The organism is Formosa sp. S-31 (assembly GCF_051172795.1).
GTDB lineage: Bacteria > Bacteroidota > Bacteroidia > Flavobacteriales > Flavobacteriaceae > Formosa.
Map to the genome: position 1 here is coordinate 87,035 of NZ_JAENDK010000006.1, position 87,238 is coordinate 174,272.

The 87,238-nt window shown below is 35.8% G+C and carries 82 protein-coding genes and 1 tRNA gene; 42 read left to right on the top strand and 41 right to left on the bottom strand.

What is annotated here, in order from left to right; all coding sequences use genetic code 11:
- Positions 1 to 37 precede the first annotated feature (37 nt).
- The 7 genes from I3217_RS07940 to I3217_RS07970 form a co-directional block, all read right to left on the bottom strand.
- Positions 38 to 1,255, bottom strand: coding sequence for a bifunctional folylpolyglutamate synthase/dihydrofolate synthase (locus tag I3217_RS07940; protein ID WP_435049222.1), 1,218 nt, complete (start codon positions 1,253 to 1,255; stop codon positions 38 to 40).
- A 2-nt stretch (positions 1,256 to 1,257) separates the two neighbouring features.
- Entirely contained in the window at positions 1,258 to 2,142 is an 885-nt protein-coding gene (locus tag I3217_RS07945; RefSeq protein WP_435049223.1) for an energy transducer TonB, read from the bottom strand.
- Positions 2,143 to 2,146: 4 nt separating this feature from the next.
- Positions 2,147 to 2,539: an ExbD/TolR family protein gene (locus I3217_RS07950; protein ID WP_435049224.1), complete on the bottom strand. Its 393-nt coding sequence runs from the start codon at positions 2,537 to 2,539 to the stop codon at positions 2,147 to 2,149.
- Between the two features lies 1 nt (position 2,540).
- Positions 2,541 to 3,239 carry a MotA/TolQ/ExbB proton channel family protein gene (locus I3217_RS07955; RefSeq protein WP_435049225.1) on the bottom strand — a complete coding sequence of 233 codons (699 nt, stop codon included), beginning with the start codon at positions 3,237 to 3,239 and terminating at the stop codon, positions 2,541 to 2,543.
- A gap of 65 nt (positions 3,240 to 3,304) precedes the next feature.
- On the bottom strand, positions 3,305 to 4,699 hold the full coding sequence (gene nhaD, locus I3217_RS07960) for a sodium:proton antiporter NhaD (RefSeq protein ID WP_435049226.1): 1,395 nt from the start codon (positions 4,697 to 4,699) through the stop codon (positions 3,305 to 3,307).
- Positions 4,700 to 4,709: 10 nt separating this feature from the next.
- Complete coding sequence (locus I3217_RS07965) at positions 4,710 to 5,936, bottom strand: Glu/Leu/Phe/Val dehydrogenase dimerization domain-containing protein (protein ID WP_435049227.1); 1,227 nt, start codon at positions 5,934 to 5,936, stop codon at positions 4,710 to 4,712.
- A 60-nt stretch (positions 5,937 to 5,996) separates the two neighbouring features.
- Complete coding sequence (locus I3217_RS07970; protein ID WP_435049228.1) at positions 5,997 to 7,070, bottom strand: anhydro-N-acetylmuramic acid kinase; 1,074 nt, start codon at positions 7,068 to 7,070, stop codon at positions 5,997 to 5,999.
- Between the two features lie 95 nt (positions 7,071 to 7,165).
- Here I3217_RS07970 and I3217_RS07975 point away from each other — a divergent pair, with 95 nt between their 5' ends.
- The 11 genes from I3217_RS07975 to I3217_RS08025 all read left to right on the top strand — a co-directional run bounded on the left by I3217_RS07975 (position 7,166) and on the right by I3217_RS08025 (position 17,557).
- Positions 7,166 to 8,308: an acyl-CoA dehydrogenase gene (locus I3217_RS07975; protein ID WP_435049229.1), complete on the top strand. Its 1,143-nt coding sequence runs from the start codon at positions 7,166 to 7,168 to the stop codon at positions 8,306 to 8,308.
- 103 nt (positions 8,309 to 8,411) lie between these two features.
- Positions 8,412 to 9,083 carry a peptide-methionine (S)-S-oxide reductase MsrA gene (gene msrA, locus I3217_RS07980; protein WP_435049230.1) on the top strand — a complete coding sequence of 224 codons (672 nt, stop codon included), beginning with the start codon at positions 8,412 to 8,414 and terminating at the stop codon, positions 9,081 to 9,083.
- A 233-nt stretch (positions 9,084 to 9,316) separates the two neighbouring features.
- Positions 9,317 to 10,588, top strand: coding sequence for a kynureninase (gene kynU, locus I3217_RS07985; RefSeq protein WP_435049231.1), 1,272 nt, complete (start codon positions 9,317 to 9,319; stop codon positions 10,586 to 10,588).
- Positions 10,581 to 11,981, top strand: coding sequence for an FAD-dependent oxidoreductase (locus I3217_RS07990; RefSeq protein WP_435049232.1), 1,401 nt, complete (start codon positions 10,581 to 10,583; stop codon positions 11,979 to 11,981). The genes kynU and I3217_RS07990 overlap by 8 nt, the downstream gene beginning before the upstream one ends.
- A 14-nt stretch (positions 11,982 to 11,995) precedes the next feature.
- Positions 11,996 to 12,418, top strand: coding sequence for a RidA family protein (locus tag I3217_RS07995; protein WP_435049233.1), 423 nt, complete (start codon positions 11,996 to 11,998; stop codon positions 12,416 to 12,418).
- A gap of 26 nt (positions 12,419 to 12,444) precedes the next feature.
- Positions 12,445 to 13,887, top strand: a complete 1,443-nt coding sequence (locus I3217_RS08000) for an aldehyde dehydrogenase (protein WP_435049234.1) — start codon at positions 12,445 to 12,447, stop codon at positions 13,885 to 13,887.
- An 8-nt stretch (positions 13,888 to 13,895) separates the two neighbouring features.
- The gene (locus tag I3217_RS08005; protein ID WP_435049235.1) at positions 13,896 to 14,678 is read left to right on the top strand and encodes an SDR family oxidoreductase; all 783 of its coding nucleotides are present in this window, start codon (positions 13,896 to 13,898) and stop codon (positions 14,676 to 14,678) included.
- 1 nt (position 14,679) lies between these two features.
- Positions 14,680 to 15,123, top strand: a complete 444-nt coding sequence (locus I3217_RS08010) for a hypothetical protein (RefSeq protein WP_435049236.1) — start codon at positions 14,680 to 14,682, stop codon at positions 15,121 to 15,123.
- Positions 15,124 to 15,285: 162 nt separating this feature from the next.
- On the top strand, positions 15,286 to 15,822 hold the full coding sequence (locus I3217_RS08015; RefSeq protein WP_435049237.1) for a 3-hydroxyanthranilate 3,4-dioxygenase: 537 nt from the start codon (positions 15,286 to 15,288) through the stop codon (positions 15,820 to 15,822).
- A gap of 11 nt (positions 15,823 to 15,833) precedes the next feature.
- On the top strand, positions 15,834 to 16,916 hold the full coding sequence (locus tag I3217_RS08020; protein WP_435049238.1) for an amidohydrolase family protein: 1,083 nt from the start codon (positions 15,834 to 15,836) through the stop codon (positions 16,914 to 16,916).
- Complete coding sequence (locus I3217_RS08025; protein ID WP_435049239.1) at positions 16,916 to 17,557, top strand: O-methyltransferase; 642 nt, start codon at positions 16,916 to 16,918, stop codon at positions 17,555 to 17,557. The genes I3217_RS08020 and I3217_RS08025 overlap by 1 nt, the downstream gene beginning before the upstream one ends.
- Before the next feature lie 3 nt (positions 17,558 to 17,560).
- On the opposite strand, the gene I3217_RS08030 is transcribed toward I3217_RS08025, so the two are convergent.
- The 5 genes from I3217_RS08030 to I3217_RS08050 form a co-directional block, all read right to left on the bottom strand.
- Positions 17,561 to 17,833: a Sec-independent protein translocase subunit TatA/TatB gene (locus I3217_RS08030; protein WP_435049240.1), complete on the bottom strand. Its 273-nt coding sequence runs from the start codon at positions 17,831 to 17,833 to the stop codon at positions 17,561 to 17,563.
- Between the two features lie 99 nt (positions 17,834 to 17,932).
- Positions 17,933 to 20,236 carry a M1 family metallopeptidase gene (locus I3217_RS08035; protein WP_435049241.1) on the bottom strand — a complete coding sequence of 768 codons (2,304 nt, stop codon included), beginning with the start codon at positions 20,234 to 20,236 and terminating at the stop codon, positions 17,933 to 17,935.
- Positions 20,237 to 20,301: 65 nt separating this feature from the next.
- Entirely contained in the window at positions 20,302 to 20,805 is a 504-nt protein-coding gene (locus I3217_RS08040) for a DUF6702 family protein (protein ID WP_435049242.1), read from the bottom strand.
- A 61-nt stretch (positions 20,806 to 20,866) separates the two neighbouring features.
- The gene (locus tag I3217_RS08045) at positions 20,867 to 21,580 is read right to left on the bottom strand and encodes a hypothetical protein (protein WP_435049243.1); all 714 of its coding nucleotides are present in this window, start codon (positions 21,578 to 21,580) and stop codon (positions 20,867 to 20,869) included.
- Between the two features lie 49 nt (positions 21,581 to 21,629).
- On the bottom strand, positions 21,630 to 22,424 hold the full coding sequence (locus tag I3217_RS08050; RefSeq protein WP_435049244.1) for a carboxypeptidase-like regulatory domain-containing protein: 795 nt from the start codon (positions 22,422 to 22,424) through the stop codon (positions 21,630 to 21,632).
- Positions 22,425 to 22,534: 110 nt separating this feature from the next.
- On the opposite strand from I3217_RS08050, the gene pepE reads away from it, so the two are divergent.
- Positions 22,535 to 23,242, top strand: a complete 708-nt coding sequence (gene pepE / locus I3217_RS08055; RefSeq protein WP_435049245.1) for a dipeptidase PepE — start codon at positions 22,535 to 22,537, stop codon at positions 23,240 to 23,242.
- A gap of 33 nt (positions 23,243 to 23,275) precedes the next feature.
- On the opposite strand, the gene I3217_RS08060 is transcribed toward pepE, so the two are convergent.
- Positions 23,276 to 23,348 (bottom strand) — tRNA-Gly (locus I3217_RS08060).
- Between the two features lie 323 nt (positions 23,349 to 23,671).
- Between I3217_RS08060 and I3217_RS08065 the strand changes: the two genes are divergently transcribed.
- Positions 23,672 to 25,861, top strand: coding sequence for a penicillin acylase family protein (locus I3217_RS08065; protein ID WP_435049246.1), 2,190 nt, complete (start codon positions 23,672 to 23,674; stop codon positions 25,859 to 25,861).
- A gap of 62 nt (positions 25,862 to 25,923) precedes the next feature.
- On the opposite strand, the gene I3217_RS08070 is transcribed toward I3217_RS08065, so the two are convergent.
- On the bottom strand, positions 25,924 to 26,355 hold the full coding sequence (locus I3217_RS08070; RefSeq protein WP_435049247.1) for a hypothetical protein: 432 nt from the start codon (positions 26,353 to 26,355) through the stop codon (positions 25,924 to 25,926).
- A 279-nt stretch (positions 26,356 to 26,634) separates the two neighbouring features.
- On the opposite strand from I3217_RS08070, the gene smpB reads away from it, so the two are divergent.
- From smpB to I3217_RS08085, 3 genes are read left to right on the top strand one after another with little or no spacing between them, the layout of a single operon-like run.
- A complete protein-coding gene (smpB, locus tag I3217_RS08075; RefSeq protein WP_435049248.1) occupies positions 26,635 to 27,093 on the top strand; it encodes an SsrA-binding protein SmpB in 459 nt (152 codons plus the stop codon).
- A 28-nt stretch (positions 27,094 to 27,121) separates the two neighbouring features.
- On the top strand, positions 27,122 to 28,663 hold the full coding sequence (locus tag I3217_RS08080; RefSeq protein ID WP_435049249.1) for a hypothetical protein: 1,542 nt from the start codon (positions 27,122 to 27,124) through the stop codon (positions 28,661 to 28,663).
- 5 nt (positions 28,664 to 28,668) lie between these two features.
- On the top strand, positions 28,669 to 29,229 hold the full coding sequence (locus I3217_RS08085) for a hypothetical protein (protein ID WP_435049250.1): 561 nt from the start codon (positions 28,669 to 28,671) through the stop codon (positions 29,227 to 29,229).
- On the opposite strand, the gene I3217_RS08090 is transcribed toward I3217_RS08085, so the two are convergent.
- A complete protein-coding gene (locus tag I3217_RS08090) occupies positions 29,226 to 29,867 on the bottom strand; it encodes a protein-L-isoaspartate(D-aspartate) O-methyltransferase (RefSeq protein ID WP_435049251.1) in 642 nt (213 codons plus the stop codon). The genes I3217_RS08085 and I3217_RS08090 overlap by 4 nt on opposite strands.
- Before the next feature lie 121 nt (positions 29,868 to 29,988).
- On the opposite strand from I3217_RS08090, the gene I3217_RS08095 reads away from it, so the two are divergent.
- The 9 genes from I3217_RS08095 (at position 29,989) to I3217_RS08135 (ending at position 40,427) form a co-directional block, all read left to right on the top strand.
- On the top strand, positions 29,989 to 30,948 hold the full coding sequence (locus tag I3217_RS08095) for a Gfo/Idh/MocA family protein (RefSeq protein ID WP_435049252.1): 960 nt from the start codon (positions 29,989 to 29,991) through the stop codon (positions 30,946 to 30,948).
- Between the two features lie 69 nt (positions 30,949 to 31,017).
- The gene (locus tag I3217_RS08100) at positions 31,018 to 31,908 is read left to right on the top strand and encodes a 3-hydroxyacyl-CoA dehydrogenase family protein (RefSeq protein WP_435049253.1); all 891 of its coding nucleotides are present in this window, start codon (positions 31,018 to 31,020) and stop codon (positions 31,906 to 31,908) included.
- 8 nt (positions 31,909 to 31,916) lie between these two features.
- A complete protein-coding gene (locus tag I3217_RS08105; RefSeq protein WP_435049254.1) occupies positions 31,917 to 33,155 on the top strand; it encodes a DUF1015 domain-containing protein in 1,239 nt (412 codons plus the stop codon).
- Between the two features lie 21 nt (positions 33,156 to 33,176).
- The gene (locus I3217_RS08110; protein WP_435049255.1) at positions 33,177 to 33,842 is read left to right on the top strand and encodes a YggS family pyridoxal phosphate-dependent enzyme; all 666 of its coding nucleotides are present in this window, start codon (positions 33,177 to 33,179) and stop codon (positions 33,840 to 33,842) included.
- Positions 33,843 to 33,858: 16 nt separating this feature from the next.
- Positions 33,859 to 35,226 carry an exonuclease domain-containing protein gene (locus tag I3217_RS08115; RefSeq protein ID WP_435049305.1) on the top strand — a complete coding sequence of 456 codons (1,368 nt, stop codon included), beginning with the start codon at positions 33,859 to 33,861 and terminating at the stop codon, positions 35,224 to 35,226.
- Positions 35,227 to 35,242: 16 nt separating this feature from the next.
- On the top strand, positions 35,243 to 37,216 hold the full coding sequence (locus I3217_RS08120; RefSeq protein ID WP_435049256.1) for a transglutaminase domain-containing protein: 1,974 nt from the start codon (positions 35,243 to 35,245) through the stop codon (positions 37,214 to 37,216).
- Positions 37,217 to 37,234: 18 nt separating this feature from the next.
- On the top strand, positions 37,235 to 38,086 hold the full coding sequence (locus tag I3217_RS08125; RefSeq protein WP_435049257.1) for an ion transporter: 852 nt from the start codon (positions 37,235 to 37,237) through the stop codon (positions 38,084 to 38,086).
- A gap of 12 nt (positions 38,087 to 38,098) precedes the next feature.
- A complete protein-coding gene (gene miaA / locus I3217_RS08130; protein WP_435049258.1) occupies positions 38,099 to 39,007 on the top strand; it encodes a tRNA (adenosine(37)-N6)-dimethylallyltransferase MiaA in 909 nt (302 codons plus the stop codon).
- A gap of 106 nt (positions 39,008 to 39,113) precedes the next feature.
- Complete coding sequence (locus tag I3217_RS08135; protein WP_435049259.1) at positions 39,114 to 40,427, top strand: CoF synthetase; 1,314 nt, start codon at positions 39,114 to 39,116, stop codon at positions 40,425 to 40,427.
- A 62-nt stretch (positions 40,428 to 40,489) separates the two neighbouring features.
- Here the strand turns inward: I3217_RS08135 and I3217_RS08140 are convergent, their stop codons facing one another.
- The 6 genes from I3217_RS08140 to I3217_RS08165 form a co-directional block, all read right to left on the bottom strand.
- Positions 40,490 to 41,200 (bottom strand): response regulator transcription factor, encoded by a 711-nt coding sequence (locus I3217_RS08140; RefSeq protein WP_435049260.1) that lies wholly within the window; start codon positions 41,198 to 41,200, stop codon positions 40,490 to 40,492.
- Between the two features lie 4 nt (positions 41,201 to 41,204).
- Positions 41,205 to 42,779, bottom strand: a complete 1,575-nt coding sequence (locus I3217_RS08145) for a sensor histidine kinase (RefSeq protein WP_435049261.1) — start codon at positions 42,777 to 42,779, stop codon at positions 41,205 to 41,207.
- Positions 42,780 to 42,856: 77 nt separating this feature from the next.
- Positions 42,857 to 43,444 (bottom strand): dephospho-CoA kinase, encoded by a 588-nt coding sequence (gene coaE, locus I3217_RS08150; protein WP_435049262.1) that lies wholly within the window; start codon positions 43,442 to 43,444, stop codon positions 42,857 to 42,859.
- Positions 43,441 to 44,406 (bottom strand): YbbR-like domain-containing protein, encoded by a 966-nt coding sequence (locus I3217_RS08155; RefSeq protein WP_435049263.1) that lies wholly within the window; start codon positions 44,404 to 44,406, stop codon positions 43,441 to 43,443. The genes coaE and I3217_RS08155 overlap by 4 nt, the downstream gene beginning before the upstream one ends.
- Positions 44,403 to 45,410: a glycosyltransferase gene (locus I3217_RS08160; protein WP_435049264.1), complete on the bottom strand. Its 1,008-nt coding sequence runs from the start codon at positions 45,408 to 45,410 to the stop codon at positions 44,403 to 44,405. The genes I3217_RS08155 and I3217_RS08160 overlap by 4 nt, the downstream gene beginning before the upstream one ends.
- A gap of 83 nt (positions 45,411 to 45,493) precedes the next feature.
- Complete coding sequence (locus I3217_RS08165) at positions 45,494 to 46,585, bottom strand: alpha/beta hydrolase (protein WP_435049265.1); 1,092 nt, start codon at positions 46,583 to 46,585, stop codon at positions 45,494 to 45,496.
- Between the two features lie 78 nt (positions 46,586 to 46,663).
- On the opposite strand from I3217_RS08165, the gene I3217_RS08170 reads away from it, so the two are divergent.
- A complete protein-coding gene (locus I3217_RS08170; protein WP_435049266.1) occupies positions 46,664 to 49,009 on the top strand; it encodes a TonB-dependent receptor domain-containing protein in 2,346 nt (781 codons plus the stop codon).
- A gap of 22 nt (positions 49,010 to 49,031) precedes the next feature.
- Positions 49,032 to 50,300: a DUF4374 domain-containing protein gene (locus I3217_RS08175; protein WP_435049267.1), complete on the top strand. Its 1,269-nt coding sequence runs from the start codon at positions 49,032 to 49,034 to the stop codon at positions 50,298 to 50,300.
- 144 nt (positions 50,301 to 50,444) lie between these two features.
- Here I3217_RS08175 and I3217_RS08180 read toward each other — a convergent pair whose 3' ends face one another.
- The 8 genes from I3217_RS08180 to I3217_RS08215 all read right to left on the bottom strand — a co-directional run bounded on the left by I3217_RS08180 (position 50,445) and on the right by I3217_RS08215 (position 57,852).
- Entirely contained in the window at positions 50,445 to 51,269 is an 825-nt protein-coding gene (locus I3217_RS08180; protein WP_435049268.1) for an enoyl-ACP reductase FabI, read from the bottom strand.
- Positions 51,270 to 51,327: 58 nt separating this feature from the next.
- Positions 51,328 to 52,980 (bottom strand): DNA repair protein RecN, encoded by a 1,653-nt coding sequence (gene recN, locus I3217_RS08185; RefSeq protein WP_435049269.1) that lies wholly within the window; start codon positions 52,978 to 52,980, stop codon positions 51,328 to 51,330.
- A 58-nt stretch (positions 52,981 to 53,038) separates the two neighbouring features.
- Positions 53,039 to 53,926, bottom strand: coding sequence for a DUF4835 family protein (locus I3217_RS08190; protein ID WP_435049270.1), 888 nt, complete (start codon positions 53,924 to 53,926; stop codon positions 53,039 to 53,041).
- On the bottom strand, positions 53,919 to 55,130 hold the full coding sequence (gene coaBC / locus I3217_RS08195; RefSeq protein WP_435049271.1) for a bifunctional phosphopantothenoylcysteine decarboxylase/phosphopantothenate--cysteine ligase CoaBC: 1,212 nt from the start codon (positions 55,128 to 55,130) through the stop codon (positions 53,919 to 53,921). The genes I3217_RS08190 and coaBC overlap by 8 nt, the downstream gene beginning before the upstream one ends.
- A 10-nt stretch (positions 55,131 to 55,140) precedes the next feature.
- Positions 55,141 to 55,467, bottom strand: coding sequence for a DNA-directed RNA polymerase subunit omega (locus I3217_RS08200; protein ID WP_435049272.1), 327 nt, complete (start codon positions 55,465 to 55,467; stop codon positions 55,141 to 55,143).
- A 4-nt stretch (positions 55,468 to 55,471) separates the two neighbouring features.
- Positions 55,472 to 56,272, bottom strand: coding sequence for an outer membrane protein assembly factor BamD (locus tag I3217_RS08205; RefSeq protein WP_435049273.1), 801 nt, complete (start codon positions 56,270 to 56,272; stop codon positions 55,472 to 55,474).
- A gap of 179 nt (positions 56,273 to 56,451) precedes the next feature.
- A complete protein-coding gene (dapA, locus tag I3217_RS08210) occupies positions 56,452 to 57,330 on the bottom strand; it encodes a 4-hydroxy-tetrahydrodipicolinate synthase (RefSeq protein ID WP_435049274.1) in 879 nt (292 codons plus the stop codon).
- A gap of 6 nt (positions 57,331 to 57,336) precedes the next feature.
- A complete protein-coding gene (locus tag I3217_RS08215) occupies positions 57,337 to 57,852 on the bottom strand; it encodes a DUF6913 domain-containing protein (RefSeq protein WP_435049275.1) in 516 nt (171 codons plus the stop codon).
- Positions 57,853 to 57,923: 71 nt separating this feature from the next.
- On the opposite strand from I3217_RS08215, the gene I3217_RS08220 reads away from it, so the two are divergent.
- Both I3217_RS08220 and I3217_RS08225 read left to right on the top strand, forming a co-directional pair.
- On the top strand, positions 57,924 to 58,682 hold the full coding sequence (locus I3217_RS08220; RefSeq protein WP_435049276.1) for a 5'-nucleotidase C-terminal domain-containing protein: 759 nt from the start codon (positions 57,924 to 57,926) through the stop codon (positions 58,680 to 58,682).
- 11 nt (positions 58,683 to 58,693) lie between these two features.
- Entirely contained in the window at positions 58,694 to 59,608 is a 915-nt protein-coding gene (locus I3217_RS08225) for a bifunctional metallophosphatase/5'-nucleotidase (protein WP_435049277.1), read from the top strand.
- 15 nt (positions 59,609 to 59,623) lie between these two features.
- On the opposite strand, the gene I3217_RS08230 is transcribed toward I3217_RS08225, so the two are convergent.
- The 5 genes from I3217_RS08230 to I3217_RS08250 form a co-directional block, all read right to left on the bottom strand.
- Positions 59,624 to 60,334, bottom strand: a complete 711-nt coding sequence (locus tag I3217_RS08230; protein WP_435049278.1) for a hypothetical protein — start codon at positions 60,332 to 60,334, stop codon at positions 59,624 to 59,626.
- A 100-nt stretch (positions 60,335 to 60,434) separates the two neighbouring features.
- Positions 60,435 to 62,429, bottom strand: coding sequence for an NAD-dependent DNA ligase LigA (gene ligA, locus I3217_RS08235; RefSeq protein ID WP_435049279.1), 1,995 nt, complete (start codon positions 62,427 to 62,429; stop codon positions 60,435 to 60,437).
- A gap of 2 nt (positions 62,430 to 62,431) precedes the next feature.
- A complete protein-coding gene (locus I3217_RS08240) occupies positions 62,432 to 63,013 on the bottom strand; it encodes a TIGR00730 family Rossman fold protein (protein ID WP_435049280.1) in 582 nt (193 codons plus the stop codon).
- A complete protein-coding gene (gene prmC, locus I3217_RS08245) occupies positions 63,010 to 63,882 on the bottom strand; it encodes a peptide chain release factor N(5)-glutamine methyltransferase (protein ID WP_435049281.1) in 873 nt (290 codons plus the stop codon). Before prmC ends, I3217_RS08240 begins: the two co-directional genes overlap by 4 nt.
- Entirely contained in the window at positions 63,879 to 64,361 is a 483-nt protein-coding gene (locus tag I3217_RS08250) for a GNAT family N-acetyltransferase (protein ID WP_435049282.1), read from the bottom strand. The genes prmC and I3217_RS08250 overlap by 4 nt, the downstream gene beginning before the upstream one ends.
- 27 nt (positions 64,362 to 64,388) lie before the next feature.
- Between I3217_RS08250 and ribD the strand changes: the two genes are divergently transcribed.
- The 3 genes from ribD to I3217_RS08265 are packed head-to-tail and all read left to right on the top strand — an operon-like array spanning position 64,389 to position 66,613.
- Entirely contained in the window at positions 64,389 to 65,393 is a 1,005-nt protein-coding gene (gene ribD / locus I3217_RS08255; RefSeq protein ID WP_435049283.1) for a bifunctional diaminohydroxyphosphoribosylaminopyrimidine deaminase/5-amino-6-(5-phosphoribosylamino)uracil reductase RibD, read from the top strand.
- Positions 65,386 to 66,000: an HAD family hydrolase gene (locus tag I3217_RS08260; RefSeq protein ID WP_435049284.1), complete on the top strand. Its 615-nt coding sequence runs from the start codon at positions 65,386 to 65,388 to the stop codon at positions 65,998 to 66,000. Before ribD ends, I3217_RS08260 begins: the two co-directional genes overlap by 8 nt.
- A 4-nt stretch (positions 66,001 to 66,004) precedes the next feature.
- On the top strand, positions 66,005 to 66,613 hold the full coding sequence (locus tag I3217_RS08265; protein ID WP_435049285.1) for an IMPACT family protein: 609 nt from the start codon (positions 66,005 to 66,007) through the stop codon (positions 66,611 to 66,613).
- Between the two features lie 2 nt (positions 66,614 to 66,615).
- On the opposite strand, the gene I3217_RS08270 is transcribed toward I3217_RS08265, so the two are convergent.
- Positions 66,616 to 67,014 carry an acyl-CoA thioesterase gene (locus I3217_RS08270; protein ID WP_435049286.1) on the bottom strand — a complete coding sequence of 133 codons (399 nt, stop codon included), beginning with the start codon at positions 67,012 to 67,014 and terminating at the stop codon, positions 66,616 to 66,618.
- A gap of 185 nt (positions 67,015 to 67,199) precedes the next feature.
- Here I3217_RS08270 and dnaA point away from each other — a divergent pair, with 185 nt between their 5' ends.
- Genes dnaA through I3217_RS08285 form a run of 3 tightly spaced genes read left to right on the top strand, consistent with a single transcriptional unit; the run spans position 67,200 to position 69,830 of the window.
- On the top strand, positions 67,200 to 68,627 hold the full coding sequence (gene dnaA / locus I3217_RS08275; protein ID WP_435049287.1) for a chromosomal replication initiator protein DnaA: 1,428 nt from the start codon (positions 67,200 to 67,202) through the stop codon (positions 68,625 to 68,627).
- A 12-nt stretch (positions 68,628 to 68,639) separates the two neighbouring features.
- Positions 68,640 to 69,092 (top strand): low molecular weight protein-tyrosine-phosphatase, encoded by a 453-nt coding sequence (locus I3217_RS08280; protein ID WP_435049288.1) that lies wholly within the window; start codon positions 68,640 to 68,642, stop codon positions 69,090 to 69,092.
- 24 nt (positions 69,093 to 69,116) lie between these two features.
- Positions 69,117 to 69,830, top strand: a complete 714-nt coding sequence (locus I3217_RS08285; RefSeq protein ID WP_435049289.1) for an SAM-dependent methyltransferase — start codon at positions 69,117 to 69,119, stop codon at positions 69,828 to 69,830.
- 2 nt (positions 69,831 to 69,832) lie between these two features.
- On the opposite strand, the gene I3217_RS08290 is transcribed toward I3217_RS08285, so the two are convergent.
- The 4 genes from I3217_RS08290 to dapF all read right to left on the bottom strand — a co-directional run bounded on the left by I3217_RS08290 (position 69,833) and on the right by dapF (position 73,082).
- Positions 69,833 to 70,516 (bottom strand): peptidoglycan-binding protein LysM, encoded by a 684-nt coding sequence (locus I3217_RS08290; RefSeq protein ID WP_435049290.1) that lies wholly within the window; start codon positions 70,514 to 70,516, stop codon positions 69,833 to 69,835.
- A gap of 228 nt (positions 70,517 to 70,744) precedes the next feature.
- Positions 70,745 to 71,785 carry an endolytic transglycosylase MltG gene (gene mltG, locus I3217_RS08295; RefSeq protein WP_435049291.1) on the bottom strand — a complete coding sequence of 347 codons (1,041 nt, stop codon included), beginning with the start codon at positions 71,783 to 71,785 and terminating at the stop codon, positions 70,745 to 70,747.
- Positions 71,785 to 72,309, bottom strand: coding sequence for a GNAT family N-acetyltransferase (locus I3217_RS08300; RefSeq protein ID WP_435049292.1), 525 nt, complete (start codon positions 72,307 to 72,309; stop codon positions 71,785 to 71,787). Before I3217_RS08300 ends, mltG begins: the two co-directional genes overlap by 1 nt.
- Positions 72,303 to 73,082 (bottom strand): diaminopimelate epimerase, encoded by a 780-nt coding sequence (gene dapF, locus I3217_RS08305; protein WP_435049293.1) that lies wholly within the window; start codon positions 73,080 to 73,082, stop codon positions 72,303 to 72,305. Before dapF ends, I3217_RS08300 begins: the two co-directional genes overlap by 7 nt.
- 148 nt (positions 73,083 to 73,230) lie before the next feature.
- On the opposite strand from dapF, the gene I3217_RS08310 reads away from it, so the two are divergent.
- The 5 genes from I3217_RS08310 to rplS all read left to right on the top strand — a co-directional run bounded on the left by I3217_RS08310 (position 73,231) and on the right by rplS (position 78,277).
- Positions 73,231 to 74,637, top strand: a complete 1,407-nt coding sequence (locus I3217_RS08310) for a trypsin-like peptidase domain-containing protein (RefSeq protein WP_435049294.1) — start codon at positions 73,231 to 73,233, stop codon at positions 74,635 to 74,637.
- Positions 74,638 to 74,777: 140 nt separating this feature from the next.
- Complete coding sequence (locus I3217_RS08315; RefSeq protein ID WP_435049295.1) at positions 74,778 to 76,226, top strand: glyceraldehyde-3-phosphate dehydrogenase; 1,449 nt, start codon at positions 74,778 to 74,780, stop codon at positions 76,224 to 76,226.
- Between the two features lie 140 nt (positions 76,227 to 76,366).
- The gene (locus tag I3217_RS08320) at positions 76,367 to 76,975 is read left to right on the top strand and encodes a tRNA (guanine-N1)-methyltransferase (protein WP_435049296.1); all 609 of its coding nucleotides are present in this window, start codon (positions 76,367 to 76,369) and stop codon (positions 76,973 to 76,975) included.
- A 150-nt stretch (positions 76,976 to 77,125) separates the two neighbouring features.
- Positions 77,126 to 77,803 (top strand): tRNA (guanosine(37)-N1)-methyltransferase TrmD, encoded by a 678-nt coding sequence (trmD, locus tag I3217_RS08325; protein WP_435049297.1) that lies wholly within the window; start codon positions 77,126 to 77,128, stop codon positions 77,801 to 77,803.
- A gap of 123 nt (positions 77,804 to 77,926) precedes the next feature.
- Positions 77,927 to 78,277: a 50S ribosomal protein L19 gene (gene rplS / locus I3217_RS08330; RefSeq protein ID WP_435049298.1), complete on the top strand. Its 351-nt coding sequence runs from the start codon at positions 77,927 to 77,929 to the stop codon at positions 78,275 to 78,277.
- 599 nt (positions 78,278 to 78,876) lie between these two features.
- Here rplS and I3217_RS08335 read toward each other — a convergent pair.
- Complete coding sequence (locus I3217_RS08335; RefSeq protein ID WP_435049299.1) at positions 78,877 to 82,788, bottom strand: glycosyltransferase family 2 protein; 3,912 nt, start codon at positions 82,786 to 82,788, stop codon at positions 78,877 to 78,879.
- A gap of 2 nt (positions 82,789 to 82,790) precedes the next feature.
- On the bottom strand, positions 82,791 to 84,110 hold the full coding sequence (locus tag I3217_RS08340; RefSeq protein ID WP_435049300.1) for a glycoside hydrolase family 2 TIM barrel-domain containing protein: 1,320 nt from the start codon (positions 84,108 to 84,110) through the stop codon (positions 82,791 to 82,793).
- A 377-nt stretch (positions 84,111 to 84,487) separates the two neighbouring features.
- On the opposite strand from I3217_RS08340, the gene I3217_RS08345 reads away from it, so the two are divergent.
- Both I3217_RS08345 and I3217_RS08350 read left to right on the top strand, forming a co-directional pair.
- Complete coding sequence (locus I3217_RS08345; RefSeq protein WP_435049301.1) at positions 84,488 to 86,728, top strand: NADP-dependent isocitrate dehydrogenase; 2,241 nt, start codon at positions 84,488 to 84,490, stop codon at positions 86,726 to 86,728.
- 88 nt (positions 86,729 to 86,816) lie between these two features.
- A partial coding sequence (locus I3217_RS08350) for an N-acetylmuramic acid 6-phosphate etherase (protein ID WP_435049302.1) occupies positions 86,817 to 87,238 on the top strand: 422 nt, incomplete at its 3' end.

Here is an 87,238-nt window from a genome sequence, read left to right on the forward strand (position 1 = left end):
GCAGATTTTGAATCTACAAAAACTTTTTTTGACTTTTTTAAATTATTTCGGCCACAACAAAAGTGCTGCCACCAACGTAAATAAAATCGTTTTGAGAAGCGTTTTTCAACGCCTCATTATACGCCTCATTTACAGAACCATAAGATTCCCCTTGAAATCCGCTAGCATTACATACAGTTTTTAACGCCACGGCATCCAATCCTCTTGGAACATCCGGTTTACAAAAATAATACATGGCATTTTTAGGTAAAAGTGGTAAAATGGTAGTAATATCTTTATCGTTTACCACACCAAAAACCATATGCAGTTGCTCAAACTCTTCCTGTTTTAACTGCTGCATCACTTCTGTTAAACCTTCAGTATTGTGTGCTGTATCGCAAACCACCTTCGGACATTGATTTAACACCTGCCAACGCCCTTTTAAACCAGTATTCCCTACAACCTGCATTAATCCTGATGCAATAGTCTTATCAGAAATGTTATATCCCAGCAAACGAAGCTCCTTTACAGTCTGTAAAACAGTCCTGATATTTTTCTTCTGATAGGAACCAATCATATCACTTGGCAAGGCTTCTTTAATCTGCTGATCGGCAAAACTTATTTTAGCATCATTTTTTTCTGCTAAATCTTTAAAAACCGATTCGGTTTCTGTCTGCGTTTCTCCTATAACCACAGGAATTCCAGGTTTTATAATACCTCCCTTTTCGGCCGCTATAGCTTCTAAAGTTGTACCTAAAAACTGCGTATGGTCTAAACCAATATTGGTAATTACAGAAACTTCAGGTGTTATAATATTCGTAGAGTCCAGACGTCCTCCCAACCCCACTTCAATAACAGCAATATCGACTGCCTCATTCCTGAAATATTCGAAAGCCATCCCTACAGTCATTTCAAAAAAAGAAAGGGAATTACTTTCGAAAAAGCCCTTATGCCCTTCTATAAATTTTACAACGAACTCTTGAGAAACTTCTTTTCCGTTTATTTTAATACGTTCTCTGAAATCTTTTAAATGGGGTGATGTATACAAGCCAACCTTATAACCCGCTTCCTGAAGTACAGAAGCCAGCATATGACTGGTAGAGCCCTTTCCATTTGTCCCAGCTACATGAATACTTTTAAATCCCTGTTCAGGATGATTCAAATAAGCGGCAAGTTTAATGGTGTTTGACAAATCTTTTTTAAAGGCCGATTGCCCCTGGCGCTGATACATGGGAAGTTGGGTAAACATCCATTGTAAAGTCTCCTGATATGTCATAATTATTGCCCTAAACTAAAATCGATACTCACAAAACCAATTTGTCTGGCCGGTGCATTGGGATCCGGACGCCATTTATGAGACATGGCAATCTTTTTGGCGGGCTCTAACAAACACGAACTATTATTCTCTGTTCCTTTTACTCCCGGAACCGCCTTAATAACTTGTCCCTGTCTATTCACTTCTATTTGAACGACCACCAAACCAGATTCATTACAATCCTGCTTAATAGTATTAAAAGTTGCTTTTCCACGTCCGTTTAAACCATAACCAACACCACCACTACCGGAACCTGCGCCGCCGAAATAGCTTGCTGCGTAAGGATTCCCGTCTAACTGCCCTTTATCTCCTACAGTATTATCATCGCCTTCACTACCTTTGGCCGTACCATCCGATTTACTCACACCTCCTATTAAAGCGTCCAGTTTTTTCTTCTTTTCAGCCTTTTCCCGTTGTTCTTTAGCAATACGTTCGGCCTCTGCCTTAGCTTTGGCTTCCGCTTCGGCCTTGGCTTTATTCTCGGCGTCGCGCTTCGCTTTGGCTTCTGCGTCCTTCTGTTTTTTAATAGCAATTTCCTCGCTATTATCATCGGTAAGCACTTGTTCTTTGGGCTGAGCTGCCTGGGCTGCAACCGGCTCAACCTTTTCAGGTTCAACGACCTCATCAGGCACTTTATTCACCTTTACAGGCTCTGATTTAATAGGCTCATTTGGCTGTTTATTTCCACTACCAAAATCGGTAGATCCAAAATTAACAGCCACGCCATATTCCTCCGGAGGATCCATATATGGTGGCCCCACAACAAACAATAACAATAATAAAATGACGGCTATAAGAAAGGTTAATTTCGCCGAATTCCGTTCGTGTTTTGTTTGTAAATATTTCATAGTCTTAATTTGGTCTTACCGCCAAAATAACTTTAAACTTATTTCTATTTGCAATATCCATCACTTTAACCACATGCTCTACAGGTACAGACTCTTCTGCACGTAAAACAATAGTCGGCTTAGACTCTTTAGCCAATCGCGTTTTAAGTTCGTGTTCCAAAACACTTTCTCCAACGCGCTTTTGATCGATATAATAAGTCAGGTCTTTCTTTATACTTACCGCTATAGTCTGCTTGTTTTCGGTTTTCCCACTGGCTTTTGGCAACAACACATCAATTGCATTAGTAGTTACCAGTGTAGAAGCCAGCATAAAAAAGATAAGCAGAAGGAAAACAATATCCGTCATAGACGACATATTGAATTCCGGCGTCACTTTATTTCTTCCTCTGATCTTCATATTAAACAGGCTCGTTTAAGTGATCTAAAAATTCTAACGAATTAGATTCCATTTGATACACTACTTTGTCTGTTTTAACTACCAGATGGTTATAGGTCATATAAGCCACGATACCAACAATAAGTCCGGCAACCGTAGTCGTCATAGCAGTATAAAGTCCATCGGCAAGTAATTTAATATCAATTTGTCCACCAGAATTAGCGATTTCGAAAATAGATAAAATCATACCTATTACAGTCCCCAGGAAACCAATCATTGGAGCAGCACCCGAAATTGTCGCCAGAATACTAACATTCTTTTCCAAACCGTAAACTTCAAGACGGCCAGCATTTTCTATAGCCGTATTAATATCTTCCAAAGGTTTCCCTATACGCGTAATTCCTTTTGCAATTAATCGAGATACCGGAGAATTAACCTGAGCACATAACATTTGTGCGGAATCAATTTTACCATGACTTACATGGTCTTTTATCTGATTCATGAAATTACTATCAATCTGAGATGCAGCTTTAATGGCAAACAAGCGTTCAAAATAAATATAAACGGCTGCAATTAATAACAGGAATAAAATTCCGATAATAACCTGACCGGCTACACCTCCACTGCTGATTAATTCGATAATGGAAAGCGTCTTTTTTACCGGCTCGTCGGTAACAACTTCTAAACCTTCAGAAGTATCTTGAAATAGGGCAAATAACATAGGTTTTTAATTGATTTACTGATTAAACAATATAACGTTAATTTTTTAGGTTAAGTATAACAATATTAAAATAAGGTTCGGGTTACCATAAATGCAGCAGATCCTACCAGGAATCCTACTAAAGCCAACCACGAGATTTTCTTTAAATACCAGAAAAAGTCTATTTTTTCCATCCCCATAGCAACTACACCAGCTGCAGAACCAATGATTAACATACTACCTCCCGTTCCTGCAGAATAGGCTATAAAATGCCACAACTCATTATCCATAGGCTCTGAGAACATTCCTAAACTCGCTGCTACCAAAGGTACATTATCAATTACCGCAGATCCAACACCCAGTAATAAAATCACTAAATCGGAAACGCCTTCTTCTCCTAATTCGGTTCCTAATCGTGGCATGGTTCCTTTTAAAGAAGATGCCAAATCGAATAAAATACCTAAAGACTCTAAAGCGGCTACAGCCATTAAAATCCCTAAGAAAAATAAGATACTTGGTAACTCAATTTTAGACAGGGACTCATGTACCGGACTGTGATGCCCGTGTGTATCATTATCTTCAGTTTCAATATCTGAAATCGAAAACTTAGATGATGTATAAACTTCAGCAAAAACAGCTACAACCCCAAGTGCTAACATCATACCTACATACGGAGGTAAATGGGTTACACTTTTAAAAATAGGCACAGAAACGATTCCTGCTAAACCTAAATACAACATTCTGGCACCATATTTACTTTTAGATTTTTCTTCATCTTCATCCGAAGACTCTAAATCACCTTTAAATGCCGGCATAAAAGACGCTATTAAAGATGGCACAAACATACATAAGAACGATGGAGCTAATAAATACCCAATTAAGTGTCCTGTAGTAACTTTTTTACCAATCCATAACATGGTTGTAGTTACGTCTCCAATTGGAGACCAGGCTCCACCAGCGTTGGCAGCGATAATAATAAGCCCCGCGTACCACATACGCACATCGCGATCTTTTACAATTTTTTGAAGTATGGAAATTAATACAATAGTGGCTGTTAAGTTATCGATTATAGCAGATAGTATAAACGCTAAGAAACTGAACACCCATAATATTTTACGCTTGCTTTTCGTCTTTACAAAACTTTTAATTGTTGAAAATCCATCAAAATAATCGATAATTTCTACAATAGTCATAGCTCCTAAAAGGAATACTAAAATTTCGGCTGTTTTCCCTAAATGATGTAACAGGGTTTCTTCCATAAGGTGCAGCTTCTCTTCGTGTGCCAGACCTCCAAACGTTTCTAAAAGGGCATGCTGACCAGAATCGAACCACTGCGTAAAACTATCTAACCCTAAAGCTATAGCGGCCCAGCAAATAGCCATCATTACCAATGCCGGGATAAGTTTATCAATTTTTAAAGTGTGCTCTAAAGTAATGGCCAGATAACCCACCACGAACACTAAAATAATTACAAGTTCCATGTGTTTTTAATTAAATAAGTTGATTTAGTGCAATTTGAAATGCAGTATTACTAATATGTGTTTTAGATTGATTCTTTTCGTAAATATTAAGCAATGCTTTTTTAATTACATCTGAGGTATCATTGAAAATAGCGTCGTCGGTCATTTGTACGCGGCGTTCCATAAAATAGGCAAACACCCTGGCCATACCGCAATTGGAGATAAAATCAGGAATTAAACTAATCTGATTATCGGTGTACTCCATAATTGGCCCAAAAAATATTTCTTTATCTGCAAACGGCACGTTGGCACCGCAGGTAATAAGTTCCAGTCCATTACCAATCATGCTGTCTATCTGGTCTTTCGTTACCAATCTGGATGCAGCACAAGGCGCGAACACTTCGGTTTTAAGTGCCCAAATCGTTTTATTTATTTCATCAAAAGGAATAAGATCTTTACTTTGTAAGGTATTCCCCTTTTTAGCAAGATAAAGTGAAGTAATATCTTCAAAAGAGAATCCGGATTCATTAATTAACCCTCCTGCACTGTCGATAAGTCCAACCACTTTAGCACCCATTTGTGCGAAGTAAAACGCAGCTGCAGCACCAACATTACCAAAGCCCTGAACCACTACGCGTTTACCTTTGATACTTTCGTTATGTATATCGTAAAAATGTTTAGCCGCAACAGCTACGCCGTAACCTGTAATCATATCGGCTACAGTATATTTTTTTCTAATATCGGGAGAATATTTTGGGTCTTCAAGTACTTTTATAACCCCGTGTCTAAGCTGACCTATTCTGTTAATTTTATCGGCTTCGGTGGGTTTAAAATGACCATTGAATACGCCTTCCTGAGGATGCCACACCCCACTTTCTTCTGTAATAGGAATAACTTCGTGAATTTCATCTACATTTAAATCTCCTCCTGTACCGTAGTAACTTTTCAATAACGGAGATACAGCCTTGTACCAGCGCTCTAAAACGCCCTTTTTTCGAGGGTCACTCGGATCGAAATTGATCCCTGATTTTGCACCACCAATAGCAGGTCCTGATACGGTAAATTTTATTTCCATCGTTTTCGCTAACGATAAAACTTCATTCATATCCAGGCCTTTTCTCATACGAGTTCCGCCACCTGCTGCACCACCTCTAAGCGAATTAATTACCGTCCATCCTTCTGCTTCCGTCTCTGGGTCTTTCCAGTTAAACACTATTTCCGGCTGCTTATTTTCGTACTTCTGAAGTAGTTCTTTCATCTAGGTTTTTAAATTGAATCAACAAATATAAAAAACTAAAAATCCCTTGAAATTAAATTCTTAATTATTTTTAGGCCTGTAAACATATCCTGACGAATGATCTTTACGTGCGCCGGTTACACTCATTAAACAATTCACTTCACCACGTAAACGTAAGATTCCCAGCAAACCAAAAATTAGCGCTTCCTTAAATTCTACAATATTGGCATCAGGAATTTCCACGGTACATCCTGACAAGGCTTTAATACGTTCTATTAAAAATTTGTTGTATGCACCACCTCCGGTAACCAGCATTGTTGTCGCTTTGGTGTGCGGCACTACCTTAGATATTTGCACAGCCACATGCTCTACAACAGTTCGCAACACATCTGCTGTTTCTAAATTAAATGTATCTATTAAAGGAAAAACATGTCCCATCACCCACTCCAATCCTAAGGATTTCGGATAAGTTTCTCCGTAGAATTCCAGTGCATTTAACTGCTCCAACAACTCTTGCTGAATTTGTCCTTTTTGCGCCAGTTTACCATCACGATCGAAAGACACACCTAAAGGCTTTACATAATGATTTAATACAATATTAACCGGACAGATATCGAAAGCAACCCGCTTACCATACAATTCAGTAGACACATTTGCAAAACCTCCAAGATTTAAACAGTAGTTGTAATCAGAAAACAGCAATGCGTCCCCGATAGGCACCAAAGGCGCCCCTTGTCCGCCCAGAGCTACATCATCGACTCTGAAATCGCAAACCACAGTTTCATTAATTAAAGTCGCTAATTGTGGCAGATTACCGATTTGCAGGGTTAAACCATTTTCGGGATCATGAAGCGCCGTGTGCCCATGCGAACACACGGCATCGATAGATTTTATATTGTGTTTCGTTATAAACTCCTGGATTACACCAGCTAAATACACCGTATATTCTTCGTTTATCTTTTCTAAATCAGATTTTGATCGGCCTACCAGATGCTGTAAAACATCTAACCAGGCTTTATTATAAGGTTGTGTTTCTGCATAAACAATATCAAAATCCCAACCGGAAGACTTTGTAAATGAAGCGTATACCAAATCAATTCCGTCCAAAGAAGTTCCCGACATTACTCCTACTACCCTATATTCATTTTTTAGCATATTATATTATTTTTACACATACTATTGAATATTTAATAATTTACACCTATATTTGGTATCATTTTTTAAAAATTCAACAATTACTTTTTACAATTATGGATTTTAATCTAACAGAAGAACATATTATGATTCGCGACGCGGCTCGCGATTTTGCACAAACCGAATTACTTCCAGGTGTTATAGAACGCGATAATAAACAAGAATTCCCAAAAGAACAAATAAAAAAAATGGGAGAGCTTGGTTTTCTTGGCATGATGGTAGACCCCAAATACGGAGGAAGTGGATTAGATACCATCTCATATGTACTGGCCATGGAAGAAATCTCTAAAATCGATGCCTCTGCCTCTGTGGTAATGTCTGTTAATAATTCTTTGGTATGCTGGGGACTTGAGCACTATGGAAATGAAGAGCAAAAACAAAAATACCTAACTAAATTAGCTTCAGGCGAATCTCTAGGGGCTTTTTGTTTAAGTGAACCGGAAGCAGGTAGTGATGCTACTTCTCAAAAAACCACAGCTATAGAAAAAGACGACCACTACCTTTTAAACGGTACTAAAAACTGGATTACCAATGGTAGAACAGCCGATTTTTATATCGTAATCGCGCAAACCCATATCGACAAAAAACATAAAGGTATTAACGCTTTTATTGTAGAAAAAGGCTGGAAAGGATTTGACGTAGGCCCTAAAGAGGATAAATTAGGCATTCGCGGAAGCGACACGCATTCCTTACAGTTTAACGATGTAAAAGTCCCTAAGGAAAACCGGATTGGAGAAGACGGGTTCGGGTTTAAATTCGCCATGAAATCTTTAGCAGGAGGAAGAATAGGCATAGCTTCTCAGGCCTTAGGTATAGCATCTGGAGCCTACGAACTGGCTTTAAAATATTCTAAAGAACGTAAAGCTTTTGGTACCGAAATATGCAACCATCAAGCTATTGCTTTTAAACTTGCCGATATGGCTACACAAATAGAAGCCGCACGTCATTTATGTATGAAAGCTGCCTGGGATAAAGACCAGCAAAATGATTACACGATGTCTGGCGCTATGGCTAAACTATATGCCTCGCAGGTTGCCATGGACACCACAGTAGAAGCAGTACAAATACATGGGGGTAATGGTTTCGTTAAAGAATACCACGTAGAGCGTTTAATGCGCGATGCAAAAATCACTCAAATTTACGAGGGCACCTCAGAAATTCAAAAAATTGTTATCTCCCGAGGCCTTATAGACAAGTAACACACACAAACATCTCTATATTTTAAAAGTCTAACTCTAAATTGGTTAGACTTTTTTATACCTTAAGGTTTTAATATTTAATCCGACTTAACTAAAAAACATAATGAAAACGTCTCTACCTCCTGTTTTACTTGCATTAATCCTGTTCATTATTTGCAGCTGCGAACACAAAGCACAAACCAACCCTAAACAGGACGCCGTAATGCATGCCACGCCTGTTGAAGTTCCTGTAACTAACAACGAAGCCCGCGCTTATTTTGCCAGTGGCTGCTTTTGGTGTGTAGAACCCATTTATGAAAGTGTTATTGGTGTGAAAGAAGTAATTTCCGGCTATTCTGGAGGACATACCGAAAACCCGAGTTATGAAGACAGCAACACCGGACAAACTGGTCATGCAGAAACCATAGAAGTTATTTACAATCCTAATATAGTTGATTTTGCCACTTTAGTGGATGTTTATTTTGGTTCTCAGGATCCGACACAAGTAAACGGACAAGGCCCTGATCGTGGCTCGCAATACCGTTCTATTATTTTTTATCAGAACGATTTACAACGTAGTATAGCCGAAGCAAAAAAAGCTGTATTATCTAAGAAACTAGGAAAGCCGGTTGCTGCAGAAATTTACCCATTCCAAAAATTCTGGAAAGCCGAAGACTACCACCAGGACTATAAAAAACGCAACCCGAACAATCCCTATATAAAAAATATTTCAAACCCGAGATACGATAAATTTAAAACGCAATTTCACGAAATCCTTAAAGATAGTGCAAATTAAAGCTATCAAATTTGAAATTTTAATACTCCTTTAACATCTACCCCCTGAAAGTCAACCGTATATACTATATTAAAATATTCCGCGTTATGCGTCTATATATATGATGAACGCTTCAGCTGCAACACAACTGAAGCGTTTTTGTTTTTATAATCTCATGTTAATAGATATTCCTACCTTCCTTTGTTGATTTTAAATTTATATTTTTGTTAGGAACGCTAAAAAATCTAACAACATTGTCTAACTACCAAGCAGGTCTCGAATTTGCAGTAATTCAGGACCAAAACGATCCACTGGCAACATTCCGCGAGCAATTTCATATCCCTAAGGATAAAGACGGTAAACCACTTATTTATCTTACAGGAAACTCTTTGGGTTTACAACCAAAATCTACAAAGCACTATATTAATCAGGAACTTGAAGACTGGGCTAATTTAGGTGTAGATGGCCATACTCACGCTAAAAACCCCTGGTTACCATATCATGAATTTTTAACCGAAACCATGGCAGAAATCGTAGGAGCCAAACCTATAGAAGTTGTAGTTATGAATACACTTACAGCCAATCTGCATTTTATGATGGCGTCCTTCTATAAGCCAACCAAAACCCGGTATAAAATTTTAATTGAAGCCGATGCCTTTCCTTCAGACAAATATGCCGTTGAATCTCAATTGCGACATCATGGTTTCGACGACAAAGAGGGGCTTATATTATGGAAAGCACCTGAAGGGCAAGAACTTCTTAATTATGAAGATTTAGATTCTATACTTAAAACACAGGGCCACGAAATAGCATTAATATTACTTGGCGGGATTAATTATTATACCGGCCAGTTTCTAGATTTAAAACGCATTACCAATGTCGGGCACCAACACGGTTGTATAGTAGGTTTCGACTGTGCACATGGCGCAGGAAATGTAAAACTAAATTTACACGATAGCGGTGCCGATTTTGCTGTATGGTGTACCTATAAATATTTAAATTCGGGTCCGGGAAGTCTCGCCGGATGCTTTGTTCACGAACGGCATGCATACAACAAAAAACTAAACCGATTTACTGGTTGGTGGAGTCATAATAAACAAACTCGTTTTAATATGCGTCACGAATTTGATGTACTTCCAGGCGCAGAAGGCTGGCAACTAAGCAACCCTCCTATTTTATCTATGGCTGCTATTAAAGCTTCACTGGATATTTTTAAGGCGGCAGGCATGGAAGCGCTGACTGAAAAATCGAAAAAATTAACAGGCTATTTTGAATTTTTATTAGAGCAGCTAAACAATAAAAACATCAAAATTATCACGCCTAAAAACCCTGAAGAACGTGGCTGCCAATTATCCATTCAGGTTAAAAATGCCAACAAAGCTTTATTCGACAAATTAACGCAGGCCGGAGTTATAAGCGACTGGAGAGAGCCCGATGTTATTCGCTGTGCTCCGGTCCCACTCTACAATTCTTTTCAGGATGTGTATTATATGGTAGAAAAACTTAAAGCCTTACTGAATGACTAAGCAGAATCACATAATCATTATAGGAGCAGGATTGTGTGGCTCTTTATTAGCATTACGTCTTGGACAACGCGGTTATAAAGTAACAATGTATGAAAAGCGGCCCGATTTAAGAACGACCGACATTAGTGCAGGACGATCTATAAACCTGGCGTTTTCTAACCGAGGAATTAAAGCCATTAACCTGGTTGGACTTCAGGAAGTAGTAAAAAAACTATGCATCCCCATGAAAGGACGTATGCTACACGATAAAGAAGGTAACACCGTTTTTTCTGCGTATAGCGGCAAAGAAAATGAATATATTAATTCCGTTTCTCGAACAGATTTAAATGCCTTATTACTGGATGAAGCCGAAAAACTACCCAACGTCACCATTTATTTCAATCATAAATGTAAGTCGGTCGATTTTGAAAACAACATTGTTCACCTCTATCACTACGACACTAAATCGGATATCTCGGTTTCTGCCGATGTTATCTTTGGCACAGACGGTGCTGGTTCTGCTCTAAGAAAAAGTTATTATCTGGGTAAAAAATTCCTGTTCAGTTTTTCTCAAAACTACCTCAGCCACGGCTATAAAGAATTAACCATTCCAGCAACAGAAACCGGAGATTTCAAAGCATTTAAAAATGCACTTCACATCTGGGGAAGAGATGCTTTTATGCTTATTGCCCTTCCAAATCTGGATGGCAGTTTTACAGTGACTTTATTTTTAAGTTATGATGAAGGCGACTATAATTTTAACAATTTAACGACTAAGGAACGGGTTTTAGAATTTTTCAACACGTATTTTAAAGATGCGCTGGAACTCATGCCCAATCTGGCTAACGATTTCTTCGACAATCCAACCTCACCTTTAGGCACTGTAAAATGTTCACCCTGGCACTATAAAGGCAATACGTTATTAATGGGAGATGCTGCCCACGCTATTGTGCCGTTTTACGGACAAGGCATGAATGCTTCTTTTGAAGACGTAACCGTTCTCGATCAGGTTTTAAATGAAAATCACGTATCTTGGGAAGCTATTTTCAAAGCTTTTGAAAAGCAGCGTAAACAAAATACAGATGCCATTGCTGATCTGGCAATAGATAACTTTCACGAAATGAAAGGTCATGTAAACAATCCGGTTTTTCGGGAAAAACGTCATATAGAAATGGCATTGGAAAAGCAATTCCCTAACGACTATGCCTCTAAATATTCCCTGGTTACGTTTAACGAAAACATAGGATATTATGAAGCCATGACCCGGGGGCGCGCTCAGGACAAGGCCCTTTTAAACATGCTTACCGGCAAAGAGATAACTACAGAAGACGATTTAAACAGTATCTTGAAAAAGGTAAAAACCGAAACACAACATATTTTAAACGAAGACCGAATTGCCAAAACACTTCAATAACAAAATGTAATATTATGAGTTCAGGAAAAGTAATAGCAGGTAAAGCCACACCTCGCGGCGCCTATCCCCACATAAAACGTGTTGGCGATTTTATATTTGTATCGGGAACAAGCTCTCGACGTGCAGACAATAGTTTTGAAGGCGTGGATATCATTGACAACATGGGAACTAAACGACTGGATATTTACAAGCAAACCAAAGCGGTAATAGAAAATATCCAATCCATTTTAGCTGTCGAAAATGCTACTTTAGAAGATGTAGTAGACGTCACTACCTTTCTGGTAAATATGAATGACTTTGCAGGATACAATATTGCATACGGCGAATTTTTCAGTAAGGAAAATGGCCCTACCCGCACCACAGTGGCTGTTCATCAGTTACCTCATCCCGATCTTGTGGTAGAGATAAAGGTCATGGCTTATAAAAAACAAGACTAAAATTTAAATAACGAAATACAATTATCATGTTAACCATTCAAAATTTTATAAACGGTGACTTTGTAGACCCAATTTCCGATGAATGGATTGACAATTACTGTCCGGCGAACGGATTTGTTTACGGAAAAATACCGGATTCAAATAAAAACGATGTCCAGAATGCTTATTTAGCCGCCAGCAAAGCCTTCTCGACCTGGTCTAAAACTACACTGGAAGAACGCAGCAATATCCTCTTAAAAATTTCAGAATTACTGGAAGCTAATTTAGAACACTTTGCCAAAGCAGAAAGTAAAGACAACGGAAAACCTGTAAAACTTGCAGCTAGTATAGATATACCGCGTGCTGCAAGTAATTTTCGTTTTTTCGCTCATGCCATCACGCAATTTTCCAGCGAAAGCCACGACAGCATTGGTTTCAATGCTACAAATTACACTTTACGGCAACCGCTTGGTGTGGTAGGTTGCATTTCGCCCTGGAATTTACCTTTATATTTATTTACATGGAAAATTGCACCAGCTATTGCTGCAGGCAATTGCGTTGTTGCTAAACCAAGCGAGATTACTCCGGTAACAGCATATCTATTGGGAGATATCTGTAATGCAGCCGGACTTCCAAAAGGGGTTTTAAATATCATACATGGTAAAGGAGAATCAACTGGTCAAGCCATAATAGAACATCCCGAAATTAAAGCTATCTCGTTTACAGGCGGCACCTCAACAGGGGCTCATATTGCCAGAACGGCAGCTCCGATGTTTAAGAAACTATCTCTGGAACTGGGTGGCAAAAATCCGAATATCATTTTTGCCGATTGCGACTACGACGATATGTTAAATACAACTGTGCGGTCGTCATTTTCCAATCAGGGGCAAATTTGTCTTTGCGGCAGTCGCATATATGTAGAAGCCAAAATTTATGAACAATTTAAAACTGATTTCATAGCTAAAGTTAAAGCCTTGAAAGTAGGCCCTCCAAATTTAGACGATACAGATATTGGCGCCTTAGTTTCTAAACCGCATATGGAAAAGGTACTCCAGTATATAAACATCGCCAAACAGGAAAATGGCACTGTTCTATGTGGTGGCAATCAGGTGAAACCTGAAAATCACGAACAAGGTTACTATTTAGAGCCAACCGTAATTGAAGTCTCTTCCAACCTTTGTCGGGTAAATCAGGAAGAAATCTTTGGACCTGTAGTAACAGTCATGTCTTTTGAAACAGAAACGGAAGCCTTACAATTAGCCAACGCAGTAAAATATGGACTTTCAGCTACGCTATGGACTAACAACCTAAAGCGCTGCATGCGTTTTAGCCAGGAATTACAAACCGGAATTGTTTGGGTAAATACCTGGATGATACGCGACTTACGCACACCCTTTGGAGGAGCAAAAGCCTCTGGTGTTGGTCGGGAAGGTGGATTTGAAGCCCTGCGCTTTTTTACAGAACCTAAAAATGTATGTATAAAATATTAATACTATAAATGGATTTAAACCTAAACAATAAATACGCTTTAGTATGTGGCAGCACAGCCGGCATAGGAAAAGCTACCGCTATACTACTCGCTAAGGAAGGAGCTAAAGTCACTTTAATAGCAAGGAATGAAACTAAATTAAAACAAACCTTGGCCGAGCTGCCTTCAGCCCAAAATCACGATTATATTGTGGCTGATTTTTCCAATCCGGAACTCTTAAAAACCAAGATTTCAGATTATATCAACAACAACCACGGTTTTCACATTTTAATTAACAATACCGGAGGGCCTAAAAGCGGCCCTGTTTTTTCTGCAAATCTGGAAGAATTTGAAAGTGCATTTACCAATCATTTAAAATGTAACCATATCCTTACTCAGACTCTAGGGCCTTTTATGAAAACCGAGCATTACGGAAGAATTATTAATGTTATTTCGACTTCGGTGAAACAACCTTTAGACGGTCTGGGAGTTAGTAATACCATCCGTGGCGCAGTAGCCAGTTGGAGCAAGACCCTAGCTAACGAATTAGGACCGTTTGGAATTACTGTAAACAATGTGTTACCCGGAGCGACCGCAACCGACAGACTTGCTGACATAATTAAAAATAAAGCTAATAGCACTGAAGCTAATGAAGACCAAATCGCCACGGCCATGAAAAATTCCATTCCCGCCAGACGATTCGCGCAACCCGAAGAGACAGCTGCTGCCATAACCTTTTTAGCCAGTGACCGCGCCGCCTATATAAATGGAATAAACCTGCCGGTAGATGGTGGACGCACCAAATGTTTGTAAAATGAAAACTTTAGCCGCTATTGTTATAATACTCTGCAGTTCGAATTTGTTTGCTCAGCTGCAGATTAAAAATTACACCAATGCAGATTTGAGCGAGCAACAAACTGTAGAACAGGTTGTAAACTGGATTCAGTACGACCAGCACGAAAATATTTATCCGCATATTATAAGACCCGATGTAGTAGATAAAGCCTATTTAAATATTGAATCGGGATACCTGAACAAAACGTATCCTAAAAACGATATCACATCGCAGAGTACAACTCAGGTAAAAGACGAGACTACCATAGTCTGGTATGAGCGCAATATTTTTAAAGAACGTAAAAAAGGCTTGAAACAAGTCTATCAGATTTATGTTGCTATAGATATGAGTAAACCAAATTTCGAAATTCTTGATTTATTCTTAAGAAAAGGCAAACAAATAAAGCATAGAACATATCAGTAAAATTGAGTTTTTACGTAACTTTAAGTCAATAACAAACCAATACTAATAACGCGTAAGGGACTGTCGCGGCATCCTTTTTTATTTGCTTTAGCTATAAAAAAGATACAGCAAAAGGCCCGGCCATTTTTACAAAAAAATGGATACGCAAAAAAACCATTACTTATGAGCAACCTAGTCTCTCCTTTAAATTTTAAAGCCTGGATTGAAGAACACAGACATTTATTAAAACCTCCAGTAGGCAATAAAGTAGTCTGGAAAGACGGCGATTTTATTGTTATGGTAGTTGGCGGCCCAAATAACCGAAAAGATTATCATTATAATGAAACTCCCGAATTTTTCTATCAGGTGGAAGGTGATATTGTTCTAAAAATTATAGATAATGGAGCACCTAAAGATGTACACATTAAAGAAGGAGACATTTATTTACTCCCTCCAAAAGTACCTCACTCTCCTCAGCGTGGAGCAAATACTGTAGGTCTTGTTATTGAATACAAACGTCCGGAAGGAATGAAAGACGCCTTAGTATGGTTTTGCGAAAACTGTACTACAAAATTATACGAAGAAGATTTTACCGTAAAAAACATAGAAACAGATATGCCTAAAATTTTCGACAAATATTACAGCGATGAGGCCAAGCGTACCTGCCCGAACTGTGGTACTGTAATGCAAGCACCAAAACCTGTTAAAATTAAGCACTAAGCCACCTACAAATGACACGAAAACTTCGTATAAACGGGCATTCTCACCTATTGCCGTACCCGGAAGAAATTCCGCAGTTTATGAAAGACAAAGGTATTTTCTGGGTAGACAAGGATAGAAAATTCATGCTACAAAAGGACTGGAGCAGACCCGTAACCGATTCCAGTTTTTTTCTAGATGAAAAATTAGCCTGGATGGAACGCTATAAATTAGACCATGCTGTGGTTTTAAATTTATCACAGTTATATGGTAACGGACTGCGCGTTGAGGAAATGAAAAAGGCATTGCGGTTTCAAAACGATTTTAACGCAAGAATCCAGCACGATCATCCCAATAAATTCACTTGCGGATTTGTTGTACATCCCGGATTTGTTCGTGGTGCATTATGGGAGATTGAACGCTGCGTAGAAGAATTAGGACTTCAGTTATTATGTTTGCCAACACACTATATGGATACCATAGGCACCTGGCGATGCATTTTTGATGAAGAAAACGAACCTATTTTTGAACTGGCAAGCCAGTACAACCTTGCTGTTGAAATTCACCCTTACGACGGCGAGAAATTTATAAAACTGGAAAACACCTCGTGGCGCTTTCACTTAATCTGGATGTTGGCTCAATGTGCCGATGCCTACCATTTTTTAACATTAAATGGCTATCAGGAAAAATTTCCAAATATGAGAACCTGTTTTGCCCATGGTGGACAATTGGCACAAATTAATTTAGGCAGACGAATACAGGGATTTGATGGCAGACCCGATTTATTTGAAGGCAAACATCACCCGAGAAAAGCCGTTGGCCATAAAAACATATTCTTCGACACTTTAGTTCACGATACAGGCTCTTTAAAACTATTAGTAGAAAACCAGGGCGCAAAACAGGTTATCATGGGCCTGGACGACCCTTACCCACTTGGTGAAATGGAAAGCATAAAACAGTCGTCTTATCCCGGAAAAATATTAGATTTGGCCATTGAACGTGAAATCATAACACCAGCTGAATACGATGCCATTTGGCAAGACAATGTAATTCGCTGGTTGTGTGGCGATGATGAAAACGCAAAACAAAAGTTAATAAACAGAATTTTAGGCTAATGCACTTTATTCCGGAAGAATTGGACAACTATGTGGTAAAACACAGCGAAGACGAACCTGAGTTATTACAAAAATTAACCCGGGAAACCTACCAAAAAATACTACAGCCACGCATGTTAAGTGGTCATTATCAGGGCCGCATTTTAAGCATGTTATCTAAGTTGATACGCCCTAAAACCATACTTGAAATAGGCACATACACCGGATATTCTGCCTTATGCCTTGCCGAAGGTCTTCAAAAAGACGGCGTTTTACACACCATTGATATAAATGAGGAACTTTACGATTTTCAACGTAAATATTTTGATGCTTCAGAATACGGACATCAAATTAAACAGCATCTAGGTCCTGCGTTAAATATTATTCCTACGCTTGACACTACATTTGATTTAATTTTTATGGATGCCGATAAAGATAATTACATCAACTATTTTCATCAGATAATAGACAAATTAAACCCTGGCGGTATTATTTTATCGGATAATGTTTTGTGGAGTGGAAAAGTTATCGAGCCATTAAATCCGAAAGACGAGACCACTAAAATAGTATTGGAATACAATACACTTTTAAAAGAAGACGACCGCATAGAAACCGTTTTACTCTCCATTCGAGATGGTCTTACAATAAGTCGTAAAAAATAAATTTTACATATTTCGTCTTACAGACCCGGTAAATTCTTCTAAATCGTCTTTAACCTGATTCAGTTCTTTCTGGACATCTTTAGCAACAGAAGTATCTAAACCGGAATTATTTGCGCTTTTGGTGATTTCACTTTTAAGGTCGTTAGTCGCATTTTTAATCTGACTAATGCCCTTACCTAAACCACGCGCTATTTCCGGCACTTTATCGGCACCAAATACCATAACTACTATAAATAGTACAAATATAATTTCGGCGCTGCTAATGAATAAAAACATAGAATCTAAATATAACAAGACAAATATACTAAGTGTTTAGTTACAAAAAACAAAAAGCCGACTATAAAAGTCGGCTTTAACACTATTTTTAAGAGTTCCTTAGTTAGATTGCTCTTTAAATTTATCGAACTCACTTTGCTGAACCTGTTTTGGCCATGAGTTGTTAGAGGTATCAATATCTGCTGTTTCCATATTAGGATCTACTGTTATAGCAACAATTTCCTTATCTGAAGCTACAGACTTACTTACTTCCTTATCGTTTAATCTCCAGATTTGTGCCGGATATGTTTCTGTTTTCGAAGTACCATCGGCATATTTATATTCCACAATGATAGGCATAACCAGTCCTCCCGGTTTTTCGAAAGTAACGTTATAGAAATACTTTGGCTCTTTTAAGGTTTTACGCTCTTCTTCGGTAAAGTTATCCATCATATACTCTTTTAAAGTAGGCGAATTCTCTACAGCATTTCCGTTTTTCAATTTCTCGTTGTATTCTTCCGTACCTTCTTCAACCATATAAACTAAAGGAGGTAAATCGCTAACTTTCATTCCGTATTGCTTAGCTAAATCTTTAGTATACTGGTTAATTTCTGAAGACACATAATACTTTTTAACCTCTTTAACTCCCATATCTACATAGTCTGTAGTATAGAACCAACCTCTCCAATACCAGTCTAAATCGAAGGCAGAAGCATCTTCCATAGTTCTGAAGAAATCTTCTGGAGTCGGGTGTTTAAACATCCAACGGTGGGTATACTCTTTAAAAGCATAATCAAATAACTCCTCTCCCATTACAGTTTCTCTTAAAATATTTAAAGCTGTAGCTGGTTTGCCGTATGCATTTGCTCCAAAATTATAAGTATTTAAACCTTTAGTCATGATAGGTGCAATGTGATCCTGATCGCCTGACATGTAAGGAATAATTTTTGGTGCTGGTCCGCGTCTTGACGGATATGCCGTTTGTCCTGCAGATAACACATCTGGATGTGCCTTACCAAAATCCTGCTCTGCAATGTATTGTAAAAACGTATTTAAACCTTCATCCATCCAGGTCCACTGACGCTCATCACTATTCACAATCATTGGGAAAAAGTTATGACCAACCTCGTGAATAATTACACTTACCATTCCGAATTTTACACGATCGCTGTAAGTTCCGTCTTTTTCAGGACGACCGTAATTCCAGCAAATCATAGGATATTCCATACCCTGATTTTTCGCATGTACAGAAATAGCTTTATGATAAGGGTAGTCGAAAGTCATACGAGAATACGATGTTAAAGTTCCGGCAACCGCTTTAGTAGACCACTCTTCCCATAACGGGTTTCCTTCTTTAGGATAAAGTGATACTGCCATTACATCTTTATTTCCGATTTTAACAGCCATCATGTCCCAGATGAATTTTCTTGACGTAGCAAAACCGAAATCACGTACATTCTCTGCGTACATTTTCCAGGTCTTTGTGTCTTTGCTAAACGATTTTTCTGCAGCTTCAGCCTCTTCCTGAGTCACAATTACTACCGGTTTGTCGTAAGATTTTTTAGCTTTCTCGTAACGCTTCATCATTTCTTTAGAGAAAATCTCTTTTCTGTTGGTAAGTTTTCCTGTACCATCTAAGATATGATCTGCAGGCACAGTAATATTTACTTCGAAGTTTCCGAATGGTAAAGCAAACTCATCACGTCCCCAGAACTGAGAATTTTGCCAACCTTCCACATCGTTGTAAACGGCCATTCTTGGATAAAACTGAGCTATAACATAAGCTCTGTTACCGTCTTCAGGAAAATATTCATATCCTGAACGCCCTCTTCCGTTTACGTGGTCATTAATATTGTACCACCATTTTATAGAGAAAGAATATTTATCTCCAGGTTTTAATGGTTGCGGTAACTCCACACGCATCATAGTTCTGTTAATAGTATGCGCTAACGGTTTTCCACTGGTATCGGTAACCGCCATGATATTGAATCCACCATCAAATGGTTCTTGCATATAAGACGACACAAATTGAGCTGGTTGTTGCGCTGGCGTTACTCCTCCTCCTTGTATTAAAGGCGTTTTAGAGTCTTTAGCACGCATATTCTGATCTAACTGTACCCAAAGGTATTTTAATACATCCGGAGAATTGTTAGAATAGGTAATGGTTTCGAAACCTGATATTTTAGCATCTTTATCATCTAAAGTGATGTCCATTTTATAATCGGCCTGCTGTTGATAGTAAGCAGAACCAGGTGCTCCAGACGCTGTTCTGTACATGTTTGGGGTTGCAAACTCATCGTACAACTGTTTAAATTTGTTGTTGTTTATGTGCCCTGGTTTTCGCTCCGGTTGTGGTTGTTCCTGAGCCATTGTACCGACCGAAACAAAAACAGCCGATAGGAAAAGATACTTCAGTTTTTTCATAGTAATGTTGTTAGTAAATATAATAAGGGTTGAAAATTAAACTTTTTTCACAGCTATATTCAGATTTAATCAAAATTTAACACTCCTTTATCATTTTGATACGTTAGCATTAGACTTTTCTTGGTGTTATTTATATTCAGTCTAATCATATTCTGCTGTTCCTGATATAAATCCATTAACACCTGATTGGTAATTTCTATAGTGTCCACAGTAGCTACATTGGTAATTTCTATATAACAGATTGCTATATCGTCGTCGTATTCCTTTCCTAAAACATTTAAATTTACCGGCGCACCGTTAATTTTTATTTGAATTTTCTCTTTAAGATATTTTTTAAGGTAAAAATCGACCTGAGGATTTTCATCCTTAACAGCCAGTGTGATGCTTTTGTCGAAACGTGTACGTATAAGTTTTTCTAAATCGTCTATAAAAATGCGGCTTATAATCTGAACAGATTTTTGTTTAGGCACAAATTCTATTTCGGTAATGCTTACGTAATATTTATGCGCCGTTGTAAATGCCACAAGTGGCAATACGAACGTAAGAAGAATAATTTTAAGGGATTTCATAAATTCATGTTGATTCGCAAATGTAACAATTTTACGATGCACTTAACATTTCGACACTTTTTTAATCAGTTTTTTGATTTTCAATATACTGTATATACTTTTCATTTAAAAATATCAGAATTTCGATATCGCTTTTGTTTTTACAACGATTCATAAAAAGCGGATCATCTGCACAGAAATAATAAAAATCCATTTTATACGTATCGCCTAAAGGGTGTTCTGTAAAAAAATCGTGAGACAATCGTGCTTTAATATTATGTATTAAATCGTCTTTTCTCTCGAGTGCAATATGTTGTTTAAGCATTTTGGTTCTGCCTGTTATAGCGTTGATTATGGGATTTAAAGGCACTATGCCACCTCCAGTAGTAGCTTCATGTAAACGTCGTTCTGGTTGTGTTTTTTGCTTCCCCATATATCCCTGTATCCCAACATCGTAAAAATTAATATCGGGCCGAGCAGTAGAATTCTGAACATCTGAAAACAAATTCCCCGTAAGCACCTTACCCACAATAACTTCACTAAGTGTATTGACATGCTCTACCATCTCGACATCCAAAACCTTTGAAGCAAATATTGCTGGGTTAACAATAACCTCTAAAGTAGTGTACTGGATGGCACTAAATACAATAGTATCGTTAAGCCTGGCTTCAATAACGAACTCCCCGAATCTATTAGATACCGTAAACCTTTGAGATGTCTTATTTATTATATGAATATTCTCGATATCGTCATCGCCAGAAATCGTTCCTTTAATTTCAATTGATTGACCAGACATTAAAACGGGAAAGCCCAAAAACAGGAATACGAATACCCTTAAACACACACTATTGATTTAAAAAGGCTTTACTTTCTTCAGACAAAAATTCTAACAATTCCAATTCGTTACCAGATTTATAAAGTTCAGGATTAACTCCTTTTTCATCGATATAGTCTATAAAATCATCGACTCTATCCCCCGGAATACCAAAATTATCAGCTATGAATGTCTGCGAATAGACACCACGTATTCCAAAGGTTTCATTCGTTTTTCGGATGGCAGCTTCCTGTTTCGTTTCCTTCTTACCAAATAAAGGTTTTATTAACCAATTAGTAATTTTAACCAAATCGGCACCATTATAATATTCGCCTTCTCTAAGAATTGTATTATCTACTTGAGTATGGTAATCGGCCGAAAATTCGTAAGCTGTAATATCGCCGAAAGCCAAATTAATGGATTCCAGATCCGGACTAAAGGTTTTAATTTTCCCTAAATCTTCATGCAAATCCCCTGTTAAACCATACGGAAAAATTACAACTTCGTTTAACCTGTTTATATGCTCCACAAGAAACACTGTTAACTGTTTCGATTTCATAACATCCTCATCTATCTTTACATTTATCGTTTCAAATTGAAGCGCATGAAATTCTAATTCATCAAAAAGTCCCATTTCCAGTTCAAAATACCCTTTTTCATCAGTCACCGTACCTTTATTGGTAGACTGGTTAAACACAGTAACGCCTTCAGCATTTTCTGCATTTACAACCACTATATTACCTTTAACCAGAACGCGACCAACATCCTGTGCCAACAATACGTTACAGGAAACTAAAATAAAACAGAATAAAATAAAATTTTTCATGAGGGATAATTTGCAATAAAGTTAATCACTATCTCGTACAGGCAATCCTACAAGCATTTAAATTTTTGTTAAAAGCAGGTATTACCTAAATTTACAACAAATATTCGATTATGAAAAACATGATTATTGCAAGTACCTCCACCCTTTTTGAAGGAGATTATCTGGACTACCTGCTACCACATTTGAAAGTTCTGTTTAAAGAGGCCTCTACCATTTTATTTATTCCTTATGCCAGACCCGGCGGTATAAGCCATGACGAATACACCAATAAGGCAGCTGGAGCATTTAGCATAATAGATAAAAAAGTAATTGGTATTCACACCTTTACTTCGCCGATTGAAGCCCTAAATGAAGCTCAAGGCGTTTTTGTTGGAGGAGGAAATACATTTGTATTGGTTAAACAATTATACGACCATAAGCTTATACCCGAATTACAAAACAAAATTAAAGACGGCATGCCGTATTTAGGCACCAGTGCCGGGAGTAATATTTGTGGATTGACCATGAACACCACCAATGACATGCCTATAGTTTACCCGCCAAGTTTTAAAACACTCGGCTGCGTTCCGTTTAATTTAAATCCGCATTATTTAGATCCGGACACTTCGAGCACACATATGGGAGAAACACGCGAAACACGAATCAATGAATTTTTATTTTATAACACGCAACCCGTTGTTGGTTTAAGAGAAGGCAGCTGGCTTGAAGTTAAAGGTAATTCTATAGTATTAAAAGGCACCTTGTCAGCCAGAATTTTTGAATACAATAAACCTCCCTATGAAATGGAACCTGAAACAGCACTAAGCCATCTGAAATAAAAAAAGCTTCATCATACGATGAAGCATTTTTTGAGCGGGAGACCGGGTTCGAACCGGCGACATTCAGCTTGGAAGGCTGACGCTCTACCAACTGAGCTACTCCCGCAATTCTGATGCAAATATAGGTAAACTATTTAATCTTTTCCAAGAAAAAAATACAGATTTTTGATCCAAAACAGTTAAACCTACACTAACATATTCATTGTAAAATCTTTAGATTTAAAAATATTTTCAAAAAAATTCAAGATTTAGAATATCCCTGATTCAAAAACGGATTATCATTACTTTTTTAAGGATTGAAACAGGAGTTCTGAACTAAAAATTTTAAGATCTATCTTAAGAATTTGAGATTTTTAATTAAACCATTAAAATCTTACATTTAAACAGAACATAACAACCCATTTAAAATTTCAACCTTATACAACCTTTATGATTAAACCCTACTCTTTATTTGCATTTTTAACTCTATTCTCCATTTTAAGTGTTTTTTCAAGTAACACTTTAACAGAAGAGGAACGCTGGCAAAACCACGCTAAAAACACAGAAATTATCCGAGATAATTTCGGAGTTCCTCACATTTATGGCAAAACAGATGCAGACGCTGTTTTCGGACTATTATATGCACAGTGCGAAGACGATTTTAACCGTGTAGAACACAATTATATCTGGGCGATAGGACGCCTGGCCGAAATTGAAGGTGAAAAATCGCTGTACAGCGATTTGAGAGCCCGGCTATATATGTCTCAATCCGAAGCCGAAAAAAAATTTAACGAGAGCCCGGAATGGTTAAAACAATTATGTATAGCCTTTGCCGATGGCATAAACTACTATCTGTACACACACCCGGAAGTAAAACCAAAACTTTTAACCCGATTTGAACCCTGGATGCCTATGTATTTCAGCGAAGGGTCTATAGGAGGTGACATCGAGCGTGTTTCCATAAAAAAAATAAAAGCGTTTTACGAAAACGGCACTGAACTCCCGAAACTGGAAGCCGAAAAATTAAAACTACTTACGGAGATGGCAGAGCCAAAAGGCTCGAACGGCATCGCTATTTCAGGAGATTTAACTGCTTCAGGCGCGCCGCTATTACTTATAAATCCACATACCTCATTTTATTTCAGAGGCGAAGTTCATATGGTTAGCGAAGAAGGTCTGAATGCCTACGGCGCTGTAACCTGGGGACAGTTTTTCGTATACCAGGGTTTTAATGAGCATACAGGCTGGATGCATACCTCATCGGATGTTGACGTGATAGATGAATTTAAGGAAACCGTAGTTAAAAGAAATTCCAGACTATTTTACCAATATGGAAATACGCTTAAACCGGTAGACTCTGCCCTAGTCACTTTACATTATAAGGATGGAAAAGAAGTCAAGCAAAAAAACTTTACCACATATAAAACGCACCATGGCCCTATTACCCATTTAGAGGATGGACAATGGACAGCTTCCGCCATTATGTGGTATCCAGTTAACGCCCTAAAACAATCCTTTATCAGAACAAAACAAAGTGACTACGAAGGATTTAGAGACATGATGGATATAAAAACCAACTCCTCTAACAATACGGTTTACGCCGACTCACAGGGAAACATTGCTTATTTTCACGGTAATTTTATACCGAAACGCGATACTCAATTCGATTATCGGTTTCCGGTGGACGGCAGCAATCCTAAAACCGACTGGAATGGTTTGCATTCAGTAGATGAAAATATTCTATTATTAAATCCAAAAAATGGATGGATTCAAAATTGTAATTCCACACCTTATACTGCAGCCTTGAATTACAGTCCGAAGAAAACCGATTACCCGGCTTACATGTCACGAGATCATGAAAACTTCAGAGGTGTACATGCTATATCTCTGTTAAAAGACACTAAAGATTTTACCTTAGACAAACTCATTACCTTAGCTTACGATCCCTACCTCCCGGCTTTTAAAGTTTTAATTCCCGGACTTATTGAAGCCTACAAACAATCTGAACACAAAGAATTATTGAAAGCTCCCATTGATGTACTAAGTAAGTGGGATTACACCACTTCTACTGAATCCGTTGCCATGAGTCTGGCAAACTACTATGGTAGAATGTATTTTAAGGAAGTCCAACGCCCATCAGGCTTAAGCACTATGGAACTCCTTGCTTACTGGGGCCATAATTCCCCATTGGAGGAACGCCTGAAGATTTTCGAACTTGCTGTAGAAAAACTACACAACGATTTTGGATCCTGGGAAGTACCTTGGGGAGACATAAACAGATACCAACGAATAAACGGAGATATTTATCAGGCTTTCGACGACAATAAACCAAGTATCGCAATAGGTTACGCATCCGGCACCTGGGGTGCTTTGGCTGCTTATGGCGCAAACTACACTAATAACACTAAAAAAATATACGGCACTCGTGGCAATAGTTTTGTTGCCGTAGTAGAATTTGGCGACAAAGTAAAAGCCAAAAGCTTATTAGCTGGTGGCCAGAGCGGAGACCCAGATTCACCTCATTTCTCAGATCAGGAAAAACTATATCAAAATTGTCAGTTTAAAACGGTTCCCTATTATAAGGAAGATGTTTTAAAACGGGCTAAAAGCCAATATCACCCTGGAGAAAAACTTAAATAAAAGAAAAACGGCCTCAGAACTTATTCTGAGGCCGTTTTTAACATATAATATTTTAAATATAATTAGAGTTTCATTGTCACTCCAATTGAAGGGAACACTGATAAGGCTCCTCCAGATATTTCGGCATAAATACCCCATTTATCATTCCAGAACCAGCGACCTCCAACTTGTAATCCGAAATCCAAATCGCTGTCGTGTCTGTCATTATTAGGAAGATAAATACCGTACCCTAAATTAGCACCTCCGTAAAAATCCCAGGCACTATTTGTAATTCCAAATAAATTATCGAAATAGTAATTGGCTTTTACCCCTAAAGTTAACCAGTCAAAATCGATATCTGCACCTGCTCCCGGAGCAATAGTTATATTTTTATGTACAGGGATTTCGTAGTTTAAACCTACCAGACCAAAGTTAATTTCACTTCTTGCCTGACCAAAAACATTTGCTGCACAGAACAGTAGTGCGAACACAAATAATATCGTTACTTTTTTCATAATTAATTGATTAATTGATTAATTGATTACTAACAAATGTAATTATTTTTTTTATCACATTTAAAATTAGGCTTAACTCTATTCGCATTTTTACGAATTTTCACGTAAAACATTACTTACGCCTTAAATAATGAAATCACAGAAAAACAGCTTTCAAAACATTAGTATAATTAGTCTTTAATTTTCATTTAAAATGCGATATCTGATACTCTTGTTGATAAAATTTGTCTTGACTTTTAACCTGTAAAATATGTGCTAAATTAATTACCTTTGACCTCTATGCAGAAAAAGATAAACATACAGAATAAAAAAGCGCGTTTTTTATACGAAATCCTTGACACATACATGGCTGGGATTGTTCTTTCCGGAACAGAGATAAAATCGATTAGAAACAGTAAGGCTTCTATTGCAGAAAGCTTTTGCGAATTTAACGATAAGGGCGAATTATTTGTAGTTAACATGACGGTTGAAGAATACAAATACGGTACCCATTACAATCACAGACCAAAAGCCGAACGCAAACTTTTATTAAATAAACGCGAACTTAAAAAGCTGGAAAAAGAAGTAAAAAACAGTGGTCTAACCATAGTGCCTCTACGCCTATTTATTAATGAAAACGGCTATGCCAAACTGGATATCGCCCTTGCAAAGGGTAAAAAACTTTACGACAAACGCGAAACGATAAAAGATCGCGACAACAAACGTAATTTAGATCGTGTTAAAAAAATATACAAATAAACTACTAATCATTACAACCTGTAAACTCATGAAAGCTCAGTTCAGACTTCTATTTGTAACCTTATCATTCATTATTTTTTCCTGTGGAGTTTCAGAAGATATAACTACACAAACCCGAAACGATGTTGGTTTTGAAGTTAATTTATTAGACCGCTCTAACGATACTTATAAAGTTACGGTTACACCTCCGGCATTAAATGCCAGCAATAACATTTTCCAGTTCGCTTCTACCGCTCCAGGCACCTATCAGGTTATGGATATGGGACGCTATGTACATGAGTTTAAAGCGTTCGATAAAGGCGGAAATGAAATACCATCGTCTCAAATTACTACCAACCAATTCGAATTAACATCACCGGAGAAAATCTCAAAAATTGAATACCAGATTGCAGAAACCTGGGATACTCCTGTTACCGAAAATAATATTTACCTGATGTGTGGTACGTCTATCGAAAACGACCATACTCTAATAAACGGACAGGCAGTATTCGGCTATTTTAAAGGAAAACAAGACAGCCCTATAGTTATAAAATTAGAGTATCCAGATACCTGGAGTATTGGGACTGCCCTAACAAAAACCGCGGAAAACACCTATTATGCCGAGGATTTCGATAAGGTGGTAGATTCGCCAATATTACTAGGTAATTTAACCAAGGCTTCTATGGATGTTGAGGGTACTAATGTAGATATTTACACGTACTCTAAAACGGGGTTAATCCAGTCTGAACAGATTTTAGAATCCATGAAAAACATGTTATTGTCTGCCAGCGGATTTCTACATGGCTTGCCAGTAAAAAACTACACATTTTTATTTCATTTCGAGGATATAACCAACGGAGCCTGGGAACATTCTTATAGCTCGGAGTACGTTTACAAAGAAGATAACTGGAATAATATTGAACCTGAAATTATTGAAACTGCAGCTCACGAATTTTTCCATGTGGTAACGCCATTAAACATTCACAGCGAAATTGTAGATCAGTTTAATTTTATTACTCCGGTCCCTTCAAGACATTTATGGTTATACGAAGGCACTACAGAATGGGCTGCCCATATGATGTTATTCCGTGCCGGACAAAAATCGATAGAAGACTATTTTAAAACGCTGGAAAAAAAGATTATTATAAGCACAAAATACTTCGACACGTCATTAAGCCTTTTAGATCTTTCCCTGACTTCGTATACCGCTGCCGGACAAAAACAATACGGTAATATTTATATGAAAGGCGCCTTGGTTGCAGGATTATTAGACATAAAACTCTTAGAGTTATCTGATGGTAAAACAGGCTACATCGATATTATTAATATGCTGGCAAAAAAATACGGTCCTAATAAGCCGTTTGACGACGCTAGCTTTTTCGATGTTTTTGTAAAAGAGACTTATCCGGAGATTCAGGCTTTCATAGAAAACTACATAAAAGCAGCTAATCCGTTACCTATAAAAGACTATTATGTAAAAATTGGCGTTGATTATAACGAAGACAGCAACACCTTTTCGCTTATGCCTTCACCAACTGCGGAACAATTGAAATTAAGAGAAAAATGGATGCAACCTATTAGCATACAATAAACAATATGAAGCACATCATTTTTATACTACTTTTTTCACTGTGCGTTAACAGTTTTGTTTATGCACAAAAAAAAGATGAGGAAGTTAAAATACAAAGTACAGATTATACGCCTTTGGTTAAATCTCTGGAATCGACTATTGGCACCTTATATCTTGTAATTTCGGGAGACAAAAAAGAAAAGCGCGACTGGGATTTGTTTACCTTTTTATTTAAACCGGATGCCAAATTAATTACTACCGGTGTGGATTTTGAAAATAAAACCCAGGCCAAATACATGACGCCAAAAGAGTATGTAAAAACATCGAAAGGCTGGATGACTAAAAACGGATTTCATGAAAAGGAAATAAACCGCATTGTAAAGAGTTACGGTAACATTACACATGTTTTTAGCACCTTCGAAGCCTACCATTCTGAAGATGACAACCAACCCTTTATGAAAGGTATTAACAGTATTCAATTAATGAATGACGGGAACCGCTGGTGGATTCTGAATTTACTCTGGACTAACGAAGATCCGGAAAACCCTATCCCAGCGGAATTTTTACAAAAAGACCTGGATTATTAATTTTTATCTTCCAGCAACGGCACAAATCTGAATTCTCCAAATTCGTGTTTTTCGAATTCCTTAGGACCTTTTCTAATAAAAAGTGTCATAATCTGTACCTCATCGCCTACCGGGATAACTAAACGCCCGCCAACTTTTAACTGACTTAAGAGCGGAGTTGGTACATACGGTGCCCCTGCCGTAACTATAATACCGTCGAAAGGGGCTTCATCAGGCATGCCTTTATACCCATCTCCAAAAATTAATTTTATAGGTCGGTAACCTAGCTTAGGTAAAAACTTACTGGTTTTTTTAAATAATTCCTGCTGACGTTCAATACTGTAAACTTTGGCTCCAAGTTCACATAAAACAGCGGTCTGATAGCCACTACCAGTACCTATTTCCAGTATTTTTGCATTTGGTGTTATATTTAACAGTTCCGTTTGAAAAGCCACGGTATAAGGTTGAGAAATGGTTTGGTCGGCAGCAATAGGAAAAGCTTTATCTTGATAGGCGTGATCTAAAAAACTAGAATCCATAAATAAATGTCTCGGAATTCGACCTATAGTATTTAAAACGTTAGGGTTAGAAATGCCTTTGTTTTTAATTGTATTTACCAATTGTTGACGAAGTCCCTGATGTTTAAAAGTATCTTTCAAGTGTAAGCGTTTTGTGAGTTTAGTAGAAATTGTTAGTGCTGCAAAAGTAAATCTTTTTTTAAATTTTAATTGGCATTTAAAACACAGAAAAAATCTTATTTTTGTTAAAAACCCTTACACAATGTTAAAAGCTGCAGTACTTGGTGCCGGTCACCTAGGAAAGATTCATTTAAGACTTTTAAAGCAATCAGATAAATATGAGTTAGTTGGATTTTATGATGCTAATCAGGAAAACGCCAAAAAGGTAGAAGCTGAATTTGGCTATAAATATTTCGACAATATAGACGATTTAATTGATGCCGCAGATGTTATAGACATTGTAACTCCTACCCTTTCTCATTACGAATGTGCAAAAAAAGTCATTGCTAAAGGCAAACACATTTTTATAGAAAAACCCATAACAAACACCGTTGAAGAAGCAGAAGCCCTTAGAACCTTGGTGGCTGAACATGGTGTTAAAGGACAGGTAGGTCATGTAGAGCGTTTTAATCCGGCATTTAACGCCGTAAAGGATTTACTGCATAACCCGATGTTTATAGAATGTCATCGTCTTGCCGAATTTAATCCAAGAGGTACAGATGTGCCTGTGGTTTTAGACTTAATGATTCACGACATAGATATTATCCTTAGCGTAGTACAATCTAAAGTAAAACATGTTAGTGCCAGCGGTGTGTCGGTAATTAGCGACACTCCAGATATTGCTAACGCCAGAATAGAATTTGTAAACGGTTGTGTAGCCAACCTAACAGCCAGTAGAATTTCATTAAAAAACATGCGTAAAACAAGGTTTTTTCAGAAAGACGCTTATATCTCGGTAGACTTTCTAGAAAAAAAATGTGAGGTAGTAAAAATGAAAGATGCTCCGGAACATCCGGGTGATTTTGACATGATTTTACAAAATGCAGAAGGCGTTAAAAAACAGATTTATTTTGCCAACCCACAAATTCACAATAACAACGCCATATTAGACGAATTAGAATCGTTTGCAGATGCTATAAATACTGATACCAAACCAGTAGTAACCTTACACGATGGTACAGAAGCATTACGCGTTGCCAATATGATAATTACTCAATTTTAAACAAACAACAAACTACTATTTATATACCGAATGCAGATAACCACTGCACTCGCAATTACATTTTAAACCATGAAAAATATTGCAGTTATAGGTGCTGGAACTATGGGTAATGGCATTGCTCATACTTTTGCACAAAACGGATTTAAAGTAAATTTAATTGACATTAGTGAAGCATCTTTAGAAAAAGGGCTGGAAACCATATCTAGAAATCTCGACCGGATGATAGCCAAAGCTGTCATTTCTGAAGACCAGAAAAAAGACACCTTAAACAACATTAACACTTTTACAGCAATACCCGAAGGTGTTAAAACGGTTGATTTAGTGGTAGAAGCAGCTACAGAAAACACAACCTTAAAGATTAAAATATTTGAGCAGTTAGATGCCGCATGTCAGCCACATACCATATTAGCTACAAATACCTCATCTATTTCAATTACCCAAATTGCCGCTGTTACCCAACGCCCTGAACTGGTAATAGGTATGCATTTCATGAATCCGGTGCCATTAATGAAATTAGTGGAAATTATTCGCGGGTATAATACCAGCGATGCTGTTACCAAAACCATTATGGACTTATCTAAAACCTTAGGAAAAGTCCCTGTGGAGGTTAATGACTACCCCGGATTTGTTGCCAACAGGATTTTAATGCCCATGTTAAACGAATCTATAGAAACACTATACAATGGCGTTGCCGGTGTTGAAGAAATCGACACAGTAATGAAACTGGGGATGGCACATCCTATGGGACCTTTACAATTGGCAGATTTTATAGGTTTAGATGTTTGCTTATCAATTCTAAACGTGATGTATGACGGATTTAAAAATCCGAAATACGCCCCTTGCCCGCTATTGGTAAACATGGTAAGAGCCGGTAAATTAGGTGTAAAATCAGGAGAAGGTTTTTACGATTATTCCGAAAGCAGAAAAGCCGAAACTGTTGCCAAACAATTTAAAAAGTAATACTATTCATGGCCGACATTCTTCCTTTTAAAGCAGTACGCCCTACTAGGGATAAAGTTGGCCTTGTTGCTTCGCGCTCTTACGACACTTACAGTAAAAAAGAACGAGAAACCAGATTAACAAACAATCCGTTTTCGTTTTTACATATCGTAAATCCAGGCTATAAATTCCAGAAAGATATATCCGGAAAGGAAAGATATAGTTTGGTAAGAAACAGATATCTCGAATTTAAGGAAGATCAGGTGTTTATTCAAGACGAAGTGCCACTGTTTTATGTTTATAAAATTACAGACAGAGAAAAAAACTCTTATAGTGGCATAATTGCTGCGGCAAGTGCCGAAGACTACGAAAATAATGTTATTAAAAAACACGAAAGTACGATTGCTTTCCGCGAGATTGTTTTTAAAGAATACTTAAAAACGGTTGGCTTTAATGCCGAACCCGTATTATTAACACATCCAGATAATGCCGACTTACAGCATATAATAAATCAGGTACAGGACAATCGAGCAGAATACGAATTTACCACAACCTATCGCGATACGCATATGCTATGGCCTGTAACTAACGAAATACTCATAGCTCAGATTCAAGCCATTTTCAGGGAAATACCTTCTATTTATATTGCAGATGGTCATCATCGCTGTGCATCTTCCTATCTCTTGTATCAGGATGAAAAATCCAGTACACCAGATCACACTTCTCCAGAAAGTTACAAGTATTTTATGGCATATTTAATTCCAGAGTCGGCCTTACGAATACATGAGTTTAACAGACTGGTTACTGATTTAAATGGTTTAAGCAAGGAAGAATTTCTTATAAAACTGGACACAAAGTTCCGTATAGAAAATCGTGGTCAGCACCCTTATAAACCTTCTAAAAAACATCATTTCAGTATGTATTTAGATGGTGAATTTTACTCTTTATTTTTAAGAAAAACCGTTTTCCCTTTAACAACATCATTAGAAAAACTGGATGCCTATATCCTGTATAAATTCATTTTACACCCCATTCTGGGCATTAACGATTTAAGAACCGACAAACGGATCTCTTATGCCAATGGAAAAAAAGAATTTATCTACATAAAAAACCAGATAGACCAAGGGCACTTTAAAGTCGGTTTTGGCATGCTGCCAGCCACTGTAGAAGAAATGAAAAAAATTGCGGACGAAGGTCTTCAAATGCCCCCAAAAAGCACCTATATAGAACCAAAATTACGAAGTGGCATAACCATTTACGAATTTTAAAACACTATAATTTTTAATATTATGTCTATTCAAAATCAGTTAAACACCATAAAATCGGCATTACCGCAGCAGGTTACTTTAGTTGCCGTATCAAAAACCAAACCTGTAAGTGATATTCTTGAAGCCTATAATGCGGGACAACGCATTTTTGGAGAGAACAAAATTCAGGAAATGGCCGAAAAACACGAGCAACTTCCAAAGGATATAGAATGGCATATGATTGGACATGTGCAGCGTAACAAAGTAAAATACATGGCTTCCTTTGTGAATTTAATTCATGGTGTTGACAATGAAAAACTATTGGTAGAAATTAACAAACAAGCCTTAAAACATAAGCGGATTATTAACTGTCTTTTACAGATTAAAATTGCCGATGAAGACTCTAAATTCGGAATGTCTGAACACGAAGCTACTACCCTGTTACAATCTGAAGTCTTTGCTTCGTTAAAAAATATTAATATTGTGGGACTTATGGGCATGGCTACATTTACCGATAACGAATCTCAAATAAAAGCTGAATTTACCCAATTAAAAACTATCTTTAACACCATAAGTGCCTTAAAAGAAACCACGGAAGATTTTAAAATTATATCCATGGGAATGAGCGGCGATTATGAATTGGCTATAGCATGCGGCAGCACCATGGTGCGTATTGGCAGCAGCATATTTGGAGCCAGAAATTATTAATTTTTTAGGGAGTATTATTTACGCAATATTAGACATAGAAACTACCGGCGGTAAATTTAATGAAGAAGGAATTACCGAAATTGCCATTTACAGATACGATGGTCACCAGGTAGTAGACCAGTTTATTTCACTTGTAAATCCGGAAAAGGAAATCCAACCTTTTGTTGTTAACCTTACAGGTATTAACAACAATATGCTAAAAAATGCACCTAAATTTTACGAGGTTGCCAAACGCATAATTGAAATTACCGAAGATTGTATTATTGTAGCTCATAACGCAGAATTCGATTATCGCATTTTAAGAACAGAATTTAAACGCCTGGGCTACGATTACAAAAGAAAAACACTTTGCACAGTAGAACTGTCTAAGAGTCTTATTCCAGACCAGGCCTCTTACAGTTTAGGTAAATTAGTACGCTCTCTTGGTATACCAGTGGCAGACAGACATCGCGCTAACGGAGATGCAATGGCTACAGTAAAACTCTTTAAGTTACTCCAAACCAAAGACACCTCTAAGCAAATTATTTTATCATCTATAAAAGAAGGGCATACACCTAAAAAATTACAATCTAAACACATCGATATTATAGAAACACTACCTGCAGTTACAGGAGTATATTACATACATAAAGAAAACGGTGATATTATTTACATAGGAAAAAGCCGAAACATTAAACGTCGCGTTAATCAGCATTTTACAGCGACGAATTCAAAATCAAAAAAAATTCAGTTGCATGTTACTCATGTTACTTATGAAGAAACAGGTAGCGAACTTGTCGCCCTCTTAAAGGAAATTGAGGAAATAAAACGATTAAACCCTATCTATAACCGTTCCAGAAAACGTAAAAATTACACCCACGCTCTTTATGCCTTTAAGGACGACAAAGACTACCTTAATTTAAAAGTAGATAATGCCGACGGACGCAAACATGCCATTACCACTTTTGCAAATTACCAAAGTGGAAAGTATTTTTTAGAACAGGCTGTAGAGCAATATCATTTATGCTTAAAACTTACCGGTTTAACTAAACCGGAGCATGCCTGTTTTAATTATAACATAAAAACCTGTTACGGGGCGTGTATAGAAGAAGAAACGCCTGAAGAATACAACCTGCGCGTACAGGAACTTATTGATAAAAACAGTTACGAGCATCAGGATATGTTAATTATAGATCACGGTCGCGATATCGACGAGCGCAGCGCCATCTACATAAAAAACGGCGTGTTTCAAGGTCTTGGTTTCTTCAATTTAAACTATCAGATCACCAATTTAAAAGTGTTGGAATCCATAATTACACAAATGGAAAACAACAGAGACATACAACATGTTATACAAAGCTATTTAAGGAAACATAAACGACTAAAAATAATAAAACTACCATAACAATTAACCTAACCAAATGAAAACCCAACTAATTAACCTACTCCTTTTTTTAACCTGTTTTTCCACCTTTTCTCAATCTTTCAACAGCCAGGAGTTTAAAGTAAGTCGAGGTGATTTAGAAACCAACGTATTTACTAAAGACTCTACTGCCAACGCAATAGTCCTTTACGAATACGGCGACAGTTATATTGATGCAGAAGATTTCAACTTAAAAACCGAATATAAAAGGAAGGTCAAAATCCTTAATAAAAACGGTTTCGATTATGCAACCATTATTATTCCTTTGTACAACAAAGAATATGTTAAAGAGATCCAGGCGACTACTTACAATTTAAAAAACAACATGATAAGTTCGTCCAGGCTTGATAAAAAGGACATTTATTACGAAGAAAAGCCAAACAACTACACTTATGTTAAATTTACTTTGCCAAACGTACAGGAAGGTAGTGTAATTACGCTAAGCTATAGGCTATCTTCGCCTTACATTTTTAAATACCACGAATGGTTTTTTCAGGAAGATATTCCTAAATTATATAGCGAATACGATACTAGTATTCCCGGAATCTACCATTACAATATTAAATTGGTAGGCCCATACGAATTACATTCTAACGATTCTAAAATAGTAAAAAACTGTCTGTCAAACGGAAGAGGCGCCTATGCCGACTGTGCAAAAACGAAATTTGTAATGAAAGACATTCCCGCCTTTATAGAGGAAGATTACATAACCAGTAAATCGAATTATATTTCCAGAATCGATTTCGAATTAAAGACTGTAAATCGATTTGATGGCAGTGTCGATCAAGTAACAAAAACCTGGGAATCTGTAGATCACGAGCTTAAAACAGACAAAAGTATAGGCTCTCAAATTAGAAAATCAGTTAAACCCGAAGACTTATTATCTGCTGAAATTATTAATGAAAAGGATCCTCTAAAAAAAGCAAAAGCCATCTATGCCTATGTACAGGACAATTACAAATGGGATGGAGACTATAAAATCTTCAGTGATGTTTCTATTAAAGACCTGATTAAAACGAAATCTGGCAATGTATCCAGTATAAATATATTACTGAACAGCCTGCTGGAAGAATGCGGAATTGAATCAAACCCTGTTTTATTGTCAACAAGAGAAAATGGTTTTCCTACAAAATTACACCCGGTAATTTCAGATTTCAATTATCTTATAGTACAGACCAAAATAGGTGGAAAAACCTACAAACTGGATGCTACAGAATCACACCTGCCTTTTGGCAGTTTACCTTTCCGTTGTTTAAACGGTTATGGCCGAAAAATAGATTTTAAAGCTGGTAGTGAATGGGTAGACATAGAGGTTGATAAACCTTCAGTTATCAATCATAGATTGGATATGGAAATAAAAGGAGACAGCGCCATTACCAAAGTAAATTCTATCAGAACCGGTTATTATGCTATAGGTCAGAAAAAAGAATATTTAGACAATAAAGAAGCATACAAGAAAAGCGTACAGGATGCTTATCCGTCACTTGAAATTTTAGACCACACCATTACAGAAGAAGACCGCAACAAAGAGAGCTTTACCGAAGACCTTAAGTTTTTAACAACACTGGAACCGCTAAGTAAAAACGAAGCAGGCACTACACAAAAAACCATTTACTTAAACCCTGTATTATTTAAATTTTTCAAATCGAACCCTTTCCAGCTTCAGGAGCGTAATTACCCAATAGATTTCGGATATAAAATTATTTATTCCTATACCATTAAAATAAACACTAAAGGTTATACCGTTTCTGAAATACCACAGAATGTGAATTATGCCCTGCCTAACGGCAAAGGAGGTCTTATTTATAACATAACCCAATCTGATGACGACCTTATCATCTATTTAAAATTCAACTTTAAAGAACCAATGTACTCCTCGGGGTACTACGAAAGTTTAAAGCAACTTGCCAGCGAATTGGTTAACATTCAAAATAATTCGCTTATAGTTTTAAACTCTGAAGTTTCAATATAGTTTATTACTTTTGAGTTAATGAGCACTACCAAATCAAATACATCATGGAAAGACAAACTCCATGAAATAATTTACGAAGCCGATACGCCTGCCGGTAAACTATTCGATTTGGTATTGCTCGTTGTTATTATTGCCAGTATTATTCTGGTTATGCTGGAAAGCGTAAAAGCAATAGATTTAAAATATCATACTATTTTAGATACTGCCGAATGGGCCATTACCATACTGTTTACTATAGAATATATAGCAAGAATTATTACAGTAAAAAGGCCTTTTAGCTATATATTTAGTTTTTATGGTATTATAGATTTACTTTCTACCATTCCAAAATACATTTCTCTTATTTTTGCGGGAACACATGCATTAATAGCCCTACGAGCATTACGATTATTACGTATTTTCAGAATTTTAAAATTGGGGCGCTTTCTGGGGGCATCCAATAATCTGGTAGCAGCTCTTAAAGCTAGTCGGGCTAAAATTTCGGTTTTCTTATTTGCTGTAATCATCTTATCCATCATTTTAGGAACCATAATGTATATGGTAGAAGGTGAAGACAATGGTTTTTCCAATATTCCCAAGAGTGTGTACTGGTGTATAGTTACCCTTACTACAGTAGGATTCGGAGATATAGCTCCACAAACACCCTTAGGACAATTTATTGCTGCGATTGTTATGGTTTTAGGATATGGCATTATAGCTGTACCCACAGGAATCGTATCTGCCGAATATACTAGTCAGAATAAAAAATCTGAAACGGATAATACAAAAGATAAAACCATACATTTAAACTCACAATCCTGCCCTAATTGTCTGCGAAGTGACCACCGAGATGGTTCTAAATTTTGTTATCATTGCGGAGAAACGCTATAAATTAAGTTATAATTGAAAACACCTGTACTTATTTCTATTGTAGGACCAACAGCTATTGGTAAAACCGCACTAAGCATTAAACTTGCTAATTATTTCAACACTGAAATAATCTCTGCCGATTCCAGACAATTTTTCAGAGAGATGCAAATTGGTACAGCTGCACCAACGCCTTCTGAACTATCGCAGGCACAGCACCACTTTATACATCATAAATCGATCACTGACAACTATAATGTAGGAGCGTTTGAAAAAGACGCCTTAGAACGTCTGGAAACCCTATATAAAACATACAATAAAGTTATTATGGTAGGTGGCTCCGGTTTATATGTCGACGCCGTTACCAAAGGGCTGGACGATTTCCCTGAAGTTGACCCCAATATTAGAATAGATTTAAACGCCAGATTGGAACAACACGGATTAACAGATTTACAAAATCAATTAAAAATCTTAGACCCAAATAGCTTTAAATCTATTGCAATAGATAATCCCCACCGCGTAATCCGTGCTCTGGAAATTTGTCTTGGCACAGGACAAGCTTACAGTTCTTTTTTAAACCAAAAAGAAAACAAAAGACCTTTTAAAACCATTACTTTAGGCCTGACTGCAGATCGAGAAATAATTTACGATCGTATAAACAGACGTGTAGATATTATGATGGAAGAAGGTTTGCTTAACGAAGTAAGACAATTACTACCCTACAAAGAACATAATGCTCTAAATACGGTTGGGTACAAGGAATTGTTTAACTATCTGGACGGCACCTGGACTTTAGATTTTGCTATTTCAGAAATCAAGAAAAACTCAAGACGTTTTGCCAAGCGACAACTCACCTGGTTTAAAAGAGACAAAAGTATTTTGTGGTTTGACTATTTAACTGATAATAAGAAAATTATTGCAGAAATCTCCAATCAACTGATATAAAACAATTTCATCGAAATAAAAAAATTCACTTTACATATCTCCTCGTATTTCATTAATTTAAAGTAATAATTGACTCCCTTACTAACTAAGTTAAAAACAATCGACTATGCTCACAGAGGTTCGAAAAAAATCGTTTTGGCTGCTAGATACTTTTAAAGGGAGAAAAGTAAAAGCTCATTTTGATAATATTTCGATGGTTATCGAAAATTTTCAAAATCCTGAGTCTAGATTATATCGTGAAAACAAACTTAATTCAATTTTAAATCACGCTATCTCTAGCACTCCGTTTTATCAGCAATTTAAAAATTATAATTCCCTACAGGATTTTCCTGTTATTAACAAAAACAAAGTACGAGATAACTTCGAGTCATTTAAATCGACTTCCTTTATAGACAAAAAAAATACAGCCGTATTTACCAGCGGATCTACAGGTACACCTTTTAAACTCCTTTTAAATAGCGATAAAATAAACCGTAGAACAGCAGATGCCATATATTTTGCTAAAATTGCCGGTTATGAAATTGGTTCCAAACTATACTATATGAAGGTATGGAACGACATTAATAAAAAAAGTTCCTTAAAACTCTGGCAAGAAAATATAGTCCCGTATAGTGTTTACCGGTATACCGATAAAGATTTTGAAGCATTAATACAGGAATTAAAGGATGATAAGGCCGATAAAAGCCTTATTGGCTTTGCCTCTACTTTTGAACTTCTGTGCAATTACTTAGACAAAATAAAATCACCTTCACTAAATGAGTGTAATGTAAAATCTATTATAGCAAACTCCGATGCGCTATCAACCTACACAAAAAACACCATGGAAAAATATTTTGGAATTCCAACAATTTCAAGGTACTCCAACATTGAAAACGGTATTCTTGCTCAACAGTCTCTAGAAGGTGGTGAAAATTTTGATATAAACTGGGCAAGTTTTTATATAGAAATATTGGATTTAAATAACGATATTCCGGCAAAGTATGGTGAATTAGGTCGCGTTGTAATTACAGATTTACATAATTATAGCATGCCCTTAATCCGTTATGACAATGGAGACATTGCTGTGATGGATAAAAATCCGAAAGGTGAAAATCATGCCCCTGTATTTACGCAAATTAGTGGCCGTAAAGCAGACACCATATATAATACTTGCGGTCACCCTATTACCTCTTATGTTGTGACTCCAAACATGTGGAAATACAGAGAATTAAAACAATTTCAATTTGAACAATACGGGCATAAAGATTATAAGTTTAAACTTAATCCTATTAAAAATTTTACTAAAGAAAAGGAAATAATAGAAGAATTCAAGGGGTATTTAGGAGAAGATGCGAATATCTCTTTAGAATATGTAAATGAAATTCCTTTATTGTCTTCAGGAAAAAGGAGCTTAATAATTAACACGTATCATACTAAATAAGAAAAGCCAAAATAATTTTAATTTATTTCGGCTTTTAAAAAATACAACACTTAATTTATATATTAAGAATTTGGATTAACTACTAATCTAAATCCTTCACCGTGAATATTGAGTATTTCTACTTTTTCATCGGCTTTTAAATACTTTCTTAATTTAGCAATATATACATCCATACTTCTAGATGTAAAATAATTATCGTCTCTCCAGATTTTGGTTAAAGCCAGTTCTCTTGGCATCAAATCGTTTTCATGAAGAGCTAATAAACGTAATAATTCGTTTTCTTTTGGCGATAATTTTATTGGTTCTTCATCTCTAAATCTTAAAAATCTCAATTTCGAGTTTAAATCGAAGTCCCCTATTTTAAATTCAAATTGTTTACTATCTGTTACCGTTTCTGAGGCTTTACGCTGAATTATAGCATTAATTTTCATAAGTAACACTTCACTATCAAACGGTTTATTTAAATAATCATCCGCCCCTACTTTATACCCTTTTAAAACATCTTCTTTCATAGCTTTTGCTGTTAAGAAGATAATAGGCACTTCCGTGTTTTTTTCACGAATTTCCTTAGCCAGAGTAAAACCATCCTTATAAGGCATCATGACATCCAGAATACAAAGATCGAAATCGTCCTTTTTAAACTTTTCGAAGCCTTCCATTCCATTTTTTGCATGGGTAACGACATAATCGTTCATGGTTAAATAATCCTTTAATACGGTTCCAAAGTTTGGATCGTCTTCTACTAGTAAAATTTTCTTATGTTGTTCGCTCATAACTTTATGATATTAATGGAAGTTTAACAATAAATGTGCTCCCTTTTCCTTTCTCACTTTCCACTGAAATGTGCCCCTGATGATCGTCCACAATTCGTTTTACATAAGCAAGGCCAAGACCATGACCTTTTACATTATGTATGTTTCCGGTGTGTTCTCTGTAAAATTTTTCAAAAACTCGTTTTTGGGCCGCTTTACTCATTCCGCTACCCTGATCTTTTATTTTTAATAAAATATTGTTCCCTACATTTTCGGTATATACATCTATTTTAGGTGCATCCGGAGAATATTTTATCGCATTGTCTAATATATTCACTATAACATTAGTAAAGTGCGTATCGCTGGCAAGAACCGATGTCTTATCGGCATCGAGATGTAAATTAATAAATCCCTGACGGTCCTCCACTATAAGCGCAACATGAGTGACTGCATCTTCTATTAAATCGTGCAGTTTTACTCTGTCTTTACTTATGTTTAATTCATTCTTTTCCAGTTTAGATATTCTTAATACGTTTTCTACATGCGCATGCATACGCTTGTTTTCGTCTTTAATCATATTAAGATAACGCATTACTTTTTCCCTGTCATCAATAACCTTAGGATTTTTAATGGCATCCAAAGCGAGATTAATTGTAGCTATTGGTGTCTTAAACTCATGCGTCATATTATTAATGAAATCCGTTTTAATTTCAGAAATTTTACGTTGCTTAATTAATTGCAGCAAAGCACTTGTATAAGCGACTATAATAATAGATGTAAAAATTATAGACAGAATAGTCATTCCAATAACCGAAGACATTATAAATTGTTTTCGCTGAGGAAAATTAACCAGCAATCTAAAATTATTCTGACTGTTTTCATTCTGAAAAATAGGCACACTAAAGGTTTTATCATCCTTTAATTCGAATCCATCACTTTGCACTTTAGTTGCCAGATCGTTGCTATAAATAGCAAATTCGTAATCGATATCTATATTATCTTCATGAAGTTTCTTGGTTAACAAGCGTTTTATATCTTCATTTTTAACACGCTTATAAATAGGTGTTCTACTTGTTAACACTTTAAATGCTTCTTCAAAACTTTGTTTTTCAGCCTCGTTAAACCGACCAATTTTAGAAATACTAAGTACCGGATTTACATTTACTTTATTTTCTAAGATGCTTTTATTACTGTAAACTTTAGTCTCAGATTTACTAATAATACGTTTGATATTAATACTATCTAAACCTATGTCAAAGATCGATGATGACAATTTGTAATTCTCTTCTAAAATACCACTTCGGTAAAACAAAGTTTCGTTGGTACTTTCGTTTTGCTGATTAAAAAACAGCTGTGTAATGGCAACTGTATCGGCTTCCTTTTTCTGATCAACTAAGCGTTGAAATTTTTTGAAATAGGTATTTAATTCTCTTTGCTCTATGTCCTGAGACACATAACTCAACGCTTTCTTTACGTTAAAGTTAAATTGCTCCTCTTCATTCTTAACAGAATCACTAATGTAACGTGCTTGTACAAAGATAATTCCTACAAGAGACAAGCTCATTAACAGCACCAAAACAAAGAATAACTTTTTGCTCATCGTTCAAAATTAACATTTTAACATTTAGCTTTTTTAACATTTAACCTTACATTAACAAATTTGTTAAAATTTGCTAATTACCCTATTTTATTAAGGATAGTCTTATGAATTTTGGCTACTTGAAGTTTCATATGTTCTAAAGTATCATTCACTATAACATAATCTGATAAAGCAATTCTCTTAACATCGGGCCATTGTTTTTTCATAATTGCCTCTATTTTTTCTACAGTGGTTTTGTCTCTTTTTAACAGACGCTTAATTCTGGTGGCTTTGTCTAAGGTTACGGTAATAATAATATCGCAGCCTATATTAGCTTTACTCTCAAATAGTATAGCCGATTCTTTAATCACATATGGAGCATCTTGCCTGTTTACCCAATCTTTAAAATGCTGAGCTACTCTAGGGTGAATAATAGCATTCATCTGGTGCAGTAAAGTATCATCATTAAATATTTTATCTGCAATAAACGGCCTGTTAAGTTCCCCGTTCAAATAGGTGTCAGGTCCGAATAACTGGGTTAGTAAGTTTTTTATTTCCTGAGATTCAACCATCAGCTTTTTTGCTTCTACATCTGAAATATAAAGCGGAATGCCATAGGCGTGAAACGCTTTGGCCACGGTAGTTTTTCCACTTCCAATCCCTCCTGTTAAACCAACTATTTTCATTCTGAAATGATAAACTCTATTTTTTGCTGCTTAATTTTAGACCCTTTGATATTCTCCGGAGCCTTAACAATTTCAGGAACCATATAAGATTGATTCTCTTTATGTTTATTATAATCGCATTCTACCTTAAAGTCTTTAGCAGAAATGGCTTTAAAGTTTTTTAAACTGGTATAATATAACACGGTAACCGTCTTAGGGTAATATTTTAAGGTGATATTTTTTGGCACATTAGTTACAGTTACAGGAATATTAAACGATCCCTCAGTAAACTTGTCTACCTGAGCTTTTAACTTCACTTTTTTACTGGAGAACTGTAAGAGTTCACTGTCTTCCGGAAACTCCAAATCCAATGACTGATTTAAATCAAAATGAACATCCTGTAACTCTAACGGCACCGTTTTTATCTGTTTTAAACTCGATACTGATTTCTCAGGTCCAATAATAGTAATGGTGTCCGGAGTAATTTTAAAACCATCCAAGACATCATATCCCGCGCTAAACGTTATATTTTTTTGTAAAATAACTGGGATTTTTCTGGTATCGTTTACATCGTAATAAAACCGAATCGTATCGGGTAAAATACTTATTAATTCAACTTCCTTATCAAACTGTCTGCTTATGTTTGAAAAAGACGATCTTTTATTCCAAACCAAAGTTGAATCGTTTAAGTCGTCATGATTATTATAATCCAAAACCAATTTTGGATTCGTCAAATAGTATTTTAAAAACTTGAAGCCATAAGTCTTTAAGGTAATATTTAACTTCGGACTACTATCGTTTAAAATGACATATGTTTCCGGCAGATTCGTTAATTTAACTGTAAACGGAATGGTATTGGTAATGGTTCTGGATAATTTATTTAATATTAAAATGGTAAATGATAGCAAAAGAAACAAGGTAAAGACATTTATCTTTTTACTTTTTACGAATTTTAAAAATTTAGATTTTAACTCCTTTATCATAACCGTTTAAAAAATAATTCAGGATAAGCTTTCTCAGCCTGTTTTTTAATTAGGTGAACAGTAAAATACGATGAAATAAAACCATATCCATATCCAAAAAACTGAATGATTATTGCTGGAATTGCCAAAAATGCTACAGTTAAATTTCTGTTTGTACTCAAAGCTAACAAGAATGCTAGCAAAAAGTACAACATATAGCAGATAAAAAACCAGTTAAACTGAAAAAAACCTGCTATAATGGAAACTATAAATCCCATAGAAAACAAAAAAGGAAACCAATAGGTTAATTTAGCTGTTTGCGGATGCCACAAATTTAAAATAGGACGCACCAGTCCAAATTTATAGACCTGTTTATAAAACTTAGACCACGAAATCCGGCGTTTATGATAAACTATGGCCTCAGGTATCAGTTTGGTTTTAAAACCGAGATTCCACAAGCGAATGGATAAATCCGGATCTTCTCCTGGGTGGATGGTTCCGAACCCTTTAGAGGCTTCAAAAGCCCTTTTAGACAAACCCATATTAAAACTGCGAGGCTGAAATTTTCCTATCTGGTGTTTATTGCCTCGTATTCCTCCTGTAGTGATAAACGAGGTCATGGAAAAATTAATTGCCTTTTGTAGATTTGTAAACGACTGATCGGCTGCATCTGGCCCTCCAAAACAATCTACAAAATCGGCACTTAAACTGGTATCTACTTCATTCAAATAATTTGAAGGTAAAACACAATCGGAATCCAGAATAATAAAATAATTGCCTTTGGCGTTCTGCATTCCATAATTTCTGGAATCTCCTGGACCGGAATTTCCCTTGTAATAATACGAGATATTCAAACGATCTTTAAACGAATCGACTATAGGTCCAGATGACAAATCCGACCCATCTTCTACAATAACAATTTCGTATTCCAAATTTGTATTTAGATTAACAAAACTAGTTAAAAGTTCCTGGGTTTCATCGGGACGATTATATACCGGAATAATAAACGAATAGTATAATGCCATAGCACAAATGTAACCAAATACAGCATATACAAAGATTATAAGTTTGTATATTTTTCGCTATTTCACATCGAAAACCATTAATTTTATTTTGAGTTTAAAGTGTTTAATCGGGCTTTCGCATGCGCACTTTCGGGATAGTATTCTGTGTTTTTTAGAAGTAGAGCCTTTGCCTGATCAATAAGGTCCTGACGCAAACAAACCGTTGCCAAAGTATCTAATAGCCATTCTTCTGGTATAACTGAATATCCCAAATTTTCAGACACCGATTTATAATGTCCTTCTATCAACTCAGGTGTTTTCATTAACTGTTTTACCGGCAACTTATAGCCTTCAAATACAAAACGTAAAGCATCATATTCGGCGGGGACAACCATACTACCATGGTCTTCGTTCTGATAAACAGAAAAACGATACCTCCATGAAGCTTGGTCTGAAAACTCTGAAAGCTTTTCATTAGCCTTTAAATTTGCGTTATGATGCTTTACTCCAGCGCCTGCATCAGTTGCTTTGGCCAATATTAGTGTTTTACCTTTATACCTATTATCCTGCAAATTCTGATTCATTTGGTTTAAAACAATTTCATTATCCCACCATAGGCTTGGATCCAAAGCAATATAAGCATTATATCGTTCCGGATGATTCACAAAGGTGTTCATTACAGCCAAACCTCCAAATGAATGACCTATTAATATTGAAAACTCGTTTGTGCGGTAGGTCTTATTAATTAGAGGTTTTAACTCATCTTCTATGTAATGCATGAAGACGCCATTGCCTCCACTGGTTGAAAAATCTGCCCGCTTCCAGTCTGCCGGAGTTTTCATGGTTGTTGGTGTTAGTTCTTTAGTACGATCTTTTTGCTGTATTCCAACCATAATCATTTCTGGCATATTTGCATACACCCCTCCAGACAATCTGTTACGCAATGCTACCAAAGTTTCAAAATGAGAATCGCCATCAAAAAAATAACACACCGGATACGTTTTTTTAGCATAAACCGTATCGTTGTAATGCTTAGGTAAACTCACCCAAAATTCCCGGCTTTCATTTAATACTTGTGATTCTAAAAAATATTTTTCACCAATTAGAATGGATTCCTGACCATAATGAACTGTAACATTAATTATTAATAGCACGAGAAAAATAAATGGTTTTTTCCCTATAGATTTTATAGACATATTTTTATGTTTTTATTTTTTTTAATCGAATACAAATATATAGATTTGCATTAATTTTATTTAGACTTATTTAAAATAATGTATTTTAGACTGCAATTTTTACTACTTTTTCTACTAGCTTATACCGTATTTGCACAAGAAAACAAAATACAAGGTGTCGTTACAGATGAAACCGGTTCTCCCCTTATTAATGTAGTTGTGTACAACCAAAAAACTTCAGAAAGCAGTTTTACTAATGAGCAGGGAAAATTTGAACTTTCAGCAGAACCCGGTAGTCATGCTTTAATTTTTACCATGGTTGGTTTTATTAAACAGAACAGAGAAGTAATTGTAAAAAATCAGTCCTTGGCTTCCTTACAAATTATCCTAAAACCAGACCCTTCATTCGCCTTAAATGACGTCCTTATTTTAGGAAAATCTAGTGTAAGACAGGTTGAAGAAACCGGATTTAACGTTGTAGCTATTGACGCCAAAGCTTTTCATAATTCTGCTGTAGATTTAACTAAAGTTTTGGAACAGGCTCCTGGAGTAAAAATACAACAGGAAGGTGGATTGGGCTCCCGAACTAATGTATCTATTAATGGACTTAGCGGACGACATGTTCGTTTTTTTATAGATGGCATGCCTATGGACGCGATGAGTTCAGCATTTCAAATCAATAATTTACCTGTAAATTTAGCTGACCGTATAGAGGTCTATAAAGGTGTAGTTCCTGTTAATTTCGGATCGGATGCACTTGGAGGGGCCATTAATATTGTCACTAAAAAAACTCCGGGAAGATATATAGATGCCTCTTACTCCTTTGGTTCGTTTAACACACATCAAACCTTTATTAATACAGGTTATACTTCAAAATCAGGTTTTACAGTACAGCTATCCGCCTTCCAGAACTATTCAGATAACGACTACTATGTCGATGCCACCATAAAAGATTTTGAAACTAACTTATTATCTAAAACCCCTCAACGAGTAAGACGTTTCCACGACATGTATCGCAACGAAACCCTAATTTCTAAAATAGGAGTGGTTAACAAAACCTTTGCCGATCAACTTCTATTTGGATTCACGCTTGGTAAAGAATACGATCAGATTCAGCACCCTGCTTATTTAAATCTGGCTTTTGGAGAAAAATACTATACTTCAAATATTGTTATGCCTTCGATTATGTATAACAAAAAGAATTTGTTTACCGGTGGCCTAGACTTTAACCTTGCTGCCAATTACAACTTTGGAGGAGGACATAATGTTGATGTATCTGATAAAGAATACAATTGGTTAGGCAATTGGATATACTCTAAATCTCCTGGGGAAGCTCAGTATTCAGACTATATATACAACGACCATAATGGTACTGTTAATGCAAATTTAAACTATAGCCTTACTGCAAACCACAGGTTTACAATAAATAATGTTAGCAACTTTTTTTCGAGACAAGGCGATGAACGTGTAGTTGAAGACGATTATATGAATGAAGAACCTCGTACCAATAACCGAAATATTTTAGGTATCAGTTTTAATAGTGACCTTAACGACAAGTTTAGTGTTTCAATATTTGGTAAAATGTATCATTATAAAGCTTCTGCTTATCTGGATTTATCAAACCAAAACGGTATAGACAATTTCCAAACAGTTACCAAAAAAGACACCAAATACGGCTATGGTACAACAGCAACTTACTTTTTAGGCCATTACTGGCAACTAAAAGCAAATTACGAGCTAACCTGCAGACTACCGGTTAGTAATGAATTATTTGGAGAAGTGTTTGGATTCTATTTAGCTAATTTCGATTTAAGGCCCGAAACCAGTCAGAACATAAATATAGGATTTAATTTCAACTATCCTTTTAAGCAAACCCATGTGTTTAGTACAGATGTAAATTTGTTTTATCGCAGAACAACAGATTTTATAAGACTGAATGTAAATTATTCTCAAGGTGAAGGCTCTTATGTCAATACCGAACTTGTAAAAACTCCTGGAATTGATGCCGAATTGCGCTATTCATACAGCGACAGGTTTAAGATTGGAGCTAGTGTTTCATATTTAAAACCGCAAAATTTCACAAAGGGTACCACCTATTATAAATCCATTTTACCCAATCAGCCCACATTTTTCTCTAATCTGGATGCTACGTATTTTATTAAAGACTTATGGTTAAATCAAAGTCAACTTGGCTTAAGCTACAACTTACAATTTGTAGATGAATTTCTGTACGATTATAGTACCTATCAAGCAGCGAACAGAGCATCTGTTCCTACCCAATTCAGCCACGATATATTTTTAACCTATTCCTGGAAAAACGGTAAGTACAATATGTCTGTAGATTGTAAAAATATATTCGACACTAAATTATATGACAATTTCAGTCTGCAAAAGCCAGGGCGCAGATTCTCACTTAAATTCCGATACTATTTTAATAAACTTTAAATAAATACAAATTCTAAATACTATGAAAACAAGAAAATTATTTTTAAATACTTTAATCACATCCACTCTGATATCTTCGGTTGCTTGCTCTAGCGATGACGATAATAATAACAGCGAAACCGGTGAACAAGCTACCAGTAAATATGTGGTTGCTGCTACTTCTGGCGATAACGATTATTTAGTTGGAGGTTCAGAAATATCTGCTTCTGCAATATACGATGCTACAGCTTCAACAGCCATTCAGTCTCCAGGAGACAGAACCTGGACATTTTATAACGACGATGTTGTTTACGGTTTTCTTTACAACCAGACCGATGCCGGCACAACCTCTTCTTATATTTTAGATGAAACTGGAAACATCGTAAAACGCAACGAACTGGCATTGGAAGTATCCATTCATACTCGAGGTGAAGTTAATGACCATTTAATTTTAGCCTATTCAGATCGTTTGAGATCTACAGACAAGCATTTTGGCTACTTCTACAAAGTTAATCCTGAAACTGATGCTTCTGAGTTCTTCACAGTAGACAACATGAATCTTTTAGAAGAAGGTGAAACAGCTTATTACACCGATATTGCAGAATATCAGAATCATTTAATCGTGGGTGCAAGATCTCTTAATTCAAGCAGTTTTTCTTCAAACTACTACAATAACACTTATATTATTGTTTTCAATTCAGATTTCACTGTTAAGCAAGTAATTAAAGATACCGGACGCACAGGTTTTGTTGCAGGACAATGGCGTTCACAAGGAGAAACGGGGCTTGAAGTTATCGATAACGGAGACCTTTATGTATTCTCATCCGGACAAACCAATTATGCCGATGCAGATGCAGTTACCGTTCCTTCCGGGGTTTTACGTATAAACGATGGTAACTGGGAGTTTGATAACGATTATTTCTTTGATATTACACAAGCTTCGAGCGGACATAATTTATTCAGAACTTATTATTTGGGCGGAACTACTTTTGTAGTAAGTATGTATCCTGGAAGTAACAGCAATGCGACTTTTGGAACAGATGCCGATCGTTTTGCTGTAATCGATGTGGCTACCCAAACCTTTAACTGGGTAACTGGCTTCCCAACAGCTCAAGGCATAGAAAACGATCCTTTCTCAATCGAAACACCTTTTATAGACAAAGACAACAAACAATTAGTAGTTCCTGTAACGACATCTGGTAACCAAAATTATTTATATATTATCAACCCAGAAACAGCACAAGCTAGTCAATCATCACAAGTTACTGCCGAAGGTATTAAAGCTGTAGGGATTTTAGAATACAAGAAATAGTCCCTTATTACCACTCATATAATACTCAAAATTGAGCTCCAATACTTTCGTATTGGAGCCTTTTTTATTGTTGAAATAATATTTAATCAAAAAAAATACCCTCAGAAAATTCTGAGGGTATTTGCTATATAAAAAAATTAAGTCCTATTTCTCTTCGTTAGCAACAAAAGCATCCATAACCTCTGCACTAACTCCCATATTACTAAAACCACCATCATTGTAAAGGTTTTGTAAAGTAACACGTCTTGTTAAATCACTAAACATAGCTACTGTATAATTCGCACAATCTAAGGCTGTAGCATTACCAAGAGGCGACATTTTATCGGCATAAGCAATAAAACCGTCGAAACCTTTTACACCCTGCCCAGCAGTTGTTGGTGTTGGCGATTGTGAAATAGTATTTACTCTTACTGTTTTTTCTTTCCCGAAGAAATATCCAAAACTACGAGCTATACTTTCTAAATACGCCTTATTATCGGCCATATCGTTATAGTCTGGGAATACACGTTGCGCAGCCATATAAGATAGAGCTACTATACTTCCCCACTCATTCATCGCGTCTTTTTGAAATAAAGTCTGCATTACTTTATGAAAAGATACCGCTGAAACATCCCAGCCTTTCCCCATCCACTCATGGTTTAAGTCGGTATAATGTCTTCCTTTTCTAACATTTACAGACATACCAATAGAATGCAATACAAAATCTATTTTTCCGCCTAAAATCTCCATAGATTTATCTACTAGATTCGCTAAATCTTCCATAGAAGTAGCATCTGCAGGGATAATTTGAGATCCTGTTTTTTCTGCCAATTCGTTAATTTGTCCCATACGCATAGCAATTGGTGCGTTAGTTAACACAAATTCTCCGCCTTCTTCATGAACACGTTCAGCAGTTTTCCAAGCAATAGAGTTTTCGTCTAAAGCTCCAAAAATAATTCCTTTTTTTCCCTTTAATAAATTATATGACATTCCGGTTAATTTTTATTAAGTTGATTTATATGCTATTAATTTGAATGCAAAGATACTACTAATTCAACAATTGTTTAGCATGTGCTAAAGCAGAACTTGATAATTCTAATCCGCCCAGCATTTGCGCTATTTCCACTACCCGATCTTCTCCGGATAATTCAATTAAATTAGATGTTGTTATCTGATTTACATCCTCTTTATAAACTTTTAAATGTGAATCGCCTTTGGCTGCTACCTGAGGTAAATGGGTAATAGCAAAGACCTGCATATTTTTACTCATTTGCTTCATTATACCTCCCATTTTGTTTGAAACTTCCCCAGAAACACCTGTATCTATTTCATCGAACATTATGGTTGGCAATTGCATATATTTAGACAGTACTGCTTTAATAGCAAGCATTATTCTGGATAATTCACCTCCAGAAGCCGCTTTATTTAAAGCTTTAAAACTACCGCCTTTATTGGCTGAAAACAGAAATTGAAGTACATCTTTACCATTTTCAAAATAGCCCTCGTCCAATGTAAGCGTTATATTAAACTGAGCATTTGGCATACCCAATTCCTGCAAGTACGCTTCCAGCTGTAATTTAAGATCTGGAATAATAGCTTGCCTTTTTTCGTGGATTTGCTTTCCTAAGCTATCCAGAACAGCAGTTTCTGCTGCAATCTGGTCTTGTAGTTTCTTAATATTTTTATCCAGATTTTCGGTAACACTCACTTTATCCTCTAATGAGTTCTGAATTTGAATAAGTTCTGTAATATCTGTAGCTAAATGTTTCTTTAATAAATTCTGAAGTAATTGCAAACGATTATTTACCTGCTCCAAACGATTTGGATCAGCTTCTAGAGCATCTTCAGACGCTTCTATTTCTGAAAAAATATCGTAAAGTTCTATTAAACTGCTATCTATTCGATTATATAATTCTTTATAATTCGCAGAAAACGACGCTATTTTACTAAAGCTCGCTTTTACCTCTGTCAAAATAGACAAAGCTCCTATTTGCTCGTCGTTTAACAGCTGATGCGATGCTACAATTTTTTCTTTAATAGCTTCTATATTGTCCAGCGTTTCATATTCCTCCTCTAAAGACTCCAACTCACCATCAACCAGTTTTGCTTCGATAAGTTCCTGTAATAAAAACGAATTATATTCGTGCTCTTTATTGGCTTCTGCCTGAAAATCACTTAGTTTTTTTAATTCCTTTTTAAACTGCTTGTAAGACTTTAAATGGGCTGAATAATCTAACAATTCCTGTTCTACACCTGCCAAGGCATCAATAACCTGAAACTGAAATTCATCATCAGTCATCTTTAAAGTTTGATGTTGTGAATGGATATCTATTAAACGCTCGCCCAATATTTGCAAGCTACTTAAAGTAACCGGCGTATCGTTTACAAAAGCCCGCGATTTTCCTGAAGGTAAAATTTCTCTGCGTATAATAGTCTGCTCCTCAAAATCTAAATCTTCCTGATCGAAAACCGATTTTAAATTATATCTGGCAATATCGAATACAGCTTCTATAACACACTTTTGACTATCGTCTTTTAAGGATGACAAGTCTGCGCGCTTTCCTAAAATTAAGGATAAGGCTCCAAGCAAGATAGATTTTCCTGCTCCGGTTTCTCCTGTAATAATCGTAAACCCTCCTTTGAAATTCGCCTGAAGATCATCAATTAAGGCATAGTTTTTTATAGATAAGGCTGTAAGCAAATTAAGAAGCTTTAAATTAAAGACCCCAAAGATAATTGAGATTTAATTTGTAATCAAACTAAAACTTGATATTTCTCCATTTACTGGAATAGGTTGGAGCAACGGTATTTAAAACATCAATTAATTCAGACACATTCACATTTGGTCCGTCAGAAAATATATCTTCTATTTCATCGCTTTTGGCATCGAAAAACACTCGTGCCAAAAAAGAATTTGGTCGGCGGTTATGCATCGTTGAAAACAAGTCCAAAGCACTTTCTATCTGTTGTTTTCCGCGCTTTACATCTTCACTCATCTGGTCTAAGCCATTACGATGATATCGATACATTACCTGTCTGAACTCTTTAAACGTAGGAGACATTAAATTATCTGTCAACATAAATCGGGTTTGCAAGCCGTCTTCTAGTTTCCAGCCTTTATAGCTTTCCTGCTGCGAATAATTTACAATAGTTTGGGCCTGTTTTAAAAACGCATCACCACCATTCTGCTCAAAGGTATCGGCATCCAAGCCTATAATCATATAGACATGAAACGCAAGTACCGAAATAAGATTGGATTGAAATTGTGTTGTACTAAAGTTTAAATTCTGATATTCCACATATCTGAATGTAAAATCCTTATCGTTAAAATTATAAACCGGAGTACTATAAGACGAGCCATAAACCGGTCTGGAAGACTGTACCTGCAACGTCGCCTTAAACACATCACTGGAATAATCCTGAACCGTAATAACCATACTGCAGTTAATACGCTCGTCAATTTTAAACCCTCGGTTAGTCCATTGCGTATTATTAATAAACTCTGTTAGTTGCTTTTCTAAAGTCTTAAATACCTGTACATTTTCATTTCCTGTTAGCTGGGCGTTAACCACAACATTACAATTAAGTTCCTGACCGAAGGCTACAGAAACGATGCTAAAAAAAAGTACGATAAATACGTTACGCATGGAGTTTATTTATAATTTGGGTTAAAAGATCTTGAGCCACTTCTGCCTTTGGTTTTAAATCGCATGACGTAATATTGTCAAATTCATCAATAAACGTTACTTTATTGGTATCTGATTTAAAACCGGCCCCCTTATCTTTTAATGAATTTAAAACTATTAAATTTAAATGTTTACGTTTTAATTTGTCTTTGGCATGTTCCAGTTCGTTATTGGTCTCTAAGGCAAACCCTACTAAAAACTGATGAGTTTTAATATCTCCCAGAGAAGCCAGTATATCCTTAGTTTTTTCCAACTCTAGAGTTAACGTACTTCCTGCCTTTTTTATTTTCTGACTGGCCACATTTTTGGGTCTGTAGTCGGCAACAGCTGCCGACAAGATTGCCACATCAACCTGATTAAAATAGGCGTGTGCGGCATCATACATTTCCTGTGCACTAATAACAGGAATTAATTTAACCCTGCTATGATCAAGCTTTTCGTTTGTTGGCCCCGATATTAAAACAACCTCAGCTCCAAGATTTGCTGCTGCTTTGGCTATTTCAAATCCCATTTTCCCGCTGGAATGATTTCCTATAAAACGGACAGGATCTATAGCCTCGTAAGTTGGCCCGGCAGTTATCATTATTTTTTTACCGTATAAAGGTAATTGCCCTAAAATATGTTGTTCTATAAATGCAACAATATCTTCCGGTTCGGCCATACGTCCTTCTCCTACCAAGCCACTTGCTAATTCACCGCTTGTTGCCGGAATCATAATATTACCAAATCCCTGTAGTATATCAAAAGAGGATTTTGTTGATGGATGCTTGTACATATCCAAGTCCATTGCCGGAGCAAAATATACCGGACATTTAGCAGAAAGGTAGGTTGCTAACAATAAATTATCGCAGGTACCATGTGCCATTTTAGACATGGTATTCGCTGTAGCCGGTGCAACAATCATTAAATCGGCCCAAAGCCCGAGTTCTACATGACTGTTCCATTCTGCATTATCGTCATCTTCATTAAAAAATGAAGATTCTACCGGATGTTTTGAAAGCGTAGATAAGGTTAAGGGGGTAATAAAATCTTTAGAAGCAGGTGTCATAACTACTTTTACGTCTGCACCTGCTTTTATAAATAACCTTACTAATGAAGCTGTCTTATAAGCAGCAATACCAGCACTAATGCCAAGAAGTATATTTTTGCCACTTAATATAGACATAGTATATGTTTTACTGAGCGTCTTCCTCTGTGTTTCTGTAATACACTTTATTATCTAACCACTCTTGTACCGCTAAAGCATGTGGTTTAGGTAATTTTTCGTAAAATTTAGACACTTCAATTTGCTCTTTATTTTCGAAGATTTCTTCTAAACTGTCGTTATAAGTAGCAAACTCTTCTAATTTCTCAATTAACTCCTTTTTAATTTCGGTGTTAATCTGGTCTGCTCTTCTAGAAATAATTGAAATTGCTTCATAAATATTTCCTGTAGGTTCATCTACTTTATTTCTGTTATACGTAATTGTATTTACAGGAGCATTGATTTTCTTTAAATCCATTATATTAACTTTTAGTGCTATAATTTTTTAACTCTTCAACTAAATCGTTATGCATATTGTCTACACTTGCCGTGTATTGCGAATCGGCATAACCTTTTTTAAATGTTTTATAATAATCTTCTGCGGCTACAAGGCGTTCTTCCTTTAGGTACTCCACACTGTTCATTGCCAATTTATAAGCAGCATCTAACCGGTAGTACATAGCGTCTTCTCTATATACAGAGCCCGGAAATTCGAACATAAAATTGTCGAACGATTTTATAGAAGATTTATAATCTGATATTGTATTGTATTGCTTTGCGATTTCGAACGCTTTCTTCTCTAATTTGGTGTCCAGTTCTTTAATATATCCATTCGCTTCTCCAATATACTGCGATTTAGGGAATGCATTAATAAACAACTGTAATTTTTCTATAGCCTCCTTGGTTTCTGTCTGGTCTTTACTGTAAACCGGAGACAACATATAGTAACTTTTCGCACTTAAAAACGAGGCTTCTTCCAGTTTTTCACTCTTTGGATAAGAATCCGCAAAACGTTCAAACTGATAACCTGCTACGTAATAATCTTTCATCTCGTAGTAGGTTTGAGAATACATAAACATTAACTTTTCAGCTTGTGGCTTCCCTCTGTAACTCGGTACAATCTGAGAAAACAATCTGTTGGCTTTCGCAGCTTTGCCCTCATTATAAAGGTCTTCACCCATTTTAAATTTCAAACCAATATCTTCCGATTTTAAGGCCTTTTGATATTCGCTACACGAACTTAATAAAACAGATGCTGTAAGTATGTATAAAAATTTCCTCATAGTTTTTAAACAGAATGCAAAAATAAGCTATTCTAATTGATTTTAAAAATAATATTTTTATGCTAAAATAATGGTTGTAATAAGGTTATAATTAGGTTTAAGTAATTTTTAACTTTTACAAAAGTCCATAAAAAAACAGGCATGAATTTACTGTTTTTTTCATGCCTGTTTTAAAAAAATTAAAGAGTTTCTACAAACGCTTTAATTTTATCTTTTAATCCGGATGTTGCTTCTACCAATGGCAATCTAACCGAAGCATTGCACAAACCTAAAGCTTCGAAAACGGCTTTTATTCCCGCCGGATTATTTTCTTCAAATATATATCCGATAACATCCATTAAAGTATAATGAATCGCATAAGCTTCTTTGGCTTTACCTTCTAAACCTAACTGAATCATTTTTGAAAACTGAGCTGGAATGGCCTGACCAATTACAGAAATTACACCAGCCCCACCTGCTAAAACAACACCTAAAGCTAAATCATCATCCCCAGAGATAATTAAAAAGTCTTCCGGTTTATTTTTAAGTAGCTTTAAATACTGACCAATATTGTTACCTGCCTCTTTTACCGCAACTATATTTTTAAAATCGTTAGCTAGCCTAAGCGTGGTTTCAGGTAACATATTAGAAGCTGTTCTTCCTGGCACATTGTATAAAATTACAGAAACAGGACAAGCTTCTGCCACAGCTTTGAAGTGCTGATAAACGCCTTCTTGAGTTGGTTTACTATAATAAGGAGATACAGAAAGGATAGCTTCAAATGCACTTAAATCTGTGTTTTTAATTTCTTCTACAACCTGTGCTGTATTATTACCACCAATACCTAAAACCATAGGCACTCGCCCATTATTAGCTGCCGATACCGTAGCAATTATAGCCTGTTTTTCTTCCTTAGTAACAGTAACACTCTCTCCTGTAGTCCCCATTATAACTAAATAATTGGTACCATTTTCAATATTAAAATTAACAATGTTTGTTAATGCATCATGATCTACACTTAGATCGTTCTTAAAAGGGGTTACAAGAGCAACTCCCGTACCCATTAATTTACTGTTCATCTCTTTTTAAATTCGTTTTAATATACTTAGGTATTTTAAAAGCTCACTTTTAAACACCTCAAAAGCTTTGGAATCTGTTGCTATAATCAGATCGTTAAGCTTTGGTTCCTCCTGTAAAACACCAATTTTAAACTTTGCCTCAGACATTGCTGTAAGTAACTTTAAATGCAAATCGTCTTTAAAATAATAGCTTATTAAAGCATCGAAAGGCGTATTTAAAAAGGCTTTTAATTCGGCAGTTTTTATTTGTCCTTTCCAGTCAAAATCATCTTCTGAAAATACCGGACAAAGACCTTGCTCATAATCTTTCGCTGTATTAAAGGCAACAACTTTAAACTTTACCGAATTAATTTTTAAGGTTTTAGATAAATTTTCTAAGGTCTCAACTTGTGAAATTTCGCTATAATCCAGAATAACCCCCAAACTTTCAATAGGTTTGGAATTATCTGTCAAGACACGGTTTTCTAACAATTTATTAAAATACTTTTTAATAGATTTTTCCTTAAAACCTTTTAAAATCATTTATCTTTAAACTTTGGTGCAAAGGTAGCAAAAACTATAACCTTACCTTATTAAATTTTACAAGTTTAATTATGAATTTTAAACACCTTATTTTTGGCTTTTTAGCCCTTACTTTTCTCGGTTGTAAGTCTGATAAATTCAAATTAGTTAAAATTGAAGGCAATCAGATAGAAATAAGTGATTCTCTGAAACTCGACCAGGATCTCAGTGACTTTATTAAGCCTTATCACGATCACTTAAAAAAAGAATTAGATAGTGTTTTAGCCTATTCTCCACAAACCTATACAAAAGACGACGGCGAATACAATACTGCTATTGGAAACTTAATTGCAGATATTATTTACGAAGAAGGCAATCCTGTTTTTAAAAGTAGAACCGGACATGATATAGATTTGGTTATTCTGAACCACGGAAGCATTAGAGCCCCGATTTCTAAAGGTAATATTACCCTAAGCACCGCATACGAAATCATGCCTTTTGAAAACAACATTGTTGTAGTTGCTGTTAAGGGAAAAAATATTATTGATGCCACAAGGTATTTAAGTAAATCGAAAAAAGCCCATCCTATATCTAAATTAAAACTTGCTATTAACAGCAATCAAGACATACTTGAAGCCTCAATAAATGGCAAAAATATAGATCAGGAAAAGACATATTATGTCGCTACAAACGACTATTTATACAATGGCGGAGACCATATGACGTTTTTTAAACCAAACGACTCTGCCTATATCCTACATTATAAAGTAAGGAATGCCATGATAGATTACTTTACCAAGGCAGATACTATAAATCCGGTTATAGACAACAGATTTATTAAAATCAATTAATACGAAAAACCATGAAACGTAGAGCTTTTTTACAATCGACAACAGCAGCTACTTCATTATTAGCCTTAGGCGGACTAGGATTATCTTCTTTCGCTACAGCCTCATCCACAAAAAAGATTACCATACTACACACCAACGATGTCCACAGCCATATAGATCCGTTTTTACCAACCGATGGCACCAATGCTAATAAAGGTGGTGTAGCCCGTAGAGCTACATTAATAGATACTATCCGAAAAGAAAACCCTAACACATTGCTTCTGGATGCCGGAGATATTTTCCAGGGCACCCCGTACTTTAATTTTTATGGCGGCGAATTGGAGTTTAAACTCATGAGTAAATTAAAATATGATGCGGCCACTATTGGCAATCATGATTTTGACAATGGTATAGATGGTTTATATGCGCAACTTCCACATGCAGACTTTCCGTTTTTAATTGCCAATTACGATTTTTCAAATACCATAATGGACACGCACACGAAGCCTTACAAAGTATTTGTAAAGGACGGAATAAAAATAGGTGTTTTTGGAGTTGGTATTCAACTGGAAGGTTTAGTTGATCCCGCTTTATACAAAGAAACGGTTTATCGTGACCCAATAGAAACGGCTCAGGACATGAGCCGCGTCTTAAAAGAACAGGAACAATGCGATTTAGTCATTTGCTTGTCTCATTTAGGATACAATTACAGCTACCCGGACAAACCAAGCGATTTAAAAATGGCAGCTGCTACAAAAGACATTGATCTTATTATTGGAGGACACACGCATACTTTTTTAACAAAACCTACAGTAGTTAAAAATAGTATTGGAGAAAACATGCTTGTAAATCAAGTAGGATGCTACGGTATTAATCTGGGAAGAATAGATTTCTATTTCGATACTGATAAAAACAAAGCTGCAAACGGAAAATCAATTATTGTATAAAAAAAGCGTCTGTAATCAAGACTTTACATGCACCGTTTTTAGCCTGGGCATAACCCCAATAACAACCGACTCATAGAAAAAGAGGAAGGCACACACAAAGAATGCGTAACCTAAAATATTTAGCAGAGACACTTCAGCTACATAAAAAAAGGCATATTGGATAAGCTCTGAAAACACTAAACAAGTTGCTCCTACAAAAAGCAACAACGCTTTTTTGTTATCTCTGTATAAATAATTTAAAAATGCAAACGTGAGCACAAACAACACCACGGTATTGTAGATAAACTCAAACATTATAGACATTCCACTTAAATCCAGGCTTACAATAGAATATAAAACATAGAGCAAATAACAGTTTAAACTAAACAATATCAACAGGGTAAACTTAAACTCTTTTAGCACATATCTTAAATTCAACCGGTTTAACAAGCCCAGAACAAAACATAAATACGCAATTAAATACAGAAGATTTCCCAGATAATACTCAAAATTCACGGGCAAGTACGGACCTACAAATGTTAGCAACTCCGAGACAGAAAACAAAACCAAAAATAACGTAAAAAGTGTTTTACGTCTGTTAATACTAACAAAATACCAAACCGTAATACTAGGAACTATTAAAGCCTTAACCATTGCCGCTGCATAATGGTCATACTTCATTTCTAAAAACACAAACAGGACGCTAAGCGCAATTATAAATCCCATTAGAAACTGTGTCTTCCTCATTTTAATATTTAGTTAGATTGTTAAAATATTAATAATCGTTCAAATATTAAAATGTTTTATCAATTTTCCAAAGATTTAAATATTCTCAAAAATTAAAAACTTAATTTATCATTTCAAGAAATTCCCCCTCTGTTAATAGGGTAATTCCTAATTGTTCTGCTTTTTTTAGTTTACTTGGTCCCATTTTATCTCCCGCCACAACATAACTTGTTTTAGAAGAAATCGAACTACCAACTTTTCCTCCGTTATCTTCTATCAGTTTTTTTAACTCATCTCTGGACACAGAAGTAAATACACCCGAAACCACAAAAGTGTTTCCTGCCAAAACATCGGATTGATTTGCCAGATCCTCCTCAGAAACTTCTAGTTGCACTCCAAAATGTTTCAAACGTTCTATAATCAGTTTGTTTGGTTCTGAATCAAAAAACTCCACGACACTTTTTGCTATCTTAACCCCTATTTCATCTACATTCACTAATGTATCTTCCGAAGCCTGAGCTATAGCATCTATAAATTTAAAATGTTTCACCAGTTTTTTTGCTACAGTTTCTCCTACATATCGAATTCCCAAAGCATATAACACCCGTTCGAATGGCACTTGCTTAGATTGCTCTATACCATTAATAAGATTCTCTGCACTTTTCTCGGCCATACGCTCCAAAGGCAACACATCGGTTTTACTCAACTCATATAAATCGGAATAATTTTTAATTAAGCCCGCGTTAACCAGCAAAGCAACAGTTTCTCCTCCCAGCCCTTCTATATCCATGGCCTTTCGGGAAATATAATGTTGAATTCTTCCTATTATCTGTGGTTTACACCCGTTATAATTCGGGCAATAATGCTGTGCCTCACCTTCCTGCCTTACCAATTCGGTATGACATTCAGGGCAATGGGTTATATATTGAGTTGGAACCGAATTTTGTGGACGCTGAGACAAATCCACCGCAATAATTTTTGGTATAATCTCCCCTCCTTTCTCCACAAAAACCTCATCACCTTCACGTATATCCAGCTTAGCAATCTGATCGGCATTATGCAAAGAAGCACGCTTTACCGTGGTTCCCGCCAATTCTACCGGCTCTAAATTTGCAACCGGCGTAATCGCTCCGGTACGACCAACCTGATAGGTAATTTCTTTAAGACGCGTTGACACCTGTTCGGCTTTAAACTTATAAGCAATAGCCCAACGCGGCGCCTTCGCCGTGTACCCTAACTCTTCCTGTTGTTGTAAACTATTAACCTTTACAACAACTCCATCGGTTTCATACGGCAGATTATGCCTGTTTACATCCCAATAAGCAATAAACTCAAAAACCTCTTCTATTGAGTGTACTAATTTAGCAGCCGAAGGCACTTTAAACCCCCAGTTTCTGGCTTTCTGCAAACCTTCTATCTGCGACTGAATATTTAAATCTCTACCAGTTATATTATAAAGTAAACATTCTAACGGACGTTTAGCAACCTCGCTACTATCCTGAAGCTTTAAACTTCCCGAAGCTGTATTTCTTGGATTTCTATAAGGCTCTTCACCGATTTCGATACGCTCCTCGTTCATTTTATTAAATCCTTCGAAAGGCAATATAATCTCCCCACGGATATCAAACTTATCAGGATACTCTCCTTTTAACTGCAATGGCACAGACTTAATAGTCTTAATATTTGTAGTTACCTCATCTCCCTGAACACCATCTCCTCGAGTAACTGCTTTTACAAGCTGACCATTTTCGTAAGTCAGACTAATTGAAGCCCCATCATACTTTAATTCACAGGTATACGACACCTCTCCATCTATAGCTTTTTTAACCCGTTGTTCCCAGGCCAGAAGATCTTCCTTAGAATAGGAGTTATCCAGAGAATACATACGATAATCGTGCACTACTGTATTAAACTTTTTAGTTACCTCACCACCTACACGCTGAGTTGGAGAATTAGGATCGGCAAACTCCGGATGCTTCGCTTCCAGCTCCTGAAGCGTATTCAGCTTCATATCGAATTCAAAATCGCTTATTTCACTCTCATCTAAAACATAATACTTGTAATTGTATTCGTTTAATTCGTCACGCAATTGCTTAATCTGAGCTTCAATATTCATACTTACAGTCGTTCTTTATTTAACCATTTAGGAGCCGGTAAAGGCTTGTAATTATTCATCTTTTCCAATAATCCGTCTATTGTATCATCAACAACAACGGCGTCTAAATTTTCCTGTTTTAAAAACCCACGAGAAACCATTGTTTTACAATAGTCAAGCAAATGATCAAAAAAACCATTTACATTTAAAATCCCAATAGGCTTGGTATGCAGACCTAATTGCCCCCAGGTAGTGATTTCAAAAAATTCGTCCATAGTTCCAAATCCACCTGGCAAGACCATAAACCCATCTGACTTTTCATACATAATAACTTTACGTTTATGCATATTATCTGTAACAATTAACTCTGTTACATCTGGATTAACAATTTCCTTAGTCATTAAAAACTCAGGAATAACACCTATAATGCCACCTTTATTATCGGTTACACCCCGGGCAACCTCGCCCATGATTCCTAGTTTTGAAGCCCCATACACCAAGTCGATTTTCCTTTTAGCAAAAGTCTGTCCTAACAAATAAGCTTCATTTATTATGTCTGGATCATGTCCTTTACTCGAACCACAAAAAACAGCTACAGATTTCATATTTTATTTATTCCTTTTATCATTCTATGTTTTTTAAACATATCCCGCTTTAATTCTACATCTTTAAAATTATGAGCAATCAGCAAAGCTACCATTTCTTCCCCTAAAAACTCATTGATTTCGAAAAACAACATTCCATTAACCACTAAATTTCGTTCGGCCAGTTGCGTTATTGCATTATAAAATATAAGTGGTTCCTGATCTTCGACAAACAAAGCCAAATGTGGTTCATACTCCAACACATTAGCTCGCATAAGTGCCTTTTCCTGCACACGAACGTATGGCGGATTAGACACTATTATATCGAATGGCAAAGTAAAGTCTTCAATAATAGTAGGGTCTACTGTTAAAATATCGGCATGAATAAAATGCACCTCTACATTATTCAACTCAGCATTTTGCTCAGCCACTTTAATTGCTTCCTTACTTACATCTACTCCAAAAACTTCGGCCTCCTTAAAATGTTTTGCCAAAGCAATAGCAATACACCCACTACCTGTACCAATATCTAAAATACGCAGCGAAGCCTTATTATTTTCTCTCTGCGAATCTATAATCCAGCTTACCAGTTCTTCAGTTTCAGGTCTGGGAATTAACACTGATGAATTCACATTAAATTCCATTCCGAAAAACTCTGTAGTTTTTAATATATACTGAATAGGTACATGCTGATTTAAAGATTCCAGATCCAGAAACAATGTATTTGCTTGCTCTTCAGACACTGTCATTTCTGGCTCCAAAGCCAGTTTTATTCGTTTTATATTAAAATATTTGCCGCATAACAACCAAAAGAAATGATTTACTTCCTCTCTGCCGTAATGAGCATCTAAAGTATCATGGAACTTATTTTGAATATCTTTTAATCTCATAATTCTTTTATCATCCACACGTTACAGGAATAATGTCCGGTTTCTCCCATTGGAGCATCTAAATTTTTAAATCCTGTTTTTCTGTAAAGTTTTGTAGCATCTACCATATAAGGCAAAGTTTCAAGATAGCATTTTTTATACCCTAAATCCTTAGCCTTTTGCAAGCAGGTTTCCATCATAAATGAACCTACACCCAGCCCTCTCGCCTCCTTTAAAAAGTACATCTTCTGCAATTCGCAGGTATCCCTCTCTCCCTTTAAAGGTCCAACTCCGGCGCCACCAACAATCCGTCCTTGTTTTAGCACCACAAAATATATCGATTTTGAGCTATTATAAGCACTAAACATATCATTCAAGGCTAAATCCTCGTATGCCGTACCTACTTTTGGCGCTCCCGATTCCACTAAAACTTCACGAATGACATCTGCGACCTGCTGATTATCTTGAGTTTGAATTTCTCTTATCTCGAAATGGCTCATCCCCATTTTTAATGTTATTTTTGTGAGGTGAAGATACATGAAAAATACATAAATCGCTGTATAGAAATTGCCAAAAACGGATTGGGAACGACAAGACCAAACCCTATGGTAGGCTGCGTTATTGTGTTAAATAACACAATAATCGGAGAAGGTTTTACCAGCGCATACGGCGGACCACACGCAGAGGTTAACGCCATTCAGTCTGTTACAAATAAATCTCTTTTAAAAGACGCTACCCTTTACGTTACACTGGAGCCCTGTTCGCATTTTGGAAAAACACCACCGTGCAGCGATCTTATTATAAAACATAAAATCCCTAAAATTATTATCGGCACTATAGACGACAATTCTTTGGTTGCCGGCCAGGGCATAAAAAAACTGGAAACCTCGGGCTGCGAGGTACTGGTCGGTATCTTAGAACAAGAATGTAAACAGCTACACAAACGCTTTTTTACCTTTCATAATAAAAAGCGCCCTTATATCATTTTAAAATGGGCCGAATCTGCCGACGGATTTATTGCTCCAAAAACAAAAAACGAACAAAAACCCGTTTGGATCACCAATACATTTTCACGGCAATTAGTGCACAAATGGCGTACCGAAGAACAAGCCATTTTAGTGGGTGGTAACACCGTTCTACAAGATAACCCTTCATTAACAGCAAGAGACTGGAAAGGATTAAACCCCACAAGAATAGTAATAGATAAACATAATAATTTACCTGAGAACAACGCCGTTTTTAATAAAGAAGCAGAAACATTACTTTTAAGCTCAAAGCAAATAGATTTCTCTAAACCTTTAGCGCGACAAATATGCAATACGCTGCATTCTAAAAACATTACCTCTGTAATTATTGAAGGCGGCGCAAAGACCCTGCAATATTTTATAAATGAAAATCTGTGGGATGAAGCCCGAGTATTTTATAGCACCAACATTTTTAACGAAGGCACTAAAGCGCCAGAACTTAAAGGAGCATTGCAATCAGAAAACAGAATATTAAACGACACTTTAAAATATTTCACAAATGATTAATACCATAATTTTCGATTTTGGAGACGTTTTTATCAATCTTGATAAAATAGGAGCACTAGAAAACGCCTTGACTCATTTTAAGCTGAAACATTTTCCTAAAGAAATGATTCATATTAACGAACAATACGAAATGGGCTTAATCAGTAACGAGGTTTTCATTTCATATTACGAAACAACCTATCCTGATGTTGACAGGGAAAAGATATTGGAAATATGGAATTCCATTTTAAAAGATTTTCCACATCACCGATTAGAATTCCTTAAAGCCTTAGCTAAAAGCAAAAAATACAAACTTATTTTATTGAGCAACACTAACGATATACACATCGAATTTGTAAAAAGTTACGTGCCTTTTTTCAATGAATTTAAAAGTTATTTTGACGTTTTCTATTTATCACACGAAATTAACCTAAGAAAACCAAATGCCGACATTTACGAATTTGTTCTAAACCAAAACAACCTAAAAGCAGAAGAAACTCTTTTTATAGACGACACAACAGAAAATACGGATGCTGCTGAAAAATTAGGAATCCATACCTGGAATATAAATCCAAAAACCGAAGACGTAACAAGGCTTTTCGAGACAAAAAAACACTTATTCAATTAAACTTTTGGAAGAAAAAGACACTTATAAAACTATTGAAACCCCCTCTGAAGAAACCCTGTTTAAAGAAAAAAACAGCAAATTTTTCGGGTATGCATTTCCCGTAACCACGGAAGATGACATAAAATTCCATTTAGACGAAATTAAAAAGCAACACCATTCAGCAAGGCACTGGTGCTACGCTTACCAGTTAGGAACAGAATCTATAACCTATCGAGCTAACGATGATGGTGAACCTAACAATTCAGCCGGAATGCCTATTTACGGACAAATTCAATCTTTCGACGTCACAAACATACTAGTAATTGTGGTTAGATATTTTGGAGGCGTTAAATTAGGCGTTGGCGGACTTATAAGTGCATACAAAACTTCGGCCCAACTGAGTCTGGAAGCTTCAAAAATTATAGAGCGCACTATTAACAAAACATTCCTTATTATTTACGATTACAAAAACATGAATAAGGTAATGCGCATAATCAAGGAGAAAAACATAAACATAACCAATCAGAAATTAGAATTGCATTGCGAATTAACAATTTCGGTCAGAAAAAATGAAGCCGAAGCAGTTTTTAACAGTTTTGACAACCTATTCGAAGTCGAAATAAAAGAGGTGTAAGATTACTCAGGCATCAGATCTAAAATAGATTTCGGACACCGAATAGGACGTTTCGTATTCATATCCATAAAAGCTAAAACTGTATTTGCCAAAACGATCAATTCACCTGCTTCATTTGTAATTTCGAAGTCAAAATCGATACGCACTCCAGGTTTTTTTTTCAATATAGTTTTTACTGTCAAAACATCATCATAAAACGCTGATTTTTTGTAATTTAAACTCATAGAAACCACTGGCAACATTATCCCTTGCTCTTCCATTTCTTTGTAAGATATCCCCAGAGCCCTGAGCCACTCAGTCCGCGCCAACTCTAGGTATAGCGCATAATTTCCGTGATGAACCACGCCCATCTGGTCAGTTTCACCATATCGCACTCTTATTTGTATTTCGTCGAATTTCATAATAAAGTTTAAATATTTTTTTGTAGCTTCGGAAACGTGTTAAACATGGGAAAAAAAATCTAAAAATTCAATAGCACCACGTTTTTTTTTTAAGATATTTGTTCACATATTTGTCACACCAATAACCGGGGGATAATTTCATTTTTCTCTTACAACTTTTACTAACAAAAATCTTACAAAAAATAATGAGTGTAACTGCGCAATCGGTATGGAATAATTGTCTAGAATTCATAAAAGATAACATTCAACCGCAAGCATACAAAACCTGGTTTGAACCTATTGTCGCAGTAAAGTTAACGGACAACGCTTTAAGCATTCAAGTACCAAGTAAATTTTTCTATGAGTGGCTGGAAGAGCACTATGTTAAAATTTTAAAAGTAGCATTAACCAAGGAATTAGGAGCAAAAGCCAAACTGGTTTACATTATTAAAATGGAAAACACCTATGGCAACAAACAACCTTTTACAGAAAAGATCCCTAGTTCCAGCCGCACACCTGTAAAACCTCAGGATGTTGACATTCCTTTAAACAACAAAAATCCAGAATTACGCAATCCGTTTATAATTCCTGGAATTAGAAATGTTAAAATTGAGTCTCAACTTAACCCTAATTATAGTTTCGACAACTTCTTAGAAGGCGATTCTAACCGATTAGCACGAAGCGCGGGCTTAGCTGTTGCAGCTAAACCGGGAGGCACCTCTTTTAACCCGTTGTTAATATTTGGAGGTGTTGGATTAGGTAAAACACATTTAGCACATGCTATTGGAGTTGAAATTAAAGATAAATATCCTGAAAAAACGGTACTTTATATTTCTGCTGAAAAATTCACGCAACAATATATAGACTCGGTAAAAAAGAATAATCGTAATGATTTTATTCATTTTTATCAGATTATTGACGTATTAATTATAGACGACGTTCAATTCCTTTCTGGAAAGTCAGGAACTCAGGATGTGTTTTTCCATATTTTTAACCACCTGCACCAAAACGGAAAACAAGTGATTTTAACGAGTGACAAAGCTCCTGTTGACATGCAAGACATTGAGCAGCGTTTATTATCTCGTTTTAAATGGGGACTTTCTGCAGAATTGCAAAGCCCGGATTACGAAACCAGAATTTCTATATTAAACAATAAGCTATATAGAGATGGTGTAGAGATGCCTGAAGACATTATTGATTATGTTGCTAAAAACATAAAAACTAATGTTAGAGAACTAGAAGGCGCCATTATTTCGCTAATCGCTCAATCGTCATTCAACAAAAAGGAAATAACTTTAGACCTTGCTAAACAGATTGTAGAGAAATTTGTTAAAAACACAAAACGCGAAGTTTCTATAGATTATATCCAGAAGGTCGTATCAGACTATTTCCAGATGAATGTAGATACACTACAATCTAAAACAAGAAAACGCCATATTGTACAAGCCAGACAATTAGCAATGTTCTTTGCTAAGAAATATACTAAAGCCTCACTGGCAAGTATTGGTTCGCAAATAGGAAAAAGAGATCACGCTACTGTACTTCATGCCTGTAAAACTGTAGACAATTTACAAACTACAGATAAGCAGTTTAAAAAGTACGTAGAAGACATTACCAAAAAATTATCGGTTTAAAACATCTAGATTATGACTAAAATACTCATGGTTTGCCTTGGAAATATTTGTAGATCTCCATTGGCTGAAGGTATTTTACGTTCTAAATTACCCTATGAAGATTTCGTCATAGATTCAGCCGGAACCAGCAGCTACCATATCGGATCTAATCCGGATAAGCGTTCTGTTAGTGTTGCCCGCAAATACGGTATTAATATTTCGAACCTAATGGGGCGACAATTTACAATCAACGATTTTGATGAATTCGATATTATTTACGCTATGGACACTTCTAATTTCCGAGACATTATTCATCTAGCGCGAACCGAAGACGACAAAACCAAAGTTAAGCTTATTTTAAACGAAATTTATCCGAATCAGAATTACGATGTTCCCGACCCATATTACGGAGGTGACCACGGATTTGAAAACGTTTATAAAATGCTAGACGAAGCCTGTTCTGTAATAGCAGAGCAATTCAATTAATTCTTTTTTTTTACTGAACTTATCATGACGACTCCAGGAAAACTATACTTAATACCAACAACTCTGGGCGACAACGAACCCCTAGAAGTTCTTCCCATATCAGTAAAACACACCATAGAACAACTCGATACTTTTATCGTTGAAAACGAAAAGACTGCTCGTAGATTTATAAAGAAAATCTGCCCGGAAAAACCACAACCCAGTTTAAATATTTTCGTTTTAAACAAATTCACAGAAGCCAGTGAATTACCTGAATTTCTTGAACCTTGCCTAAAAGGAACACATGTTGGACTACTTTCCGAAGCCGGATGCCCTAGTGTAGCCGATCCCGGATCGGACGTTGTTAAAATCGCACATTTAAAAAACATACAGGTTGTTCCTCTTGTAGGTCCTTCATCAATTCTGCTTGCACTTATGAGCTCAGGAATGAATGGACAAGGCTTTACATTTAACGGCTACCTACCTATAGACAAGAATGAAAGAAAAACTGAATTAAAGCGATTAGAACGTTTATCTTTCGACTATAATCAATCTCAGATCTTTATTGAAACCCCATACCGCAACAATAAAATGCTGGAAGATATCTGTAATATTTTAGGAAATACCACTTCAGTTTGTGTAGCCTGCGACATAACCTTACCAACCGAATTTATAAAAACAAAAACGGTTTCAGAATGGCGTAAAAACAAAGAAGACCTTCATAAAAGGCCTTCTATATTTATTATTCATAAAAATTAACACTAAACTTTTTCTGCAATTTTGGCTTTTGCCTGCTTGTTAGGCTTTACAAACGAAGTATCGTAACCCGAGAATTTTTTAAGATAGTACTCTATAGTTGTACCATATGCGTCTTCAAAACCATTCTGACCATTACTACGCAGGTATTTTTTAACACTTCCAGGTCCGGATAAATGCGCTGCTGCCAGTATCCCTGATTCTGTAATTAAAATACCATTGATTTTTTTACCTACAAAACGCTTAATATCACGGCGCAATATCCACTTGTTACGTTCTGCATTTGCTAGAAAAGCTCTCTCCTGTAGCTCTGGGTTATTTAAAAAATGTACCGGATTATGTATTCCAATCATTTTTAAAGTCTCTTTGCTAAACTGATATTTCCCTAAATACCCTAAAGTATTCACCGTAAAATAATCGCCTCTGGACTCTTTAAAGCCAACAGCCTCCTTAAACCCAATGAACGATTTCCCCAGATAAGGCGAAAACACTTTAGCAACTTCTGCCTCTATAGCCTCTTCTTCTAAATTTTCGTTGTCAACGTCTTGCGCGTTAACCGTATAATTTAAAGCTAGTCCCTGGGTTGAATACGCTTTTACATTTACTTGATCTTCTGAAGAAAATGAAAAGAATGCCAAAGAACATATTGCAAGAATTCCAAATAAATAACTTCCAATATTTTTTATCATAACTATAAATTTCATTAAGTCCGAAAACGATTTTCTAACTTAAAAATTTGAGCTTGCAAATATACATCTTTTTTCATTAATCTGAAAACTAATCGATTAACATCAAAAAAGCTCCTTTACACGCCTAGTTACGTACAAGTTAACGGCTTTATAAGTAGTTTAACTTAGTATGTTTTTGACAGAAAAAACCTACTTTATGAATTATAAAAACGTTAATTTTAACCAAATTTAACGGATTCCCTGACGATTTAAATAGTTTTGATACGCCCTTGCATTGGCATTATGTTGACTTAAATTTTTGGCAAACCTATGAAAACCTAAACGCTCGGCATCGGCGGCGAAATAATAATAATCATGTTTCTCCGGATTTAAAACGGCATCGATAGCCGATATATCCGGCATAGCAATAGGCCCCGGAGGTAAGCCTGTATTTAAATACGTATTATACGGAGATTTAATAGTTTTATGCTTATTAAGCACACGCTTAATTACGGTATCTTGGTATTCCGGCAATTGATAAGCCGCAAATTTTAATGTAGGATCGGCTTGAAGCAACATCCCCACTTTTAATCGATTTAAATATACCCCAGCAATACGAGGTTGCTCAGAGGCTTGCTTAGACTCCTCATGCACTATAGAAGCCAAGGTCATCACCTCATTTTGTGTTAAATTGAGAGCTTCCGCTTTTTCAGTCCGGCTTTTATTCCAGAACTTTTTATACTCAATCAACATTCTATCTCTAAACTGTTCTCCTGAGGTATTCCAGAAAAACTCATAACTATTAGGAATAAACACACCCAGGTTTGTAGTAGTTGAAAAACCGTTAGCCTCTAAAAATTCAGGATCGTTAATTGCCTGAATTAAGGCCAGACTATCAGCTTCTATTTGTTGTCCAATACGTCCCGCTAGACTATTTACAGACATCTGATTATTAAAAGCCACTGTAATCGGAATATTTTTACTTCGTATAGAATTTATAATATCATTATTATTCATCCCCTTTTTAATTGCAAACTTCCCGGCTTTTAAATGTGTAGTATATTGTTTTCGTTCTGCCAAAGCATCAAACTTACCTATATCTTTCAACAAGGGTTTAAGCTGCTCTCTCACGTCCTGATAACCAGCCCCGGTAGGCACATATATATAAGCTACATCATTATTAAATGAAGTATTAGGTTTAAACATAACAGAATACACATAGTGCGCAAAAAATGCAGCAACTACAAGTCCTAATAGCGCAATGGCTACAATTATTTTTTTAATATACATTATTCGTTTATACGTTGAAAAAGTAATTCGTTTTTATACACTCCATTTACAAGATTCCACGCCTGCTTAACGCCTACCTCCTGAAAACCGAGTTTTTTAAAAAGATTTATACTATGAATATTTTCTTCGGCAATATTACAATACACTTGATTAAGCTGTAACTGCTTAAAACAATACTCCACTAAAAGCGACAAAGCTTCCGCTCCAAATCCTTTTGATCTGTTAGTGTGATTCTGAATTAAAATACCAACCCCTGCGCGCCTGTTTTTAAAATCAAAATCGAATATATCTATCAGGCCAATGGTTTCGCTTTTTAAAGTGCTTATTACTAATCGTAATTGCTTAACTTCAAAAATATCTTTGTGGGCATGTTCTAAATATTCTTTTATTAAATACCGAGAATAGGGTGTTTGCGTATGACTCAGCTCCCAGATCGATTCATCATTCTCCACTTGATAGACAAATTCTAAATCTTCAGGCTCGAGAGCCCTCAAATAAACCTGTTCACCTCGCAATGTTACCATGCTACTTCGCCTTTAAACACCTGTTTTGCCGGACCTATTAACCATACATTATTATATTTACCGTCTTGGGCATTAAATGCAACTCTTAGTTCGCCTCCTTCTACATTAAGGTTCACCGTATTTGCATTAGTTTCGCCAAGCGCATGCATAGCAAGTGCCACTGCCGTTACACCTGTACCACAGGATAACGTTTCATCTTCAACACCACGCTCATAAGTACGCACTCTAAAAGTATCTGCCCCCTGTTTCTGAACAAAATTCACATTAGTCCCTTCGCTAAAGTATGGCGCTCCGGTTCTTATATTACGTCCTATCGTTTTAATATCGAAACTTTCAATATTCTCTTCAAATTGCACATGATGAGGAGATCCGGTATTTAAAAACACATAATTATCATGTTTCTGAATATCGGCGACATCCTGCATTTGCAATTTTACCAGTCCCTCTTCGAAAACCACATAATGCATACCGTCTATAGCCTCGAACGAACCTTTATCACCAATAATTCCCAAATCTTTTGCAAATTGAGAGATACAACGTCCACCATTACCACACATGGTACTTTCATTACCATCAGCATTAAAATAAACCATTCTAAAATCGGCTTCAGGATGATTTTCCAGAAGGATTAATCCATCTCCACCTATCCCAAACCGTCTGTCACATAAGAAATTAACACGTTTCACATCTGTCTTATCGAATGTATTTGAACGATTATCAATCATTACAAAATCATTCCCTGTTCCCTGGTATTTATAAAAAGTCTGTTTCATAATTGCTTGCAAATATAACAATATAATACCGTTTATCTGCGTTGTTAAAAGTCCTTAAACAAGACGTTAAAAATCGTTAAACTCGAACCAATCATTCTAAAAAATCCTAATTTTAGAATAAAGTATTACAAACTAAATTAATATATAGATGAAAAAGATTTTAACCCTAGTATTCGTATCTGCTTTAGGAGGTGCTTTAACATTGGGCTCCTACAAAATGTTTTTAGAACAAGATAATGCTTTAGTAATTACAAAAACAGAGCCAACTATTTCCAGTTACATCCCAACCTCTAACGTTTCGTCTGCCAATAATATTTTAAATGCCCCCGATTTTACCAAGGCTGCTGAAAACACAGTACACACCGTTGTACACGTTAAAAACATGGCCATGGTATCCGGCCAGATGACCTTCGAAGATTTGTTTTACGGTCGTCGACCTATGCAACCACAAGTGGGTACTGGTTCGGGAGTAATTATTTCGCCTGACGGTTATATTATAACCAATAACCATGTAATTGATGGCGCTCAGGCCCTTTCGGTTACACTTAACAATAATAAGGAATATGACGCTAAAGTTATTGGATCCGATGATAAGACAGATATAGCTTTATTAAAAATTGAAGTAGACGAAGAACTACCTTATACCACATTTGGAGACAGCGATCAGGCCAAAATCGGTGAATGGGTTCTTGCCGTTGGTAACCCTTTCAATTTAACTTCTACAGTTACTGCCGGAATTATTAGTGCAAAATCGAGAGATTTAACCGGACAAAGTTACCAATCCTTTATTCAGACAGATGCAGCAGTAAATCCAGGGAACTCAGGGGGAGCTTTGGTAAATGCCAATGGCGATTTAATAGGAATAAACACTGCTATTTCATCTCAAACCGGATCATATATCGGTTATTCATTTGCGGTTCCGAGTAATATTGCGAGAAAAGTTATTGAAGATATCATGGAATACGGTAATGTTCAAAATGGAATTTTAGGAGTTACCGGAGGGGCTTTAAATAACGATTATGCCGAGAAATTAAACTTAAGTGAAACTGAAGGATTTTATGTAGACTCTGTAGAAGAAGGTTCTGGTGCTGACAAAGCCGGAATTAAACACGGGGATATTATTAAGAAAATAGACCAGGTTAGCATTACTAAATTCTCAGACTTACGAGGGCATTTAAACACAAAACGCCCGGACGATGTGGTAAATGTAACCCTGCTGAGAGACGGAAAAACAAAAGAAGTTCCTGTTACTTTAATTAAAAATCAAACGCTTACCATGCCACTTGTTGGTGTGATAAAAAACACCAGCAAAGAAGATTTAAAGAAATTTAACCTTAATAATGGTGTAAAAATCATCAGATTAAACGAACAATACGAAACTTACTGGAAGCGTAATGGTATTACTCCCGGGAATATTATTACTGCAATAGACGGTCAGAAAGTTAAAAATGTAGACGACGTTCAGAATATTATGAGGAATAAATCACCTTACGAACCCTTACAAATTGAATTAATAAACGAAAAAGGTGAAAAAGAACGTTATAATTTTAGATAAACATTAAACATTTTTCAACAAAAACAGACAAACCCTTTAGGAATTCCTAAAGGGTTTATTTTTTCAAAAAAAAGCTACGAAAACGTTTGAAATAAATTATTTTTGCGCAAATTTTAAACAACACACTAAATAATTAGACAATGAGTTTTATCGAAACTTATGAAAAAGAATTAGCTTTTCAAGCCGACCGAAGAAGAGCTACTGTAGAATTTATTAAAATTGTTAGCGACCTGTGGTACGACAAGGCTATCGAATTGGTTTTATTTAGAAATCAGTTAATTGACCGCAACGTAAGTCAAATTCTGAACCTCCATGAATACGCAGGGGAATTTGTAGGAAAACCAATTTCCATATTCGATTCTGTAGAAATTGCACAGGCCATTAAAACACTCGATTTACCTCCGGCCAAACTGGATATTGGTAAATTAACTTACGAGTTTCAATTAGACGACCAAAAGCACAGCAATGCCATGGCTTTTGTTGCTCAAAAACTGAAGCATGCCAGCAAATTCGAATCGATTAAACCTAAAGATGTCGTGCTTTATGGATTTGGTAGAATAGGACGATTGGTAGCCCGTGAACTTATGACCAGAACAGGATCAGGAAATCAACTACGTCTAAGAGCTATCGTTACCAGAGGAAAAATAGACCAGACTGTTTTAGAAAAAAGAGCCTCCTTGCTTAGAAACGATTCTGTTCATGGAGAGTTTTCCGGAAATGTAATTGCAGACGCTAAAAACAACGCTTTAATAATTAACGGAACTACAGTTAAAATTATTTCTGCCAACAATCCGGAAGATATTGATTACACTGCATACGGCATTAACAATGCTTTGGTAATTGATAATACAGGTGTTTTCAGAGATAAGGAAGCCTTGAACAGACACCTTACTTCGAAAGGAGTTGATAAAGTTTTACTTACCGCTCCAGGAAAAGGTGTTCCAAATATTGTGCATGGGGTAAATCACTTAGAATATGATCCAAACACGGTTAATATATTTTCAGCAGCATCCTGCACAACCAATGCCATCACTCCTATTTTAAAGGCTATTCAGGATAAATACGGTATTGAAAGTGGGCATTTGGAAACCATTCATGCCTATACTAACGACCAGAATTTAGTCGATAATTTTCATAGCAAATACCGCAGAGGCCGTGCTGCTGCCCTAAACATGGTAATAACAGAAACCGGTGCCGGAAAAGCTGTTGCAAAGGCCCTGCCTACTCTGGAAGGCAAATTAACATCGAACGCCATTAGAGTACCTGTTCCGAATGGCTCTTTAGCGATACTTAATCTGGAACTTCAGACGGAAACAACTGTAAATGCTATTAATGATATTATAAAAGAAAGTGCTTTGGTTGGCCCTTTAGTAGAGCAGATTAAATATGAAATGAGCGACGAATTAGTTTCCAGCGATATTGTTGGTAGTTCAGCACCTTCAATCTTCGACAGTAAAGCAACAATTACAAGTGCTAACGGAAAAAATGCAATTTTATACATCTGGTACGATAACGAGTATGGCTATAGTCATCAAGTAGTTAGACTTGCAAAACACATCGCCAAAGTAAGAAGATTCACCTATTATTAATAGACCGTAATCCAAAAATATTTTTTTTACGTATATATAGAGACCTCACTTTTGTGAGGTTTTTTGCTAATTAAACTGATTTACTTAAATAGCTTTTTTCTATTTTCGTAAAATTCTTAACCCAAATTAAACTAGACAAAATGACTCTACTAAAATCTTTAACATTAACCTTATTTACAGGTCTGCTCTCAATTTCGATGAACGCACAGTCAGATCCCGAAGATAAACTTTCGTTAAATGATGGTTCTTTAGACAATCAGTTTGAATATGTAATCCAGAAATCTAATAATTATCAGGATTATAAAGTCGTAAAAAAATCATGGTTATACGCACTTAAGTCTCATACCTTAGATTCGTTAAAAGCCGTTCATAAAGAATTATCGGAGACACAAATTAATGTAGACCAGCAAGCCAACGAAATCGGGACTTTAAAATCTAATTTAAGTGAAACCCAAAACACTTTAGATTTAACAAATAAGGAAAAAGACAGCATGCAATTTTTAGGCTTACAGTTAAGCAAACAAAGCTATAACACCTTTATCTGGTCTGTTATTGGCGGTCTATTAGTTTGTTTATTATTCTTTATCTATAAATTTAAAAATAGTAATACCGTTACCAAAGAAGCAAAAAGAATGCTGGCAGAGATTGAAGAAGAATTCGAGGAGCACAGACAAACAGCTTTAAAGCGAGAACAAAAAGTAAGACGTCAATTACAGGACGAACTTAATAAACAAAAAGCGAGTGTATAATTAATTTCATATCCATAATATTTAACACTTGTAAAAAGTCTATACAGCAATGTATAGGCTTTTTTTCTTTCCAAGAACAATTTACAAAGTTTAATAACTTCCATATTTAGCCATTTCTTCGCATCTTTGCGCTTTGTAACAAACAGAGCTATGCGTATAGATATTATTACGGTGTTGCCAGAATTATTAGAAAGCCCTTTTAACGCTTCTATATTAAAACGTGCCATCGAAGCGAATCTCGTAGAGGTTCATTTTCACAATTTAAGAGATTATACAAGTGACAATTATAAAACCGTAGACGATTATCAGTTTGGAGGTGGCGCTGGTATGGTTATGCTCATTGAACCTATTGACAAATGCATTTCTAAATTAAAGTCTGAACGCACTTACGACGAAGTTATTTATATGACTCCGGATGGAGAGACCTTAAATCAGGGGATCGCTAATGCTTTATCGCTTAAAGAAAACCTAATTATACTATGCGGGCACTACAAAGGCGTTGACCAACGGGTGCGCGATATGTTTGTAACTAAAGAAATCTCAATAGGCGATTATGTGCTTTCGGGAGGTGAACTTGGTGCTGCTGTCCTGTCGGACGCCATTATTAGATTAATACCAGGAGTTTTAGGAAATGAGACTTCGGCTTTAACCGATTCGTTTCAGGACAATTTATTAGCTCCCCCAATTTATACGCGACCACGAGAATACAAAGGCTTAAAAGTACCCGATGTCTTATTTAGCGGCAACTTCCCTAAAATCGAAGAATGGCGTGAAAATCAAGCCCTTGAACGTACTAAAATAAGACGTCCTGACCTTCTTGACAATTAATTATTTTTACCAGTACTATTGTAATTAATAAAAAAATCGTTATTTTTGCAGCCAATTTCGAACCAACCTCTGGCGAAAATCGTGAATGTTGCTTTGATATAACTATAATTAATATAAAAAGATATGGAATCTTTAATAAAATTTGTACAAGACGAATTTGTAACAAAAAAGGAATTTCCACAATTCGGAGCCGGAGACACAATTACTGTGTACTACGAAATTAGAGAAGGTGAAAAAGTACGTACTCAGTTTTTTAGAGGGGTAGTTATTCAAAAAAGAGGAACAGGTACTTCTGAAACATTTACAATCAGAAAAATGTCTGGAACTGTAGGTGTAGAGCGTATTTTCCCAATTAACATGCCTGCTTTACAAAAGATTGAAGTAAACAAAAGAGGTAAAGTACGTAGAGCTCGTATTTTCTACTTTAGAGGTCTTACTGGTAAAAAAGCTAGAATTAAAGAAAGAAGACGCTAGTATTTTTACAACGCATATAATTAAAAGTCCTGAAATAAATTCAGGACTTTTTTTATGAACAAAAGTGAACAAAACAAGTTTATAACCTGTTGACATTTAAAATGTTAAATTCATTGATTTTTCCTTAATGTTTTCTTATCTTAGCATAACAATTAATACTTCAAATATCATTTGTGTATTAAACGTTCTTTTTAGAATTGTTTTTAAGATTAGATTACCTGTTTAAGTAAAAATAATCATGAAGTTTAAATATTAGCATAAGTTGTATGGCAACAAATATTTTAAACTAAAAGTTTTCGAATGTATATAGATACGAAGTTAGATATAGAAAGAAAACAATGTTTTATACTGTGTTTGTATTAACAAAACAAGAATTAAATCATCACAAAAACAATTCACAGAAACATTTTAGTAGCAAGTAAATACATTTTGAAAGTTACAGAAAAAAATGTTTCAATTTTGAAATGGGATTGTTTTAATGAAAACAAGTAAGATGTATTTCCGAACGTAATTAGCAATTATGCTAATAAATTTAAAACACTGTTTCAGAGAAAGCCATGTCAGAATAGTATAACTATCTTGATATGGCTTTTATGTTTTTATTCACTGTATGGTGTATTCAAATTGGAAACCTTGATAGAAGATTGTTCTCCATCACTAACAGTTAAAACAAGCCTATAATCCTCATTGTTTTCTGGAATATTTATTTTTAGGTAAGGTAAATTCCCAACAGGTTGTATCGCTAAATAATTACCATAAGCATCACATTTAACCAATTCCCATTCATAACTAAATTGTTTATTCTTATAACCTGGAACCCAGAGTTGACTTTCGTCCTGAATAAAGGCATGATACGTTAAGACTCTGTTAGAATGTGTTACCTTTGTTGGCTTAAGAATATTACAGTGAATACTACTTCCTGAACTTATTGATGATTTTGATTTTGGCGTTATTAAATTTTGAAGCTGAAAAAATCCTTTTTTATACCTGTTTTTTCTATCTATCAGGCCTTCGAAAGCGATATTATTTATGCCTTGCTGATCCTGCCAAAAAGATACGAAAAACGGAATATCATCTTTTACAAATTCATCCTGCGCTAATACTTCTACAGGAATTTCAGAAAACACATAAGGTATAGATTCCTTTTCCAGCCCTTCTAAATTCACTTTTAACGCTATGGAATCCTTTACCTTCAGTCCTATGTAATCGAGATTAGGCATAATCTTTTCAATACTTCTGGCATGTAAGTTAGTTAAGTTATTCGATTTTAAATCTAAAATAACAGGTCTTGAAGCATCTATACGTTTTATATCTTCAATTAATCCACCAAGCCAATTAAGGTAGGCCTGCTTCTGGATTAACAATTCCGGTTTATAATAAAAAGTCCCCAAATCAGATAACACATCGTTTTGCAGATTCCAAGCTATTATTTGGCTTTTTTCCTTATAACGTCTAACTTTATGCAATATATTTTGTTGAATTTCCTTCAGTAATAAAGTATCTTTAATAAAGTCCATCTGCACTGGAAGATTAAAACCATAACACACTTTTATTCCAAATTCTTCACTTATATTTAAAACATTCCTGTCATATACTGAATTTTCTTTAAACTTTATCACATTTATACCTACATTGGACATAGTTGAGAAATCATGGACAAGCGTCCTTCTATCTAAAACAAAAAAATCTTCTTTCCAGTTTTCTCCTTTTTTAAAATTAACCCCATGAACATTTTTCAAACTTATAGCCCCAGATGAATGTGGCTTTTCTAAATGATTTTTCGATTTTATAATAGCATTAGTAATTAATAAATCTCTTTCCCTATCATTTTCTAAATCATGAGGTATTACTGAGTTTACAGACTCTTTTTCTGTCGATCGAACAGCCAGATACTTAATTTTATTGAAATTAAAACGACGTTCATCTTTTAAGTAGTCTTCATACAAACTAAAATCTTCAGCTTTAAAAGAATGTTCTAGCCCCGTTTTATTTGCGACCTTCCAATTAAACCGTTCCGGTGAATTAAATCCATCCGGCATATTATTATCTACGTCCGAATTAAAATAAACTATTGCTTTAATTTCATCAAATTCATGTTTTAAACAAGTATAAGCTTCTTTAAACCATTCATCCTGATTTCCATCCCCCCTTAAGGAACCGAATTCTGAAATTATTATTGGAGTCTTTGGCAATTTGATTATTTCGTTATGAAAAGAATCGTATAATTCTTTAAAACTTGCCCAGCCGGCAGCTTCTTTATCTGAAGCATAGTTTAGTATATTAACACCAATCCAGTCTACAACATCTTCTCCCGGGTAATAAGCAGCTACATGCTCAGCTCTCCAAGGATTCCAAATCCAAACAACATTTTGAACGCCATTTGCTTTAAAAATATCATAAACATGCCTCCAGGCCTCAATAAACACTTCCGATGCCTGTTTCCTTTCATCAAACCAAGGATAAAACGGGTTATCAAATTCGTGAGCAAATCTTAAAAAAACTGGTCTTTTCAGGGATTTAAACTGAATTGCAGACGCCTTTAAATACGCATCAAAATACCCCTCGTTTACCAAATCAAAAACATGCTTATTTTCATTTAAATCTTGTTCCTCATAATTATTCCAAGGTTCCCAGGTAATCATGGGAACAGCATTCATCTGATATACAGAATCCATGACTTTAGAAGAAAACACAAATTCTTTATCCGGATTCCATGCATAATAAAAAGAAGCAATACTTAATTTTTCATCTATAACATCAGCAAATTCATTTATTCCATGAACTGTTGTAATCCCATTATCTACCTTTGGAGAAAATACACCTAAATATTTAATTTCCTTCTGTACAGGTTCTGCCAAAGCTATTCCGTTTTGCTTTATTTCTTCCTTTTGATAGTGTAAAAAACTACTTATTACAACGGTTAAAAGAAGCATCAGTAAAGCCGTTTTCTTTCCTACTCCATAAAAAAGCTGTCTTATAAATTCCTTTTTCGAAAAAACAAACGCGTTCAAATAATCTGCAAACTTATACATCCTGCGTTTTTCATAAGCAAATACTAAAGTAAACAGCATAATCAAAGCATTCCAAAAGGCGAATCCTGCCATTGCAATCGAGTACGGCGTAAAATCTTTCGCTAAACCATAGTATATCGCACTTAAGGATAACAAAAAAACTATAATATTAGGAAGCACAACTTTAAAATGAGTTCTTTCAAAATCTGATTTTTCAGTTGGCAGATAAACTAAATTTTTACCAATTACATTATATATTACTCCAATTACATATACCCACCATGTGCATTGAAATAAAATTCCTCCCAATAAATGTAAACCACGTTCACTTTTATGAATCACCCAATTTTGGACAGATAATCTTATAGCTATAAAACTTACTAATATGGGCGCCACATGTAAAAGAAACTCAACAAGATCTGCCCGATAAGGTGATATAGAAAAATTTAATGAAATTATTGGAATTAGTAACCATATAAAAAATGCTATTCCAGAAAAATAGTGAAATGGTAATATACCATAATGAATTTTTTGCCTCCAGGTAAATTTCTTAAATAATTTAGGATACACTTTTAAAAGGAGTTCGAGAGTACCTTTAGACCATTTTAATTGTTGCTGATAATAAGATGTTAACGTAGCCGGCACTAAGCCCTTAGTTAGTGACTTTGGTAAATAAATTGATCTCCACCCTTGAGCATGGAGTCTCATAGCGGTGTGCAAATCTTCAGACAACCCTGAAGCATGACCTCCAATAGAATCTAACGCTTCTCTTCTAAATACACAGTTAGCCCCAATAGCATTTACTGTCCCATAACTATTCATTCCCATCATTAATGGACCGTAAAAATGAAACGTCTGTTGAGCCGCTCCTTTGGCTACCTTAGATTCATTAACATTATAATAAGCCTGAACCGTTTGTACAAAACCAATACTATCATCAGCAAAATAAGGAATAACTTCATCAAGAAAGTTCTCATCCGGAATATGATCGGGATCAAGAATCAAGCACAATTCCCCTTTAGCCTGTTGTAATGCATTATTAATATTCCCGGCTTTAGCATCAACTCTATTTGTTCTTGTAACATGAACTATATTGTGTTTCTTACAAAATGCCTTTAACTCAGGATGGTTAGCTTCATCACACAAATAGGTTGTATGCGGATATTTTATTTTTACTATCGCCAGTAAAGTCTCTGTTACCATTTCTATAGGCTCTCCTGGAAAATACGTTGTAAACACATCTACTGTTAAAGGTTTCCATACTTTTGGTTTTTCAGGAATAGAAATATTCCAATAGTGATACCACATATAAATAATCCTGAATACATCGTATACAAGCAGAACAAAAATGAGCCAGTATAAGGTACTATTACCAACAAAGTCAGGAGATAAAAACCAAATAAAAAAGCTTAAAACACTTATCATACCGATAAGTATCATTATCCTTAATTTAATAAGCTGCAGCCTTGTAGGCGGACCAAACACAAGTGAATCGTTCATTTTTAATTAAGTATATAGAATGGGACATTGGCTGTTGAGAAATTATTTTGTTTATCATAAACATTTACAAATAACCTATAGGGCCCTTCCTCTTCGGGCATTTTAAATTCAATTTTACTTCCGGGGATAGATTTAATAAGAATGGGGTTATTATAAAGGGAATCAAACTTTTCTTCCTGATCTCCCCAGCCCTCCTTACACAAAACCCATTTAAATTTAAGATCTGAATTTTGATGAGCCCCCAAATTCAATTCGGCTTTACCAATATGATTAGGTTTATAAATATGATTTGTAAACTTTCCATTACCATTTAGTTCAAGATCTAATATTTGTGGAGGAATACTATCTTTAGACTCCTGCTTTGTCCACACAGATTTTAAGCTATAGAACGTTTCCGAGGTTCTTCCTTCCTCATTAAAAATATTAAACCAGGTTGGAGTACCTTCAACTTTATCTCCCCAATAAAATACCAGGCTACCCAAAGCGTTTTTATCGGGCTCTATATAACTTTTATACAGATCAGTATATACTTTTGCCTTTTCTGTACTATTTAGTTCTACCAAAGACTCCCAGGTATTTCTATCCTCTTCCCAAGGACCATGGATACCCCATTCACTAAAGAAATAAGGTTTCAAATTCAGTAAATATGAAAATTTCGACACTATTGGATCAACATCTGGTAAACTTCCAAACACATTAAACCCCATCAAATCTATATTATGTGCATATAAATAAATTCCTAAAATCTGAGTTTTAGTTGTACTACAAATGGTTGTAGAAACCGGGTGATTCGGATCTAACTCATGAATAATATCAATGAGATTATTATAAGTTTTAATAAATCTATTCTTAAAAAAGACTAAAGGAAAATCGACCTCATTTCCCAAACTCCAAAACAATAAAGCAGGATGATCTTTAATTCTGTTTACCAAAGACCTAACCTCTACCTCCATACTATCGGTAAAAGTTTTGGAATCGTAATAATGATATTTAGGAGAATACGGAGGTATAGGAATATCTACAATTACCGCTATATTATGTTTATAAGCCTCATCTAAAACCCCTTGTATATTGGTTGTATCATAAACGCGTAAAGTATTTCCTCCAATTTCAGCTAATTCTTTTATGTGAGATCTCCCTGAAGCTCCTTTAATATAAAAGGGTTTTCCGTTTCGAAAGAGCTGTGGACCATCCTTACCTTGACTTAGATAAACGGTTTTAGTAGTATCTACTTTACTTGTATTTTTTATTCTGAGATAAAATAAAAACCCTACAGCCAGGCATATTACAAAAAGTAACAGATAAAGGGCGCGTTTTAACATAGCTAATCATTTGTTAAACAATCACCTATTAAATTATAATTAATTTAAAACTGTTAGTAATCTATTTGTCATATTACTTAAATATTAGTTAAAATGAATAAATTTCAACATCATCTCGATAAATAGAACCATCTTCAATTTAACTTCTATTAATTTTGAAGTATTCAATATCATTAATACTATTTTACATAGTAAGAGTTCATGCTGTAAAACATAAACTATTTATTTTCAATTAAATTATTAACAGATAACAGGGGAAACTCTTTTAGTTACAGTAAATTTCCTAGCAAAAAAACTTATCTAATTTTGTATATTTGCTATCCGCGAAAAATACCGTATATTCTTCGCCCAAAAAAAAAATTATAAAACAATCTAAAATGGCAATCAGTTCTAAAATTATTTACACAAAAACCGATGAAGCTCCGGCTTTGGCAACTTACTCTTTTTTACCTATTGTTAAGGCCTTTTTAAGTCCTTCTAACATAAATATCGAAACCAGAGATATATCATTAGCAGGAAGAATTATTGCTACATTTCCAGACTTTTTAACCAAAGAACAACAATTACCAGATGCTTTAGCTGAATTAGGTGAATTAGCGAAAAAACCTGAAGCCAACATCATTAAACTTCCAAATATAAGTGCCTCTATTCCTCAGTTAAAAGCGGCTATCAAAGAATTACAAAATCAGGGATACGATTTACCAAATTATCCGGATGAACCGAAAACTCAGGCTGAAAAAGAAATTAAAGGCAGATACGATAAAATTAAGGGTAGTGCTGTAAACCCTGTTTTACGTGAAGGAAACTCCGACCGTAGAGCTCCTAAAGCAGTAAAAAATTACGCAAAAAAGAATCCTCATACTATGGGAGCATGGTCAGCCGATTCTAAAACGCATGTTGCTACTATGACAGCTGGAGATTTCGCTCATAACGAAAAATCTGTAACTGTAAAAGACGCGACAACTGTTAGTATACAATTTGAAGATGCTTCAGGAGCTAAAACAGTACTTAAAGATAATTTAAACTTATTATCCGGTGAAATTATCGATGCTACTGTTATGAGTAAAAAAGCATTATTAAACTTTTTGGAAGCTCAGATTAAGGATGCTAAAAAACAAGATGTATTACTATCATTGCACATGAAAGCCACTATGATGAAGGTGTCAGATCCTATCATATTTGGCCATGCCGTTCGTGTATTCTTTAAAGACCTTTTTGCGAAACACGCAGAAACTTTCGAAAAAATAGGATTTGACCCTAATAATGGTTTCGGAAACCTATTAAGCAATTTAGACACACTGTCTGCAGATAAAAAAGAAGAAATATTAAAAGATATCGATGAAGCCTTTAAAAACGGACCAGCCTTAGCTATGGTTGACTCCGACAAGGGCATAACAAATCTTCACGTACCTAGCGATATTATTATTGATGCTTCTATGCCAGCCATGATTCGTACTTCTGGGCAAATGTGGAATGCTGCAGGAAAACAACAGGATACGAAAGCAGTAATACCAGACAGTAGTTATGCTGGAATTTATGAGGCTACTATAGATTTTTGTAAAGAACACGGCGCTTTCGACCCAACTACCATGGGAACTGTTCCAAACGTTGGTTTAATGGCTCAAAAAGCAGAAGAATACGGATCGCACGACAAAACTTTCGAAATGAGTGCTGATGGTATTGTACGTGTAATAGATACTAACAACAACGTTTTAATTGAACACCCTGTTGAAGCAGGTGATATCTGGAGAATGTGTCAGGTTAAAGATGCGCCTATTCAGGACTGGATTAAACTGGCAGTTAGCAGAGCAAGAGCTACCGATACTCCAACTGTATTTTGGTTAGACCAAAACAGAGCTCATGACGCCGAATTAATTAAAAAGGTTGAAGCGTATTTACCAGACCATGACACATCTGGATTAGAAATTAAAATATTAGCTCCAAAGGACGCTACAAAATATACTTTAGAACGCATTAAAGAAGGTAAAGACACCATTTCAGTAACTGGTAATGTCTTAAGAGATTACTTAACAGACTTGTTTCCTATTTTAGAATTAGGTACTAGTGCTAAAATGTTATCCATTGTTCCTTTAATGAATGGCGGAGGGTTGTTCGAAACCGGTGCCGGAGGATCAGCTCCTAAGCACGTACAACAATTCCTGGAAGAAAATCACTTACGTTGGGATTCCTTAGGAGAATTTTTAGCATTAGCCGTTTCATTAGAACATTTATCAGAAACGACTAAAAACGAAAAAGCTTTAATTTTAGCTGAAACTTTAGATGTCGCAACAGGAAAATTCCTTGATAATGGAAAATCTCCTTCTCGTAAAGCCGGAGAAATTGACAACCGTGGTAGTCACTTCTATTTAGCACTTTATTGGGCAGAAGCATTAGCAAATCAAACTAAAGATGAAGCTTTACAAGCTATTTTTAAAGATGTTGCTAAAGCATTGGCTGAAAATGAATCTAAAATTGCCGCAGAATTAATAGACATTCAGGGATCACCGGTCAATATAGGAGGATATTATGAGCCTGACGAGACTTTAACCTCTCAAGCCATGAGACCTAGTACGACTTTAAATGCTATTTTAGAAAACATTTCTAAAGCAATTGCATAATAAAAATTAATATGTTTAAAAAGGGCTCAATCATTGAGCCCTTTTTTTATATCCAATAAACAATACATCAAATTCATATCTTTGCACTATGGAATTTCATAGAACAACAGAAGCAGATTCTAAATACTCCAATTTAGAACATATGTCGATTAATGACCTGCTTATTAATATTAACAACGAAGACAAAACTGTACCACTTGCCGTGGAACAAACGTTACCACAGATAAGTCTATTAATTGAACAGATTGTAAATAAATTGAAGGATGGTGGTCGTCTCTTTTACATGGGAGCCGGAACAAGCGGGAGATTAGGAATTGTAGACGCCTCAGAATGTCCTCCTACATTCGGAGTTTCTCCTGATATTGTAATAGGATTGATTGCTGGAGGTGATAACGCAATAAGAAATGCCGTAGAATTCGCAGAAGATTCAACCACACAAGGCTGGATAGACTTAAAAGCACGTGATATTTCCACTAAAGATGTGGTTATAGGAATTGCCGCCTCGGGAAC

Bases quoted from the DNA above. Each gene is read 5' to 3' on its own strand.
- I3217_RS07940 (WP_435049222.1), bottom strand. From the start codon at position 1,255: ATGACATATCAGGAGACTTTACAATGGATGTTTACCCAACTTCCCATG.
- I3217_RS07945 (WP_435049223.1), bottom strand. From the start codon at position 2,142: ATGAAATATTTACAAACAAAACACGAACGGAATTCGGCGAAATTAACC.
- I3217_RS07950 (WP_435049224.1), bottom strand. From the start codon at position 2,539: ATGAAGATCAGAGGAAGAAATAAAGTGACGCCGGAATTCAATATGTCG.
- I3217_RS07955 (WP_435049225.1), bottom strand. From the start codon at position 3,239: ATGTTATTTGCCCTATTTCAAGATACTTCTGAAGGTTTAGAAGTTGTT.
- nhaD (WP_435049226.1), bottom strand. From the start codon at position 4,699: ATGGAACTTGTAATTATTTTAGTGTTCGTGGTGGGTTATCTGGCCATT.
- I3217_RS07965 (WP_435049227.1), bottom strand. From the start codon at position 5,936: ATGAAAGAACTACTTCAGAAGTACGAAAATAAGCAGCCGGAAATAGTG.
- I3217_RS07970 (WP_435049228.1), bottom strand. From the start codon at position 7,070: ATGCTAAAAAATGAATATAGGGTAGTAGGAGTAATGTCGGGAACTTCT.
- I3217_RS07975 (WP_435049229.1), top strand. From the start codon at position 7,166: ATGGATTTTAATCTAACAGAAGAACATATTATGATTCGCGACGCGGCT.
- msrA (WP_435049230.1), top strand. From the start codon at position 8,412: ATGAAAACGTCTCTACCTCCTGTTTTACTTGCATTAATCCTGTTCATT.
- I3217_RS07990 (WP_435049232.1), top strand. From the start codon at position 10,581: ATGACTAAGCAGAATCACATAATCATTATAGGAGCAGGATTGTGTGGC.
- I3217_RS07995 (WP_435049233.1), top strand. From the start codon at position 11,996: ATGAGTTCAGGAAAAGTAATAGCAGGTAAAGCCACACCTCGCGGCGCC.
- I3217_RS08000 (WP_435049234.1), top strand. From the start codon at position 12,445: ATGTTAACCATTCAAAATTTTATAAACGGTGACTTTGTAGACCCAATT.
- I3217_RS08005 (WP_435049235.1), top strand. From the start codon at position 13,896: ATGGATTTAAACCTAAACAATAAATACGCTTTAGTATGTGGCAGCACA.
- I3217_RS08010 (WP_435049236.1), top strand. From the start codon at position 14,680: ATGAAAACTTTAGCCGCTATTGTTATAATACTCTGCAGTTCGAATTTG.
- I3217_RS08015 (WP_435049237.1), top strand. From the start codon at position 15,286: ATGAGCAACCTAGTCTCTCCTTTAAATTTTAAAGCCTGGATTGAAGAA.
- I3217_RS08020 (WP_435049238.1), top strand. From the start codon at position 15,834: ATGACACGAAAACTTCGTATAAACGGGCATTCTCACCTATTGCCGTAC.
- I3217_RS08025 (WP_435049239.1), top strand. From the start codon at position 16,916: ATGCACTTTATTCCGGAAGAATTGGACAACTATGTGGTAAAACACAGC.
- I3217_RS08030 (WP_435049240.1), bottom strand. From the start codon at position 17,833: ATGTTTTTATTCATTAGCAGCGCCGAAATTATATTTGTACTATTTATA.
- I3217_RS08035 (WP_435049241.1), bottom strand. From the start codon at position 20,236: ATGAAAAAACTGAAGTATCTTTTCCTATCGGCTGTTTTTGTTTCGGTC.
- I3217_RS08040 (WP_435049242.1), bottom strand. From the start codon at position 20,805: ATGAAATCCCTTAAAATTATTCTTCTTACGTTCGTATTGCCACTTGTG.
- I3217_RS08045 (WP_435049243.1), bottom strand. From the start codon at position 21,580: ATGTCTGGTCAATCAATTGAAATTAAAGGAACGATTTCTGGCGATGAC.
- I3217_RS08050 (WP_435049244.1), bottom strand. From the start codon at position 22,424: ATGAAAAATTTTATTTTATTCTGTTTTATTTTAGTTTCCTGTAACGTA.
- pepE (WP_435049245.1), top strand. From the start codon at position 22,535: ATGAAAAACATGATTATTGCAAGTACCTCCACCCTTTTTGAAGGAGAT.
- I3217_RS08065 (WP_435049246.1), top strand. From the start codon at position 23,672: ATGATTAAACCCTACTCTTTATTTGCATTTTTAACTCTATTCTCCATT.
- I3217_RS08070 (WP_435049247.1), bottom strand. From the start codon at position 26,355: ATGAAAAAAGTAACGATATTATTTGTGTTCGCACTACTGTTCTGTGCA.
- smpB (WP_435049248.1), top strand. From the start codon at position 26,635: ATGCAGAAAAAGATAAACATACAGAATAAAAAAGCGCGTTTTTTATAC.
- I3217_RS08080 (WP_435049249.1), top strand. From the start codon at position 27,122: ATGAAAGCTCAGTTCAGACTTCTATTTGTAACCTTATCATTCATTATT.
- I3217_RS08085 (WP_435049250.1), top strand. From the start codon at position 28,669: ATGAAGCACATCATTTTTATACTACTTTTTTCACTGTGCGTTAACAGT.
- I3217_RS08095 (WP_435049252.1), top strand. From the start codon at position 29,989: ATGTTAAAAGCTGCAGTACTTGGTGCCGGTCACCTAGGAAAGATTCAT.
- I3217_RS08100 (WP_435049253.1), top strand. From the start codon at position 31,018: ATGAAAAATATTGCAGTTATAGGTGCTGGAACTATGGGTAATGGCATT.
- I3217_RS08105 (WP_435049254.1), top strand. From the start codon at position 31,917: ATGGCCGACATTCTTCCTTTTAAAGCAGTACGCCCTACTAGGGATAAA.
- I3217_RS08110 (WP_435049255.1), top strand. From the start codon at position 33,177: ATGTCTATTCAAAATCAGTTAAACACCATAAAATCGGCATTACCGCAG.
- I3217_RS08120 (WP_435049256.1), top strand. From the start codon at position 35,243: ATGAAAACCCAACTAATTAACCTACTCCTTTTTTTAACCTGTTTTTCC.
- I3217_RS08125 (WP_435049257.1), top strand. From the start codon at position 37,235: ATGAGCACTACCAAATCAAATACATCATGGAAAGACAAACTCCATGAA.
- I3217_RS08135 (WP_435049259.1), top strand. From the start codon at position 39,114: ATGCTCACAGAGGTTCGAAAAAAATCGTTTTGGCTGCTAGATACTTTT.
- I3217_RS08140 (WP_435049260.1), bottom strand. From the start codon at position 41,200: ATGAGCGAACAACATAAGAAAATTTTACTAGTAGAAGACGATCCAAAC.
- I3217_RS08145 (WP_435049261.1), bottom strand. From the start codon at position 42,779: ATGAGCAAAAAGTTATTCTTTGTTTTGGTGCTGTTAATGAGCTTGTCT.
- coaE (WP_435049262.1), bottom strand. From the start codon at position 43,444: ATGAAAATAGTTGGTTTAACAGGAGGGATTGGAAGTGGAAAAACTACC.
- I3217_RS08155 (WP_435049263.1), bottom strand. From the start codon at position 44,406: ATGATAAAGGAGTTAAAATCTAAATTTTTAAAATTCGTAAAAAGTAAA.
- I3217_RS08160 (WP_435049264.1), bottom strand. From the start codon at position 45,410: ATGGCATTATACTATTCGTTTATTATTCCGGTATATAATCGTCCCGAT.
- I3217_RS08165 (WP_435049265.1), bottom strand. From the start codon at position 46,585: ATGTCTATAAAATCTATAGGGAAAAAACCATTTATTTTTCTCGTGCTA.
- I3217_RS08170 (WP_435049266.1), top strand. From the start codon at position 46,664: ATGTATTTTAGACTGCAATTTTTACTACTTTTTCTACTAGCTTATACC.
- I3217_RS08175 (WP_435049267.1), top strand. From the start codon at position 49,032: ATGAAAACAAGAAAATTATTTTTAAATACTTTAATCACATCCACTCTG.
- I3217_RS08180 (WP_435049268.1), bottom strand. From the start codon at position 51,269: ATGTCATATAATTTATTAAAGGGAAAAAAAGGAATTATTTTTGGAGCT.
- I3217_RS08190 (WP_435049270.1), bottom strand. From the start codon at position 53,926: ATGCGTAACGTATTTATCGTACTTTTTTTTAGCATCGTTTCTGTAGCC.
- coaBC (WP_435049271.1), bottom strand. From the start codon at position 55,130: ATGTCTATATTAAGTGGCAAAAATATACTTCTTGGCATTAGTGCTGGT.
- I3217_RS08200 (WP_435049272.1), bottom strand. From the start codon at position 55,467: ATGGATTTAAAGAAAATCAATGCTCCTGTAAATACAATTACGTATAAC.
- I3217_RS08205 (WP_435049273.1), bottom strand. From the start codon at position 56,272: ATGAGGAAATTTTTATACATACTTACAGCATCTGTTTTATTAAGTTCG.
- dapA (WP_435049274.1), bottom strand. From the start codon at position 57,330: ATGAACAGTAAATTAATGGGTACGGGAGTTGCTCTTGTAACCCCTTTT.
- I3217_RS08215 (WP_435049275.1), bottom strand. From the start codon at position 57,852: ATGATTTTAAAAGGTTTTAAGGAAAAATCTATTAAAAAGTATTTTAAT.
- I3217_RS08220 (WP_435049276.1), top strand. From the start codon at position 57,924: ATGAATTTTAAACACCTTATTTTTGGCTTTTTAGCCCTTACTTTTCTC.
- I3217_RS08225 (WP_435049277.1), top strand. From the start codon at position 58,694: ATGAAACGTAGAGCTTTTTTACAATCGACAACAGCAGCTACTTCATTA.
- I3217_RS08230 (WP_435049278.1), bottom strand. From the start codon at position 60,334: ATGAGGAAGACACAGTTTCTAATGGGATTTATAATTGCGCTTAGCGTC.
- ligA (WP_435049279.1), bottom strand. From the start codon at position 62,429: ATGAATATTGAAGCTCAGATTAAGCAATTGCGTGACGAATTAAACGAA.
- I3217_RS08240 (WP_435049280.1), bottom strand. From the start codon at position 63,013: ATGAAATCTGTAGCTGTTTTTTGTGGTTCGAGTAAAGGACATGATCCA.
- prmC (WP_435049281.1), bottom strand. From the start codon at position 63,882: ATGAGATTAAAAGATATTCAAAATAAGTTCCATGATACTTTAGATGCT.
- I3217_RS08250 (WP_435049282.1), bottom strand. From the start codon at position 64,361: ATGAGCCATTTCGAGATAAGAGAAATTCAAACTCAAGATAATCAGCAG.
- I3217_RS08260 (WP_435049284.1), top strand. From the start codon at position 65,386: ATGATTAATACCATAATTTTCGATTTTGGAGACGTTTTTATCAATCTT.
- I3217_RS08270 (WP_435049286.1), bottom strand. From the start codon at position 67,014: ATGAAATTCGACGAAATACAAATAAGAGTGCGATATGGTGAAACTGAC.
- dnaA (WP_435049287.1), top strand. From the start codon at position 67,200: ATGAGTGTAACTGCGCAATCGGTATGGAATAATTGTCTAGAATTCATA.
- I3217_RS08280 (WP_435049288.1), top strand. From the start codon at position 68,640: ATGACTAAAATACTCATGGTTTGCCTTGGAAATATTTGTAGATCTCCA.
- I3217_RS08285 (WP_435049289.1), top strand. From the start codon at position 69,117: ATGACGACTCCAGGAAAACTATACTTAATACCAACAACTCTGGGCGAC.
- I3217_RS08290 (WP_435049290.1), bottom strand. From the start codon at position 70,516: ATGATAAAAAATATTGGAAGTTATTTATTTGGAATTCTTGCAATATGT.
- mltG (WP_435049291.1), bottom strand. From the start codon at position 71,785: ATGTATATTAAAAAAATAATTGTAGCCATTGCGCTATTAGGACTTGTA.
- I3217_RS08300 (WP_435049292.1), bottom strand. From the start codon at position 72,309: ATGGTAACATTGCGAGGTGAACAGGTTTATTTGAGGGCTCTCGAGCCT.
- dapF (WP_435049293.1), bottom strand. From the start codon at position 73,082: ATGAAACAGACTTTTTATAAATACCAGGGAACAGGGAATGATTTTGTA.
- I3217_RS08310 (WP_435049294.1), top strand. From the start codon at position 73,231: ATGAAAAAGATTTTAACCCTAGTATTCGTATCTGCTTTAGGAGGTGCT.
- I3217_RS08315 (WP_435049295.1), top strand. From the start codon at position 74,778: ATGAGTTTTATCGAAACTTATGAAAAAGAATTAGCTTTTCAAGCCGAC.
- I3217_RS08320 (WP_435049296.1), top strand. From the start codon at position 76,367: ATGACTCTACTAAAATCTTTAACATTAACCTTATTTACAGGTCTGCTC.
- trmD (WP_435049297.1), top strand. From the start codon at position 77,126: ATGCGTATAGATATTATTACGGTGTTGCCAGAATTATTAGAAAGCCCT.
- rplS (WP_435049298.1), top strand. From the start codon at position 77,927: ATGGAATCTTTAATAAAATTTGTACAAGACGAATTTGTAACAAAAAAG.
- I3217_RS08335 (WP_435049299.1), bottom strand. From the start codon at position 82,788: ATGAACGATTCACTTGTGTTTGGTCCGCCTACAAGGCTGCAGCTTATT.
- I3217_RS08340 (WP_435049300.1), bottom strand. From the start codon at position 84,110: ATGTTAAAACGCGCCCTTTATCTGTTACTTTTTGTAATATGCCTGGCT.
- I3217_RS08345 (WP_435049301.1), top strand. From the start codon at position 84,488: ATGGCAATCAGTTCTAAAATTATTTACACAAAAACCGATGAAGCTCCG.